Origin of the sequence: Cupriavidus taiwanensis (assembly GCF_900250075.1) — a bacterium.
Lineage (GTDB): Bacteria > Pseudomonadota > Gammaproteobacteria > Burkholderiales > Burkholderiaceae > Cupriavidus > Cupriavidus taiwanensis_C.
The window spans coordinates 2,162,409-2,275,085 of sequence record NZ_LT977071.1; the positions used below are offsets into that span (position 1 = coordinate 2,162,409).

The window sequence follows — 112,677 nt, forward strand, 5'->3', positions numbered from 1 at the left end:
CGAAGCCCAGGTCGGCCTTGTCCACCAGCATGCCCATGCCTTCGGTGAATTCACCGTTGCCGTCGGGGATCATGGTGATGTTTGCGGACTCCTGGTCCTTGGCCCATTCGTTCATCACGAAGGTGTCGTTCACCGACACGCACAGGATGTCGTCGACGCCATGCCTGGCGAAGACGGGGGCCAGTTCGTTGTAGCGCGGCAGGTGGGTCGAGGAACAGGTCGGGGTGAAGGCGCCCGGCAGCGAGAACACCACCACGGTCTTGCCGTCGAACAGCTCGCCGGTGGTGACGGTCTTCCACTCGTTGTCTTCACGCACACGGAAAGCGACATTGGGAACGCGTTGGCCTTCGCGGGATTGCAGCATCAGTTCACTCCTGGTTCTGGATCGGGTTGGTTTCAGCTGCGGGTTGCAGCGAAGGCCCCATTCTGGAGACCGGGAAGTGATTTGTACAATTCATCGTATCAACAGCGATGATTGCCAAAGACTATGATTAGGGCATAGGCACCGCCTATCGGCCCGGAAGCCGTCTGGCCCGCGCGGACGAAAAAGCATATTTTTTCGGGAAAACCCCGGGGAGTGCCCTATCATGCGGCATCTCCTCCGATTCCCTTCTTCGCAATGACCCGACCTTGCCGCCTGCCGTACCGCCACCGGTGGGCATCCCTGCTCATGCTGTCGCTTGCGCTGGCCCTTCCCGCGCACGCCGAGACGCTGAAGAAGCCGGCGCTGGAAGCCCTGACCGGCAACAGCGCGGCCGCGGCCAAGGCGGCCCAGGCCGACCTGCCTGCCTTCATGGCGGCGGCGGCCAAGGCCGAGCCGACGGTCGCGCCCGCGGTGGCGGCGTGGCAGTCGAAGGCGCCGCTGTCGGGCGACAACCTGGTCAATGTCGCCCGGCTGCTAGGGGTCTACAACCGGCTGCGCAACGAGGCCGCGGCCATCGACTTGCTCGGCAAGATGGTGGCGCTGCGCACCGTGCGCGAGGAAAAGATCGCCCAGCACGAGAATCCCGCCATCATCGAGTTCGGCAGGATGATCGAGGGCATGGCGCGCGAGTTCGGGCTGGCCTATCGCAATGTCGACAACCGCGTGTTCGAGGTGACCCTGCCCGGCGGCGGCAAGGACACCTTCGGCATCCTGACCCACGCCGACGTGGTGCCGGCAGTGGCCGAGGAATGGGTGCTGGATGACGGCACCAGGCTTGACCCGTTCCGCATGACGCGCATCGGCGACCTGCTGTACGGGCGCGGCACCATCGACGACAAGGGCTCGATCGCGGCGGTGCTGTACGCGATGAAGACCGTCAAGGAAAGCGGCGTGCCGCTCGAGCGCAGCATCCGGCTGATGATCGAGACCACCGAGGAAACCGGTGGCGACGGCATGAAGTACTACCGCCAGCACACTACGCTGCCCGAGTACAACGTCGTGCTCGACAGCAAGTATCCGGCCGTCGTGGCCGAGAAAGGCGCGGGCACGCTGACCGTCTCGTTCGGCATCAAGGCGGCCGACGACAAGCGCGCGCCCAGCCAGGCCGACAGCAAGGGCCCGGCGATCGTCGCGATGCGCGGCGCGGCCTCGGCCAACGCCATTCCCGAAACCGCCACCGCGCGCATCGCCGCCGGCGATCCTGCCGCGGTGGCCGCCGCGCTGGAACAGGCGCGCGCCGAGTTCGTGCGCCGCTACACGCCGCGCGGCAAGTTCTCGATCGAGGTCAAGCGCGCCGGCAACGATGTCGAGGTCAAGGTCACCGGCGCCTCGGCGCACGGCTCGCGGCCCGAAGAAGGCGTGAACCCGCTGCCGCGGCTGGCGCTGTTCCTGCAGGCCAGCGGCGTGCGCTTTGCCGAAAACCACTACCTGAACGCGGTCCGCTACCTGAACGACCTGTACGGCCTGGACTACCTGGGCAACCGCATGGACGTTGCCTACCGCGATCCGTTCATGGGCCCGCTGACCATGTCGCCCACGCTGGTGCGCGAGCGCGGCGAATACGTCGATGTGGTCACCAACGTGCGCATGCCGCGCGGGCGCACGCCGGACGAGCTGGGCGGCAAGATCACCAAGCGCATCTTCGGCTGGGCCGCCACCCATGGGCCGGTCGAGATCAAGTACGACCAGGGCAACTGGATGGCGCGCGATCCGAAGGGCGCGTGGCTGTCCACGCTGCTGAACATCTTTGGCGACACCACCGGGCTCGAAGCCAAGCCGGTCTCCACCGCCGGCAGCACCACCGCCAAGCTGATGCCCAACGCCATCAACTTCGGGCCGGCCATGCCGGGCAAGAAATACACCGCGCACAACGCGCGCGAGTACAAGGAAGTGGCCGACCTCAATCTCGATATGCAGATGTTCACCGAGATGCTGGTGCGGATCGGCAACCTGGACAAGATGCAGTAAGCCGGCCTTTCATTTTTGCCCCTGTCCCGCGCGCGGGACAGGGGCAAGATTCATTACAGCCCCAGCTCGCTCAAGCCCGGATGCCCGTCCGGGCGGCGGCCCAGCGGCCAGTGGAACTTGCGGTCCTCTGACCGGATCGGCGCATCGTTGATGCAGGCAAAGCGCCTGCGCATCAGCCCCGCCTCATCGAATTCCCAGTTCTCGTTGCCATATGACCGGTACCAGTTGCCGGAATCGTCGTGCCATTCATAGGCAAAACGCACGGCGATGCGGTTCTCCTCGTGCACCCATAGCTCCTTGATCAGGCGGTAGTCCAGCTCCTTCTGCCATTTGCGCTGCAGGAACGCGACGATATCAGCGCGGCCGTTGACGAACTCGGCGCGGTTGCGCCATGCGCTGTCGACGGTATAGGCCAGCGCCACGCGTTGCGGGTCGCGGCTGTTCCAGCCGTCCTCGGCGGCGCGGACCTTGGCCATGGCGGTTTCGTAGGTAAACGGGGGCAGCGGCGGGCGGATTTCAGATGGTGAGGACATGAAAGCTCCTTTAAGGGACTGGCATTGAACTGAGAAGAACCACGGGATGATACAGATCTGTCTCATTATTGGTAGACAGATCTGTCTTGTCAAGGCAGGATGGCGAGAGAATTTGAAAGCAAGAGGCGGAGTGCGCCACGCACCGGCTCGCCCTAAAGTTGGCACCATGCAAGCACAGGACAGGAGATTCGCAGTGGGCACCAGCCAGATTCAGCGCCCCGAAATGGCAGTCGCCGGGCCGCGCCGGCGGGTTCCGCAGCCACGTGGCGCGGCTGTCGGGCGGCGGCATGACGCGTCCGTGGCGACCCGGGTCGACCGCGTCGACTGGGCCGCGGTCGCGCGCGAGCTCGATGACTTCGGCTGCGCCGCCATCCCCGGCCTCTTGTCCGCCGACGAATGCGACGCGCTGGCCGCCGGCTATGGCAACGATGCGCTGTACCGCTCGCGAATCGAAATGCGCCGGCACGGCTTCGGCCAGGGCGAATACAAGTACTTCCGCTATCCCCTGCCCGGCCTGGTCGCGGGACTGCGCACGGCGCTCTACCCGCACCTGGTGCCGGTGGCCAACCGCTGGAATGCCGCCATGGGCATCGACGTCCGCTACCCCGCCGCGCACCCGGACTTCATCGCCCGCTGTCACCACGCCGGCCAGTCGCGGCCGACGCCCTTGCTGCTGCGCTACGGCCCGGGCGACTACAACTGCCTGCACCAGGACCTGTACGGCGAGCACGTGTTCCCGCTGCAGGTGGCGGTGCTGCTTTCCGAGCCCGGCCGCGACTTCACCGGCGGCGAGTTCGTGCTGACCGAGCAGCGCCCGCGCATGCAGTCGCGCGCCGAGGTGGTGACGCTGCGCCAGGGCGATGCCGTGGTGTTCGCGGTCAGCCAGCGACCGGTGCAGGGCAGCCGCGGCAGCTATCGCGTCAACCTGCGGCATGGCGTCAGCCGGCTGCATGCCGGACAGCGCTACACGCTCGGCATCATCTTTCACGACGCTACGTGAGGCAGCCATGACCCGATCCATCCGTTCCGCACAAGCAGCCGAAGCGGCCCTGGTCGAACAGGATCCGCGCTGGGCGCGCGTGCTGGCGCGCGACCCCGGCGCCGACGGCGACTTCGTCTATGCGGTCAGGACCACGGGCGTGTATTGCCTGCCGAGCAGCCCGTCGCGCCTGCCGCATCCGGCCAATGTCGAATTCTTCGACAACGCCGCCGCGGCCGAAGCCGCCGGCTACCGGCCCAGCCGCCGTGCCGCGCAGCCGGCGCTGGCGGCACGGCACGCGGCCATGGTGGCCGAGGCCTGCCGCCGGATCGAGGCCGCCGACGCCGTGCCCACGCTGCCGCAGTTGGCCAGCGCCGCGGGCATCAGCCCCTATCACTTCCACCGCCTGTTCAAGAGCGCCACCGGCCTGACCCCGCGGGCGTACGCTGCCGCGCATCGGGCCAGGAAACTGCGCGCGCAACTGGGCTCAAGCGACTCCGTGACCGAAGCCATCTACGACGCCGGGTTCGGCTCCAACAGCCGCTTCTACGAGACCGCCGACGCCGTGCTCGGCATGACCCCATCGCGCTACCGCGCCGGCGGCGCCGACATCGATATCCGCTTTGCCATCGGGGAATGCTCGCTGGGCGCGATCCTGGTGGCGCAGAGCCAGCGCGGCGTCTGCGCGATCCTGCTGGGCGACGATCCGCAAGCGCTGCTGCAAGACCTGCAGGACCGCTTCCCGCGTGCCAACCTGATCGGCGGCGACGCGCAGTTCGAGCAGTTGGTGGCGCAGGTGGTGGGCCTGATCGAAGCACCTTCGATCGGCCTGGCACTGCCGCTGGACGTGCGCGGCACCGCCTTCCAGCAGCGCGTATGGCAAGCGTTGCGTGAAATCCCGGCCGGCAGCACCGCCAGCTACGCCGAGATCGCGGCCCGCATCGGCGCGCCGCGCGCGGTGCGCGCGGTGGCGCAGGCCTGCGCGGCCAACCACCTGGCGGTGGCGATTCCCTGCCATCGCGTGGTGCGCAGCGACGGCGACCTGTCGGGCTATCGCTGGGGCGTGGCGCGCAAGCGCGAACTGCTGGAGCGCGAGGCGCAGGGCTGAAGCCGCGCGCCGCTCAGCCCATAGCGGGCGCCTGGATCTTTGCCAGGTAATCGTGGATCTGCGCCACCACCGCCGCGCCTTCGCCAACCGCGGCGGCAACGCGCTTGGTCGATCCCGCCCGCACGTCGCCGATGGCGAACACCCCCGGCACGCTGGTCTGCAGCGGATACGGCACCGCCGACGCGCAGCCCAGCGAGCCGCCGCCGGTGCGCACGAAGCCCTTGTCATCGACCTCGACATGGCAGGTGCGCAGCCACGCCGCATTCGGGTCGGCGCCGATGAACAGGAACAGGTGCCGCACCGCCATGGTGACCGGCGCGGGATGCTCGGCGCGGCAATCGTAGTGCACCGCGCTGAGCCAGCCGTCGCCGTCGAGCGCGCTGATCTGTGCTTGGGTATGCAGCGTGATATTGGGCAGCGCAGCAATGCGGTCGATCAGGTAGCGCGACATGGTGGCGGCCAGGCCCGGGCCGCGCACCAGCATATGCACGTGGGCCGCATGCGAAGCCAGGAACACCGCCGCCTGCCCGGCCGAATTGCCGCCGCCCACCAGCATCGCCGGCTCGTTCTTGCACAGCTTGGCCTCCACCGGAGAGGCCCAGTAGTAGACCCCCCGGCCTTCGAAATGCTCGAGCGCGGCGATGTCGGGGCGGCGGTACTGCGCGCCGGTGGCGATCACCACGGTATGGGTCGGCACCATGCGGCCGTCGGTCAGCTCCAGTCGTATCGGGTCGGCGCCGCAGTGCAGTGCTTTGACCTCAAGCGGAATCGCGATGTGCGCGCCGAACTTGAGCGCCTGCACGAACGCGCGCCCGGCCAGCGCCTGTCCGGAGATGCCGGTCGGGAAGCCCAGGTAGTTCTCGATGCGCGCGCTCGCGCCCGCCTGCCCGCCCGGCGAGCGGCAATCGATCACCGCCACCGACAGGCCTTCGGAGGCGGCATAGACCGCCGTCGCCAGCCCCGCCGGCCCGGCGCCGACCACCACCACGTCATAGACGTGGTCGGGGTCGAACTCAGGCAGCAGGCCGAGGCACGACGCCAGTTGCCCCTCGTCCGGGGCGCGCAGCACGCGGCCGTCGGCGCAGATCACCAGCGGAAAGTCGCTCGCGGGCGCGTGGGCGTAGTCGAGCAAGAGGGAACAGTCGCGGTCGGCGTCGATATCGATGACCGTATGCGGGTAGCCGTTGCGCCGCAGGAACGCCTGCAGCGCCAGCAGCTGCGGCTCGGTGCCGTGGCCAACCAGCACCGGGCCGCTGCCGAACTCGATCAGCCCCACGCGGCGCAGGATCAGCGCGCGCATGATGCGCTCGCCCAGTTCGGCCTCGGCCACCAGCAGCGCACGCAGCCGGTCCGGCATGATCACGTAGCCGTGGGTCTCGGTGACGGCGACGCCGTCGACCAGCGCCGGGCGGCCGGCCAGGGTGCCGACCTCGGCCAGGAAGTGCCCGGCGCCCTGCTCGGTGATCTGGTGTTCGCGTCCCAGGCCGTCGCGCCGCATCACGCGCACGCGGCCGCTTGTGACCAGATACATACCGCGCCCGGACTGGCCGATGGCAAACAGCTTCTCGCCCGCGTGCCAGCTCTGCGGCGTGCCGAAACGACGCACGCGCGCCATCTCGTCGGCAGTGAGCTGCGGGAACATCTGGTGCCAGCGTGATTCCAGCGTGGAGTACGGTGCCTCCAGGCCGCCACCGGTTTCCGCGCCCGGCTCCGTTTCGGCCGCCACTGCCTGCGCCTGCAAGTTCGTCATGCTGCCCCCTGATGACATCGGTACCTGCCGGATCGCCCATATCCCGGCTGCCGCGGCGCGGCTTATCGATAGTAGACGGCACGACGGGGAATGCGAGGCCCTGGGCGCCGACAGTTGCGCATTGCGCCGGCTTGGGATTAATGTTCGCCTCGGCGCTCCGGCAAGCCTGTACCGGCGCCGCCACTGTCAGAACACTGAAGACTTGATGCCATCCACCCCTGAATCCGATCCGACCCCGTCCAACGACCGTCCCGCGCGCGCGGCATTGCGCGCCCTCACGCCAGTCGAAGGACGCGTGCTGGGTGTGCTGGTCGAAAAGCAGCACACCGTACCCGATACCTACCCGCTGTCGCTCAACGCGCTGGCTTCCGGCTGCAACCAGAAGACTGCGCGCGCGCCGGTGATGAACGTCAGCGAGGCCGAGATCCTTGAGGCCATCGACGGCCTCAAGGGCCTGAGCCTGGTCTTCGAAGGCAGCAGCAGCCGCGTGCCGCGCTTCGAGCACAACATGCAGCGGGCGCTCGGCGTGCCGAGCCAGTCGGTCGCGCTGCTGGCGATGCTGCTGCTGCGCGGCCCGCAGACGGCCGCGGAACTGCGCCTGAATACCGCGCGCCTGCACAGCTTTGCCGACATTTCCTCGGTCGAGGCCTTCCTCGACGAGCTGGCCAGCCAGGCGCCGCCGCGCGTGGTGCGCCTGCCGCGTGCCCCCGGCGCCCGCGAAAACCGCTGGATGCATCTGCTGAGCGGCGAAGCCAGCGCCGCCGCGGCGGCCGAAGACAGCGGGCGTGGCGCCGACGGCGACGCCGCACCGTCGGCGGAGCTGGAACAGCTGCGCGCCGAGCAGCAGGCCCTCACCGAAAAAGTGGCAAGGCTGCAGGGCCTGGTCGAACATATGGCCGCGCAGCTTGGCATCTCTGCGGAAGAGTTTCTCGGCTGATCCCGGGCACCCGCCTTCCCACCAGAAGCTCTGCCCCCTCCCTTGCTGGCCCAGGCTTACGGGTTGGGGCGGTTAATTGCGCTATTCCACAAAAAAGAACGCGCCCGCCGCGGTGGCAGGCCGAACTGTCGGATGGCCTGTACGTCGCCTATCCTTTTGCACAGGAAGCCGACAAGCCAGGGAGACCGCCGCAGCCATGGACAAGACAGCCTTCGTATTCGCCGGCGGCGGAAGCCTGGGTGCGATCCAGGTCGGGATGCTGCGTGAACTGGCGGCCTGGGGCGTGAGGCCGGATATCGTGATCGGCGCTTCGGCCGGCGCCATCAACGGCGCCTACTTTGCCTGCAACCCGGGCCTGAACGGCGCGCAGCGGCTCGAGGAGCTCTGGCGGGCGATCCGGCGCACGGACATCCTGCCGTGGAGTTGGCGCAGTGTCTGGAACATGTTCGGCGGCAGCCGCGGCCATCTCGTGGAGGCGACGGGTTTGCGCAGCCTGCTGTCACGGCATTTCGGGCCGCGCAACCTTGAGGCCGCCGAACTGCCGCTGCACGTGGTGGCGACCGACATGCAGAGCGGCGACGAGGTGGTGCTGTCCAGTGGCAGCATCGTCGACGCGGTGCTGGCCAGCGCCGCCATCCCCGGCGTCTTTCCGCCGGTGCAGTTCGGGGGCCGTACCCTGATCGACGGCGGCGTGGCCAACAATACGCCGGTGTCGACCGCGATTCGCCTGGGCGCCACCCGCGTGATCGTGCTGCCGGCGGGCTTTACCTGCGCCGAGCGCCGTCCGCCGCGCGGCGCGCTGGAGCATGCGTTCAACGCGCTCTCGCTGCTGGTGGCGCGCCAGCTGGTGCACGACCTGCAGCACTTCTCCAGCCAGGCGCAGATCAGCGTGGTTCCGCCGCTGTGCCCGCTCGACATCTCGCCCTACGACTACTCACGCTGCGGCGAACTGATCGACCGCGCTGCAGCCACCACGGCCGAGTGGCTGCGCGCCAAGGGCCTCGACACTCCACGCATCCCCGGCGCGCTCGCCCCGCATTCGCATGACGAGACGGCACCGAGCTGCAGTGCCGACATTCCGGCGGCAGCACCGCACTGAAGCGCGGGCTCACGGCCGCGACTCCACTGCACCGGCCTGCACTGCCGGATGGATCGAAGCGCCGAAGTACCGGGGGGATGGCAAGCCGCCCCCCGCGCCGTTGCTACAATCCGGCCCATGCCCAGCCAAGCCGAACGCAGCGCCAGTACCCGCCAGTCCCTGCTCGAAGCCGCCGCGACCCTGCTCATCGAGCAAGGCTACGCGGCCTTTGCCGAAGCGCGCGTGTGCGAGCTGGCGGGCACCAGCCGCGGCTCGCTGCGCCACCACTTTCCGGAAGGGCGCTACGACCTGCTGCCGGCCATGCTGAAGTTGCTGCTCGAGCGCGAAGCCGAGCGCCTGGCTGCGCTCGGGCCGCTGGGCCCGTCACTGCGCCTGCACCTGATGCTGCATGTGCTGGCACACCGGCCGCAACGGCATGCCTCGCTGGCGATTCTGGAGGTGTGGATGGCAACGCGCGGCGACATCCGTCTTGCCCGCGCCGTGCACGAACCGCTGGCGGCGGTGCCGCAGCGGCTGTTCGGCCAGCCGCCGGACGCACCGCCACAGCCGGAATGGCTGGCACTGCGCTGTTTCCTGCACGGCGCCACCCTGCACAGCTTCGCGCCGGACTACGATGCGCAGCAACTGTCCGAGGCCGTGCGCTGGCTGATCGCGCAGCTGCCACGGCCCGACGGCCTGGACGCGGTGCTGGCCCGGATGCAGGCCCAGCCGCGCTAGCGTGCCGACTTGCACGCTGGCCTGCACGCTCAAGGCAGCCGCGCCAGCAGCCGGTCGTGCAGCGCGGGCGGCAAGGCCAGCCTGCCCTTGCGGCCCGGCGCGGCCGGATCGAACACCACGGCGTGCCCGTCCCAGCTGAGCCGCACCGGCCCGGTACTGGTGAAGGTGCGATGGGCCAGCACCCGGTCGCGTTCGGCGCCGTAGATCCGCAGCAGGATCCGCTCGCCGCCCAGGTAGCAGTATTCGGCGGCGTAGCGGGCCGCGGCATCTACCATCGGCACCCGGCGGCAGTTGTGCGCGCCGGCCCGCTCGGTAACGCCGTGGCCGTAGACGATGGCGGTCCAGATCGCGCCGACCGCCAGCACGCGGCCGGCGCTGACCAGCAGCATGCGCCGGGCACGCGCCGGGCGCCCATGCGGCGATGCCATGACATAAGCCACCGCGCGGAACGCGGCCAGTCCCAGCAACAGCAGCGCCATCGCGGCCAGGTGGAAATAGACCGCCGAATCCGGCATTGACGCCATGATATGGGCCATCCCTGCCCTCCTCCCCGTAAATGCCTGAAGCCACGGCCGGCAAGGGCCAGCCAGCATCCGGCATTCCAGTCCCGAACAAAATCAATCGGCGGGATTTATTCCCGATAATCAATAATGCACGCCTTATTTCCATTCAAGCCACCAGAATAATCAAGCGCCGGGATCGCGCCAATTCGGTGTATTCCCGCTGTGCTATTTTTGCGGGGCGTTATCGGAATGACCTGCGGGAGGCAGACTGGCCAGCAGCGCGAGCAGCCGTGCCGCCGTTGGCGCCACGATCGCTGCCAGCACCGTGGCCATGCCTGCATCGCCGTCGCGGGCGGCATGCTCGAGCCGCTGCGCCGTCAGCCGCAGCGCATGGCAACCGACATAGTGGGCGGAGGCCTTGAGCCGGTGCGCTACGCCCCGCACCGCCTCGAGGTCCGGCCCGGCCCGGCGCAGTTGCGCCAGGTCATCGCGGGTCGAGGTCACCAGCGCATGCAGCAGTTCCCTGGCGAATGCCGGGTTGCCGAAGGTCTGCGCGGCAATGGCCCCGGCGATGCCGGCGCCCTCGCGCGGGGACAGCGCCACGTAGTGCTGGCCGGCCAGCATGGCGAGCAAGGTCGCTTCGGTGACCGGCGCGGCCAGAGTGGCCACGCCGGCGTCTGCGCCAGCCGCCGGTACCGCGCCCGGCGGCAACACCACGGCGCAAACCGCGCCGCGGACGCGCCATGCATGCATCAGCGACGAAGGCACCCCGGCAGCCGCGCTCGCCATCACCAGTTCGACATCGGCGGCCATATCCGCCTCTGGCGCGCCCACGTCGATCCGCACCACAAAGCCGAGGTCATGCAGGATCCGGGCGGTATCCGCGAGCCGGCCCGGGTCGCCGGGGGGTGCAAGGAGCAAGGCTCTGGGGCCGGACTGCGCTTCGGCCGCGTCCACGCTATCCCACCGCAATATGGTGGCGCCGCGCAAAATCGATGACATCGACAATCGATTTTGCCCCCAGTTTTTCCATCACCCGGGTCTTGTGCGTGCTGACGGTCTTGTTGGAAATAAACAAAACCTGCCCGATTTCCTTGTTCGACATGCCCTTGGCCAGCATCTGCATGACCACCAGTTCCTTGTCCGACAGCGAGGCCAGCCGTTCGGCTTCGTCGGCCAGCCCGGATTTGCCGTGGTCGATCTCCGGCATCACCGTATAGCCCGCCAGCACCGACTCCGTGCACCGCACGATTTCGGCCAGCTCCTGCGTCTTGCTGACAAAGCCATGGGCGCCGGCATGGCGCGCGCGGGGGGCGAAGGCGTTCTGGTCCTGGCCCGAGATCACCAGGATTCGCACCGTGGGATGGCTGGCCTTGAGGCGCGGAATCACGTCCAGCCCGTTGATCTTGGGAATATCCAGGTCCAGGATGACCACGTCGGGCATGTATTGCCGCACGATCTCGATGGCCGCCTGGCCATTGTCCGCCTCGAGCACGTGGGTGATGCCCAGCACCTGGGAAAAGTGCGTCTTGAGTACGGCACGCACGGGCGGGTGGTCATCGACGATCAGGATTGTGGTCAAGCTGTACTCCGTTGCAAACATCGCGTTTTCCGCGCGACCGCGGCACATCATTGTGCTAAGCCTTTGCGCCTTTCGAAACCAGAAATTTCCGAGGCACGGGTGGTTTCTTCCGAAAGGCCGCGCCTGCCATAGCGGCGTTGCCGTTCATGTGATGCACCGCAAACGTGCTGGCATTGCAGTGCCGCCGACATGCTTCCCATCGCGCCGCAAGCGGGCCCAGATTGTGTTCTATATGTGGCGCAGCCGACGGCAAAGTGCCCGCGATTTCGAAATTTCCGTATCAATTTCAGATTCGTCCTAATGAGATGGCGGGCCAGCGCCCCTAGAGTGAAAACACTTCACCGACCTCGCCGACCCGCTTGCCGCTCCGTCCGCTCCCTTCTGCTTCGCCACCCGTCACCACGCGCCCGCTTCGTGCTGCTGTCGATTCCACCCAACCCGCCCCGGCCCCGGCAAGGGCCGGCCGCAGCGCGCGTGCGCGGCGACTCGCGTGCGCCATGGCCATGGCCATGGCCATGGCCATCGGCCTGTGGCATGGCGCGCTGACCGCGGCGCTGGCGGCGACCGTGCCGGCGTCCGCGCCAGCGGCGCATTCGCATGCGCACCTGCTGGGCTGGTCCACCGGGGTGCTCTGCGTCCTCACGCCATGCCTGCTGGCGTGGATCATCGCGCTGTACCGCGAGGTGCGCCGACGCCGTGCCGCCGAAACCGCCCTGCAAGACTGCGTTGCCATCCAGACCGCGCTGCTTGACGGCATTCCGCAGCCGGTCTACCTGCGCGACGCGGCGTTGCGGCTCATCGCCTGCAACCGCAGCTATGAGGAACTGCTTGGCGCCACGCGCGGCAGCCTGCTGGGACAGCCGCTGGACGCCGTGCTGTCGGCACACCCCCTTGCCACCGATATGGCCGAGCTGGCTCGCGACTACCGCCAGGTCGTCGAAGGCGGCGCACCGCTGCACGCGGACCGGTGCCTGCACCTGGGCGACCGCACGCTGCACGTACTGAACTGGCTGACCCCGCTGCGCGGCGCCGACGGCTCCATCAAGGGCCTGGCCGGCGGCTGCGTCGACCTGACCGAGCGCCACCAGATGCTGGCCGAGCTGGCCCAGGCCAAGACCGAGGCGGAAGCCGCCAACCGCACCAAGTCCGCGTTCCTGGCGTCGGTCAGCCACGAGATCCGCACGCCGATGAATGCCATCACCGGCATGCTCGAGCTGACGCTGGCGCAATGCCAGTTGCCGGACGAGCAGCGGCTGCAGCTGGTCACCGCGCACAAGTCGGCACTGGGGCTGCTGGCGCTGATCGATGACCTCCTCGACCTGTCCAAGCTGGAGGCCGGCAAGTTCAGCATCCACCCGGCGCCAGCGTCGCTGTCAGGGCTGGTCGACGATACCCTGCTGATCTTCGGGCCCGTGGCCGCGCAAAAGGGCTTGCCCCTGACCAGCGGCGTCAGCGCCGCGCTGGCGCCGCTGCATCAGGTCGACGCGCTGCGCTTCCGGCAGATCCTGGCCAACCTGGTGTCCAATGCGGTGCGCTTCACCGACAGCGGCACGGTCCACGTCCGCCTGGACGCGCAGGCGCCCTGCGACGGCGTCCAGCACGTCATGCTGACGGTCTCCGACAGCGGTGTCGGCATTCCCTTCGAAGCCCAGGTCCGGCTGTTCCAGCCGTTCGAGCAGGTGCATGGCTGCGCGCGCACCCATGCCGGCGGCACCGGGCTGGGACTGGCCATCTGCCGGCGCCTGGCCACTGCCATGGGCGGCGGCATCACGCTCACCAGCCAGCCGGGCCGGGGCACGCGCGTGCTGGTGTCGCTGCCGCTGCAAATCGCCAGCGCACCGCAGCCGGCCGAGCCGGCGCCGCCATTGCCCGTGGCGGGTTGTCCGCGGCGCGGCGCCTGCATCCTGGTCATCGATGACCACGCCCCCAATCGCCTGCTGCTGCAACGCCAGCTGGAACACCTGGGCCACCGCGTCAGCACGGCATGCGATGGCTGCGAAGCGCTGGCCGCGCTGGACCGCGACAAATTCGACGTGATCATTTGCGACTGCGCCATGCCGGTGATGGACGGCCTCGCCTTCACGCGCGCGGTGCGGGCCCGCGGCGACGCCAACCACCGCGTGCCCATCGTCGGCTGCACCGCCAGTGCCGCCGCCAGCGACCACGCCGCGGCCCTGGACGCGGGCATGAACGCGGTGGTGGTCAAGCCGGTGGGCCTGCAGGCCCTGGATGCCGCCGTGTCGCAGGCGCGCGGCGGCCGGCCGCCGCCGCCGTCCAGGACGCGGCAGCCGGAACCAGCCGGCCCCGGCCCGGGGCAAGACCTGGCGCCGTCTGCCGGCATGGTGAGCGAGGACAGTTCCCGCGACGAAGCCGCCCCCGGCGTGCGAGCATCGTGGTGTGCGGTCTGCCGCGCGATGAACGTGCAGTGCGACCGCATCGATCTGCCCGAGGACTGACCGGTCCGCTTCAGGACTCCATCGGCACCGCGCTGGTGCACTTGATCTCGTCCAGGCACACGCTCGACTTCACGCCGCTGACGCCCGGAATGCGCATCAGCGTATCCAGCAGGAAATCCGACAGCGATTTCAGGTCGCGGGCGACCACCTTCAGCACGTAGTCGATATCGCCCGTCACCGAGAAGCACTCCTGGATCTGCGCCAGTTCCGCCACCAGCCGCTTGAAGTTGGACAGGTCGCGGATATGGCCCCGCTCCATCGTCACATGGATAAAGGCCACCACGCCGAAGCCCAGCGCCGCGGCGTCCAGCCGCGCCTCGTAGCGCTTGACCAGCCCGGCCTCTTCCAGCCGGCGGTGGCGCCGCAAGGTCTGCGCCGGCGACAGCGCGATGGCCTCGGCCAGTTCCAGGTTGGATGCCCGCCCGTGCTCCTGCAGCACCCCGAGCAAGCGGCGATCGGTGCGGTCCAGCTCGATTGATTGCACTTTGGTTTCCTCATCTTACGGGTTCAGGAAATCGGATTTCATAATCTAGGGTTTCCCTGCCTGTTTTACGAAATCCAATTTTGCCGCCCCGAATATACACTGCATCCCAAGCAAGCGCACCGCAAACCCCTGCAGACAGGGGTCCGGTGCCGAGCCGGCTGGCCCCGGCGCGACTGCGCAAGCAAGTGCTGAAGCCACAATATTATTTCCCGCCCCTACGTTCTTACCGAGAAAGCCATGGCCGACCTGTTTGACAATCCGATGCAGCTGATGGGCTTCGAATTCGTGGAATTCGCCTCGCCCACCCCCAACCTGCTTGAGCCGCTGTTCGAGCAGATGGGCTTCACGCTGGTGGCAAAGCACCGTTCCAAGGACGTGGTGCTCTACCGCCAGGGCGAAGTGAACTTCATCGTCAATCGCGAACCGCACAGCCACGCCGCCTACTTTGCCGCCGAGCACGGCCCCAGCGCCTGCGGCATGGCTTTCCGCGTCAAGGATTCGCACAAGGCCTATGCCCGCGCGCTGGCGCTAGGCGCGCAGCCGGTCGAGATCCCGACCGGCCCGATGGAGCTGCGCCTGCCGGCGATCAAGGGCATCGGCGGCGCGCCGCTGTACCTGATCGACCGCTTCGAGGAAGGCAAGTCCATCTATGACATCGACTTCGAGTTCATCGAGGGCGTCGACCGCCACCCGGTCGGCCACGGCCTCAAGCTGATCGACCACCTGACCCACAACGTCTACCGTGGCCGCATGGCCTATTGGGCCAACTTCTACGAAAAGCTGTTCAACTTCCGCGAAATCCGCTACTTCGACATCCAGGGCGAATACACCGGCCTGGCCTCCAAGGCCATGACCGCGCCGGATGGTAAAATCCGCATTCCGCTGAACGAGGAATCGTCCAAGGGCGCCGGACAGATCGAAGAGTTCCTGATGGCCTTCAACGGCGAAGGCATCCAGCACATCGCCTTCCTGACCGACAACCTGATCGAGGTCATCGACCGCCTGCAACTGGCCGGCGTGCCGCTGATGACCGCGCCGAACGACTACTACTACGAGGCGCTCGACACCCGCCTGCCCGGCCACGGCCAGCCCGTCGAGCAACTGAAGTCGCGCGGCATCCTGCTGGACGGCACCACCGAAGGCGGCAAGCCCCGTCTGCTGCTGCAGATCTTCTCCAAGACCGCGCTCGGCCCGGTGTTCTTCGAGTTCATCCAGCGCCAGGGCGACGAAGGCTTCGGCGAAGGCAACTTCAAGGCACTGTTCGAGTCGCTGGAACGCGACCAGATCGAACGCGGCACGCTCAAGGTCGAGGCCTGACCGGCATCGGCCAGCACTGACCGGCCGCCTTCGTCGGCGCGCCGGTCCGGCAACGCGCACGCCCCGCGCGGCAGACACCCTGCCGCGCGCGCGGCGACGACCCCCAGGCCCAAGCGTCCGACTCCGACAATAGCCAGAGACGCGGGCCCGCATTCCATGAGAATGGGTAGAGGACACACTGCATGCATTCCAGCAACAATGACGGCTCGCTCAAGCGCGGGCTGAAGAACCGGCACATCCAGCTGATCGCCCTGGGTGGCGCCATCGGCACCGGACTTTTCCTGGGCATCGCCCAGACCATCAAGATGGCGGGACCCTCGGTCCTGCTGGGCTATGCGATCGCCGGCATCGTCGCCTTCTTCATCATGCGCCAGCTCGGCGAGATGGTGGTGGACGAGCCCGTCGCCGGTTCGTTCAGCTACTTTGCCGACAAGTACTGCGGCCACTTCGCCGGCTTCCTGTCGGGGTGGAACTACTGGGTGCTGTATATCCTGGTGAGCATGGCCGAACTCTCCGCGGTCGGCATCTACGTGCAGTACTGGTGGCCGGAGATTCCCACCTGGGTCTCGGCGCTGGCGTTCTTCGTCATCATCAACGCGATCAACCTGGCCAGCGTGAAGTCCTTCGGCGAGATGGAATTCTGGTTCTCGATCATCAAGGTCGCGGCGATCATCGGCATGATCGGCTTCGGCGGCTACCTGCTGATGTCCGGCAATGCCGGCCCGCAGGCCAGCGTGGCCAACCTGTGGCAGCACGGCGGCTTCTTCCCCAACGGCATGGGCGGCCTGGTGATGGCCATGGCGGTGATCATGTTCTCGTTCGGCGGCCTGGAGCTGGTGGGCATCACCGCGGCCGAGGCGGATTCGCCCGAGAAGACCATCCCCAAGGCCACCAACCAGGTGATCTACCGCATCCTGATCTTCTACGTGGGCGCGCTGGCGGTGCTGCTGTCGCTGTACCCGTGGGAGAACGTGGTCACCGGCGGCAGCCCGTTCGTGCTGATCTTCCACGCGCTCAACAGCAACTGGGTGGCCAACGTGCTGAACGTGGTGGTGCTGACCGCGGCGCTGTCGGTCTACAACAGCGGCGTGTACTGCAACAGCCGCATGCTTTACGGCCTGGCCAAGCAGGGTAATGCACCCAAGGCACTGCTCAAGGTCAACCAGCGCGGCATCCCGCTGACGGCACTGGCTTTCTCGGCGGTGGCCACCGCCGCCTGCGTGGTGATCAACTACTTCATGCCGGGCAAGGCCTTCGAGCTGCTGATGGGGCTGGTGGTGTCGGCGCTGATCATCAACTGGGCCATGATCAGCCTGATCCACCTGAAGTTCCGCGCCGACAAGCGCAAGGCCGGCCAGGCCACGGCGTTCCAGAGCTGGGGCTATCCGCTGACCAACTACCTGTGCCTGGTGTTCCTGGCCGGCATCCTGGTGGTGATGTACCTGACCGAAGGCCTGCGCCTCTCGGTGTACCTGATCCCGGTGTGGCTGGTGGTGCTCGGCGTGAGCTACCTGGTGCGCCAGAAGAAGGCCGGCGCCGCGCTGCAAGCCGGTGTGGCCGCGCAGCAACTGCGCTGACCGCCCCCCCAGCCAGGCTGGCGCCTGCAGGCCGCGGGCGCCGCCGGTTAAAATCCCAGGCTGCGCGGCGCCTTGCGCCGCGGCAGCCGCCCCCGACCCAACTCCATCGCATCCCATGTTCGCACACATCGAGGCCTTTCCCGGCGATCCGATCCTCTCGCTCAACGAGGACTTCCAGCGCGACCCGCGCACCGACAAGGTCAACCTGAGCATCGGCATCTACTTTGACGACGACGGCCGCCTGCCGGTGATGCAGGCGGTGGCGCAGGCCGAGGCCGCGCTGCTGGCCGACATGGGTCCGCGCCCCTACCTGCCGATGTCGGGCCTGGCGGCCTACCGCAACGCCGTGCAGGCGCTGGTGTTCGGCGAGGACTCGCCGGCGCGCGCCGCCGGCCGCATCGCCACGCTGCAGACGCTGGGCGGCTCGGGCGCGCTGCGCGTGGGCGCCGATTTCCTCAAGCGCTACTATCCGCAGGCGCAGGTGTGGATCAGCGACCCCAGCTGGGAAAACCACCGCGTGGTGTTCGAGCGCGCCGGCTTCACCGTCAATACCTACCCGTACTATGACGACGCCACCGGCGGCCTGAAGTTCGACGCCATGATGGACGCGCTGCGCGCGATCCCGGCCGGCAGCATCGTGCTGCTGCACGCGTGCTGCCACAACCCGACCGGTGTCGACCTGAACCAGGACCAGTGGCGCCAGCTGATCGCGCTGCTCAAGGCCAACAACCTGCTGCCGTTCGTCGACATGGCCTACCAGGGCTTCGGCGCCGGCCTGGAAGACGACGCCTTCGCCATCCGCGAACTGGTGGCGCAGGACGTGCCCTGCCTGGTGGCGAACTCGTTCTCGAAGAACTTCTCGCTGTACGGCGAGCGCTGCGGCGGCCTGAGCGTGTTCTGCAACACCGCGGCCGAGGCATCGAACGTGCTGGGCCAGCTGACCGGCGCGGTGCGCGCCAACTACAGCAACCCGCCCACGCACGGCGCGCGCGTGGTCGCCAAGGTGCTGACCACGCCCGAGCTGCGCCAGCTGTGGGAACAGGAACTGGCCGAGATGTGCGGCCGCATCGCGCGCATGCGCGAGGCCATCCACCACCACCTGCGCGACCATGTCAGCGGCGAGGCGCTGTCGCGCTACCTGACCCAGCGCGGCATGTTCACCTACACCGGCCTCACGGCCGACCAGGCCGAGCGCCTGCGCGAGCAGCACGGCGTGTACCTGCTGCGCTCGGGCCGCATGTGCGTGGCCGGGCTGAACGAGCGCAACGTCGGCATCGTGGCCAAGGCCATCGGCAGCGTGCTGAAGAGCTGAACCCGGTTCCACACGGCCTCATGACGGCGCCTCCGGGCGCCGTTTTTGTTTTCGAGGCCAGGTATCACCGCACCCATGCCGCACCCATCAGCGCACCCATCGCCGCACGTACGGCCCAGCGTAATTTCTACACGCACCGCATGGCGTTTTTGACGCTTGCGCCGCCGCGTAGCCGTACCGCCCGCGGCGCCGCTGCCCGGCACTGAACTTGCAGCCTTCCGGTATTCCCGGCGCCTTCCGACGACATGCCGGGACGCCGACCGAAGGCTCGCCCATGTCCGAAGACAACGTACCGGCCCATTGCAGCACCACCGCCCCGCCAGGCGCGGCCACCCGCGCAGTCACGCTCCATGTCAACGGCAAGCCCTGCACGCTGCAGCTGGAACCGCGCTGCACGCTGCTCGACGCGCTACGTGAAATCCTCCATCTGACCGGCGCCAAGAAGGGCTGCGACCGCGGCCAGTGCGGCGCCTGCACGGTGCTGGTCGACGACCGCCGCATCAACGCCTGCCTGACGCTTGCGGTGATGCAGGAAGGCCGCCACATCACCACCATCGAAGGCCTGGCCAGCGGCGATACGCTGCACCCGATGCAGCAGGCCTTCGTCACCCACGACGCGCTGCAGTGCGGCTTCTGCACCCCCGGCCAGATCTGCTCGGCGGTGGGCATGCTGGCCGAGGCGCAGGCCGGCCATGCCAGCGCGGTCCGGCCGCTGGGCGCGCCGCCGCTGCCGCTCGGCGACGACGAGATCCGCGAGCGCATGAGCGGCAACCTGTGCCGCTGCGGCGCTTACCCCAATATCGTCGCCGCGGTCCGCGCAGCCTGCGGCAAGGGCGGCAGCTAAGGCTGGGTATGAATCCTTTCGCTTATGAACGGCCCGGCTCGGTCGACGAGGCCATGCGCCTGGGGAGCCAGCCGGGCGCGCGCTATGTGGCAGGCGGCACCAACCTGCTGGATTTGATCAAGGCCGGCGTGGAAGCGCCGCGGCTGCTGGTCGATGTCAGCCGGCTGCCGCTGGCCCAGGTCACGGCGCTGCCCGATGGCGGCGTGCGCCTCGGCGCGATGCTCAGCAACACCGATGCGGCCAACCATGCGCTGGTGCGCGAACGCTATCCGCTGCTGGCGCAGGCGCTGCTGTCGGGCGCGTCCGGGCAGTTGCGCAATATGGCGACGGTGGGCGGCAACCTGCTGCAGCGCACCCGCTGCCATTACTTCTATGACCTGGGCTTCCCGGCCTGCAACAAGCGCAAGCCCGGCTCGGGCTGCGGCGCGCGCGACGGCATCAACCGCATCCATGCCATCCTCGGCGCCAGCGAGCATTGCATCGCCGTGCATCCGTCCGACATGTGCGTGGCGCTGGCCGCGCTCGAAGCCGTGATCGTAGTGCGCGCCACCACCGGCGAGCGCCGCATCCCGATCGGCGACTTCCATCGCCTGCCCGGCGATACCCCGCAGTGCGACACCATGCTGGCCCCCGGCGAGCTGATCGTCGCCATCGACCTGCCGCCCTCGCCCTACGCCGCCCATGCGCACTACCTGAAGGTGCGCGACCGCTCCAGTTTCGCCTTTGCGCTGGTCTCGGTCGCCGCGGCGCTGGACCTCGACGGCAAGCTCGTGCGCAGCGCGCGGCTGGCGCTGGGCGGCGTGGCGCACAAGCCGTGGCGCGTGCCCGCCGCGGAACGGATCCTGGCCGGCCGGCCGCTGAGCGCGCACAGCGCCGCCGACGCGGCGCGGCTGCTGCTCGACGGCGCGCACCCGTATGCGCACAACGCTTTCAAGATCGGCCTGGCGCAGCGCGCCGTCGCCCTCGCGCTGAAGGTTGCCAGCGGCCCGTCAGGAGCTTCGTCATGAGCGTGACCGGCACCCCGCTCGACCGCGTCGACGGCATCTCCAAGGTCACCGGCCGCGCCCGCTACACCGCCGACCACACGCTGCCGGGACTGGTCCATGCGGTGATGGTGACCAGCGCCATCGCCCGCGGCGAGATCGTCGCCATCGACACCGCCGCGTGCGAACGCATGCCGGGCGTGCGGCTGGTGCTGACGCCGTTCAACGCCCCGCACCTGCCCAGGGGCGGCAAGGCGGCCGCGGACATCCCCACCGCCGGCCACGTGATGAGCCTGCTGCAGGACACCACGGTCCACTACAACAACCAGCCCATCGCCGTGGTGGTGGCCGATACGCTCGAGCAGGCCCGCGACGCCGCGCGCTGCCTGCCGGTGCAATACCGGCAGGGCGATGCCGTGCTGGACTTCGCGCAGGCGCGCGCGCGGGCCCGCAAGCCTGACGAGGACGAATCCGCCGACAGCCGCCGCGGCGATCCCGATGCGGGCCGGCGCGGCGCCGCCGCCGTGATCGACGCGGTCTACACCACGCCGATGGAAACCCACAACCCGATGGAGCCGCACGCCACCCTCGCCGCGTGGGATGGCGACCAGCTCACCCTGTACGACGCGACGCAATACGTCACCGGCGTGCGCAAGGCCGTCGCCGCCGCGTTCGGCATCGCTGCCGACAAGGTGCGCGCGATCTGCCCCTACGTGGGCGGCGGCTTTGGCTGCAAGGGCTCGGTGTGGTCGCACGTGGTCCTGGCCGCGATGGCGGCGCGGCAGGTCAGCCGTCCGGTCAGGCTGGTGGTGGAACGGACCCAGATGTTCGGCCCGGTGGGCGGGCGGCCTGTTACCGAGCAGCACGTGGTTGCCGCCGCGGCGGCCGACGGCGCGCTGCAAGCCTTACGCCATGACGTGACCACATGCACTTCCATGATCGAGGAATGGGTTGAATCCGCGGCGCTGCTCACGCGCCGGCTCTACGCCTGCGCCAACGTGCAGACCAGCCACCGGCTGGTCGAGCTGGACATCGGCACGCCCACCTTCATGCGCGCGCCGGGTGAAGCCCCCGGCAGCTTTGCGCTGGAATGCGCGCTCGACGAACTGGCCGAGCGGCTGGGACTCGACCCGCTCGCACTGCGCCTGCGCAACCACGCCGACACCGATCCGGACAAGCAGCTGCCGTTCTCGAGCAAGTCGCTGCGCGAGTGCTATCGCGACGCCGCCGAGCGCTTCGGCTGGGCCCGCCGCGCTCCGGCCCCACGCTCGATGCGCGCCGACGGCAAGCTGGTGGGGATGGGCATGGCCACCGCCACCTACCCCACCTACCGCTCGCCGGCCAGCGCGATGGTACGCCTGCTGCCGGACGGTACGGCGCTGGTGCGTTCGGGCTCGCAGGACCTTGGCACCGGCACCTATACGGTGATGACGCAGGTCGCCGCCGATGCGCTGGGCCTGCCGCCGGAGCACGTACGCTTTGAACTGGGCGACACGGCCTTCCCGGAAGCCCCGGTGTCTGGCGGCTCGCAGTCCGTGGCCAGCGTCGCGCCCGCCGTGCAGCAGGCGGCCGAAGCGGCACGGCTGCGCCTGGTCCGCCAGGCTGTGGCCGATACCGCCTCGCCGTTGTCTGGCGCGCCGGTGGAGGATGTCGAAATCGTCGAAGGCTGGCTGCAACGCCGCTCGGATCCGGCGCAGCGCGAACCGATGTCCGCGCCGATCCGGCGTGCGGGCGGGCGAGCGATCGAGGCCCGCGCCAGCACCAAACCCGGCAAGGAGCGCCAGGCGTATTCCATGCACGCTTTCGGCGCGGTTTTTGCCGAAGTCCGCATCGACCCGGACCTGGGCGAGATCCGCGTCCACCGCGTCGTTGCCAGCTACGGCGCCGGCCGGCTGCTGAACCGCAAGACCGCGCACAGCCAGCTGATGGGAGGCATCGTCTGGGGCATCGGCATGGCGCTGCACGAGAAGACCGAGCTGGATCTGGCTACCGGGCGCGTCGCCAACGCCAACCTGGCCGAGTACCACGTGCCGGTCAATGCCGACATCGGCGCCATCGAGGTCACGGTGGTGGACGAGGACGATCCGCATATCAACACCCTGGGCACCAAGGGCGTCGGCGAGATCGGCATCGTCGGCGTGGCCGCGGCGATTGCCAATGCCGTGTACCACGCCACCGGCCGGCGCGTGCGCGACTTGCCGATCACGCTGGACAAGCTGCTCGACTGAAACGCCTTTTCGTCACCAGGCAGGGATCTGCAGGCACCGCGCTGGCCGCGCCAGTGGTTGCGCCGGCCGCGATCCGGTGGAAAGATGTCGCCCACGGGCCCAGCGCCCGCAACCTGGCTGCCCGCCATGCGGGCATGGAGGCTGCCATGACCGAGCGAATTCCACCGCGTACTTCCTCGTGCATCGCCCTGCTGCTGGCCACCGGCGCGCTGCTGGCCGCCGGCCGGGCCAGCGCCCAGACCCCGGCACCGCTGGCCGAATGGCAGTTCTCCGCCGGCATTCCGCTGCAGAAGCTGTTCCAGGACGACATCCCCGACTGGCAGGTCCGGCTGGGCGCCGCCGCGATGCTGCGGCCGCGCTACGACGGCTCGTCCGAGTACATCGTGATCGGCGGCCCCAGCATCGACATCCGCTACCGCGACCTTGCCTTTGCGTCGATCGGCGAAGGGCTGGGCGTGAACCTGCTGCGCGGCAGGAACTGGCGCGCCGGCATCGCGCTCACCTACAACCTCGGCCGGCGCGGGCAGGAAGACTCGCCGCACCTGGACGGCATGGGCAATATCAACCCGGCGCCCGAAGGCAAGCTGTTCGCCGAATATGCGGTCTCGAAGGAATTTCCGCTGGTGCTGCGCATCGACGCGCGCCGCAGCCTGGGCGGCAGCGACGGCTGGGTCGGCGATATCGGCGCCTATATGCCGCTGCCCGGCAGCTCGGAGAAATTCTTCTGGTTCGCCGGCCCCACCGTCACGCTGGCCGACTCGCGCTACATGAACGCCTGGTACGGCGTCAGCGCCGCGCAGGCGCGCGCCGGCCGGCCGCAGTACCACGCGCGCGGCGGCATCAAGTCATACGGCTTCGGCGTGACCTCGGTGTGGTACTTCGCCAAACACTGGTTTGCCAGCTCTGACGTGGCGGTATCGCAGCTGGCCGGCGATGCGGCCGACAGCCCGATCACGCGCAAGCGGACCAATGCGGTGTTCGACCTGTCGGTCAACTACGAATTCTGACGATCGTCGCGGGCCAGCCTGGTTCGGCTATCGCACATTGGATGGTCCGCGCCCGTGTTTCGGCTGCCGTTGGCGCGGCTCCGCGTAGAATGCGTCCCGCATAATTGGCCGGCCGGAGTTCCGGCCGCAGCCCCGCCAGGGGATTGCCAGGCATGCCAAAGAAGGAGACGTAGTTGAAGTCCAGCATCAAGCATCGCGTCGCGCGCCGCGCGCGTTCCATCGCCATCGCCGTTGCCGGCGTGGCCGCCCTCCACACCGCGCCCACTACCCTCGCGGCCGACGCATGGCCAGCCAGGCCGATCAAGGTGATCGTGCCCTACACCCCGGGCGGCTCCACCGACACGGTCGCGCGAGTCGTGTTCGAGCAGGTCTCGCAACGGCTTGGCCAGCCGATCATCATCGAGAACAAGCCCGGTGCCAACAGCACCCTGGGCGTCGGCGTGGCCGCGCGCTCGGCCCCGGAGGGCTACACCTTTGTCTCGGTGCTGGCGGCCTACAGCGCCAACATGTCGCTGTATTCCAAACTCAGCTACAAACCCGCCGACCTGGTGCCGGTGGCGGAAATGGCCGAGCTGCCGCTGTTCCTGTTCGCCAGCAAGAAGCTGCCGGTCAAGACCGTGGCCGAGCTGGTCGACTATGGCAGGAAGCATCCCGACACGCTGACCTTCGGCTCCAGCGGCGTCGGCAGCTCCGCCCACCTGACCGGCGAGCGCCTGGCGATGGAATCGAAGCTCAAGCTCACCCACGTGCCCTACAACGGCAGCGCGCCGATCCTGCCGGCACTGGTGTCCGGCGAGGTCTCGGTGGCGTTCGACCCGCTGCTGGTGCCGATGCCGCACGTCAAGTCCGGCAAGATCAGCGTGCTGGCCGTCGCCTCGGCCAAACGCTGGCCGGGCGAGCCCAATATCCCGACCATGGAAGAAGCCGGCTTCCCCGGCTTCGTCATGAGTTCATGGACCGGCCTGCTGGCGCCGGCCGGCACGCCGCAGCCGATCGTCGCGCGCATGGCCCGGGAAATCGCCGCGGCCACGCGCAGCCCTGAAGTCACGAAGAAGCTGACCGACCTCGGCTTTGTGCCGGTGGGCGGTACGCCCGAGGAGTTCCGCAAGCTGATCGAGCGCGATACCAGGCGCTATGCGGAGATCGTCAAGGCGGGCAAGATCACGCTCGACTAAGGACCGCGGGCTGGCGGCGGCAGGCGCCGCCAGCCCCGCCGCACCGCGCTTACCAGCGGTGCTGGTACATCGCCGTCAGCGTGATGCCCGCTGCCGGCAGCCGGCTGGTGTTGTTGCTGTTGCGCAGCAGCTGGCTGTACAGCGGGTAGTAGTTGCGGTTGAACAGGTTCTCGATGCCGACCGTGATCGTATCCTTGCGCGTCAGTTCATAGCGGCTGATCAGGTCGACGGTGGTATAGCTGCTGACCTCGCGCCGGCCAAAGCTGTTCTGGCCGTTGAGCCGGTAGTCGCGGCTGGCGTAGTAGCTCAGCTGCACGCGGTTGCTCCACTGGCTTACGGGACGGAACTGCAGGTACGCCGTGACCTTGAGCGGCGGAATGCGGTAACCGGTCATGTCCTGGAAGTCCGCGCTGCCTTGCGGCCGCTCGCGTCCGTTGATCCAGGTGATGGTGCCGCCCGCGCCCCAGCGCTCGTCGTCCGAGCGGTAGTCGGCGGCCGCTTCCACGCCCGCGATGCGCTCCTCGGTGCGGGTCAGGATCAGGCCGTTGTTGAAGCTCTGCACGTCGCCAAGCTTGGAGGTGGTGTAGAACAGCGCCACGCTCGCCAGCGTATTGCCCAGCGCGCCGCGCCAGCCCACTTCATAGTTGTTGGTCTTGACCGGGTCCAGGCTGGACGAATTGATATCGAAGCCGGCGCGCGCATTGCGGATCTGCAGGCCGATGTCCGGCAACTGGAAGCCCTGGCTGAACGAGGCATAGAACTCCTGGCCCTTGACCGGCGCATAGGCCGCGCCCAGGTTGAACAGCCAGGCGCCATAGTTGACCGTGCCGCCCTTGACCGTGGCCGGGTTGCTCACGCGCGATTGCGACAGCGGCACGAAATCATCGAAGCTGGCGCTGGCGCGCTCATAGCGCAGGCCGCCCTCGGCCGACCACTGCTCGTTGAACTTGTGCTGCAGCTGGCCGAAGATGCCGCCACTGCGCGTGGTCAGCGGCGGCATATAGGTGGCCGTGCCGATGCGGTTGAAGACCAGCCCCCCGCTGCTGTCGTAGGCGCGCGGATCGAACAGGTCCAGCGGCATGTCGCTGCGTTCCTGGTTGTAGTCGGCGCCCCACAGCAGCTTGGTGGCCTTGGCCTGGCCCAGCGGCGTGCTGATGGTCAGGCGGCCGCCGAAGACATCGCTGTTCTGGCTGATCTGGTCGACATTGCCGCCGCGCGTGGCCACCGCGCGCGCGTCGAACGGCGGGAAACGCGTGAAGTAGTCGCGGTAGTAGAACTGGCTCGATACCGTGCTGCCGAACAGGTCCTGGTGCTGGTAGTCCAGGTTGACCACGGTATTGCGCAGCTCGTTCTGGTTCTCCAGCTGCAGGCCGCGAATCGCGCGCGCGGCGGTGGAGCCGGCCGGCGCCCGGGCAACCGACGGATCGGACGCATAGTCGGTGTCCTGCTTGGCCTGGTACCGGCTGACGCTCAGCTGCAGGCGCTGCTGGCCATCGATGCGCCAGCCCAGCTTGCCGCTCAGGTTGTAGACGTTGGAATCGAACAGATCGCCCTGGCTGGGCTCCGGCGCAATGCGGTGGCCTTCGGCATCGTAGGGGCTGCCGATGCGCTGCGCGCCCAGGTGGAAGGCATAGTCGATCGGCCCCTGGCTGCCGGAAAAATGCTGCTGCACGTTGGCGCTCAGCCCTTCCTTGCTCAGCCGCGTCAGCGGCGTGCCCAGCGTCACCGTGGTATCCGCGCTCGGCGGCCCGCCGGCCTGGCGCGTGGTGATCGAGATGATGCCGCCGCTGGCGCCCGCCCCGTAGAGCGCGCTGCTGCCGCGCAGCACCTCGATGCGCTCGATATTGCTGGGGTCGATGGTGGCCAGGTTGCGCGCCGAGTCGCGGTTGGTATTCAGCGGGATGCCGTCGACCAGCACCAGCGCGCTGCGCCCGCGCAGGGTCTGGCCAAAATCCGTCACCGTGCGGCTGGAATCGGCCATGCCGGGGATGACCTTGCTCAGCATGGTGGCAAGGTTGGTCGAACCCGTGCGCAACTCGTCCAGCTCCTCGCGCTCGATCACCGTGACCTGCCGCATCGGGTTGACCAGGTCGCTCTTGATGCGGTCGACGCGCACCTCCACGGCATTCAGGCTGCCCGCTTCCACCGACGCGGCCGGTGCCTGGGCCTGGGCGGCGGAGATCAGCGGCATCGTGCCGGCGATGGCACAGATCAACAGGGACAGCGGGCGGGGACGAAGGGGGAAGCGGGTAGAGGTGGCCGGAAGGGATTGCATGGTGGCAGCAGGCGCGCGCGCAGGGCTCTAATGATTTGTAACAAAACCTGGAATGATAATGATTCCTGATTGTGTCAGCAAGCGCGGAGGTGGCCCTGCTTATGTCTGGCATGGCAGATGACAGCGCAGAACGCGATCGGAACCTGCTCCGATTGCCGTGATAGAGTCGGTCTTCGTTCGCTGCAGCCAGGCTGATGTCGCCATCCATCGCACGTGGATCAGACGATCCGGCCCGCCGCCAACCTCGCATGGAAAACCACGCCGGTACGCTCAGCATGACCGATCCCATCCCGCCTATCGTTCCCGCGCAAACCGCCCTGGTAGTCATGCACTACCAGACCGACATCCTGGCGCTCTTTCCCTCCGTCGCCCCCACCTTGCTTGCCAACACGCGCAAGCTGTGCGATGCCGCGCGGTCCCAGGGCGTCAGCGTCTATTTCGCCAAGATTCACTTCAGCCCGGGCTATCCGGAAGTCAGCCCGTTGAACCGCAATGGTCAGGGAATCAAGCGACTGGGCCTGTTCGTCGACGACCAGGTCTCGCCCGAACTCGGGCGGCGGGACAGTGAGCCGCTGATCGTCGCGCATCGCGCCAGCGTGTTCTTTGGTACCGACCTGCAGGTAAGGCTGTCAGCGCAGGGCATCGATACCCTGCTGATGGTCGGCATCGCCTCGACCGGCGTGGTGCTGTCTTCTGTGGCGTATGCGAGCGATGCAGACTTCCGCCTGTTCACGGTCAAGGATTGCTGCTACGACCCGGACCAGGTCGTGCACGACCACCTGTTTGCCACGGCGTTCGATTCGCGCTCCACCGTGCTGTCGCTCGCCGACGCCTTGGCTCTGCTGGCCTGAGCGCGACGTCGGCACACGGTCTGGCGACGCGACCCACCAACCACAGAGGAGAAGCCATGTTCGACCACGTTAAATTCGGCGTCACCGACTATGCCGCGAGCAAGGCGTTTTTCCTGAAGGCCCTGGCACCGCTCGGCGTAGCGGTGGCGTCGGAGGGGCCGCCGACATACGGTGTCGAACTCTGCGCGAGAGGCAAGGCTTCGCTGTGCCTGTTCCAGACCGGCGAGAAGCCGGCACACCTGCATCTGGCGTTTACCGCCGAGACCCGGCAGCAGGTCGACGCCTTCTATCGCGCAGCGCTAGCCGCGGGTGCCACAGACAACGGTGGGCCGGGACTGCGGCCGCACTACCACGCGAACTACTATGCGGCGTTCGTCATTGGACCTGACGGGCACAATCTCGAGGTGGTTTGCCACGTGCCCGATGCGTGATCGTTCCAACGAGAGAAGGTCCGGAAGGGTCCGCGCATGGCGCATGCCGTCCATCACGCGCCGCTACCCATACCGGCGGCGTACACGCCTAATGCGACATGAACACCGGCAAACCTGACTGCCGCAGCAACAAACGGGTGGTGCCGCCCAGCACCAGTTCCCGCAGCCGGGAGCGGCCATAGCCGCCGGCGACCAGAAGGTCGGCCTGTATCTCGCTGGCAAGTCCGGGCAGAACTCGGTCGGGGTCGCCCTCGCGGGCCAGCACATTCGCGTGGATGCCATGATCGTGCAGCCAGGCTGCGAGTCGGTCCGCGCTGGCCAGGAAGGCCTCTTTCTCGACCTCGGCGCCGGACTTGCCGGCGCTGACGATCACGACTGAGACGGCACTGGCGTGCGCCAGCCAGGGCAGTGCGTCGGCTACCGCCCGCGCGGCCTCGCGGCCGCCGTTCCATGCGATGGCAACATGGCCGCCAATGGGCGGGGCGGAGCCGCCTGGCACCAGCAGGATGGGCCGGCCGGCGTTGAGCATCGCATACTCGGCAACCGCGGCCAGCAGGCCCGGCACATCGGCCTGCGCCGAGGGCGGTGCCGGCAAGATAAGATCGGCGAAACGTCCTTCGTTGGCCAGCGCCCAGCCGGATTCCGCGGTGACAACGACGTGCCGCGCGGGAATGCCGGGCGCCACTTGCCTGACCAGCGTGTCGAGTGCCTGCCTGTGATCGTCTGCCAGATTCCGCACATGGCTGGCGGCGGACGCGGCGTATTGCCCGGCGTCCTCTCCGGCCCCGCGGAAGGGTTCCAGCTGCGTGCCCGTTGCCGTCAGGCCGATTACGCTGCCATGGGACTTCGCTGCAAGGCGTGCGGCCGTTTCAATGCGCGCCGACCGTGCCGCATCTTCGCTGAGGTCGACCAGGATGGTCCTGAAGTCCATGATGAGGCTCCGAGCTTTGGTTTGTCATTCCAGCGGAAAACCGGTGTCGCCGCCATGGTCGACATCCCCTCCCCTACAGGACAGTCTAGGTAGTGGGACCAGGCGGCGTTCGACGCAGATCAACGGGCCGCTTCACCAAACCAAAGTCTTGTCGGCATCACCCCGCTCCTGGTTGCGATCAAGGAGGCCGCCAGCCCTGCCGCTTCAGATTGATGCTGATCAAACGCGGATCCCCGCCGGCATCTACGCTGAAAGGCAACGCCCCGCGGCCTCGATTCCGCACCTCCCTTTGTCAGGAGACTCATCATGTACCAGCGCATCCTACTCGCCGTCGACGGCAGCCGTTCTTCGGACCTGGCAATGAGCCAGGCCATCATCATCGCCAGGGGGACCGGCGCCGAGGTCAAGGCCTTGTTCGTGGCGGACGACACCGATGTCTTCTTCGAAGCCAGCTACTTCAATCCGAAAGAACTGGTCGACAGCATCCTTGCGCATGGCCGCAAGGCGCTGGATGCGGCATCCGTCAGGCTCAGCGAGGCCGGTGTGCGCCATGTGATGCAGCTTGACGAAAAGCCGGTGGCGCCGGGCAGGATCTCGGCGACCATTGTCGCCGAAGCCGATGCCTGGAATGCCGACCTGATCGTGCTTGGCACGCACGGCCGCCGCGGGGTACGGCGCCTGCTGATGGGCAGCGTATCGGAAGGCGTGCTGGCCAAGACGAGCAAGCCCGTGCTGCTGGTCCGTAGCGAAATCGAAGGCTAGCCGTACCCGGCGCAATACCTTATGTCCCGCCCGACCATGCGCGCGATGGTGTTCGAGGGCGCAGGCTTGCCGCTGCACCTTCGTCGCTTGCCGGTTCCAGAGCCCGGTCCCGGCGAACTTCGCATCGCCGTGGCGGCCTGCGGCGTGTGCCGTACCGACCTGCACATCGTCGACGGCGACCTGCGCCATCCCAAACCGGCCCTCATACCAGGACACGAGATCGTCGGACGGGTGGATGCATGCGGCGCCGGCGTCACCGCCTTCACTCCCGGCGAGCGCGTCGGCGTGCCATGGCTCGGGCATGCATGCGGCGCTTGCCGCTACTGCCTGCGTCATCGCGAGAATCTTTGCAGCGCGCCGCTGTTCACCGGCTATACCCGCGACGGCGGCTATGCCGAGTACGCGGTTGCCGACAGCGCATTTTGCTTCCGGCTTCCCCCCGCCTACGATGACGAACACGCCGCGCCACTGCTCTGCGCCGGCCTGATCGGCTATCGCACGCTACGCATGGCGGGCGCAGCCAACCATGCGCGCCGCATCGGCATCTACGGCTTCGGCGCCGCGGCCCACCTCGTCACGCAGATCGCCGTAGCGCAGGGCCGCGAGGTCTACGCTTTCACCCGCGCGGGCGATACAAGGGCCCAGCAACTCGCCTATCAGACGGGCGCCTGCTGGGCCGGTTCGAGCGAGCTTCAGTCGCCTGTGCCGCTGGACGCTGCGCTGATTTTTGCTCCGGTGGGTGCATTGATACCCAAAGCGCTACGCGACGTGGACAAGGGCGGCATCGTTGTCTGCGGCGGAATTCACATGAGCGATGTGCCAAGCATGCCTTACCAGGTGCTCTGGGAAGAGCGGCGCCTGTGTTCCGTCGCCAACCTTACGCGCACCGACGGCCTTGCGTTAATGGATATTGCCGAGCGCACGCCGCTGGTGACGCACACCATCGCCTATCCGCTGGAACAGGCCAATGCGGCATTGGCCGACCTGCGCGAAAGCCGCCTTGCCGGTGCCGCCGTACTGAAAATTTCTCCATAGCTCCCAGGCATTGCAATGAGCCGATACCAAACCCGATTCCTGACGCGCGAGCTTGCTGGCTCGGAACTGGCCTCGGCGTTGCGCGCCTATCGGGGAACTGGCGTGCTGGTGCTGGCGATACCGCGCGGCGGCGTCCCGGTCGGGCGCGTCGTAGCCGACGCCTTGTGCGCCGATTTCGACCTGGTGATGGCGCGCAAGATCGACGCGGGCGTGGCGCTGGACGACACGGGCAAGACCTGGCGTACCAACGGCGCGGACGCGAACAGCGGCGCCGGCAGCCTGCGCGGCATCCACTTCGACCAGCTCTGCCGGCAGCGCGCGGTCTATACGCCGGTTCGCAAGCCGGCCGATCCCTGCGGCCGCGTGGTGATCGTCGTGGACGACGGCCTGGTGAGCGGCGCGAGCATGCATGCCGCGCTTGCAAGCCTGCGCAAGCGCGGCCCCGCGCGGCTGATATGCGCCTTGCCGATCGCCAGCAAGGCAGGCCTGGACCAGGTCCGCGCGCTGGCCGATGAAATCGTCTGCCTCGACACGCCGGATCACATCGACAGCCTTGCGCACTTCTATCACGAGTTCCAACTGGTCAGCGATGACCGGGTCCGGCAATTGACAGGGATGGCATCAACTCGCCCTCCCCTCCGCGCCCGGGCAAGTGCGGTGGCAGGCGTGCCCTCACTGGCCAAGGCCATGCGGATTCCCTACCGCACGACCTGCATGCGCGCCATGCTCGAATCCGCGCCCAACCCCATCGGCGTCGTGGTGATGGTGCACGCCGGTGGCGCACAGCGACGCGCTGCCCGAAGCCACTACCTGGCACGCAAGCTGCGTGGAAAGGGATTTGCCACGATGCTGGTCGACCTGCAGCCCGACAGCCGCGACGACGCGCCGGATGCGGATGTCGATGACCTGGCGAGAAGGCTGGACCAGGTCCTGAGCGTCCTGCGTGCCGGCACGCCGTTCGCAAGACTGCCCGTTGGCTTGCTCAGTGCCGGCACCGCCGCCGCGGCAGCCGTGCGCTTGGCCGCGGACGGCGCGCCACAGCCTGGCGCTGTCGCCTGCGTGGCAGGGCGAATCGACCTGGCCGGCAGCGCCGCCCTGCAACGGCTGGAGGCACCGACCTTGCTGATATGTGCAAGCGGCAATCCGGAGAGCATCCGGATCCATGGTCTTGCCTTCGAGCAGATGCGTTGTCCGCGACAACTCAGGCTGGTCCGGGCGAGCGGGTGCGGCTTCGACGACCGCAAGGCACTGGAGGAGATCGCGACGCTCACAGCGAATTGGTTTGAGCAGCACCTTGCGCAGGCATCGCGTCCATGCCTGAGTTACAGCGGACGCCAATAGCTGACCAGCGGGTACGAAACCTGCAAACGCATGCTGGCATCCGCACTCACACCGCATTCATGCCATGAAACCTGTCACGCTGATTGGAGCCCCCACCGACGTCGGGGCCGGCACGCGCGGCTCGTCGATGGGCCCGGAGGCGCTGCGCGTCGCCGGCCTGGCGCAGGCGCTGTCGCGCAACAAACTGCAGGTCGAGGACGCCGGCAACCTCGACGGCCCCGCCAATCCGTGGGAGCCACCCCGGGATGGCCTGCGTCACCTCGACGAAGTGCTGGCGTGGAACCGTGCGGTCTATGACGCCTGCCTCGGCACCCTGCAAACGGGCCGGTTGCCGCTGCTGATGGGCGGCGACCATTGCCTGGCGATCGGCTCGATCAGCGCCGCGGCGCGCCATTGCCGTGACACCGGCAAGACCCTGATGGTGCTGTGGCTCGACGCGCACGCCGACGCCAATATCGGCACCACAACGCCTACCGGCAACATGCATGGCATGCCCGTCGCCTGCCTTTGCGGAGACGGCCCGGCACCGCTGACCACGCTGGCCGGCGCGGCGCCGGCGGTGCAGCGCAGCGCGATCCGGCAGATCGGCATCCGCAGCGTCGATGCGGAGGAAAAGCGCCGCCTGCACGAATTACATCTGGCGGTGTACGACATGCGCTACATCGACGAGAACGGCATGCGCCACACCATGCAGCAGGCGCTGGCGGGCATCGACGCGCAGACGCACTTGCACGTCAGCTTCGACGTGGATTTCCTCGATTGCGTGATCGCGCCGGGCGTGGGCACGACCGTGCCGGGCGGGCCGACCTACCGCGAGACTCAGCTGTGCATGGAAATGATCGCCGATACCGGCCGGCTGGCCTCGCTCGACGTAATGGAACTGAACCCGGCCTGCGACGTGCGCAACCAGACCGCGCAGCTGGCCGTGGACCTGGTGGAAAGCCTGTTCGGCAAATCTACGCTGTGGCGTCCGCCGCCGGGTTAAAAAGTTGCACGGCGTGCCTGTCGATACTTCAATGCCGTACAGGGACGCCGCCATGACGAAGCGCCGATGAGGTGCTATATTGGGAGCCATCGTTTTCTAATTTGCCGATCTGGCAGCATGACAGCCACCCACCCCCAGGTTCCCACACGCACACGCAGCCGCGGCCGCCCGCGCGAGTTCAACGTCGACCAGGCGCTGGACCGGGCCGTGCGCGTTTTCAGCGAACGCGGTTACCACGGCGCTTCGATCTCCGACCTGACCCGCGCCATGCATCTCGCCCAGGGCAGCCTCTACAAGGCGTTCAAGGACAAGCAGTCGCTGTTCCTGGCGGCGTTCGATCGCTACCGCGCCCAGCGGGCGGAGAAGCTGCACCAGGCCATCGACAACGCCGGCACCGGGCTGGAACGCCTGCGCGCCACGCTGGACTTCTATGCCGACTCCGCGCAGGGCGCCGCCGGCCGGCAAGGTTGCCTTGTCGTTGGCAGCGCGGTCGAACTGTCGGCATTCGACAAGCCAATGGCCGGCCACATCGCCGCCGCGATGTCGCGCAACGAGGCGTTACTGGCCGACCTGATCCGCCAGGGCCAGCAAGACGGCTCGATCCCGGCCCATGTGGACGTCGAAGCGACTGCGCGGATGCTGTTATGCCTGACGCAAGGCATGCGGGTCGTCGGCAAGACCGGACGCAGCCGCGAACAGATGCAAGCCGTGGCAACGGCCGCACTCCAGGTATTAGCCTGAAATTTTTTTCCTATTTAGGAAACAATCGATTCCATTTTGACCGAGGAGAACACCGATGAAGATCGCTTTTCTTGGCCTGGGCACCATGGGCCTGCCAATGGCTGCAAACTTGCTCAAGGCCGGCCATGCAGTGCGCGGCTGGAATCGCTCGCCCACGCCGGTGGCGAAACTGGCAGCGCTCGGCGCGCAAGGCGCGGCCACGCCTGTCGAGGCGGTCACCGATGCGGACGTGCTGATCTCGATGCTGGCCGACGATGCGGCCACCCGTGCCGCGATACTGGACGCACGGACACTGTCCGCGCTGAAGCGCGGAGCCATCCATGTCAACATGGCCACGATCTCGGTGGCCCTGGCAGCCGAACTGGCTGCGTTACACCAGGCGCAAGGCGTGGGCTATGTCGCCGCACCGGTGCTGGGCCGGGTAAACGTTGCTGAAGCGGGCCAGCTCAACATCCTGGCAGCGGGCAATTCCGACGCCATTGCAACCGTGCAGCCGCTGCTGGATGCAATCGGCCAGAAGACCTGGCGCCTGGGCGCACGGCCAGAACAGGCCAATGCCGCCAAGCTGGCCGTGAACTTCATGATCGCCAGCGCCATCGGTACGATGGGCGAAGCAGTGGCACTGGCGCACGGCCATGGGGTGGACAAGGCCGGTTTTCTGGAACTGGTCATGTCCACGGCCTTCGCTGCTCCTGTCTACAAGGGCTATGGGCAGGCCATCGCCGAAGAGCGCTTCGAGCCAGCGGGATTCAAGCTGGCGCTAGGCCTCAAGGACGTGCGCCTGGCGTTGGAAGCGGCGGAACAGGCCAACGTTCCCCTTCCCCTGGCCAGCACCCTGCGCGATACACATATCGAAAGCCTGGCCCATGGCGAAGGCCACCTGGACTGGGGGGCACTGTCGCGCACGTCCGCACGCCGTGCCGGGCAGGCCTGAACGGCCACCGCACGGTGACTGCATCGCAGAGGCTGGCACGAACCAAGGCCCGGCGCATGGCCGGCGCCTTTGTCATTTGAGTTGCTGGATCCGGATCATGTTGCCGGCCGGATCGCGCACCGCGAAATCGCGCACCCCGTAAGGCTGGTCTGTCGGCTCCTGGACGATCTCGGCGTCGCGGTCCTGCAGGCGCTGGAAGACGGCGTCCAGGTCCTTCGCGCCAAGCAGCAGCATGGCGAAAGTACCCTTGGCCATCATCTCGCCGATGGTGCGCTTCTCGTCGTCGGTAACGCCCGGGGTCGCGTTTGGCGGGTACAGGACGATGGAGGTGTCGGGCTTGCCCTTCGGGCCAATGGTGATCCAGCGGTGGCCGCCAAAGGCGACATCCTTGCGGATCTCGAAATCCAGGGCGTCCCGGTAGAACGCCAGCGAGACCTCCGGATCGGAGTGCGGCAGAAAAGTCGAATGAATGGTGAGGTCCATGATCAGTCTCCGTAAGTGGTGAGGGGTGATGCATGGACGCCAGTCTAGTCGGACGACGGTTCCGGCGCTTCTCGATTCCTGACCGGACGCGTCACCTGCCTGGCGATGCAGGACGGGATGCCCTCGGCCTCGCGCGCGCAATCGCGCCGGTAAATGCTGGGCGAAACGCCGACCAGTTCGGTGAACCTTGAACTGAAGGACCCCAGGGACGAGCAGCCGACCTCGAAGCAGACCTCGGTGACACTCAGGTCGCCACGCCGCAGCAACGCCATGGCGCGCTCGATGCGCCGGGTCATCAGGTAGGCGTAGACCGACTCGCCATAGGCCAGCCGGAACTGCCGGCTGAGATGACCCGCGGACATATGCACGCCCCGCGCAAGCGCCTCGACGTCCAGCGGCTGGGCGTAGTCGCGGTCAATGCGGTCGCGGACCCGGCGCAGGCGCGCCAGGTCACGCAGGACGGTATCGGGGGTGGCGGCGGGCATCGGCGTATCCTGCCATGCCCGTCGGGCAGGCTCAAGCCGCTCAAGAGAATGCGGGCCTATCCGCGTAAGCTAGAGCCGGCCAGACGGCGGCCCGTGGTTCGCCAGCGCGGCACCGCCCGGCCCCGGAAACCGGCCCGCCAGTATCGCTTGCACCCGCTCGCGGTTCGCGGCGTCACCGGTCACGACGAGCAGTCCGGCGTCCAGTGCCTGCTCCCAGCCGATCCGGCCTTCCAGCAGGCCGCGCAGCACTTGCTCTCCGGTCACCACGACAACATCGTCGGCGGCGGGGCCGGCCTCGTGGCCGGCATGGTGGTCGGCCAGGCGTTGGCCCGCCGGGGCATAGCGTGTCCAGAGCCGCGACTCGACCAGCAGCAGCGACGTGGGCGGCAAGGTCGACCTGACTGGCGCCAGCCGCTGCTCCAGCATGTGCGCGGTGTCATCGGCACGCAAGCGCGCTTGCGCGCCAGTCAGGCTGCGGGCCGGTGCCAGCGTGCCTGTGCCCAGCGCGTCGTGCATGGCGAAGGCTACGCCGATCGAGGCCGGGTGGGCCGCCCCGACTTCGTCGCCGAGCACAAAGGCGGAGCCGCAGGCGGCGGCCGGCTGCGACGCCAGGGCCAGCCAGCCGGCGGCCAGGACGGTGACCAGTGCGGTAGCCTTCGTCTTCATGGCGTCACGATGTTGAACCAGAAGGGGAAGGCGTCCAGCAGGCCAAGGAATTCGCCCAGCGCCTCGCGTCGGCCCTCCACTTTCATGTCTCCTTTCGCGATGGCGTTCTCGATGGTCGTTTCCTTGAGCTGGATGGCATCGAGCGTCGCCTTTGACATCGTGATGTTCGCGTCCGCATGGGGCAACGGCTTGCCGTAGTTGAGCACGGCATTCTCCACCGCCAGGCCGTATTGCTTGTTCAGGTCGGTGAAGTCGAGATTGAGCGCCAGCTTCTTGCCCGCCGCCTTCGGACCGTTCAGGCGCACGGACAGGTAGTCGAACAGCATTTCCGGCGGCATGGCCTTGATGGTGTCCGGGCTGGCCACGTCGGTGCCGCCCGCCTTTGGCACGCCATTGCGCAACTCGTAGGCCCCCATCAGATAGACGGAGCGCCACGGACCGCTTTCCGCCTGATAGCCCAGCTGTTCGAGCGAATCCGCGAGCAGGTCCTTGCCGGCCTTGCTGTCCGGGTTGGCGAAGACCACATGCTTCAGCGCTTCGGCGGTCCAGCGGTAATCGCCCTTGTCGAAATCGGCCTTGGCGCGGCGCAGGATCGCGGCCTCGCCGCCCATGTACTCCACGTATTTCCTTGCGGCCATTTCCGGCGGCAGGTTGTTCAGGTCAGACGGATTGCCGTCATACCACCCCATGTACCGTTGATAGACCGCCCGCGAGTTGTGGCGCAGCGTGCCGTAATATCCGCGATTCGGCCAGAACTTGTCGAGCTCGGGCGGCAGCTTGATCAGTTCCGAGATCTCCGCCGCCGTATAGCCCTTGTTCATCAGGTTCACCGACTGGTCATGCGTGTACTTGTAGAGGTCGCGCTGCTTCTTCCAGTAATCGATGATCTTGGCATTGCCCCACATCGGCCAATGGTGGGCCTGGAACTTGAACTCCACGTCCTTGCCGTAGGTGTCGATGGTCTCGTTCAGGTAGCTCGACCACTTCAGCGCATCGCGCACCTGGGCACCGCGCAGCGTCAGGATGTTGTGCATGGTGTTGGTGGTGTTTTCCGCCATCCACATGCCCTTGAACTGAGGAAAGAAGGTGTTCATCTCCGCCGGAGCCTCGGTCCCCGGCGTCATCTGGAACACCATCCTGATGCCATCCACGGCAACTTCGGTCCCGGTCTTGCTGATGATGTCGGACGGCACGATCAACCCCGCGGTGCCGGTCGAGACGGTCTGCCCCAGTCCGCCGTTCACGCCGCCGCGGTCATTGCGTGGCAACAGCGCACCATACATGTAGACGGCCCGACGGCCCATCGCATTGCCGGCAATGACGTTTTCGCTGACGGCATGCTCGGTAAAGCCTTGCGGCGCGAAGATCTTGACCTTGCCCGATTTCACGTCGGCCTCGTTGACCACGCCGCGCACGCCGCCGTAGTGATCGATGTGCGAATGGCTGTACACCACGGCCACCACGGGGCGGGGCCCCAGGTGCTTCGTCACGAATTCATACGCTGCCTTGGCGGTTTCCTCCGAGATCAGCGGGTCGAGCACGATCCACCCGCTATTCCCCTGGACGAAGGTCACATTGGAGAGATCGAAGCCGCGGACCTGGTAGATGCGGTCCGAGACCTTGAACAGGCCATGCTGCATGGTCAGCTGGGCGTTGCGCCACAAGCTGGGGTTGACGGTATCCGGCGCGGGCTTGTCGATCCCGATGTATTGCTTGTAGGCCTCGAGATCCCAGACCACGTCGCCCTTGGCGTTGCGTATCGTCAGCGTGTCTGGCCTGGCGACCAGGCCGCGCTGCGCATCATCGAAATCGGCCTTGTCATGGAAGGGCAACTCCTTCAGCACCGCGGCGTTCGCCGCCTTCGTCGCCGCCGTGGCAGGCTTGCCACCCACCGGCTGGGCCTGTTGGGCCCACCCGGAGGATGACCATGTCAGGAACAGCACGGTAGTCATGACGGAAGCCGCCTTCATTGTTCTCTCCAGGGAATGTCACGTAGCGCGGATCGATCGGGCGCCCGGGCGCCCCGCCGAGGAGAATCGATAGTCCTTCATCAAGGATCACGACGGAAGTGAATGTTTTTTCGCGCGTATGAAATATCGTTGCGACCCCTGAACGGGTGAGACCGACTGTTCCTGACATGCCGGACCGCAGGCCGGGTGCCGGGCAGCCGCCAATCCATCCCTGGCGGAAGCCGTGCGTACGCGGTGGCGCGTTATCGGCGCGTGATCGTGCCTGTCGCAAAAATCCAGTGCGTGCGTCAACGTCTCAGGGCGTCTCGACACCCGTTTACGTGGCTCGATGGCCGTGCGGCAAGCTCAAGTCGGCGCTCTAGGCAGCCGATATCCGCATGGAGCCGGCAGCTTCCGAGCACGAATTGCCCATCGCCGGCGAACCAGGAGAAGTACCACCGTGACCATGATCGAACCGATTGCAGCCAAGGCAGCGGCTGCCGTGTCGATGGATACGACTGCGGCACCGCCCGCCGCCGCCAGCGAAAGCGCCAGCGACGCGCCGGGGATTCGTGCCCGGCCCGCGGCCAGTGCCGAGATCCATATTTCGGCCCCTGGCCACGCGCTGGCCGGCGGCAACCAGGCTGCTTCAGTGCGCGACAACAGCGATGTCGACGACAGCGGCCTGCCCGATCAGGCCAGGGATGCGATCAAGCGCCTGCGCGAACTGCGCGCGCAGCTGGCGCGCAAGCTGCAGGAGCTGGAGGCGGCGAAGAACGCCACCACCGGCACGCCCGACCAGAAGCGCATCCGCATCGCGGTGCTGCAGCAGGAAATCGCCAGCCTGGGCGCCGCCATCACCACCACCACCGCGACGCTGAACCAGGCCATGCGCGAACTCCCGACAGAGCAGCAAATGCTCGCCGCCAGCCTGGCAATGCGCTAGCACGCCAGGCGGCATCGCTCAGTCGCGATACGCCCACAGGTCCACCACGCGGCCGCCATCGTCCGCGATCAGGCGGAATGCGGCCGGCTGGTAGTCCGTATCGATGGCGAGCACACCGCTGGCACTGGCAGGCAGCGTGCCGCAGGCCGACGTCGACAGCTTCAGGCTCAGCGTATTCGGCATGGCCTGCGCCGCCAGTGTTCCCGACAGCTGGCATGCCGAAGCGCCGGGCGCGATCTTGCCTTCCGCGGTGACGGTGAAGATGGCGCTGGCGCCCGTAGGCAGCACCGTGGTGTAGGTGCCGGCCACGCTGGCAAGCTCTACGCTCGCGGCGGGCACCGCGGCCTGGCTCAGCAGCTTGACGCTGGCGGACGCGCCCGCGCCAGGCGCTGCGACCCAGCTGCCGCCCTTGTCGCGGCGGTAGATGGCCGTGGCCTTGTCTTCGGCATCGGCCAGGACCAGGTAGCGGCTGCCGTCCGTGCCGGCGTAGTACTTGCCGACGGTCGGGTTGTCGGCATCGCCCACGCTGACGACGTAGGCGCCGGGATCCAGATCGGTGACGGACAAGGTCGCGGTCGCGGGCGGTGCGCCGTTGTCGGGCGCGTCGTTGCCGCCGCAGGCGGCCAGCCCCAGCACGGCTGCCAGGGGAAACAGGGAAATGAGGCGTTTCATCGGGACCTGCCTCACTGGCCGAACAGTTCACCCAGGCGCAGGCGCAGCCATTGCTGGCCGGCGGGACGCTGGTCGAAGCCGATCTGCATGGCGGTCACGGCCGTTTTGGTCTTGTAGACCACCGACTCGTCCTCGGCCTGCGCGGCCGTCGGCGTGCCGCCGCCGGCGCCGATGCCGAGCCCGTACGGCGCCGTACCGTTGAACTTCAGCGCATAGGCGTCGAAAGTGCCATGCCGCGAGAACGCAAACGGCGTGGCCGCCGTCGGCGCGTTCGGGAAGTTGACGTTCAGCGCCAGGCCCGCCGGCAGCAGCGGGCCGCCGTTGGCCTTGGCCTGCAGCGTGCCGAGCAGCTTGATGGTCAGCTGCGCCACCACGCCGGATACCGGGCTCGCCAGGCCGGCATTGTCGACCGAGTCCGTGCCCGCGCTCAGCGCGATGGACGGAATGCCGCGCGCCGCGCCGAACTGCGCATTGCTGACGGTGCCCGAGCTGTTGACGATGCGGCCGACGTTCTGGCCTTCGTTGGGGCCGGACAGCACCAGGTCCGGGGCCTTGCCCCAGCGCGCCGGCGCCAGCACGTCCAGGCCGTACATGGTCGCCATCACCGGCGTGCCGTGGGCGTAGTGGTAGTCGCCATTGGTGTAGCCCGCCTTGGTGAAGGGGCCGACCGCCGGCTCGCCGGTCTTGGCCGCGCCGTTGTGGCAGCCGCCTTCGGCCTCGACCTGGGTCTTGTCGTTGTCCGGCACGATGACCGTGGTGCTGTACATCACGATGCCGGCGCCGCGGCCGCTCTGGCCGGTGCAGGGTACGCTGACGATGACGTTGTGGCCAGCGCCCTTGAGCGCGTCGTACAGCGCCTTCAGGTTGCTGGTCAGGCCGTCGTCGTTGGTCAGCAGGATGTTCAGGGCGAAGGCAGGACTCGCCGTGGCGGCCAGCAAGGCCGCGGCGATCAGGCGGGATTTCATGTCGGTGGCAGGTCTGAGTAGTTCAGGAATGCGGGCGAAGCGTGCCCGCGCGGCAGGCAAGTTACTGCGGGCAGCCCGGTGAGGCTGGCGGCGCGCATGCGCCGGCAGCGCCGATGTAGGTGGCGCGGGCCGGGCGCAGCGCCCTGGGTCATCCGTGGTGGACGAACGCTACCTTAACCGCGCTTGATGGCAGTTGCGTGAACAACAAAGGGCGCGATGCGCGCTGCCGGGTTGTCTTGCGGGCGGCTGGCCGGACGTCGCGGCGCGGTAACGCAGCTTGAAACGGGGTCACCGCCAGCAAACGCAGCCGGGCCAGCGGGTGGAATTTCAGCAGACCGGCCCAGGCTGACTTAGGTCGCGCCAGCCGGGCCCGCGACGAGGAGATCGCCGCGCGCGTTGAACGTTGAACGTAGAAGGTTCTGCGCTGAAGCTGCCAGGCTACGAGCCAACCTTGAGTTGGCCGCCGCGGCCCAGCCCGCCCTTCACTTCCTGAGCCTTGTAGTTGCGCAGCGAGACCACCATGTTGTTGTAGGCGTCCATGAATGCCGCCACGGTAGCCTTGCCTTCAGGCGTGCGCGAGAAACCGGCGAGCCCGCCGGCCGCACCGCCGCCCAGGGCGCCGAAGGCGGCACCGATATTGGTTGCCGTGGAGTTGCCTTCCGAGATGGACAGCTGCACGCCGGACCGGATGTCGAACATGGTCAAGGTCACGACCGATGCCTTGCTTTGCATGGCGCCGCCGACGAGTGCGCCGACCGCGCCGAACAGACCGCCCACACCGGCGGCCAACTGGCCCGTGGAGTCGTTGTCGATGATGATTGCAGGCTCCATGTAGTAGTCGGCCGCGACGCGCTGTCCCTTCTGCTGGCGCGAACCGGCCCGGAATTCGCCGGAATTGCGCTGCTTGTCGGTAATGCTCGAAAGCTTGCTTTCGGTGCGGTTGTTGCCGATCGAGGTGATCACGAAGCAGTTCGACTGCTGCACCGCCAGGCGGATCAGTGGCTCGATGGTAGTGACTTTGGTGGCTGCGCCGAAGCTTGCATACCATTCCTTGCCCCGGCCATCATCCACGGCCAGCGTGCCCAGCGGCTTGTCGCAGCGCTCCAGCGCCGGATTGGCATTCACGCTGGTCGCCCCGCCCGCTGCGCCGGTGGCAGCCGTCGGTGCCGTGCCGGTGCTGATGATGCCGCCCCCGCTGGCGCAGCCAGCCAGGATCAGGGATGTGGCCAGGCCGGCCACGCGCAGAGAAGTGTTGTTCAGCATGAAAACGCGTTCCTGTTGACGGAAGTAATAAGAAAAATCGTGGATGGCGGGGCCTAGCGTGGGCGCCAGCCGGCGCGGTCCCATACCCAGTAGTACGGATAGCTGCTGTACCAGCCCAGCCAGGATTTGCGGTAGGCTTCGCGCACCTGGTACAGGCTCTGTTCGTCCTTCTTGGCTGCTTGCGCTTGCGGCAGCAGGTCTCGTGCCTCCTTGCTGCCTTTCGCTGCAGCGCGCGTCAGCCACGCCTCGGCTTCAGCTGGGTCCGACCCCATTTCCTCAAAGCCCATAAGGTAGATTCGCCCAAGCGCCAGTTGGGCCTGCATATGGCCGTTGTCGCCGGCCTTGCGCAACCATTGGAGGGCCTGATAGCTATTGCGCTCTACGCCATCGCCACGCAGCAGGCGCAAGCCTAAGTCGTAGGCCGCGTTTGCATCGCGCTCAGCAACCGCTGCCAGCGCCTGCATACGATGATCGGCATCTTCTGGCGCAGCCTGCCCTGTGGCGACACGGCGATCCTGGTCGGTACAGGTGTTGCCGTTGCACAGGCGTACTGTTGGCGACTGGGGGGACAACTGGTCGGCTGGCGATTGCGCGGCGCATGCTGCAAGGCCAACAACCATCGAAAGCATTAGAAGCGTGATATTTCTCATAAACGGAATGCCCTGATACATTTACATTTTCTGTAACAGACAACATTCTATTGTAACAAAATGTACGTAGTCTAGCCGCGCCGCGCTAATGCCGCACCCCTGAAGAGCCTTGTCGGCCGAAAAAGGGAAAACAGCTTCCACGGCCTCGCAGCGGCAACGAGACAAGCCGGTTTTCAACGAAAATCCCGGCTCCCCACCATCAACCGCCCCAGCATCGGGCTCAGGTCCACCAGTTCCTGGGCCACAAGGTGGCGCACGTCGCCCTGGCGCTGCCAGGTGCCGACCACGCCCAGCAACGCCGGAGCAAGCGTCTCCCGGATCGTTTGCTCTGTCATCGCCGAACCTCCATTGGCAGTTGCCGATCGCGTCATTGGGGCATCTCCATCGACTCCTTTCGGTTAGCAACTGCACACACGTTCGCAGGGTGATCTTGGGCAGCGTCTGTGTTCCCCGGACATCAATGCGGCCAGTGGATACGCTGCGATGCATGATGGCCTGTCGACCGACGCATGACCTGAATTTCCGGCCAGTACGGGATTCGCAGGAACTTGCTACATTGCTGACTGCTGGCAAAAACAGCCCCAGGCAGCTGCCCCGCTCACCGCAAACCGACAGGCCAAGGAGACATCGAATGCACACCGCGCTTCAACTTCGTTCGCAAATCAAGAGCAGCGGTGAACTCGAGCTATCGCTAGACAGCATCGACACGCCGCATCCTGGCCCGGATGAAGTGCTCATCCGCATTGAAGCCTCTCCTCTCAACCCGTCCGATCTCGGCCTGCTGTTCGGTGCGGCCGACATGAGCACGGCCAAGGCCAGCGGCACGGCCGAGCGCCCCATAGTCACCGCGCGCGTTCCGGAAGGCGCGATGCGCAGCATGGCGGGCCGCCTGGATGTGTCCATGCCGGTGGGCAATGAGGGCGCGGGCGTGGTCGTCGATGCAGGCTCGTCCCCTGCGGCGCAAGCCTTGATGGGAAAGACCGTCGCTGCCATCGGCGGCGCGATGTACTCGCAGTACCGCTGCATGTCCGCGGACCAGTGCCTGGTCTTGCCCGACGGCGCCACGCCTGCTGACGGCGCGTCGTCATTCGTCAACCCCCTCACCGCACTGGGCATGGTCGAGACCATGCGGCTCGAAGGACATAGCGCCCTGGTGCACACCGCCGCGGCCTCCAACCTGGGCCAGATGCTCAATCAGATCTGTCTCAAGGATGGCATCAAGCTAGTGAACATCGTGCGCAAGCAGGAGCAGGCGGACCTGCTCAAGGCACAAGGCGCGGTCCACGTCTGCAACGCCGCGTCGCCCACGTTCATGCAGGAGCTCACCGAGGCACTCGTCGCCACTGGCGCAACGATCGCGTTCGACGCCACGGGCGGCGGCAAGCTCGCCGGCCAGATCCTCACCTGCATGGAAGCGGCCTTGAACAAAACGGCCCGCGAATACAGCCGCTATGGCTCGACCACCCACAAGCAGGTCTACCTCTACGGCGGCCTGGACACAAGCCCGACCGAGTTCAACCGCAACTTCGGCATGGCGTGGGGCATGGGCGGCTGGCTGCTGTTCCCGTTCCTGCAGAAGATCGGGCGCGAGCGGGCCAACGCGCTGAAGCAACGCGTGATGGCGGAGCTGAAGACCACCTTTGCCAGCCACTACTCGAAAGAGATCTCGCTGGCCGAGGTGCTCGACCTGGAGGTGATCGCCGTCTACAACAAGCGCGCGACGGGGGCGAAGTACCTGATCAACCCGAACAAGGGCCTGGCCGGATAAATCACCGTGGGGCGCCTTGCGCGCCCACCCGTGTCAAGAATCAGCCGCTGCGCCACAGCCGGCGGCGCGGCGGTGTGGCAGCTCATCCAGGTGCTGCCCTGGGAGTCATCGCGAGATCGTCATGCACTTGTACAATTGGTCGATCACGGCTGGCTGCTGCCAGTGATGCCGTGGCCGTCTCTGACCGACCCATTGCGGCCCCTCATCGCGTACCCACAAGTGTCCGTTGAACGTTTCGAATGAGCTGCTCTCGTTGCCGTGGCAAATGCAGCTGGTGCGCGGCTATGACGCAATTTTGGTCGGCGATGCACATACGACAGAAGACAGGACGCAAAGGGGCGCGCCACCGCCGGATGCTGTGATCAGGCACACCAATCTGTACTGGAGCAATCAACGGGCGCCGGGCCGATCCGGCGGAGTCATCGGGAGTGTAGACATTGATTTCGCGCTCCGTGGTTCCTGAAGAATGCGAACAACCAGTGGAGCCGCTGGATGGCCGGCATTCGGCGCAAGTCGGACATTGTTTTCGCTGCTCTGGGTGACCGTTCCTGGCCGGTCTCGGCCCTCTCTGGTCTTGACCCTGCAACCTCCCAACCCAGCATCGGGAAATGAGCTCGCTTTCTACTCACTGCGTATCACCGTGGGCCTTCGGCCAATGGTGGTTCCATCCATATTGTCTAGCTCGCGTAATTCTTCCTCGACCGTTCTGCTGCAGTTCGCCGCATTGCCAGGCTATTACCGAACCCGAACCCGTTCCGGGATCGGCTCAGCCGAACTCCTTCGCGAGGTAGGCCGCCGTCACGCTTGCGATGGAGACCGCGATGACGGCCGGACGGCCGCTTGCCACGATGCGCCCCCCTTCGTCGCCGGCGCCGGGTCCGATGTCGATAACCCAATCCGCCTGCGCCACCACGCGCATGTCGTGTTCGACCACGACCACGGTGTTGCCGGCGTCCACCAGCGCCTGCAACTGCGCCAGCAGGCGATCCACATCGGCGGGATGCAGGCCGTTGGTGGGCTCGTCGAGCACGTACAGCGAGTCGCCGCGCTGCGCGCGCTGCAATTCGGTGGCCAGCTTGATGCGCTGCGCCTCGCCGCCCGACAGTTCCGTGGCCGGCTGCCCGAGCCGCAGATAGCCGAGCCCGATATCGCGCAACGCCGTCAGGGCTCGCATCGCCGGCGCCTCGTCGGCGAAGACCTCGCAGGCCGCGTCGACGGTCAGGTCCAGCACCTCGGCGATGTTCCGGCCCTTCCAGGTGATTTCCAGCGTCTGCGGCCGGTAGCGCGTGCCGTTGCACGCCGAACAGGGCGCGTAGACGCTCGGCAGGAACAGCAGCTCCACGCTGACGAAGCCCTCGCCTTCGCACGTCGGGCAGCGTCCCTGCGCCACGTTGAACGAGAAACGGCCGGCCGTGTAGCGCCGCTTGCGCGCGGCGGGCGTCGCGGCGAACAGCTTGCGTACATGGTCGAAGAACCCGGTATAGGTCGCCAGGTTCGAACGGGGCGTGCGGCCAATCGGCTTCTGGTCCACGCGCACCAGCCGGCGCACTGACTCCATGCCACCAGCGATGCGGCCCTCGGTCGGGGCATCGGTCACCGCGAACAGCGGGTCGCGCTCGTCTTCGGAATCGCCGTCGTCGGCGCGGCCTAGGTGCCGGTTCACGAGTTCGGGCAGCGCCTGGCTTATCAGGCTCGACTTACCCGAACCCGAAACCCCGGTTACCGCGGTGAAGCAGCCAAGCGGGATATCCGCATCCACGCGATGCAGGTTGTTGCGCGAGACATGGGCCAGCCTGAGCCACCCGGCCGGCTCTCGCGGCGCGCGCTGCTGCGTCTCCGGCGGCCCGAACAGGTAGGCCGCGGTGCGCGAGGCCGCGATCTCGGCGAGGCCGTCGGGCGGGCCGCTGTAGAGCACGCGCCCGCCGTGCTCGCCGGCTGCGGGCCCCACGTCGACGATCCAGTCCGCCTGGCGCATGGTCTGCGTGTCGTGCTCCACGACGAACAGCGAATTGCCGGCCGCGTTCAGGCGGCGCAATGCCACGAGCAGCGCCTCACCATCGGCGGGATGCAGCCCGGCCGAGGGTTCGTCGAGGACGTAGACCACACCGAACAGTTGCGACGAGATCTGCGTGGCCAGCCGCAGCCGTTGCAGCTCGCCCGAGGACAGCGTTGGCGTGCTGCGATCGAGCGACAGATAGCCGAGGCCCAGGTCGATCAGCGTGGACAACCGCTCCATCAGTTCCTCGGCGATGCGTTGCGAGGCGAGCCGCTTTTCGTCGGAGAGGTTGGGTGTGCGCCGCACGTCGGGGGCGGCCTTGTGCGCCGAGCCGCCGGCCGCCACGCGCCGCGTCGTGTCCGCACGCGCCGCCTTGCGGCTTAGCACGGCGCCGGCGGCACCGGCCGGGCCGGGCGATTTGCCTTGCGCGATGGGCAGCATGATCTCGGCCACGCGGGCCAACGGCAGGTGCGTGAATTCGCCGATGTCGAGCCCGGCGAACGTCACGGACAGCGCCGCCTTCTTGAGCCGCTTGCCGTGGCACGCCGGACATTCGCGCCCGATCATGTATTGCGCCACGCGCTTCTTCATCAGCGCGCTCTGCGTGGTGGCGAAGGTCTGCAGCACGTAGCGCCGTGCCCCCGTAAAGGTGCCCTGGTAGCTCGGCTCCAGCTTGCGCTTGAGCGCGGCGCGCACCTCGCGCGGCGTGAAGCCAGCGTAAACCGGCACGGTGGGCTGCTCCTCGGTGAAGAGGATCCAGTCGCGATCCTCCTTCGGCAGGTCGCGCCACGGCGAATCGACGTCATAGCCGAGGGTGACGAGGATGTCGCGCAGGTTCTGCCCGTGCCAGGCCGGCGGCCACGCGGCCACGGCGCGTTCGCGGATGGTGAGCGAATCGTCGGGCACCATCGACTGCTCGGTGACATCGTAGATACGCCCGAGACCATGGCATTCCGGGCAGGCGCCCTCCACGGTGTTGGGCGAGAAATCCTCGGCGTAAAGCATCGGCTGCCGCGCGGGATAGGTGCCAGCGCGCGAGTACAGCATGCGCACCAGGCTCGACAGCGTGGTGACGCTGCCCACCGTCGACCGCGCGTTCGGCGTGCCGCGCTGCTGCTGCAGCGCCACGGCGGGCGGCAGGCCCTCGATGCTGTCGACCTCGGGCACGCCCACCTGATCGATCAGCCGCCTTGCATAGGGCGCGACGGATTCGAAATAGCGTCGCTGCGCTTCCGCGTAGAGCGTGCCGAACGCGAGCGACGACTTGCCCGAGCCCGACACGCCGGTGAACACCACCAGCGCATTGCGCGGGATATCGACATCGACATCCTTGAGGTTGTGCTCGCGCGCGCCGCGCACCCTGACGAAGTTGTCCGAGTCCGTGGGGACCTGGTCCGCCTCCCGACCCGCGCGGGCCTTGCGCCGGGGTGGCCGGATATCGGCGCTCATGCGCGCCTTCGCTTGCACAAATTGCCGGCCGCGACCATGTACATCCGGCTACTTGCTGCGGCGCCTGGCCGCGCGCTTGCGGGCGGGCTTGGGCGGCGTCAGCGCCGCAATCCACGCGTCCGTTGCGGCCTTGGTCATCGCCGCGGCGGCCGTGGCTGTCTGGCGCCTGCCCTCGGCCACCGCGCGCCCACGAGCCGCGCCGGCCGCCGCATTCGCGCCGCTGAGCCACGTGCTCAGCATCGGGTTCTTTTTGAGCCAGGGGTTCTTCATCGCATGCTCCTTGGGACACAGCCGGCGTGCCGATGCTGCTAGGCAGCAGGAAGCATGCCAGTGGCCTACCGATCGCGGTCTACGGAAGTTCATGCACTGCCACGGGCACAACAACTTATCGAACAGTTTTGGCAGAGGTCGAGATACTGCTCATACTGGCGAGCAGATGCCGGTCAACCAGCTCTTTCCGCGCGGGCAAGAACTGGAAATCCCTGCTTCTGAAGGAAGCCCGTGAGGCGCTCAAGCAGAATGCTTCTTGCGGCGCTTTTCTCATCGGCTGCCCCGCTGTTGCCGAGATGCCAATTGATTGAATGGCGAGGCTTTTGACGAACTGGAGAGCATAGACCAATCTTCCATCAACCACGATTGATGCGGCCTGCGCGGGCATCGATCGCCGATGTCCCAGACCGACCCTGAACCGCCTTTCGGACGCGAGACGGCGCAACGACCGCTTCCTATGTACAACCGCCGCCGGTCGCTGAATTAAATGGCACCCAGTGCTGATCAAGTTGAGGGCGCCGGGCGAACCCCAAGGATCTCCACAGATCGACAACTGAATCGAACATCAAGCCGGCGAGGGGCCTCATATCAAAGCTAAGCCGACCATTGTCTCGCCTCGATATAACGATCTCGTCCAGCCCTGCACCGCCAGACAGTTCATTAAGATTGATGCCAATCTCCGATATGTCTCGGCATAGGAATTCAACGATCCGATCTTCCATTGGACCCGTCCACTTTGAATTGTCCTGGCCCCTCCGGTGCTCGGCGGCGGCTATGCCCGATATATTCGGCAATTGAAGCATAACGAGGGCTGGCCGGCTTGCGCGTGCGTTGCATAACACAGGAACCAAGCGATGCTGTTGCCCGCAGGATGCCGAAGGGGCGTGGCATAGGAGGCGACGACGTGCACATGGCTTCAGCAACGTTCCAGACGACATTGCGATCGCGCCCTGGCCGGCATACCTGACCAGTATGTCAAAATTCGTTTCTGAATGATCTGATCCATTGCCGCTCCGGCGTGGGTGTTCGAGAATGGTTTGTCGCCAATCCAATGGCGATCAGGTTTAGCAGCCTGCGTACCACACGACGGACAGAGCCGCGCGAGCGGCTCTGTCCGTCGCGCCATCGAACGTCCACACCTGCGGGCGGGCCTTGGCAGGGGAGCCTCAGGGCTCGCCGGTCTGGTGGTGCCGGTCTGCTAACCCTGCCCTGTGCTCGCCCACCCGATTAGCAGCGGACGACGGGCCTCCATCCCTTTAGTTCGGAGGTCACCATGCAAAGCAACACCCCGGCTCCCCAAGAGCCCACCCTCGCCCCAAAAGATCAACTGGCCGAGAACGTGGCCCAAGTGGACCGCGCCCAGGCCCGCCCCCACGCCAAAGCCGCTCCGCCCCCACCCAGCAAAGCCGTCACCCTGGAGGAGCAAATCCTCGAGGCCACTGACGACCTCCTGCGCGTCAGCGCCGGCCTTCAGTCCTTCCTGACCTTGCTGGACCTGCAGAGCGACACCATCCCCCAAGGCATCGGCCTCCACGCCATGCTTTTGCCGCTCAAGCAACAGCTGGACGAGAGCGCAGATCGCCTGCAGGCGCTGGTCTGACCGGGCAGAGCCTGCTTATCCGCCCGACGGATGAGCAGCGCTGAAAAGCGAACGGCGCGAGCCAACTGGTCTCGCGCCGTTTGCATCTCCCTCATTGGCGCCGTGCGTCTCAATGAAAATCCCGGCTCCCCACCATCAACCGCCCCAGCATCGGGCTCAGGTCCACCAGTTCCTTGGCCACCAGGTGGCGCACGTCGCCCTGGCGCTGCCAGGTGCCGACCACGCCCAGCAGCGTGGCGCCCAGCACCTCCTTGCGCTGGCGCTCGACCAGGTCGGGCCACAGGATCAGGTTGATGCTGCCGGTCTCGTCCTCGATGGTGGCGAAGATGGTGCCGCTGGCGGTGGACGGGCGCTGGCGCACGGTGACGATCCCGCAGGCGCGCACGCGGCGGCCGTTGGCGCAGCGTTCGAGCTGGCTGGCAGTGACGAAGCGCATCGCCGCCAGCTTGTGCCGCAGCAGCGCCAGCGGGTGCGACTTGAGCGACAACCCCAGGCTGGCATAGTCCGCGGTCACATCTTCGCCGAGGCGCGGCGCGGGCAGCGTCAGCGCGGCTTCGGCGGGCGGCGCTTCATACAGCAGGTCGCGGTGTGCGGCATGCGCGGCCGCGGCGCGCGCCTGCCAGCGGGCCTGGCGGCGGTTGCCGGCGAGCGGCGCGAGCGCGTCGGCGGCGGCCAGCACGTCGATGTCGTGGCGGTCCAGGCCGGCGCGCAGCGCCAGGTCTTCGACACTGTCGAAGGCACGCTGCGCGCGCGCGGCCTCGATGCGCAGCGCCGCGGCCTCGCGCATGCCCTTGACCCGGCCCAGGCCCAGGCGCACGCGCGGATGCGGCGGCCGCTCCTGCCGAATGATGGCCGCATCGGACTCCGCCACCGGCTCCAGCGTGCTGTCCCAGCGGCTGATGGTGACATCCACCGGCAGTACCTCCACATCATGGCGGCGCGCGTCCTGCACCAGCTGCGAGGGCGAATAGAAGCCCATCGGCTGGCTGTTCAGCAGCGCGCACAGGAAGGCCGCCGGATGGTGGCACTTGAGCCACGAACTCACGTACACCAGCTTGGCGAAGCTGGCCGCATGGCTTTCGGGAAAGCCGTATTCGCCAAACCCCTCGATCTGCTTGCAGATCGCCAGCGCGAAGGATTCCGGATAGCCCTTGCCAGTCAGCGCCCGCACCAGCGCGTCTTGGTGCTTGCGCAGGTCGCCGCGCCGCCGCCATGCCGCCATCGAGCGGCGCAGCTGGTCCGCCTGCCCCGGCGAAAAACCCGCCGCGTCGATGGCCAGCTGCATCACCTGCTCCTGGAAGATCGGCACGCCCAGGGTGCGGCCCAGCACTTTCTCGATTACCTGGTTGAAGTAGACCGGCGGCTTCTGCGTGCGGCGAAAGGCCTCGCGCCGCTTCAGGTACGGATGGACCATGCCCCCCTGGATCGGGCCCGGCCGCACGATCGCCACCTCCACCACCAGGTCGTAGTACTCGCGCGGCTGCAGCCGCGGCAGCATCGATTGCTGCGCGCGCGACTCGATCTGGAACACGCCGATGGTGTCGGCCCTGCAGATCATGTCGTAGGTCGGCTTGTCCTCCTTCGGGATGTCCTCCATGCGCGCCGGCAGACCCGCGCGCGCCGGATCGCGGCTGGGGTTGGGGATCATCTCCAGCGCGCGCCGGATCGCCGACAGCATGCCCAGCGCCAGCACGTCGACCTTGAGCAGGCCCAGCGACTCCAGGTCGTCCTTGTCCCACTGGATCACGCTGCGGTCGGCCATGGCCGCGTTCTCGATCGGCACCAGCCGCGACAGCTTGTGCCGCGCGATCACGAAGCCGCCCACGTGCTGCGACAGGTGGCGCGGAAAGCCACGCAGCTGCGCCGTCAGGCTGGCCCACTGCTGCACTGCCGGGGACTCGGGATCGAGCCCGTAGCGGGCGATCTTGTCGACAAAGCCCGGGCCGCCGTCCCACCATGCCTGGCCCTTGACTACCTGCTCGACCACGCTGGCGTCGATGCCGAGCGCGCGACCCACGTCGCGCAGGGCGCTGCGCGAACGGTAGGTGATCAGCGACGCCGCCAGCGCGGCGCGATGGCGGCCGTATTTGTCGTAGATGTACTGGATCACCTCTTCGCGCCGCTGGTGCTCGAAATCCACGTCGATATCGGGCGGCTCGTCGCGCTCGCGCGACAGGAAGCGGCCGAACAGCAGGTTGGCCTGCTCGGGGCTGACCTCGGTCACATACAGGCAGAAGCACACCAGCGAATTGGCGGCAGAGCCGCGCCCCTGGCACAGGATGCCGCGCGAGCGCGCAAAGCGCACGATGTCGTGCACCGTGAGGAAGAACGGCTCGTAGTGCTTTTCCTCGATCAGCTCCAGCTCTTCCTTCAGCTGCGCTTCCCACTCCGGCTTCAGGCCGTTGGGAAAGCGCTCGCGCTTGCCACGCTCGACTTCCTTGCGCAGATAGGAGATCGGGGTTTCGCCGGGCGGCACCAGTTCCTCGGGATACTCGTAACGCAGCGTGCCCAGCGAGAAATCGCAGGTCTCGGCAATCTTCAGCGTCTGCGCCAGCGCCTCGCGCGGGTACAGGCGCGACAGCACCTGGCGCATGCGCAGGTGCTGCTCGGCATTGGGCGCCAGCGCCATGCCGCATTCGGCCAGCGGCTGGCCCAGCCGGATCGCGGTCAGCACGTCGGACAGCGGCTTGCGCGAGCGCACATGCATGGTGACCGCGCCGGCCGCGGCCAGCGGCACGCCGGTCTGCGCCGATACCGCTTCGAGGCGCGCGCGGTGCAAGGCATCGGCATGGCCCTGCAACTGTTCCAGCGCGATCCAGGCGCGCTCGCCGAACACTGCGCGGCACCACTCGGCCTGCTCCAGCAGCCGTTCCGGCTCGGCGCAATAGTCGGGCAGCAGCAGCGCCACGCAGCCGGGCATGCCGCGCAGGTGGGCGATGTCGCCGGCCGGCGCGGCGAGGTCTTCGGGATGCAGCCGGTAGCTGCCCTTCTGCGCGCGCCGGCGGCCCAGCGTGATCAGCTCGCTCAGGTTGCCGAAGCCCTCGCGATGCTGCGCGATCAGCACCAGCCGCAGCGGCGCCTGTTCCGGTCCATTGGCCGGGATCAGGCTGAAGCGGCTGCCGATCAGCAGCGAGAACGCATCGGCGGCGCGGGCCAGCGCCTGCAGCCGCTGGTGGCGGCTGGCGTGGAAGCCGGGATCGTCGTCGCCGCTGCCGAAGGCATCGGCGTCGTCGAGCAGCGGTTCATCGATGCCGTCATCGGCGCCGTCATCGACACCTTCATCCACGCCCTCGGCGACCCGTGCCGCGCTGCGCGCTACCGCGTCGTGCAGGCGCTTGCGCAGGGTCTCGATGGCATCGTGCGCGCGCGCGGTGCCGGCCACCGAGCATTCATCGGTCAGGGCCAGCCCGCGGTAGCCCAGGCCGAAGGCGCGCTCGATCAGTTCGCCCGGGTGCGAGGCGCCGCTCAGGAAGGTGAAGTTGGAGATGCAGTGCAGCTCCACGTAATCCGGCAGCGCCGGCAGCAAACCCGGCAAGGACGCAGGCAACGATGGGGGCAAGGGCGGCGCGCTCATGCGAACAACCCATGCAGGAACCAGCGATACTCGCCGCCATCGTCGTGCGCGGCATGGCCCGGACGCTCGCGGAAGATCCAGCAGCGCAGGCCGTCGGCGCGCTCGGCGATAAAGTAGTCGCGCGTGGCCAGGGCCCCGTCCCACCAGCCGGCCTCGATGCGCTCGGGCCGGCTCAGCAGCGCCAGCGGGCCGCCGTGGCAGGGGCGGTGGCGCTGCACCGGCAGCGGCAGCGGTTGCGGCAGCAGCCACAGCGGGCGCTCCGGCTGCGGCTCGGGCAGGCTGGCGGGCTTGCCAGCGGGCTCGTCGACCGGGCACCAGCGGTTGGCGCGCTCGGGCCGGTGGTCGGCCAGCGGGCGCGGCTGCAGCACGTTGTCGCGGCCCAGCCGCGCCATCAGCGTATCGAGCAGGCGGCCCAGGTCTTCCGGCGTGCCGCCGGGCTCGGGGAACAGCGCATCGCTTTGCGGCACGCACGCGGCCATGGCTTCCACGCGCAGCGCCAGGCCGGTCACGGGGGCATGGAAGCTGAGCTGGTCGAGCTTTTCGCGCAGCAGCCGCGACAGGTGCGCGGGATCGCGGCTGGGCTGGGCCAGGCCCAGTGGCACCGGGGTGCCTTCGGTGGCCGCGCCGCGCCGGTAGCGCTCATGCTCCAGCACCAGCACGCAGCGCGTGACGCCGGCCTGCTGCACCGCCAGCCAGCCCGCCAGCGCCAGCAGCAGCCGCTGCGCGCCGGCCAGCACGGCTTCGGCGGATTCGATCCGGCCCGGCAGGTCCATGCGCTGCGCAAACGCGGGCGGCGCCACGAACCAGACAAAGCGCGCCGGCGCCTCGCCATAGGCCTGGTCCAGCCGCGCCAGCAGCGCCGGACCCAGCCGGCGCGTCAGGCCCGCGCGCGGCAGGCGCCGCACCTCGCCCAGCGTGCGGCAGCCGATGCCATCCAGCCAGGCCGGATCGGCCAGCGTGTGCAGCGCCTCCACCGGCAGGCGGTCGAGCAGCCGGTGCAGGCGCGCCATGCCCACCGCCCGGCGGCCGGGCCGCACCACGCCACGCCGCGTGCGCCGCAGCGGCTGGCGTGCCAGCCATGCGGCGCCGTGCGCGGTCGGCCCGCACCCCACCTGGGCCACGGTGCCCAGCTGGCGCACGCAGGCCCGCACCGCGCGGCACAGCGCGCGATGGCCGCCGAACAGGCGCAGGCTGGCGCCGGCATCGAGCATCAGCGTGGCCGACTCCGGCTCCTCGTCGACGGTCACGCCCGGCGTGAAACGCAGCAGCGCCAGCGCCACCGCTTCCATCAGCGCGGCTTCGGCGGCCGGGTCGCGCTCCAGCTGCACGATATCGGCCGACAGGGCCTGCACGCCACCGCGGCGCATGCCATAGCGCACGCCCAGCTGCATCGCCGGACCATTGGCCAGCACCACCTGCTCGCGCGCCATCACCGCCACCGGCAGCGCATGGTGCAGGGTGGCGGCAGCGGCAGGCGGGCTCGCGGCGGGCGCCAGCTCAGGCCAGTTGGGCTGCAGCGCGTCCAGGGGCAGGCGCGGCAGGTGCACCGCGATCCAGTACGGCATCGGATGAAAGCTGAGAAGACTGCGCCAGCGGTTCGGGCCCGGCGGGCGCCCCCGCAGTTGCCCCTGCCGGGACCGGCCAGGCGGCCGCGCGCGTGGCCGCCGCCATGCCGTCCAGGCGCAGCAGCAGCGGCGTGTCCCGCACCGGCCCGCGGCGCTTGTGGAAGGTGATCGACAGCATGTTGCCGGGCAGCGGCGCCAGCAGCAGCCGCAGCACCGCGGGCGACGACTCGCGCAGCGCCGTGGCCGGGCGCAATGCCCAGGCCACCGCGTCGCCGGCCTGCGCCAGCACCTGCAGCCGCCGCAGCGCCTCGGGGCGCGCCGCCGGCAGCCACACCAGCACGCCGCCAAAGGCCTGGCTGCGCAGCACCTGTTCGGCGGCCCACAGCATGTCGGCCTGCTGCGCGGCCCTGGCCGCTTCGGCCGGAGCACGCACCCAGTAGCACTGCCGCGCCGACAGCCCGGCCGCGGCCAGCCCCATCGCATTGGGCAGGTAAGGCGGCGCCACCAGCGCAATGCGCCGCCCCGCCCCGGCCAGCGTGCGCAGGGCTGGCAGCAGCAGGCGCATTTCCCCCGCGCCGCCCTGCGTGGTCAGAAGTTCGGTCAGGCCGCCGGCCGGCCAGCCGCCGCCGGGCAGTTCCGCCGACAGCGCGTCATACCCGGTCGGGCACACCGCGGCCCCGCCGGCGCGGCCCAGCTGGCCGGCCCGCCACAGCCCGGGATAGCGCTGCTCGAGCGCCGACAACGCCTGCTGGCGCTCGGCCGCGGCAGGCCACGCAGGCCCTGAGGCCGCCGGCGCAGGGAAAGGCAGACCCTCCGCCGCCCTTGGCGGGGCTGCATGCAATGGCGCAGTCATGTGAAGTTAGCATCACTCGTCGGCAGGGCGAGGATTTAGGATATTTACGATGACTGTATATTTATACAGTATCGGTGGCAAGGCAAGGGGTAACGGAAGGAGGTGGAGACAGCGGCACTGCCGAGCGTCTCGACGAGGCGCCAGCCCTCTCGCGCACGCAGGTCTTTGGCCACTGAAGTTGCCATGCACTATCATTCCATGGAATGATCCTTTTATAAAAAAGCTTCTATCGAATGATATGCACGAGGTCCATCAAGGCAGGTATCATTCCAAAGAATGATTTTTCTCATTGACTAATGCTATGTCATTAATCTCCCAATGCCGCCAGCTGCGCGAAGCCAGGGGCAAGAGCCTGGGCGAACTCGGCCGGATCCTCGGCATGGCGGCGCAAAACCTGTCGGCCATCCTGCTCGGCAAGAAGGACAGCCGCGCTTCCACGCTCGAAGCGCTGGCCGCCGCGCTCGACGCGCAGTGGGTGCTGGTGCCCAACGAACGCCTTGCCGAAGTCCGCCAGGTGCTGGAAGGCAAGGGCGGCGGCCCCGACCGCGGCGCCCGCGCCGCGCTCGACATCTTCCTGGACCAGGAATGAGCTACGACCTGCATCCCCGCTTTCTGGAGGTTCGGCTATATGACCGGCTCTGCGGCTACCTGTGCGAGGCCGGCGGCAATGTCCGCTTCGTGCCCGCCGATGAATTCCGCGGCGACACCGACCGCCCCACGCTGAGCCTGTCGATCACGGTGCCGACCGAAGCCGGCCGCCGCGCCACCGCCGAGGTGCTGGACAACCCCTTCCATCCCGCGGTCTACAACACCGGCCATGAGTTGCCGCCCTACTTTGCCGGGCTGCTGCCCGAAGGCGAGCTGCGCAAGCGGCTGGAAGCCACCCGCAGCCACCCCGAAGACAAGGACGACTTCGGCATCCTGGCCTCGGCCGGCAACGACCTGCCCGGAGCCGTGGTGGTACGGCCGGCGGACATCGGCGCCCTGCCCGCCTACGCCCGCGCCTATGGCGTGACCGGCGGCGCCGACAACCTGGAGATCGCCGTGGTCGAGGGCGCCACGCAAGGCGCCGCATCGGTGTCCGGCGTGCAGAACAAGCTGGCGCTGTCGACGGTGCAGGATGGCAAGCGCTACACGCTGCCGAGCCACGGCAAGCTGTCCGACATCATCGCCAAGCTGCCGGCCCGGAACGACGACGCGCAGGTGTTCAACGAATCGGTCTCGATGCAGCTCGCGGCCGCCGCCGGCGTGCATGTCGCGGCCACGCGCGTGCTGCCCATGTCGACCATCGCGGTGGAGGGACTGGCCGAGGCCCTGGGCGAGGACCTGCACTACCTTGCCGTCGACCGCTTCGACCGTACCCCGTCCGGGCGCGTCCATGCCGAGGACGGCTGCCAGATGCTGGGCCGCATGCCGGCCCGCAAGTACGCCAGCATCGACGGCTACGTGCAGCTGGTGGCCACGCTGTACCGGCTAAGCCCGAGCGGGGTCGAGCATGTGCGGCAGTTCTTCCTGCGCCAGGCGGTCAATACGCTGATCGGCAACAGCGACGCGCACCTGAAGAACTTCTCGGTGATCTACCCCAACGGCGTGCTGCCGGTGCTGTCGCCGGCGTACGACATCGTCTGCGTGGCCGCGCTGCCCGGCTTTGCCTCGTACGGCCAGAACGTCGCCATCGACCGGCTGCAGCGCGAGGAAACCCTGGCCATGTACGAGGCGATCGCCGAGAAAGCCGGCGTGCCGCGCCGCATCGCCACCGCCGCGGTCAGGGAAGCGGTGGCGCTGGCGCATGCCCGCTGGCCGCGCCTGCTGGACGAGCTCGACGCCCCGCCGGCCATCCGCGAGGTCGTCACCGCGCGCCTGGCGACGCTGCCGCTGGCGCGCATCGCGCGCCCGCGCCGGTGAGTGCCCGCGCCCCGTAGCGGCACCTAAAGCATCGCCATCGCGGATAATGCGCCATCCACCCATCGACCTCGCCTCATGTCCGCCAGCAGCCCCAGCCCCCGACGCATCGACTGGACCACCCTGTTCCTGCTGACCTTTCCTCCGCTGAGCTGGGCCGGCAATGCCATCGTGGGCCGGCTTGCCGCCGGCACGGTGCCGCCGGTCGCGCTGAACTGGGCGCGCTGGGTGCTGGCCGGCATGCTGCTGGCACCGTTTGCCTGGCGCGGCGTGGTCGAGCACCGCGCGGTGCTGCGCCGGCACGCGGGCGTGATCACCGCCATGGGCATCCTGTCGATCGCCAGCTATAACGCGCTGCAGTACCTGGCGCTGACCAGCTCGACGCCGATCAACGTGACCCTGATCGGCGCCTCCACGCCGCTGTTTCTGATCGTGATCGGCGCGCTGTGCTTCGGCGAACGGGTCCGGCCCTGGCATGTCGCCGGCGCGCTGCTGTGCATGGTCGGCGTGACCTTCGTGCTGGTGCGCGGCGAACTGGCGCGGCTGACGCAGCTGGACCTGGTGCCCGGCGACCTGTTCATGCTGGCGGCCACCATCGCCTGGAGCGCCTACACCTGGCTGCTGCGCAAGCAGCGTCCCGCGCTGCCCCTGCCGGTGCTGCTGTTCGCGCAGATCGTCACCGGCGTGCTGGCCAGCGCGCCGGTGACGGCGTGGGAACTGCTGACGCTGGATCAGCCGCTGCAATGGAACGGCAAGGTCGCGGGCATCCTGCTCTATGTCGCGACCATCCCGTCGCTGCTGGCCTACTTTGCCTGGGACCGCGCCATCGCGCGCGCGGGCGCGCAGCTGCCGGTGTTCTTCATCACGCTGACGCCGGTCTTCGCCGCGCTGCTGTCGACGGTGCTGCTGGGCGACTGGCCGCGCTGGTACCACGGCGTCGGGCTGGCCGCGATCGCGGCGGGCATCTGGCTGGCGCAGCGGCGCTGACGGCGGCCAGCCCCGTTCAGCGCGCCATGACCTTGTCCGGCGTCATCGGCGTGCTGCGCAAGCGCCTGCCGGTGGCGTGATAGATCGCATTGCTGATCGCGGCGGCAACGCCGACCAGCCCGATTTCGCCCACGCCCTTGGCGCCCAGGCTGCTGACCACGCGGTCGTCCTCATCGACGAAGATCACGTCCAGGTCCTGGATATCGGCGTGCGAGGCGATGTGGTACTCGGCGATATTGCGGTTCATGAAGCGGCCGAGCGCATGGTCGCTGTGCGTTTCCTCGTGCAGCGCCTGGCCGATGCCCCACACCATGCCGCCCAGGATCTGGCTGCGCGCGGTCTTCGGGTTGATGATGCGCCCGGCCGCCACCGCGCTGACCACGCGCGTCACGCGCACGGTGCCCAGCGCCTCGTCGACGCGCACCTCGCAGAACACGGCCGAGTGCGCGGCGCGCGTGTACTGCTTCTGCTTGAACAAATTGGGCAATTGCAGGAATGATGCCTCGATCTGTTCGCGCCGGGCCGCTGCCAGGATGCCGGTCAGCGGCAACGACACGCCGGCGCCGCCGCGCAGGCTGACCTGGCCGTGCTCGAATACCAGGTCCTCGTAGCGCGCGCGCTCGAAGCCGGAGCCCTGCATGCGCCGCGCCATGTGCCACAGCATCCGGCGCAGCTTGTCGCACACGCCGTCGACCGCCGTGCCCACCGTGGCCACATGCGACGAGCCGCCTTCCACGGGCGCCACCGGCAGCTCCGAATCGCCCAGCACGAACGTCACCTGCTCCAGCGGCAGGCCCAGCGACGCGGCGGCGATCTGGCTCATCACCGTCAGCGTGCCGGTGCCGATGTCGGTGGCGGCGCTGGCTACCTCGAGCCGGCCGTCGGCGCGGAACACCGCGCGGGCGCGGCTGAACATCTGCAGCGCGTCCCAGGTGCCGCTGGCCATGCCCCAGCCGACCAGCTCGTGGCCAGCGCGCATCGAACGCGGCTGCGGTGGCCGTCCGGCCCAGCCGAACCGTTGCGCGCCCTGCGCGTAGCATTCCCGCAGTGCCTTGCTCGAGAACGGCAGGCCGCTGGCGCCGTCGCGCTCGGCGTAGTTCTTGAGCCGCAGCGCCAGCGGGTCCATCCCCACCGCATAGGACAGCTCGTCCATCGCCACCTCGATCGCATGCACGCCGTGCGCGGCGCCCGGCGCACGCATGTCGGCCGGGGTGGGCTGGTCCAGGTCGACCAGTCGATAGTCCTGCCGGCTGTTCTCGGAGGCATAGAGCTGCGTGGACCAGTTGACCACCACCTCGACGTAGTGCTCCATGCGCGAGGTCTCGGCCACGGCTTCATGGATCAGGCTCACCAGCCCCCCATCGGCGTCGGCACCCAGCCGGACGCGCTGCCAGGTCTCGGGCCGGTGGCAGAAGGTGAACATCTGCGGCCGTGTCAGCACCACGCGCACCGAGCGCTCCAGCGCCAGCGCCGCCATCACCGCCAGGATCAGCTGGTACTGCGGCCGCAGCCCCGAGCCGAACGCCCCGCCCACGTATTCATTGCGCACCGTGACCTTGCGCTTGGGCAGCCCGAACACCCGCGACACCATCCAGCGCGAATTCTGCGAGCCCTGGGTCTTGTCGTAGATGGTCAGGTGGCCGTCGCCGCCGCGGATCACCGTGGTGGCGTGCATCTCCATCGGATTGTGGTGCTCGACGCCGCTGTAGAACTCCGCGTCGACCTGGAAAGGCGCGCGCGCGAAGGCGGCGTCGGCATCGCCGCGCGCCTTGGGCGGGCCGGAATAGCCCGCCTTGAAGCGCATCGGCTTGCCGGCGCGGCCCAGGTGCTCCAGCAGGCTGGTCTCGTGCGGCCACGCCTGGTAGCGCACGCGCACCAGCGTCGCGGCATGGCGTGCCGCCTCGAAGGTCTCGGCCACCACCAGCGCGACCGGCTGGCCGCTGTACCAGATGCGCGCGTCGTGCAGCGGCTTGAACGGCGAACCGGCGGGCGCGACCATGTCCTTGTAGAACAGGTCGAGCGAACGCACGCGCGGGCGGCGCTCATGGGTCAGCACCTCGAGCACGCCCGGCACCGCCAGCGCCGCGCTGCAATCGATCGACACGATGCGTCCGCGCGCAATGGTGCTGTTCACCACCACCCCGTGCGCAAGGTCGAAGGCCGGATGCTCGGCGGCATAGCGCGCCGTGCCGGTGACCTTGGCCACGCCATCGAGGCGCGGGACCGGCGTGCCGATGCCGACCGGGCCCGTGCCGGGGCGTGCGCGCGGCGTGCATTGCGGGATCGGATCGTTCATGGCTGCTCCTCCTCGCTGAAGGCGTCTTCGCCGGTATTGCTCAGCACGCCGGCGACCGCCATTTCCAGCGCGCGCACGATCGCGCGCTCGGCCAGCGCGATCTTGAAGCTGTTGCCGGGCAGGCTCTCGGGCACGGCCGGGCCGCCCCAGGCGCGCGCATCGCGCAGCAGGAAGCGGGCCGCGGCGGCAAAGTGTTCGACCGTGGCGGGCCGGCCCTGCAGGTGCGCCTCGGCCTCGGGATCGCGCCACGGCTTGTGGGCCACGCCGCCCAGTGCCAGCCGCGCGGCACGCACGGTGCCATCGTCGGCAAGGTCCAGCGCGGCAGCCACCGACACCAGTGCGAACGCAAACGACGCGCGCTCGCGGATCTTCAGGTAACAGGCACGGTGCGCAAACTCGGCGGCGGGAGGCAGCACGATGTGGGTGATCAGTTCGTCGGGGCGCAGCGTGGTGTCGATGTGCGGGCGGTCCTCCGGCAGCCGATGGAATTCATGGAACGGAATCTCGCGGCGGCCGCTGGCCGAGGCCACGTGCACCACCGCGCCCAGCGCCGCCAGTGCCACGCACATGTCGGACGGATGGGTGGCGACGCAATGCTCGCTCGCGCCCAGGATGGCATGCTGGCGCGCCAGCCCGGTCGCCGCCGGGCAGCCGCTGCCGGGATCGCGCTTGTTGCAGGGCACGCCCGGATCGTAGAAGTAATAGCAGCGCGTGCGCTGCAGCAGGTTGCCGCCATTGGTCGCCATATTGCGGATCTGCGCCGAGGCCCCGGCCAGGATCGCCGCGCGCAGCAGCGGATACTGCGCGCGCACCAGCGGGTGCTGCGCGGTATCGGCGTTGCTGGCCAGCGCACCGAGCCTGAGCCCGCCCTCCGCCGTGGCCTCGATCATCCGCAGCGGCAGTTGCCTGACATCGACCAGCGCGGCCGGATGCATCATGCCGCCCTTCACCAGGTCGATCAGGTTGGTGCCGGAAGCCAGGAAGTGCGGCGCGTGGTCGTCGCCAAGGCTTTGCACGCCGGCGTCCCGCTGCGCGGCGGCGATCGACTGCAGCGCCGCTTCCACCGTGGCCGCGCGCTCATAGCGGAACGGGTTCATGATGGCTCCTGGTCGTGGTCAGTCAGCCCGGCGACCTCGGCGATCGCCTCGACGATCTGCGCATACGCGCCGCAGCGGCACAGGTTACCGCTCATGCGCTCGCGGATCTCCTGTCGGCTTGCCGGCGGATGCTCGTTCAGCAGTCCCACGGCGGAGCACAGCTGTCCCGGCGTGCAATAGCCGCACTGGAACGCGTCGTGGTCGATAAAGGCCTGCTGCAGCGGATGCAGCGCGCCGGTGTTGCGATCGGCCAGCCCCTCCACGGTGGTAATGTCGGCGCCGTCATAGGACACGGCCAGGCACAGGCACGACTTGATGCGCCTGCCGCCAACCAGCACCGTGCAGGCGCCGCATTGGCCGTGGTCGCAGCCCTTCTTGGTGCCGGTGAGCTGCAGTTGCTCGCGCAGCAGGTCCAGCAGGATCACCCACGGGGCCAGCAGCAGCTCGTGGGTGATGCCGTTGATGTGCAGCGTGGTGGGGATCTGTTGCAGTGCGCCGGCCTGGGATGCCGGGGGAGCAAGCGGGTCTTCCAGTGCCATGGGCGCCTCCGCTGGATCATGTTCGTGGGGAATGGAACGAAGGCAGCAAGCGTCATGCCATCAGGCTTCGCCGGCTTTACCACGTCGCATCCGACGAGCGGCGCGTGCCGCCGTGCCGGCCGGTTTTGCATATATTGCCGCCGGCGCCGTGCACGAATTACCGCACAGTCGTGGGCTTACCCTGTGGCCTTGCCCTGGCTGGCGCGCCTGAACTGCGTGGGCGCGTGCCCGGTCCAGCGCTGGAAGGCGCGGCGAAAGGCTTCCTCGCTGGCAAAGCCAAGCTGCTCGGCGATCCTGCCCATGCTCCAGCGGGTGGTCCGCAGGCATTGCTCGGCGTATTCCTGCAAGCTGTGCTCGCGCAATTGCCGGTAGCTGCTGCCGTCCGCCGCGAGCCGGCGGCGCAGCGTCGGTTCGCTGACATCGAAGCGCACTGCCAGCTCGGCCAGCGTCGGCAGCCGCGCGCCATGCACCAGCGCCGCGTGCAGCGTGCCGCGCACTTGCTGGCTCAGCGACACTACTTCGACCGGCGCCCCGACCAGCCGGTAAGGCAGGTCCTTCAGGAATGCCTGAAGCTCCGCTGCCCGGCGCACCACCGGACGGTCGAGCAAGGCCTGGTCGAAGTCGAAGCCGTAGGCCGGGTTGCCGGACGTCACCGGCGCATGGAACAGGCCGAGGAACGGCAAGGCGTCCTCGCGCCGCGGATGCGCCAGGCTGACCCGGGTCGGTCGTATCGGCTGGCCCACCAGCCAGCCGAACAGCAGCAGATAAAAGAAGAGTCCCGTCAGGTCCACCAGGCAGGCGGCCGAAGATCTGACCCGCCGCAGCGAATCCATCTGAAAGACCGCCTGGCCCGCGCGCTCGCCCAGGCTAAGCGCGCCGGCGCGCGGATACAGCATCGCGCAGAAATCGGCCGCGCAGTGGATCGCCTCGCGCAGCGTCTGGCAACTCAACACGCAGCGGCACAGCAGATCCACTTCCTGCCTGCACATCGGCGGGTGGCCGTCGCCCTTGGCCACCAGCGCTTCCAGCCGCTCGATCGCTGCGCGATAGAGCGCGGTGAACTGTGCCGGCCGCGGCGGTTCTGTGCCGGCATCCGGCACCTCGACGCCCTGCCGTTTCAGCTCATCCAGCAAGCGCTGCACCATGCCGTGCGGAACAGGGACGGGACTCCCCGGGATGTGGGCATTCATGGGCGCTGGTCGTGATTGCTTCGGTAACGGTGATTGATCGTCCGGGTAGGGGTGCGTGGCCAACGGGGCTTCCATAATCGTCCCGGCGGCCATGGAGGTTGCCATGCGCGCAACGCCATGCCTATACGGGACAACCCATGAGAGGACGCCACACAGCCATGATCCACGTACTCGATGAAATCGTGCTCGCGCCCGGCCAGCTGCCCGCGGTGCTTGACCTGCTGGAATCCCGCTACCTGCCCGGCAGCGCCGCCAGGGGCCTGACGCTGCAGCATTGCTGGGTGTCGCCACCCGTGGCGCTGCAAGATGCGCCCAATACGTTGTGGCTGCTGTGGCAAGTGCCGGATGCGCCGGCCTATTACGCCATGCGCGCCGGCATTGACGGTCCCGCCCTCGCCTTCTGGTCGACAGTCGGCTCCCTGTGCCAATCCCGCCGCCGCCATGTGATGGCCGCCGCGACACCCGTGCTGCCGCAGCCGAAGGAGCATTGCGATGCGCCTTGAGACCGCGCAACTGCGCCTGCACAACGGCATTTGCGACGGGATGCCGGACCCCGGGCCAGCCCTGCTCGACCGCGTTGAAAGGCTGCCTGGCCTGCACCGGGTGGCGCTCGGCCGCAACCTGACCGGAAGCTGGGGCGCCGGCGACTACACCCTCGACCTGCAATTCAAAACCGGCTCGTCCGGCGCGCAGGCCGATGGCGCCGGTCTCGCCGCGGCGCTGGACGGCATCGCAACGGTTGATCACGTCGCCTATCGGGCGATCGCGGACGGCATGCGTGCGCCGCAACTGCGTGACGGCACCTGGCGCACGCTGATGTTCCGGGTCCGCCCTGAAGCGCCGCCCTGGCAGGTCCACGCACTGGAGCACGATCTGCTGCGGATGCCGACGTACATGCCCGCGATCCGCAACTGGCGGCTGGCCCGCGTGTTGTCGCCGGCCACATGGACCCATGTCTGGCAGCAGGAATTCGCCAGCGCGGACGACCTGCTGGGCGAATACCTGATGCACCCGTTCCATTGGGGACGGGTCGACCGCTGGTTCGACCCGGAGTTTCCGGAATGGACGGTCGAGGCGATCTCCCATGCCTTCTGCCCGCTCGCGACCAGCCTGATTGTCAGCCAGATTGCCAGCCACAACCATAAGGAGGAAAGCGCATCATGACCGCACACGGAACACTGACAGGAAAGATCGCACTGGTGACAGGCGCCAGCCGCGGCATCGGCCGTGCCATCGCGCAGCGCTTCGCGGCGGAAGGCGCACTGGTGGTGGTCAGCGCACGGCGCATCGGCAACTCGGGAGAAGATCCTGGCACGCTGGCCGAGACCGTGGCGCTGATCACGCGGCAAGGCGGCCGCGCCATGGCGCTGGCGGCGGATCTCGAGGATGCCGCGCAGCGCGACCAGCTTGTGCTGCGGGCCGCCGAGGCCGCGGGTGGCCTGGACATCCTGGTCAACAATGCCGGCCTGGCCGAATACAGACCCATCGACGCAATGCCGCTGGACATCTTCGACCGTACCGTGGATCACTACCTGCGCATCCCGTTCGTGCTGAGCCGCGCCGCGATACCGCTGATGCGTGCGCGCGGCGCGGGCTGGATCCTGAACCTGGGCTCGGTCACGGCGCTGTCGCCGGCGCGTCCCTACCAGGACTTTGACCGCGCCGGCGGCGTCACGGCCTACGCGGCCGTCAAGGCCGCCGTCAACCGGTTCACCGAGGGCCTGGCCGCGGAACTGGAGGGCGACGGCATCGCCGTCAATTCGGTGGCGCCAAGCACCGCGATCCTCACACCGGGCAGCGAGCGCTATATCCCCGACGGCTATCCCACTGAGCCCGTGGAATACCTGGTGGAAACCGCGCTGGCGCTATGCAGCGTGCCGGCGCGACTGCACACCGGCCAGATCGCCCATAGCCTGCACTTCCCGCTTGCGCACGGACTGCAGGTTCGCACGCTCGACGGCAAGGGCTTGCTGCCGCCGCCCGTCATCCCGGCCTGGGCTCATCCGGCGCTGGGCCAGCCCGAACTGTCGGCGAGGTAAGCCTCATGCAAGAAAACATGCGCGCGGTCCTGATCGACCGTCACGGCGGCCCCGAGGTCATCCGGCTTGGCGAGGTCGCAACGCCCGCGCCGGCAGCCGGCGAAGTGCTGATCCGCGTCGCCTGCGCCGGCGTGAATCCCGCCGACTGGAAATGCCGCGAGGGTTATCTGAGCGACTTCATGCAGGCCGGCTTTCCCTTCGTGCTTGGCTTCGATGCCAGCGGCGTGGTGGCCGCGGTCGGCGCCGGCGTCACGGGCTTCGTGCGCGGACAGCGGGTGTTTGCGCAAACCGGGGTCGGCGCCGGGCAGTGGGGATCGTATGCGGAATACGTTGCTGTCAGCCAGGATTGCGTGGTGCCGATTCCCGACAACGTCGGATTCGCCGAAGCCGCGGCGGTGCCGACCCCGGCGCTGGCCGCCTGGACCGGACTGTTCGACGATGGCGGACTGCGCCCGGGCCAGACCGTGCTGGTGCACGGCGGCGCGGGCGCGGTCGGCACGTTCGCCGTGCAGCTGGCAAGAACCGCCGGCGCCGCCGTCGCCGCCACCTGCAGCGCGGCCCGCCGCGACGCGCTGCTGGCGCTGGGCTGCGACCTGGCCATCGACTACCGCGCAAGCGATATCGGTGGCGCCGTGCGGGCCTGGGCGCCGGACGGCGTCGACCTGGTGCTCGACGCGGTGGGATGCGGCACCTTGCCGATGGGGCTGGACCTGCTCCGGCCCGGCGGCATCCTGGTGGCTATCCTGACGCTGGTCAGCGGCGACCACGGCCCCGATCCCGCCGAAGCCGCGCGGCGCGGCATGCGCACCGCCGTCGCGTTCAGCAGGATGCCAAGCGGCGCACGGCTCGCGGAAATCGCCGCGCTGATGAACGACGGCCGTTTGCGGCCACCTCGCATCGAATGCCTGCCGCTGGAACAAGCCGGGCACGCGCTCGAGCTGGTGCGGTCAGGCCAGGCGGCGAGCAAACTGGTGCTATGCGTCGCCGCGCCGGGTAACGCGTGAAGGACAGGCACCGGCGCTCATACCCGCTCCCCCTTTGCCAGCGGGACCGCGTGCCTGGCCCGGTTCACATCGCGCATCAGTGCCGTACTGACAAAGGCGATCACGCTGAGCGCACCCAGGTACCAGACGATGTACGCGGGGTCGCCGCCGCCATGATTCAGCAGCGACGTGGCCACGATGGGCGCCAGGCCCCCGCCGATCGCGCCGGACACCTGCACCGCGATCGAGATGCCGCTATAGCGGACCTCGGGCGGAAACTGGGCGGAGAACAGGCTGCCTTCGGGGCCGTACAGGCAGGCGTAGACGAGGCCGATCGCAATCGCCATAGCGATGGTGACGTTGCCCGCATCGAGCGTTTGCAGCAGCGCGAAGAACTGCGGCGCAAAGACCAGGATCCCCACGGTACCGGCCATGAATACCCACTTGAAGCTAAAGCGGTCACCCAGGATGCCGAACAGCGGCATGGTGAACATCGCGACCGCGGCGCCCCACACCGTGGCATCGAGCATCACGGTCTTGGCTATGCCGAGCGTGCCGGTGGCGTAGGCCAGGGCAAAGGTCACCACGGTGTAGAACCACGTGACTTCCGCCAGGCGGCCGCCGACCACGGTCAGGACCTGGCGCGGATAGCGGCGCAGCACCACCAGCGCCGGCATCTCGACCTTGTCGCCGGACTTTTTCATTTGCTCGAAGTCCGGGGATTCGCTCACTTTCGCCCGGATGAACCAGCCTACCGCCAGCAGCACCACGCTCGCCAGGAACGGCACGCGCCATCCCCACGTCAGCATGTCCTGCTCCGGCAGCGTCGCGACCATGCCCATCGCCAGCGAGGACAGGATCAGGCCCGGTGCCACCCCGGCCTGCGGCAGGCTGCCAAAGAAACCCTTCTTGCCTTCGGGCGCGTGCTCGACCGCCATCAGCACCGCACCGCCCCACTCGCCCCCGACCGCGACGCCCTGCAGGAAGCGCAGCAGCACGAGCGCGACCGCGGCCCAGTAGCCGATGCTGTCATAGGACGGGATCAGGCCGATCAGGATGGTCGGGATGCCCATCATGAACAGCGTGATCAGCAGCATGGACTTGCGTCCGACCCGGTCGCCGAAATGGCCGAAGACGATGCCACCCAGCGGGCGCGCGAAGAAGCCGACCGAGTAGGTGGCGAACGCCGCCAGGGTCCCGGTCAGCGGATCGAAAGAGGGAAAGAAAATCTTGTTGAAAATCAGGGCTGCGGCGGTGCCGTAGAGGAAGAAGTCATACCATTCGATGGTCGTGCCCATCATGCTGGCGAGGCCCGCCGTGATGTAGTGGCGGCGCGAGCGCATGCCTTGATTTTGCGTGGTCATCGTCTTGTCTCCTTGTCTGTTCTGATGCGTGCTGCCAGCGCGTCACGGCTTGACGTACGGCGCGATGCCGTGCGTCTGGCGCGCCCAGTACGCGAACGTGGAGTTGACGATGGACGGCTTCAGCAGGTAGTCATGAGCCTCCCTGGCCAGCTCGTCATCGACCGGCGTGAGCGGACCGAAAGCCTGCGCGCGGATCTGCATCCGGGCAGCGCGCTCGAGATAGACGGAGAGGTAGGTCGCCTCTTCGCAGGTCTTGCCTGCGGTCAGATAGCCGTGGTGCGAGAGGATGATCGCGCGCTTGTCACCCAGCGCTTCCGAGATGATCACGCCTTCCTGGTCTGCGATCGGAACCCCCGGCCAGTCGCCGAGGAACGCGCAGTCGTTGTGCAGCGGGGTCATGTCCATCTGCGCGATGACCAGAGGCTGGCGTGCGGCAGCAAGGGCGCTGGCCCACGGCGAATGGGTATGGATGATGGCGTTGACGTCCGGCCGGGCGTCGTACACCCATAGGTGGAAGCGCGTGGCCGGGTTGGCCATGCCGCCGCCGCTGAGCGTGTTGAGATCGCGATCGACCTCGATAAAGTCCGCCGGCGTCGCTTCGTCGAAGCCGAGGCCGAAACGCAGGGTCCAGTAAGCGCCCGGACGTTCGGAACGGACACTGATCTGGCCCGCCAGGCCGGCTTCCTGCTCCGTCATGGCCAGGATCCGGCAGGCATAGGCCATGGTCTCCTGCGTGGTGCGCGACTGGCGCGGCAGGTGCTTCGCCATGTCGCTGGACGCGCGCTGGTCGAAGTACGACTTGTCTCTGAGGGGGGCGTTCATACTGGTTTTCTCCGGGTTTTCCCTGCGACGAGAGGTCGAAAGGATCGGGATCCAGTATGGGATTGGGGTTCCAGGCGAGCTACGGAGCCGGCTTCATAGCAGCTATGTCATGGCTTCACGTGTCCAGTGCCTTGGCAACCTGGAGCGCACAGGAAAGCAGCGCGGCGGCCAGCGGCAAGGGCTGGCGTTCGGGATGCGCCACCGCCACCATGCGCCGCTTCAACAGCGGCGCATGGATCTTCACCTTGCACAGGCCATACTCGGCCAGCAGCTTGTCGGGCAGGCGGCTCGGCAGGATGCAGGACCCTACCCCGGCGGAAACCAGCTTGAGCATGGCATCCACCGTTTCCGCCTCGGCGACATAAGCGCCCTTCAGGCCGGCGCTATCGAGCATCCGTCGCAGCGCATAGCCATGCGGGAAGGCAACCAGGCGCAGGTCGCGGCCGGCCAGGTCGACGCCGGGATCGTCCGCAGCCGGGGCCGTGCTGCCCCGTTCCACCAGGCACATGGTATCGTCGAAGAGCGGATAAACCGCCAGCGCGGCCGTGTCCACCGCGGTATCGTAGGCCACGCCCAGATCCGCCTTGCCGCTTTCCACCAGGGCCACGACCTCCGGCGAACTGCGCCCCATCATCGACAGGTTGACCCCGGGATGCGCACTGACGAAACTCGCCACCACATCGCCGATGAAGTAATAGCTGACCGTATGGACCAGGGCCAGCCTGACCGTCCCTTCGGTACTGCCATGCGCGTCGCGGATGGTGTCGACGGCATGATCGATGGCGCGATAGGGCCCTTCGATCGCTTCCTGCAGCTTTTGCCCGGCCTCCGTCAGGGCAACGCCACGCCCCGTTCGCGTAAACAACGCCTTGCCCAGGTGGGCTTCGAGCGCGGCCAGTTGCTTGCTGACGCCGGATTGCGTCTGGTTCAGGTCATCCGCGGCCTTCGACAGCGACTTGAGCGAGGCGATACGCAAGAAGCTGCGCAGCAGGCGGTCTGGCGTTTCCATGTCGGGGGCAGGTAGTTTTGCTGCCATTCTGCATGGAGGCTGACCCCGGCCGCAACCGCGGCCGGCACTGCAGCGGGAACGGCCGTTGATCTGGCATCCTCGACCGGGTACAGGGCTGCGCCCGCAGCAGCCATCAACGCTGGCTCACCGTGACCGGGACGATCTTTTCCAGCCGGTCCAGCAACAGCTCCTTTTGCTGCTCGGGCAGCCTGACCAGGCTGGGGTACATGTTGATCAACGCCATCCGTTGCGCGGGCGACCGGGTACGCAGCAGCATGAGCAATCCTGCCTTCTCACGGTCCGACAGCGATGACAGGTGCGGTAGCGCGCCAAGCTGCGCAAGTTCGGGGGAGTCTGCCGAAGGCACGGCAGTTTCGTCGCTCACGGCCGCAGGTGCCGGGATGTCCCGCGCGGGCGGCGTGCCTTGCGCAGCGAACGGACTCTGTCCTGATGACGCTTGCTGCGCAGCTGTCATGGATACCGGAGCCGGATCTCCTCCTCCGCATCCGGCGAGCAGCAGGCTGAAGCCCAGCATCCACGGGACCTGCCGGTAGTGGTGCGGCGCAGGTGAGACGGCCCGCACGCAGTCATTGAGGTGAAGGTCTTGTCGCATGGCGAATCATCCAATGATTCAGGAAAAGGCAGGCGTGGTACCGCAGGCAATGACGGTACCCGCCGTAGCCGATTGCGGCGTGCCCGCAGTGCTGGCACGCCTTCCCAATGGCTCAGGACGCTCTCGCCGGTGTCGGATGTTCCGGTATCAGTCGAATGTGCCGAAGCCTGTGCCAGGCCGATCAGGGACCGACGATGCTGATATAAGGCTGGGTGAATCCTGCGAACGTGACCGTATACACGAAGCCCGTAAGGGTCGGGCTCCCCAGCAGCAGCTTGGTCCAGTTTCCGTTGGGGCAGACCGCCGCGCTCTGTAGTTCCGTGGCGGTCGGCGCCGACGTGCTGAGCGGCGGCACCACCAGTTGTCCGTTCCGGGATGGCCGCAGGGTTCCCGAGGAAGTCGCCTCGGTGACCTGGGTCTTCACTTCGACGATCTGGCCGCCACGGTTCTGGCACTGCACCGTGCCGGAGTAAGTCGCCGACAGAATCGCTGTTGCATTGGTGTTGCCCACGCCTCCGATGGTGGTTCCGGTACAGCTCACATCGAGGGACGAATCCAACGCGCACACGGGCTCGGCAGAGCCGTTGGCATAGTGGGCCCCGTTTGGCCCATTGGCGGCGATGGTGTCGGCCCAGGCTGCGGGGGCGGCCAGCAACGCAGCCAATGAAACCAGGGCTAGATTCTTCATGTTCGTCTCCAGAGAATCTATTGAGCCCCCGGATGAGGAATAACGGCTTGCTGTTTACGTTGCTCTTCTTTAATCGATCAAGGAGATGCTGGGTTTTTCGGATCCGCTCCAGTTCTGTAATTGCGTACTACCAAATACAGATTGCTGAAAGGTATTCCTCATTCCCAGAGAGCAGGCGGGATTCGCCTGCTGATGCGCTGCGCGTACCCAAGGCCGGGCGCTGCGCTGCTGAGGCCCAACATGCATTCGCTGGCCAGCACAGACTGCTCGAGTACAAACCGCTTGCACCACGCCGCGTTATTCGATAAATCCCTGCGTCGTCTCTGGCGACGTCGAAAAGTATAGTTAACGCGGGGCCTGGAACCGGGAATTTTTTCTTCTCGTTGTGTGTAATTTCGCACCATATCCTTCCGCCCCGTGCTGCCAGACAACCTATGCTTGATGCTTTGGCCGCGCTGATCGCCAGCGCGCGTTGACGGCGAACCATCTGCTTCTGCGCGCGCCGTGCGTTGGGCACGGCGCGCCTGGCATCGCGCGGTCTGCCCCCTCAGGCCGCATCCCGCCGCGCCGCCCCCCGATACTGCGCCAGCAGCGCCTCGCGCCGCACCGCCGCCGCGGCCATGCTGGCCTCCTTCACGTGACCGTAGCCACGGATATCGTCCGGCAGCGTGGCCAGGGCCAGGGCGGTGTCGAAGTTGTCCGCGCTCAGCGAACCCGCGAACTCTTCGACCATGGCCAGGTAGTCGCTGACCAGCGCGCGCTCGGCGCGGCGCTCGGTGGTCTTGCCGAACACATCCAGCGCGGTGCCGCGCAGACCCTTCAGGCGCGCCAGCAGGCGGAATGCCGTCATGGTGCGGGGACCGAAGCGACGCTTGACCAGATGGCCCTTGGCGTCAGCCTTGGCCAGCAGCGGCGGCGCCAGCCAGAAATTGAGCTGGTAGTCGCGGCCGGGCTCGCCTTCGAACTGCGCGCGCAGCTTGTCGAGGAAGGCGGGATCGGTGTACAGGCGCGCCACCTCGTACTCGTCCTTGTACGCCATCAGCTTGGCCAGGTTGCGGGCCACGGCCTCGGTCAGCGGCAGCTTGCGGTCGATGCCCAGCTGCTGCTCCGCGGCGCGGATGCGGGCCACGGCGTCGCGATAGCGCGCGGCATAGGCGGCGTTCTGGTAACCGGTCAGCATCGCCTCGCGCTTGCGGATCAGCGCGTCGAGCGTCTGCGGCATCGCCACGACCTGCGCGCTGGCGGCGGCCGGCGCAGCCGGCAGCAGCGCCTTGACCGCGGCCTCGCCGTGGTGGGCCAGGTAACGGCCCCATTCGAAGGCGAGGCGGTTCTTGTCGACCGACACCCCATTGAGTTCGATCGCGCGCACCAGGCTGGCGTGCTGCAGCGGGATCCAGCCCTTCTGCCAGGCAAAGCCCAGCAGCAGCGGGTTGGAATAGATCGCGTCGGCCAGCAGGGTCACGGCCCAGGCGCTGGCGTCGAAGAAGGCGCAGGCCTCGCCCACGCTGGCGCGCAGGTCCTGTTCGGCGCTGGCGCCGGGGAACTTCCATTTGGGGTTCTTGATGAACTCCGCGGTGGGGGTGTTGGCGCTGTTGACCACGGCGGCGGTCAGCCCGTGCCGGACCTTGGACAGCACTTCGGCCGAGGCCGAGACGATGGCGTCGCCGCCGATCACCAGGCGCGCCTCGCCGGTGGCGATGCGGGTCGCATGCAGGTGTTCCGGGGCCGGCGCGATCTGCACGTGGCTGATCACCGCGCCGCCCTTCTGCGCCAGGCCCGCCATGTCGAGCACGGTCACGCCCTTGCGCTCCAGGTGCGAGGCCATGCCCAGCAGCCCGCCGATGGTGACCACGCCGGTGCCGCCGACGCCGGTCACCAGCACCCCGTACGGCCGCTCCAAACCCGGCAGCCGCGGCTGCGGCAGCGCCGCGAAGTCGGCGCCGCTGCCCTTGCCAGCCGCCGCCGCGGGCTTGCGCACCTGCGCGCCCTCGGCGGTGACGAAGCTCGGGCAGAAGCCGTTGACGCAGGAGAAGTCCTTGTTGCACGACGACTGGTTGATCCGCCGCTTGGTGCCGAGCTCGGTCTCGAGCGGCTCCACCGACAGGCAGTTGGACTTGGCCGAGCAGTCGCCGCAGCCTTCGCACACCGCATCGTTGATAAAGGCGCGCTTGGCCGGATCCGGATAGGTGCCGCGCTTGCGGCGGCGGCGCTTCTCGGTGGCGCAGGTCTGGTCGTAGATCAGGATGGTGACGCCTTCGGTGTCGCGCAGCTCAAGCTGCACGGCATCGAGCTGGTCGCGATGCAGCACCGCCACGCCGGACGGCAGCATCGCGCCATCGCCGTACTTGGCGGGCTCGTCGGTGACCACCACCAGCTTCTTCGCGCCCTCGGCCAGCACCTGGTGCGCGATCTGCGGCACCGTCAGCACGCCGTCGATGGGCTGCCCGCCGGTCATCGCCACCGCATCGTTGAACAGGATCTTGTAGGTGATGTTGGCCCGGGCCGCGATCGACGCGCGGATCGCCAGCAGCCCGGAATGGAAGTACGTGCCGTCGCCCAGGTTGGCGAACACGTGCTTGTCGTCGGTGAAATGCATCTGGCCCGTCCACGCCACGCCCTCGCCGCCCATCTGGCTGAAGGTCTCGGTATTGCGGTCCATCCACAAGGTCATGTAGTGGCAGCCGATGCCGGCCAGCGCGCGCGAGCCTTCCGGCACGCGCGTCGAGGTGTTGTGCGGGCAGCCCGAGCAGAACCACGGCTTGCGCTCCACCGCGATGCGCGGCTGCGCCGCTTCGCGCTCCTTGGCCTCGATCAGCGCCACGCGCGCGGCGATGCGTGCGCGCACCTCGGCCGGCAGGTCGAAGCGTTCCAGCCGGCGCGCGATGGCCTTGGCGATCAGCGCCGGCGACAGCTCGTAGTGCGCCGGCAGCAGCCAGTCGCCGCGCGGCACCGACCACTCGCCGCCGTCGTTGCCGCGCTGGTCGAACTTGCCGAACACCTTGGGCCGCACATCCTCGCGCCAGTTGTACAGCTCTTCCTTCAGCGCGTATTCGAGGATCTGGCGCTTTTCCTCGACCACCAGGATCTCTTCCAGGCCGGTGGCGAATTCGCGCGCGCCGTGGGCCTCCAGCGGCCACACGCAGCCGACCTTGTAGACGCGGATGCCGATGCGGGCGCAGGTGTCGTCATCCAGGCCCAGGTCCACCAGCGCCTGGCGCACGTCCAGGTACGCCTTGCCGGCGGTCATGATGCCGAAGCGCGCCTTGGGCGAATCGAGCACCACCCGGTTCAGGCGGTTGGCGCGCACGTAGGCCAGCGCCGCATACCACTTGTGGTCGAGCAGCCGCGCTTCCTGCTCCAGCGGGGAATCCGGCCAGCGGATATTGAGGCCGCCCGCCGGCATGGCAAAGTCCTGCGGCAGCGCGACCTGCACGCGGTTTGGGTCGATCTCCACCGAGGCGGTCGACTCGACCACGTCGGTGACGCACTTCATCGCCACCCACAGGCCGGAATAGCGGCTCATGGCCCAGCCATGCAGGCCGTAGTCCAGGTATTCCTGCACGTTGGCGGGATACAGCACCGGAATGCCGGCCGCCTGCAGCACGTGCTCGGACTGGTGGGCCACGGTCGAGGACTTGGCGGCATGGTCGTCGCCGGCCAGCAGCAGCACGCCGCCATGGCGCGACGATCCGGCCGAGTTGGCGTGCTTGAGCACGTCGATGGAGCGGTCCACGCCCGGGCCCTTGCCGTACCACATCGAAAACACGCCATCGCGCTTGGCGCCGGGGAACAGGTTGACCTGCTGGCTGCCCCAGACCGCGGTGGCGGCCAGGTCTTCGTTGACGCCCGGCTGGAACACCACGTCGCTGGCCGCGAGATGCTGCTTGGCCTTCCACAGCGCCTGGTCGACGCCGCCCAGCGGCGAGCCGCGGTAGCCCGAGATAAAGCCGGCGGTGTTGAGCCCGGCGGCGCGGTCACGCGCCTTCTGCAGCATCGGCAGGCGCACCAGCGCCTGCACGCCGCTCAGGTAGACACGGCCCTGGTCCAGGGTGTACTTGTCGTCCAGGCTGGCGCTGGCCAGGGCTTCGAGCAAGGCGGGATTGAGCGGGGCATTCACGATGTGGGTCTCCGGGCTTTGTTCTGGGTGCTTTATTTGCTGTCCGAAGGAGTGTAGAAACCGGCGCGGTCATCGTAAAATCATGAATTCCAACACCTGATATCTGCAAAACGGATACCTCGGAGACATCATGTTCAAGGCGCGCGAAGGTTCGGAAAGACTGGCCAAGGAAGTCACGCTGCGGCAGTTCCGCTATTTCGTCGCGGCCGCGGAAACCGGGCAGTTCTCGATGGCGGCGACCGCCGAGCATGTGTCGCAGTCGGCCGTGACCAATGCCGTGCTGGCGCTGGAGCAGCGCCTGGGCGTGCGCCTGTTCGAGCGGCGGCCGCATGGCGTGACGCTGACGGCCGAAGGCCACCTGTTCTTCCAGCATGCGCGCCAGATCCTGGATTCGGTCGAAGACGCGCTGCGCGAGCCGCGTTTCCAGGTGCACGGGCTGCAGGGCAGCGTGCGGCTGGCGGCGTCCTACACCGTGCTGGGATACTTTTTGCCGGGATTGCTGGCGCGCTTCCGCACCAACTATCCGGATATCGAACTGGACCTGCTCGACATGGACCGCCCCGACATCGAGCGCGCCGTGCTGGCGGGCGAGATCGAGTTCGGCATCGCGCTGCTGTCCAACCTGGAGAAGCCACAGCGCTTCCAGCGCCATACGCTGATGCGCTCGCGCCGCCAGCTGTGGACGTCGGCCAGCCATCCGCTGCTTGAGGTGGAGCGGCCCTCGCTGCGCGATATCGCGGCGTATCCGTACTTGCTCATCACCGTCGACGAGGCCGAGGACTCGACGCTGCGCTACTGGCGCAGCCACCGGCTCGCGCCCAATATCGCCTTCCGCACCGGCTCGATGGAAGCACTGCGCGGGCTGGTGGCGCATGGCTTCGGCGTCACCGTGCTGTCCGACATGGTGTATCGGCCGTGGTCGCTGGAAGGCAAGCAGATCGAGGCGCGGCCGATTGCCAATGCGGTGCCCGACATGGAGGTCGGCATGCTGTGGCAGCCCGGCCGCAAGCTGGGCAAGCCCGCCGATGCGCTGCGGGAATTCCTGATCCACGCTTGCGGCAGCTGAAGCGGGCAAGCCTGTGGCGGGCCGGCTTGCCCCGGCCCGGAGCCTTTAATTCAGCGTGGCGCCAGCCTGCTTGACGATGCGCGCATGCTTGTCCAGTTCGCTCCTGAAGAACGGCACCGCCGCGTCGGCGCCGGTGCCCGTCACCACCAGCCCTTGCGCCGACAGCTGCTCCTGCACCTCGCGTTCGCGCAGCGTGGCCTGGATCTTCGCCTGGAGGTCCTGCACAGCCGACTTCGGCATGCCCGCGGGACCGACGATCGCCAGCCACGCGTCGAAGCTGTAGCGCGGCACGCCCGACTCCGCCAGCGTTGGCACCTCGGGCAGCGCCGGCACCCGCTGCGCGGTGGACACGGCGATCGCCCGCAGCTTGCCCGCCTTGATCAGCGGCAGCACCGCCTGCACCGTGAGGAAGCCCATCTGCACCTGGCCGCCGACCAGGTCCGTAGTGTAGTTGCCGGCGCCCTTGTACGGCACATGGCGGATATCCACATTGGCTTCGCTGGCCAGCAGCTGGCCGGCCAGGTGCAGCACCGTGCCGTTGCCCGACGAGCCGTAGTTCAGTTCGCCCGGCTTCGACTTCAGCAGCGCGAGCAGTTCCCTGGTGTTGTGCGCGCTCACCGCGGGATTGACCACCAGCACCAGCGGCAGCGTGCCGATCACGGTGATCGGCGTGATGTCCTGCAGCGCGTCGTACGGGAGGTTCTTGTAGATAAACGGATTGATGACGTGGTTCGACGAGATCAGGCCCAGCGTCGAGCCGTCTTTCGGCGCGCGCACGATCTGCTGGGTGCCCGGCACGCCGCCGGCGCCGGCGATATTCTCGACCACCACCGACTGGGCCAGTTGCTTGCCCAGCGGCTGGCTCAGCGCGCGGGCCACGGCATCGGCCTGCGACCCCGGCTGGGTCGGCACGATCAGCCTGAGCGGCTTGCCATCCTGCGCATGGACTGGATCGGCCTGGACGGCCAGTGCCGCGAGCGTGATCAGGGCCGCAAGCGCCTTGCACGCCTGTCGAAACAGCGAGGTCTGCATGTGTTGTCTCCGTGGGTCGAATCGCACCGTGGACGGTGGCTTTGGCACGGAGTGTAGGGTTGCGACGCCGCGGTGGCCGAGTGCTAATCCGCTGCACCGGGTATCTCAGCCCGGCATAGCGTCGGTACCAGCCTTTGGCTGCAGCGCCTCGATCATCGCGGCAATCGCACGCAGCCGCGGCTGCTTGTATGGCGCATAGACGCGCAACTGGCGCTGGCGCCACGGTTCATCCAGCGGCACGCGCACAAAGCGCCGCGTTCCGGCATAGGCCGCGCCGGCACTGGCCGGTAGCACGGCGATGCCCAGTCCCGCCTCCACCATGCGGCAGGCCGCCTCGAAACTGGACACCGCCACCGCCTGGTTGAACGGCAGCCGCAGGTTGGCCGCCTGCTCGCGCAGGTCCTGGTCGAGCGCGCCGCCCGGTTGCACCACCACCAGCGGATGTTCCAGCACCTCGGCATAGCGCATGCGCTTGCGCCGGGCCAATGCATGCGTCGACGGCACCACCACATTGAGCGGATCGCTGGCGAAGGCCCATGATTCCAGCCCGCCCGGCGTCTTGGCCGCGACGCCGATGCCGACGTCGGCGCGGTCATCGAGGCAGGCACGTAGCGTTTCCGCGGTGGAGCGCTCGTACAGCGCGATCTCGACCAGTGGATGCGCCGCCTTGAACGCATGCAGGCGCTCCGGCAGGAAACCGATGATCGCCGATGGGCTGGCCGACACACGCACCACGCCGGCGACCCGGTCGCCCAGGTCCTGCACCTCGCGCGCAAAGCTGGCGATGTCCTGGTTCAGCTTGCGCCCCAGTTCCAGCGCGCGGGCGCCGGCATCGGTCAGCACCACGCCGGCGGGCGAGCGCACGAACAGCACCACGCCCAGGCTGCGTTCCAGCTCCGCGATGCGCCGGCTCAGCGCCGACTGGGCGATATGCTCGGTTTCAGCCGCGCGCTTGATCGAGCCCTCGCGGGCCGCGGCCAGGAACAGCTGGATGTTGACGGGATCGATGCGGTGCATGGGTCAGTACGCCCGGGTGGGCAGGCCGGAATGTCGCCCGATACTAACCTTGCGGCGAGCGTCACGCATGACCACCGCGTTTACCCTGATATGTCTGGCGCAGATAGCCGCGATGCCGCATCAGCGCTTCGTGCGCGCGCGCCAGGGCCGGTAGAGTTGCGCCGAAATGCCTTCGGAGATCCTGCATGAGCGCCATCGGGGCCACGGCCCGCATCCTGTTCCTCGCCGACTCGGCGTCGGCCATGACGGCACAGCTGCAGGGGCAGCCGATGACGCTGGCCACCGCCGGCGCTCTGCGCGACGACGTTTCCACGGACGAGATCACGCCGGTGCCGATCCTGACGCACTATGACGACGCGCTCGGCCGCTTTCCCTATACCGGCTACAAGGTAGAAGGTGTCTGCCCGGTTCCGGCCGGCGCGATCCGCGAAGGCGGCTTCGCCGTGACCGTTGCCGGCAACCGCTACGGCAAGGGCTCGTCGCGCGAGCATAGTCCGGCGGCGGAGAAGCTGGCCGGCATCCGCCTCGTCATCGCCCGCAGCTTCGAGCGCATCTACCGCCAGAATGCCGACAACATCGGCCTGTTCACCTCGACCGACTTCAGCCTGCTCACCCGGCTGGAGCAAGGCGAGCCCATCGACGCGGACACGCTGGTGGCCGGGCGCGACGCCCTCGCCGCCGCCATCCTGCGGCATGGCGGCCTGCTCAGGTTCGGCCAGGCGTACCTGAGCAACGTCGAACCCGCGCCCTGCGGCCACCCCACCGGCCAGCAGACCCTGTTCGAGAAAATCGTGCAACGGCATCTGCTCGCAACGCCGGTGACGCCGGAGCGCCCGGTCGCGGGCGACGGCATTTTCGTGCGGGCCGACTGGCGCTTTATCCACGAGTACTACACCGGCATGTGCGCCCACATGCTGCACGCGGCGTTCGGCAAACCGCTGCGGCTCAGGAATGCGGACCGCATCGTGGTGTTCGAGGACCACACCTCCTATGTCGGCGAAAGCCCGGCCCACGTGCGCGGCGGCCTGGTCGACAACGTCGCGCGCATGTGCGCGGCGCAGCGTGACTTCGTGCGCGACTACCAGCTCCGGTGCCATCGCACGCTGACCGAGGCCGAGTCCCGCGGCGCCGCGGTCGCGCGTGCGGCCGGCATCTCGCACGCCATGATGGCCGAGCGCTATGCCCTGCCGGGGCAGGTCGTGGTCGGCACCGATTCCCACACCCCGCACAGCGGCGCGCTGGGCTGCGTGGCGTTCGGCGTCGGCACCACCGACATGGCCAACGCCTTCGTCACCGGCGCGGTGCGCATGACCCTGCCGCAATGCCTGCTGGTGCGCCTGCAGGGCGTGCTGGCGCCGGGCGTCACCGCCAAGGACGTGGTGCTGCACCTGCTGGCCCGGGCCGACATCAAGGCCGGCGCCGGCGTCGGCAAGGTGTTCGAGTTCAGCGGACCGGTCGTCAGCGCGATGTCGATCGACGAGCGCGCCACGCTGACCAATATGTGCGCCGAACTGGGCGGCTTCACCGGCATCGTCGCGCCCGATGCGCAGACCGTGCGCTTCCTGAAGGAACGGCGCGGCATCGATTTCGAGATCGAGCCCTGGATGCGCAGCGACGACGACGCCACGTTCGCCGCCACCTTCGACATCGACTGCGGCACGCTCGAGCCCATGGTGGCCCGCCCCGGCGATCCGGGCAACGGCATGCCGCTCGCCGCACTGACGCAGCGGGTGGCCGTCGACATTGCCTACGGCGGCTCGTGCACGGCGGGCAAGCGCGAGGACTTCGACCGGTACCACGAAGTGCTGCACTGGGCCGTGCAGCGCGGCCTGCGCCTTGCGCCGCAGGTCACGCTCTACCTGCAGTTCGGCACTACCGACGTGCGCGACTATTGCATCCGCCAGGGCTACCTGGAGACGTTCCAGGCGATCGGCGCGCGCATCCTCCAGCCGTCGTGCGGCGCCTGCGCCAACTGCGGCCCGGGGTCGTCGGAGCGGCCGGAGCAGGTGACGGTCAGCTCGATCAACCGCAACTTCCCGGGGCGCTCCGGTCCGGGACAGGTCTGGCTGGCCAGCCCGCCGACGGTGGCGGCCAGCGCGATCTGCGGGGAACTGGTGTCGTTCGAGGAGCTCCAGCGGCGCTACCGCGATGGCGCGGCGTAGGCTCAGCCTGATGCGCCGGCACCGCTGCCGGCATCAGCCCCCCGGACCCGCTTTCGCATAGTCCATGCCGAAGTCCGCCAGGCAGTGCAGGTCTTGCGCCCGGATCGCCTCCGTCATGAAGTCGACGAACACGCGGATGCGTGACGGCAGGTGCTGCCGGCTCAGGTAGCAGAGATAGTGGCCGCGATCGTCCGGCGCATGGCGGCCCAGCGTGGTGACCAGCGCGCCGCGGGCGATCAGGTTGCACACCTGGTAGCCCGCCATCTGCGCCAGGCCCAGCCCGTCCAGCACCGCCGCCAGCACCAGGTCGGGGTCGTTGAAGGTCAGCCTGCCGGCAGGCAGCAGCTTGCGCAGGTGGCCGTCGACCTTGAACTCCCATTCCAGCACGCGCGCGCCGCCGACCCGGGTATGGATGCATTGATGCCGGGCGAGATCTTCCAGCGTCAGCGGCAAGCCGTGCCGCGCGGCATACGCCGGCGACGCGCACACCGCCATCTGCATCGGGATCAGTTGCCTGGCGATAATGCTGGAATCCTCGATACGGCCGTTGCGGAACGCCACGTCGATCTTCTCCGTCGCGAAATCCAGCGGGCGGTCGTCCAGCAGCAGGTCGAGCGAGATCTCCGGATAGGCGGCCGAGAACCGCGTCAGCAGCGGCGCCACCACTTTGCGCCCGAAGCCCGTCGCCGCGCTAATGCGCAGCAGGCCGCTGGGCGGCCCCTGGCGCAGCGCGAGCATGTCGTTCATGGCTTCGACGATTTGCGCCACGCCCTGGTGGCAGTTCTCGAAGAAGCGCTCGCCCTCGCGCGTCAGCCGGGTTGAACGCGTGGTGCGCAGGAACAGCCGCGTGCTCAGTTGCGCTTCCAGCTTCTGCACGTTGCGGCTGACCGCGGAGCGGCCGATGCCCAGCCGCTCGCCCGCCCTGGAGAAGCTGCCCTCGGTGGCGACCGCCATGAAGGCGATGATGCCGGCGTAGCTGGCGGCGAAGCTGGCGGACAAGCCGTCGGCGCGGTCGGGGGCGCGGTCAGCGGCGCGATCGGGCGTACCTACGCGCCGGCCGTGCTGCTGCCCCCGTTGCACCAGGCCGGGTGTGCCCGTGTCCGGGCCAGCGCGCCTGGCGGGGGACGCCGGACGGAGATCGGGTACGACGATGTCCATGTCTATGCCTTTCGGCGCAATGCCAGGGTTCAGGTCCACGCTGCGTGGCGCATGACCATGCCGGGATCTTAATGAGCCGCCGCGCGCCGGGTAAATGCCAGATGCCCCTCGATTTCTGCCAGCCGGCCGCTGCGGCACACAACAATGCAGACATGGCGATGCGCCAGACCCCGGCCGCAGCCGCTTGGTGGCGCAGGCGTCGCACGCCCGGCGACAGCGACCATCGCGCCTTGCCGCGCAGCGCGCGCCTGGCATAACATCGACCGACTTTCGCGATCCCTGCCATGGCCCCTTCCGCATCTGCCCCCAGCGCAAACGACTCTGACCCGCCCTTCGGCCACCAGCCGCGCGGCCTGCTGTTCGTCGCCTTTCCCGGCATGAGCGTGCTGGACCTCACCGGCCCGCAGACCGCGTTCTGGGCGGCGTCGCGCTACGCGCGCGAACGCGGCCTGGCCGGCTACCAGATACATCTGGCCAGCGAGCATGGCGGCCTGACCGCCTCGGCCGAAGGCACGTCCATGGATACCCTGCCGCTGGCGGCCATCGACCTGCGGCGCATCGACACCATCGTCCTGCCCGGCGCGCCCGAGATGATCACGCTGCTGGACAGCGCCGCGTCCCTGGTCGCCTGGCTGCGGCAGGCCGCCGCCCAGGTGCCCCGCGTCGCCTCGGTCTGCAGCGGCGCCTTCCTGCTGGCGCAGGCGGGCCTGCTCGACGGCAAGCGCGCGGCCACGCATTGGGCCATGCATGCCGCGTTCCGCGCGCGCTTTCCCGCGGTCACGCTGGACCACGACGCCATCTTCGTGCGCCAGGATCGGATCTGGACTTCCGCCGGTGTGACCACCGGCATCGACATGGCGCTGGCGCTGGTCGAAGCGGACTATGGCCACGACATTTCGCTGAGCGCGGCGCGGGAACTGGCGGTGTTCATCAAGCGCCCCGGGGGCCAGCCCCAGCTCAGCGAAATGCTGCTGACGCAGAGCCGGCAGGTGCCGTTGTTCGAGGCCCTTCATCTCTGGATCGTCGAGAACCTGTCGCGGGAAACGCTGTCGGTGGAGCAGCTTGCCGAGCAGGCCGGCATGAGCCCGCGCAACTTTGCGCGGGTGTACAAGCAGCAGACCGGCCGCACGCCGGCCAAGGGGGTGGAGCATTTCAGGCTGGAAGCCGCGCGGCGGCTGCTGCAGGACCCGCACCGGCCGGTCGACCAGATCGCCCGGCAGTGCGGCTTCGGCAGCGAAGAACGGATGCGACTGACGTTCCAGCGCCACCTGGGCGTCTCGCCCAGCGCTTACCGCGCCGGGGTGGCCGGCTGAAAGCCTCCATCCAGCAGCCTGGCAATTGGTGCCGGACGGGAAACAGCGTGCATCCGGCCCCGGCGCTACCGCGTCGATCCTCGTTCACCTAGCATGGGACATGGGTCGACGGCCCATCCCTTCCAACCGAACCGAGGTGCGTGATGAAGATCGTTGTGATTGGCGGTACCGGACTGATCGGCAGCAAGGTCGTGGCCCGGCTTGCCGCGCAGGGCCATGAAGTGGTGGCGGCATCGCCCCAGACAGGCGTGAATGCGCTGACCGGCGAAGGCCTCGAGCAGGCGCTTGCCGGCGCAAAGGTGGTCGTGGACGTGGCCAATTCTCCGTCGTTCGCCGACGATGCCGTGCTGCATTTCTTCGAGACCTCGGGCCGCAACCTGGCGGCGGCGGAGAAAGCCGCAGGGGTCACGCACCATGTGGCGCTGTCGGTGGTCGGCACCGACAAGCTTGCCCAGAGCGGCTATTTCCGCGGCAAGATCGCGCAGGAAGCGCTGATCCGCAACGCCGGCATCCCCTACACCATTGTCCGTTCCACGCAGTTCCTCGAATTCCTCGGCGGCATCGCCGAATCGGGCGCCGACGGCGACGCGATCCGCCTGTCGTCCGCATCGATCCAGCCGATCGCTTCTGACGACGTGGCCGAGGCCGTGGCCGACCAGGCCCTTGCCGATCCCGTCAACGGCATCGTCGATATCGCCGGGCCGCAGCGCTTTGCGCTGAGCGACCTGGTGCAACGCTATCTCGAAGCCACCGGTGATCCGCGCAAGGTGGTCGTCGACGCCAGGGCCCGCTATTTCGGCGCCGAGCTGGACGATGGCACGCTGGTTCCGGAGGGCCCCGCGCGGCTGGGCAAGACCAGCTTCGAGGCATGGCTGCGACAGCGCCAGCAAGCGCGCGCCTGACCCCAGGGCCGGCCCATGGCGAACCGGAAGCTGCAAGCGCCGCCGTTGAGCCTGCTCGACAAATATCGCGGGCCCGGCTTCGATCCGCTCTACACCACCACCGTCACCGTCACGGGTGGCGAAACCGGACACGGGCGCGCCTCCGGCGTGGCCCGCTCCGATGACGGCAACCTCGTCATCGACCTGCGGCTGCCGGCCGCGCTGGGAGGTCCGGGCAACGGCACCAACCCGGAACAGCTGTTCGCCGCGGGCTATGCCGCGTGCTTCCATGGCGCCCTGCACCTGCTGGCCCGGCGCGCCCGCCTCCGTATCGACCACCTCGCCGTGGAAGTCGAAGTCGCCTTCGGCCGCGACCCCGTGGACGGCGCCTATGCGCTGTCCGCGGAAGTCCGCGTCAGGATGCCGGGCGTGGCCCGGGCGCTGGCCGAAGAACTGGTGCGCAATACCGAGCGCTTCTGCCCTTATGTGAAGATGGCCCGGCAAGGCATTGCCAGCGTCGTGGCGGTGGTGGAATGACGCAGCTTGTCCAATACCTGCCGCCACGACGCGCCGGCAATACCTTAGTCGGCAATGGCTTCCAGCGCCCTGCCGCGGGTTTCGATGCCGAACCGGAGCACGATTGCCGCCGCGGCAAGGAAACACAGCGCGCCCAGGCAGAACACGCCAGCTTGCCCCGCGACGGGCAGCACCAGGCCCACCAGCGTCGGCCCCAGCAGCGAGCCGATGCGCCCCACCGTCGAAGCCATGCCACAGCCAGAAGCGCGAGCGCGCGTGGGATAGAGCTCCGGGGTATAGGTATAGAGCACCGCCCACATGCCGAACATGAAGAACTGCATCATGCCGCCGGAGAGGAATAGCGCCAGCGGCTCCGACGCCGAGCCAGCGACCCGGCCATAGATAAAGACCATGCACGCCCCGCCGACCAGCGTCGCCACGCAGGCGGGCTTGCGTCCCCAGCGCTCCACCACCCACGCCGCCCAAAGGAAGCCCGGAATCCCGCCGATCGAGATATACACCGTGTACAACACGGACTTGGTCACATCCAGTCCCGATTGCTGCAGCAGCGCGCCGATCCACGTATTGAGGCCGTAGAACCCCAGCAGGGCAAAGAACCACAGCCCCCAGACAGTCAGGGTCCGGCTGCGGTACGCGCGCGACCACAGCACGCGCAATCCCGTTGCCTCCGGCTCCGCCGCCGCAGCCGCCGGAGTGACTTCCGGCAATGCATCAAGCTTCATCCGCCGCATCACCGACTGCTCGATGCGTTCGACGATCGCTGCGGCTTCGGCATGGCGCCCCTGCGATTCCAGCCAGCGCGGAGACTCGGGGACGAAGCGCCGAACCACGATCAGGAAGAGCGCCGGCACCGCGCCAAGCAGGAACATCGTGCGCCAGGTATAGGCGCTCAGCACGTAGTACGACATCAGGCCAGCGCAGATGAACGCGATCGGCCAGTTGCCGTCCATCAATGCCAGGTACTTGCCGCGCTGCCGCGCCGGGATGAACTCCGACATCAGCGTCTGTGCCAGTGGCAGTTCCATGCCCATGCCGATGCCGAGCAAGAGCCGGTATGCGCCCAGTTCCATGGGGTTGCTCGCGGTCGAACAGAGATAGCTGCCCACGCCCCAGATGATCATGCTGACCTGGAACACGGGCTTGCGTCCGAACCTGTCGGCAAGCATTCCCGAACTGAGCGCGCCGACGGCCATGCCGACAAAGCTGGCGCTTCCGAGCATGCCCGCTTGCGCAGCGGTCAAGCCAAACTCCGTGCGTATCGAACCCAGCAAATACGTCATCATGGCCAGGTCGAGATTGTCGAAGAAGAAGGCCAGCGCAATGATTGCAAACAGAAGGCGGTGATACCCGCATACGGGCAGCCGTTCCAGGCGGTCGCCGGTGCGCACGCGCATCAGCTCGAGAGGGGTGTGCTTCATCTTGTCTCCAGTCGTTCTAGTGCCAGTGCTCTATGGCACTGGCGCAAGCGATAACGCGTGGTTGCGCTATCGCTCGCTACTGTCGCTTGCGGCCAAGTGCGCGACGCGCGCCGGAACGCCAAGGTCTGTCTCGCAGGCGCCAATGCATCGGAGGAGCTTGTGCCGAGCCACCGAGCACAAAAAAAGAGGTGCCGAAGCACCTCTTCATGTCATGCGATCGCGAGCCCTACTTCCCCCCAAACCGACGGGGATCGAACGCTTCCGGCGGCAGACCGGACAGCGTCGCACCGGACTGGAACGGATAGCGCAGGTACGGCGCGCGCGGCTGCCCTGGCGGCGAATACTGTCCGTCAGCGAGGATGCGCTTCTTCGCGCTCAACTCGCGGATCTCGCAGCGATAGGCCACGATCTGGCTGGCCGCGCCGTCCTCGATCGGCGAGTAGTCCTTCTCGGGCCGGAACTTGTCCAGCGCCTGGTACTGATGCGCGCGCACCTCTTCGGTACTGTCACGCAGCCGGACTTCACAGCGCGCGATGACGCTGAAATACTCGAGGCTGGTGTTCTGGCCCTTCGGCGCTTTCAGCAAGGCCACGGGCCGATCGATTTCGATCGTGACCAGCGGGTTCGCCCGGATCGCGGCGGCAAGCTTGCCGAACCTGGAACTGTGGATCAGGAACGCGTCGCCGGTGAAGGTAAAACTCTGCGCCGTGACATAGGGGTACGGTTCGTCATGCACCGCCACGCGGCAGATCAGCTCATCCTTCAGAAAGGCTTCGATGGCCGGCCAGTCGGTCCAGGCCAGGTCGGTCCTGCGCATCTCGCCGCGCAGGTAGGCGGGGGTTGAACTTGTCATGGTGTGGTCTGCTGGTTGGGTTCAAGAAGCCGCATTTGCGCGCGTTCCGGTCCTAGTCCGATGCCGCGCAGGGGCCGGCCGATGGCCTGCGCCAGCCATGCGAGCAGCGCTTCAAGCTGCGGGGGCAGCGGCGAGGCGGCATCCGTCGGTATGGCGCCCTGCGCGAACGCGGGAAATTGCAGCACGCGCTGGCTTGCGCTACCGGCCTCGCCAGCGACGACTACTGGAATGCAACCCTCGGGCGTATGGGAAAAGGCGGCCAGGCTGTCGCATTTGTTGAGATACACCTCGTCGACGCCGGCCTGCTGTATCGCGAGCTGCAGTTGCGCAACGTCAAGCAGGCCCACGCGCCGTGGCCGGCCGGTGCCGGTGCCGTACTCGTTCGCCAGCATCCGGATCGCCACGCCGGTCGAGAATGCATCCGCTTCGGCGAGCAACTTCAGCGGATCGTGGCTTGCCGCTTCGTCGGCGCGGCCGCGGCCCGCATGGGCCGCCGCGGCGCAATAGGCTTCGGAACGCTGCCCGCCCAGTTCGGTCGGCAGCGGGCCGTTGCCGACCCGGGAGACGATGGCCTTGGCCACGCCGATGGTCTTGCGGTGATAGCGGCACGGCAGGTCTCCGCCTACGTAGGCATAGGCGGGGAGCGTGTGGCTGGACGTGACCCACGGCTGGACGCCATGCACCACATCCAGCATCACCGACTGTGCGCCCTCGAACAGTACCCTTGCCCCGGCCTCGACCCGCCGCAACAGCGCGACAGCATCATTCGTCACGAACGGCCGAACCACCCTCCACGCGTGGCGCATGCCGTCCACCATCGCCGCTATGGCCTCGTCATCGTCGTCGGCCTGCGATGCCAGCCGGGTCATCAGTTCGAACACGCGGCCCTCGTCACACCACAAGTCGCGCAACTGGAACGCAACACGCTCGGCGCCCCGCATCCGGGCCGCCAGATCGGCGTAGCACGGACCGATGCCGTTGCCGGTGGTGCCGATCCGTGCGCCATCGCGGCGGTCCGCCAGCACATGCCGCGGCTGAACCAGCGGACACCTGTCGCTGATTGTCAGCCGTCCCTCCAGGCTGATACCTTGAGCCGCCAGCATCGCAATCTCGGATGCCAGCTGCGGCAACCCGACCACGCAGCCCGAGCCGATGTAGAGCGCAACGCCAGGGTGCAGCACGCCAGAAGGCACTTGCCGCAGCCGCAGCGCACCGGCGGGCGTGGCGATGGTATGTCCGGCGTTGGCCCCGCCATTGAAACGCGCAATCACGTCATACCCGGCAGCGAGGTGATCAACGATTCGCGCCTTGCCCTCGTCGCCAAATTGCAGGCCCACCAGGACGTCGGCATAGCCGGCCTTTGTCGCGGCGCCCATCGCCTAGGCGTCCAGTGCGAAGGTTGCCTCGATCTCAACCGGGGCACCGAACGGAAGGCTCGCCACGCCGAGCGCAAGGCGGGCGTGGCGCCCGCGCTCGGCAAAAATCCGGTTGAGAAGATCCGACGCGGCGTTGATCACCAGCGGCGCATCGTCGAAACCAGGATCCGCTGCAACGTAGCCGCCTACCCGCACGATGCCCCGGATCCGTTCGAAATCGCCATCGACCGCGGCGGCCACCCAGCCCAGCAGGTTGGCCAGGCAAAGCCGGGCCGCCGCCTGCGCTGCCTCGACGCTGACCGCGCCGGGAACCTTGCCGACGAATACGGGCTTGCTGTCCTGCAGCGGCAGCTGTCCCGATATCGTCAGCAAGCCCCGGTGCAGCGTGTACGGGACATAAAGCGCCTTGGGCATTGCGGCGGCAGGCAGGACGATGCCCGCTGCCTGGATACGATCCATCACTGACATACTCACTCCTCGACTTGGACAAATGCCGACGGAGCAAGCACGGTGCTGGCCATCCGGCGGCACCTAGACTGTGCCGCAGGGCCCAGGCCTCGATTCGCGCCTTGACGCCAGTTGATGTCGCGCAGATGCCAACCGGCAGCGTGACGCCTAGTCGCCGCTGCGGTCGCGGAAATACTCGGTGGGGGTCATGCCAAGCGCTCGTCTGAACATGGCGCTGAATGCGCTTGGACTCTCGTATCCAAGCTGAAGCGCGATGTCCGTGACATGGCAACCCTCGGCAAGCAGGCGAACCGCGGCCATCAGCCGCGCCTGCTGCTTCCAGCGGCTGTATGTCATCCCCGTTTCTTCCGGAAACAGACGGATGATGGTCCGTTCGCTGGCGCCAACCGAGCGGCTCCACGTCTGGACCGAGGTCTCGTCCGAGGGATCGTCGAGGATCTTCGCGCAGATCTTGCCCAGGCGTGGGTCCCTTGGCATTGGCAGATGCAGCGGGACCACCGAAAGCGGACGCAACTCCTGCAGCAGAAGCTGCACCACCAAGCCGTCGCGGCTGCCTTCGTCATAGGCCAGCGGCATGCGCACGGCGGCCGAGATCAGCTCGCGCAGCAGCGGCGGCACCGCGACCACGCAACAGCCGTGCAACTCGCCCGGTACGGCATCTTCGCGAACGTAGACGGTTCGCATCTCCACATCGCCGCACGCCTGCATGGCGTGCTTGACGTTGCAAGGCACCCAGACGGCGCGCTGGGGCGGCACCACCCACGAACCGAAGTCCGTTGTGACCAGGATGGCCCCCACATAGGCATAGATCAGCTGCGCGCGCGGATGCGAATGCGGGGCGATATAGAAGCCATCCTTCAGCTTGCGCGCCATGCCGCCGACCGGCTGCGCTATCGCCTGGTAGTCATCGCGGTTTTCGCTTTTTCCGAACATGGCGTCTTTGCGATAGTGGTTGTCATCCCGCGGCGCGCGCTGCTAAACGCGGATACGTATCTTTGGCCGGACGCGACAAGCGTCGCAACGACCCAATGGAATCGACGCATCGATCCCAACGTCTGGAGCCAAATTTAATGTCAGTGTATCGAAACTTCAACCAGGAAGAACTGGACCAGCAGTACAACGTCAGGGCTGGAATCCCCGGCTTCCAGGACATCTTCAAGCGATGGGCCGACACCAGCGCCACGTTCCGTCGGAACCATCTGGTCAAGCCGGATCTTGCGTATGGCGCACACGCCTTGCAGGCGCTCGACTTCTTCCCGGCGGCCACCCCAAAGCGCCCTCTGCTGGTCTTCATTCATGGCGGTTATTGGCAATCGCTGGACAAGTCCGACTTCAGCTCCATTGCCGCGCCCTACCTGCAGCGCGACATCAACGTCGCGGTGGTGAACTACCGCCTGGCTCCGGATGTGGGCATGGCCGAGATTGTCCGCGACAATCAGGAAGCAGTGGCATGGCTCTACCGGCATGCCAACGAACTGGGATTCGATCCGGATCGCATCTTCTTGTCCGGCCACTCAGCCGGCGGCCATCTCACCGCCACACTGGCGGCAACGGACTGGCTTGCCTTCGGCGTACCGGCGGATATCCTCAAGGGAGGTTGCGCGATCAGCGGCTTGTATGACCTGGAGCCGATCCGGCTGTGCTACCTCAACCAGGTGGTTGGGCTGACTGAAGCGGACGTTGCCCGCTACAGTCCGATCCATCATGTCCCGAAAATCAAACTGCCCATGATCCTGACCGTCGGCGGCGATGAATCGCCGGAGTACCACCGGCTGCAGCGCGAATACCAGGCGCTGCTGGGCGAATGCGGGTTCGACGTGCAGGTGGTGGTGCAGGAGCGCGGCCACCATTTCGATGCGGTCGACCTGCTGGGCAACGCCGAGGGCGCCCTGGCCGCCGCGGTGTTGCGCATGATCGGTCGGGCCTGAGGCAGCGGGCGAAGCGAGTCGCAGCCCCTTTCACGGCTGCGACAGCGCGAACTCGTAATCCGATGTATCCAGCCTGGAGACGCGGTACTCGACGCGCTCGTTCTGGTACGACGAAGCCACCCGCAGGATCTTCAGCATCGCGGTGCCGACGGGGACGCCCAGCAGTTCGTGGTCTTCCTCGTCGGCCAGCGCGGCGCGCAGGCGCTCTTCGGTGCGGATGATGTTGATGCCGAAGACGTCCTGGTAGAAGTTGTAGAGCGTGTTCGGCCGCTCGCGCAGCAGCTTCTCGGTCAGCGTCCTGAAGCGTTCCGCCGGCACGGTGATGGCGTCGATCATGACCGGGCGCCCCTCCAGCGACAGCACGTTGGTGAAGCGGAACACGGCTTCGCCGAGCGGCAGGCCCAGCGCCGCGGCTTCTTCCTTGTCGGCCTTGGCGCGGCGGAACTTTGCCAGCTTGACCGTGGGGAACTCGCGGTACCCGTCCTGGCGCACGATGCGGAAGAAGCGGAAGAAATGGTCTTCCTGCCGGTGCGTCGCGACGAAGGTTCCCCGCCCCTGGTGGCGGATCATGATGTTCTCGGCCACCAGTTCGTCGATGGCCTTGCGCAGCGTGCCGATGGAGACGCCGAAGCGCTCGATCAGCTTGCGCTCCGACGGAATCGCCTCGCCCGGCTTCCACTCGCCCTCGGCCAGGGCGGCCAGGATGGCGTGCTTGACGTCCTTGTACAGCACGCCGCCGATGGCTGCGCCGGCATCGAATCTGGAACCCACGTTAGTGTCCTTTGCAATGCCGCCTGCGGGGCGGCCGGCCGATCCATGACTGACTCATATAGATAAGACGAATCATACTAAAGCCGGCCGCCACGCCCGCACGCCGGCCTCCCGGGCGCGGCGGCGCGACGCGCCGCTATTCGACCCGGATGTGCTTCTCCTCGATCAGCCGGGCCCAGCGCGTCACCTCGCCGCTGAAGTAGTCGGCAAACGCGGGGCCTCCGGCCGCGGGGGCAAAGCCCGCGCTGACGATGCGCCCGCGCACCGCCTCGGCGGCCAGCATGCGCGCGACCGAGGCGGCCACCTTGTCGACGATCGGCCGGGGCGTGCCGGCCGGCATCATCAGGCCGGTCCAGTTCTCGACGATCAGTTCCGGATACCCGGCCTCGGCCACGGTGGGCACGTCGGGCAGCAGCGGATGGCGCTCGCGCGTGGTCACGGCCAGCGCGCGCAGCTTGCCGCCTTTCACATACGCGAGCGACTCGGGGAAGTTGGAGAACACCACGTCGATCTGGCCGCCGATCAGGTCGGTCATCGACGGCGCGCCGCCCTTGTACGGCACATGGGTGAAGCTGGTCCGGGTCTGGCTTTCGAACAGGGCCAGCGTCAGGTGCGGCGGCGTGCCGTTGCCGCTGGAGCCCGCGTTCAGCTTGGATTTCTGCGCCGCCGCGGCCAGGTCCTTCATCGACTTGATCGGCGAGCTGGCCGGCACCACTACCATCATCGGCGACGAGGCGATGCGCGCCACCGGCACCAGGTCTTTCTGCATGCTGAACGGCAGCTTGGGGAACAAGGTCACGTTGGACGCGTGCGTCAGCGTCACCGCCAGCCAGGTGTAGCCGTCGGGCGGCGCCTTGGCGACCTGCTCGGCGCCGATATTGGCATTGCCGCCCGGCCGGTTTTCCACCACGATGGGCTTCTTCCACTCTTCCGAGAGCTGGTGGCCGACCATGCGCGCCATGATGTCGGTCAGGCCGCCGGCCGCGAACGGCACCACGTACCGGATCGGCTTGCCCGGAAAGTCCGCGGCCGCGGCATCGCTGCCGCCCTGCGCGGCGGCAGGCCGCGGCGCCAATGCTGCGAGGGCCGATACAACTGACAAGGCTAGCAGCACGCGGTTCAGGTGCCTGCGCGCGCCGCACATCAAGCGTCGATCCATGGTTTGTCTCCGGTAGTTGTAGCCGGCCCATCTAAGCGTGGGTCCGTTGTGAGGAAATCAATGCGGCGCGCCAGCCTCCTCGCCCGCAAGCGATTGCAATTCGCGCCAGAGCGCGTCGGGCACGTCGACGCCGTGCGCTGCCGCCTGCGCCTGCGCGGTTTCGCGGCGGGCACCCGGCACGCGCGTGCCTTCGTCGTCCAGCATCGCCGCGAGCAGCGCTTCCACGCGTGCGGCGTAGACCTGCGAGCCGGCGAAGGCGCCGGGGTCCAGCACGAAGAACAGCTGGCCGATGCGCGGACGGTTGCCCGCATCGCTGAAAAAGGAATCGGCCTCGGCGCCGAACTGCGCCCCGGCCAGCGACGTCACCAGCAGCTCCACCAGCAGCGCCAGCATCGCACCCTTGACGCCGCCCGCCGGCAGCATCGAGCCGCGCAGCGCGGCCTGGGCGTCGGTGGTGGGCTGGCCGGCGTCATCCAGCGCCCATCCGGGCGGAATCGGCTTGCCCTGCTTCGCCGCCACCATGATCTTGCCGCGCGCGACTTCCGACAGCGACAGGTCGATCACCACCGGCGCGTGGCCCTGCCGCGGGAATACCGCCGCAATCGGGTTGGTGCCGAACAGCGGCCGCTTGCCGCCCCACGCAGGCATGGCCGCGGGCGAATTGCCCATGGCGATGCCGACCATGCCGGCGCGCGCCACGGCCTCCAGCGGCAACGCTGCCGCGCCGAAGTGATGGCTGTTGGTAACCGCGGCCACGCCGACGCCGGTTGCGCGCGCGCGCGCCATGGCTTCGGCGATGGCCAGCTCGCACGCCGCGAAGGCAAAGCCGCAGCGCGCGTCGACCAGCACCGCGCTGGCGCGCGTGTCCTGTACCGTTGGCTTGGCATTGCCGTCGACCCGGTCATGGCGCAGGTGCGCCACGTACATCGGCACGCGCGAGACCCCGTGCGACGGCAGCCCCGCGGCATCGGCCCGCACCAGCGCCGCCGCCGTCGCCTGCGCCTGCAAGGCGCTGGCCCCGGCCCGGCGCAGGCCCGCCGCGGCCACTCGTTCCAGTTCCTGCAATGCGATCCGGCTCATGGCATCTGCTCCAGCGCTTGCCGCACCTCGCGGGCGATCATCATCGATACGCGCGCATTGGCTTCGCGCGTCACGCCGCCAACGTGCGGTGTCAGGATCAGGTTGGGCACGCCCCGCAGCGCGCTGCCCGCGGCCAGTGGCTCGCTGCCGAACACGTCCAGCGCGGCGCCGGCCAAATGCCCGGCCCGCAGCGCATCGGCAAGCGCCGCCTCGTCGACCACGCCGCCGCGCGCGGTATTGATCAGCACCGCGCCCGACTTCATCGCCGCCAGACGGCCGACATCGATCAGGTTGCGCGTGGCGGCCACCAGCGGCACATGCAGGCTGACCGCGTCCGCCTGCGCCAGCAGCGCGTCGAGCGGCACGCAGGCTACCCCGGTGGCGGTCCACACCGGATCGTCTGCAGGCAGCATCGGATCGCTGGCAATGACTTGCATGCCGAAGGCGCGCGCCAGCGCCGCGGTCTGCCGGCCGATGTCGCCGAAACCGATCAGGCCCAGCGTCTTGCCCAGCGCTTCCCGGCCCTCGGACAGCCTGGCTCGCGGCCACTGGCCGTCAGCCACCTCGGCACTGGACAGGTAGGCGCCGCGCAGCAGCACGGCGGCCGTGGTCACCACGTACTCCGCCACCGAGCGTGCATTGGCCCCGGCCGCGGGAATCACACGGATGCCGCGCTCGCGGCAGGCGGCTACGTCGATATTGTCCAGCCCCACGCCAAGCCGCCCCACCACGCGCAAGGCCGGCGCGCTCGCCAGCAGCGCCGCGTCCACCTGGGTGCGGTTGCGCACCACCAGCGCGTGCGCCCCGTCCAGGATCTCGAGCAGCTCGCCGCGCCTGTCCACCCAGCCCGGCTCGTAGCGCAGGTCGAAGCCGGCGCTCAGCGCCTGCACCGCGGCCGGGTCCATGAACTCGCTGATGCAGATGCGCTTCATCATGCCGACTCGTGGATGCGGGTCAGCACGAACTCGCGGTGGCCGAGCGCCTCGGCCGCGGTCCAGCGGCCGTTGATGGTGGCCAGCATGCATTCCAGCAGCTTGTCGCCGGTCTGGTCCAGGGTCTGCTCGCGCTGCAGCAGGCCCGAGCAGTCGACGTCCATGTGCTCGCTCATCAGGCGCACGGTGCGCGGGTTGGCGCACAGCTTGATCACCGGCACGATCGGGTTGCCGATCACGTTGCCCTGCCCGGTCGGGAAGAAATGGACCACATATCCGGCGGCCGCGCACAGCGTGACCATCTCGGCCGCGGCCGACGACGAATCCATGAACCACAGCCCCGCATGCGTCGGCGCCTCGGCCTTGTCGAGCACGCCGTCGACGGTGCACTTCTTGCCGATCTTCTGGATATTTCCCAGCGCCTTCTCTTCGATGGTGGTCAGGCCGCCAGCGATATTGCCCTTGGTCGGCTGCGACTCGGACAGGTCGGAGGTCTTCCAGCGGTCGATCATGCCCTGGTAGCGCTCGAACATCGCCATGAACTGGTGGCGCACGTCGTCGTTGGCGCAGCGCGCCGCGACGATATGCTCACCGCCGGTCAGCTCCGAGGTCTCGCCGAATACCAGCGTGGTGCCCAGCGGATGCAGCTTGTCGAAGGCGTTGCCGACGGTCGGGTTGGCGCCGCAGCCCGAGGTGGTATCCGATTCGCCGCACTTGGTCGAGACCCACAGTTCGTTGATCGGGCACTCCACGCGGTGCAGCGCGGTGGCGTACTGCACGAACTCGCGCGCGGCCCTGGAGGCGCGCATGATGGTGTCGTGGTCGCCGTGGCCCTCGATGCCGAAGCCGACCACTGGCTTGCCGGTCTGCGCGATGCCGTCGACCACCTTCTTGGTCCAGCCTTCCTCGATGCCGATCACCACCACCGCGGCGACGTTCGGGTTGCTGCCGGCGCCGATCAGCGTGCGGAAATGCAGGTCCAGGTCCGGCCCGAACTGCAGGCGGCCATACGGATGGGGAATCGCCATGGTGCCCTTGATCGCGGCGGCGACGGCCTCGGCGGCGGCGTTGGACAAGTCGTCCAGCGGTAGGATGATGACGTGGTTGCGCACGCCGACGCGGCCGTTGTCGCGGCGGTAGCCCCAGAAGGTGGTGTTTTGGTCGATCACGGACATGACGTGGATCCTTGGATGCGCGATGGAAGCGGAATGAAGGCGAATGGAACGCAGGCGCGGCGCGACCGGCTTACCAGCGCTTGGTCTTGATGTTGTGGACGTGGGCGTGCTGCCCCGCCTTGATCGGCGCCACTACCTTGCCGATGTCGATGCCGTACTTGTAGACCGTCTCGTTCACATCCATGTCGCGCAGCGCCACCTTGTGACCGATGGGAATCGGCTGCAGCGCGGTCACGGTCACGATCTTGTCTTCGTCCATGATCCAGGCATTGAGCTGGGTGCCGGGCTGGATCCCCTCCACCACGGCCACCGCGACGGTGTCCTTGGCGTCATGAAGCACTACGTGAATCATCGTTGTCTCCTCTCTCTGTGGGTCGGGCGTGAAATCATGGTAGGCGTTGAATTCATCCATGTCAACCAACTCATATATATGAATTCTGATTGACCTCCGGGTCCTGGCGCATAACGGAGATGGAGCGCACACCGGTCACATAGCCGACCTCCGGAGTGCTGATGGGTGACAATGTCGGCACTGCACGCTTGGCAGCGGAGCCGGATCGGTCCGCCTGGACAGTGCCGCGCCTGCCGGCGTGTTCAACCCCGGAACGGAGACATGACTTGACGATGAAAAACCGATTCGCCCTGGGCCTGCTGGCATCGGCGGCCTTCCTCGCGGCCTCGGGCGCCTGCGCCCAAGACTCCTGGCCCGCAAAGACCATCCGCTTCGTCGTGCCGTTCGCCGCGGGCGGCGCCAATGACCTGATGGCGCGCGCGGCCGCCGAAGGCGCCAGCAAGGCGCTGGGCCAGACCGTGCTGGTCGAGAACCGGCCGGGCGCGGGCGGCACCGTGGGCGCCGACCTGGTGGCGCGGAGCGCGCCGGACGGCTACACCTTCCTGATCAGCGCCGCCGGCGTGATCTCCAACAGCATGATCAAGAAGTCGATGCCGTTCAAGGACGACGCGCTGGTGCCGGTGGCGATGATCGGACTGGCGCCGTCGGTGATCGTGGTGCCGAAGAACGCGCCCTACAAGGACCTGCGCGACTTCGTCGAGGCTTCGAAGAAAGGCAATGGCTTCAATTTCGCCACCGCCGGCACCGGCAGCACCCCGCATTTCGTGGCGGAGATCCTGAACGTGAAGTACGGCGCGAAGCTGCAGCCGGTGCCTTACAAGAGCGGATCGGAAAGCACCACGGCCGTGCTGGGCGGCCAGGTGGAAGGCACCTCCGAGGCCAGCATCATCGCGTTGCCGCATATCCTGCACGACGGCAAGTTCAAGGCGCTGGCCACCACCTGGACCCAGCGCATTTCTGCCTACCCGCAACTATCCACCGCGGTGGAGCAAGGCTTTCCGGACCTGCAGATCGCGCACTGGGCCGGCGTCCATGCGCCCAAGGGCACGCCCGACGCCATCCTCGACAAGGTCGCCGCGGCAGTGGACAAGGCCATGAAAGATCCGGCCGCCGCCGCCAAGCTCAAGCAAGTGGGCATCGAACCCGTCGGCGGCACGCGCGCGGACTTCATCAAGTTCGTCGACGCGGAACGCCGTCGCCTGGGCGAGATCGTCAAGGCGGCGAAGATGCAGGAGAAATAGGCGCGTTGCCGCCACGCCGCAAAGCGCCCCGTGCCGACCCTGGCTCAACCGGCAGTCGCCGCAGCGGCGTGGCGGCTGCCCCAGTTCTCGGCCTGCCGCTCCAGGTGCTGGCGGATAAAGTCCATCAGCGTGCGCGTGGCCAGGGTCGGATAGCGGTTGGGCGCGGTCAGCATGTAGACGCTGTCGCCCACGCCCTCGGCTTCGCACTCGGCCAGCACCTCGCGCATCTGTCCCGATTGCAATTGCCGCCAGACCGCATACCGCGGCAGCAGCGCCACGCCCAGTCCGCCCATTACCGATTCGAACAGGAACGGATAGTCGCCTGACTGGATCCGCGGCGACACGCGCAGTGTCATCGGCGTGCCGGCCAGCCATACCTTCAGCGTAAAGCGCCGTCCCAGCGATGCCGGCGCAATCATGTCGCAGCGCTCCAGGTCGGCCACGGTGCGGACCGGCCCGTGGCGGTCCAGAAACGATGCCGATGCGCACAGGCACCAGCCCACCTCGCAGATGCGCCGCGCCACGTGATCGTCCGGCGGCTGCGAAGTGATCTTCAGCGCCACGTCGACCTCGGCCGGAATCAGGTCGCCAATGTTGTCGTTGATCACCACGCGCAGCGAAATCTGCGGATAGCTGCGCGCGAATTCCAGCAGCAGCGGCGTCAGGTAGAGGTGGCCCAGCCCCGTCGGCAGGCGGATCCGCACATCGCCGCGCACCACCGTGCCGAGGCTGTCGATGGCGGTATTGGCGGACTGCAGTTCATCCAGCATGCGCAAGCCATGCGCATACAGCAGCTGTCCCGCTTCGGTCAGCTCGACATGCCGCGTGGTCCGGCGCATCAGCTGCGCGCCCAGATGCTGCTCCAGCAGCTTCAGCCGGCGCGACACGTTCGAGCGCGTCATGCCGCTGCGCTGCGCCGCTGCCGTCAGCGTGCGCGACTCGACCATGGTGACGAAGAGCCGCACCAGGTTGAGATCGAAATTATTGTCAATCATCAGTCAACACCATTGGCACAAATCGAGGGATTGTTTCGGCGGTAGGCCAACCCTAGCATAAAGCTCGTGTTTATCCCTGCCGACGAGCTCATGCCCCCACTCTCCACCACCAGACCGGACGACACCGACCTGCCCTTTGCCGGCCTGCGCGTGCTGGACATCAGCCAGGGCATTGCCGGCCCGTATTGCGCTCACATCCTGTGGCAGCAAGGCGCGGAAGTCGTCAAGATCGAGCCGCCCGCGGGCGACTGGGGCCGCAAGGTCGGTGTCGTGCGCGGCGAAACCAGCGCGCTGGCACTGGCCTATAACGGCGGCAAGCGCAGCGCCTGCATCGATGCCACCACCGACAGCGGCAAGGCAGTGCTGCGGGACCTGGCGCTGCAGGCCGACGTGCTGGTGCAGAACTTTCGCCCGCAGGTGGCCGAACGGCTGGGCGTGGGTTATGCCGCGCTGGCCGCGCAACGCCCTGAGCTGGTCTATGTGTCGATCAGCGGCTATGGCGCGGATGGTCCGTATGCCGACTATCCGGCGTCGGACTCTGTCATGCAGGCGGATTCCGGACTGATGTTCGCCAACCGGGACGCCGATGGCAGCGCGCGCCGCATCGGCATGCTGCTGGCCGATGCCGCCACCGGCCTTTATGCCGCGCAGGCGTGCGCCGCGGCACTGTGCCGGCGCTATCGCAGCGGGCGCGGCGGCCATGTCGAGCTGAACCTGTTCGAGGCCTGCTGCGCGCTGCAGGCCAACAACCTGCTCGAGCATGCCCTCGGCGGCCCGTCCGCCGCGGGGCCAGTCAGCGCGCCCAACGGCGTCTATGCCAGCCACGACGGCAGCCTGACGCTGCTGGCGCTGAACGACGCGCAGTTTGGCAAGCTGTGCCGGGCGCTGGACCATTCCGACTGGCTCGAAGACCCGCGCTTTGCCGACAACGCCGCGCGCATGGCCCATGCCGCGCTGCTCAACCAGCTGGTGGCGCGCTGCATCGCCACGCGCACCACCGCGCAATGGCAGGAAATCCTCAGCCGGCATGACGTGCTGCATGCCCCGGTGCGCACCTATGACGACGTGCTCGCGCATCCGCAGGCCGCGCACCGGCAAACTTTCCAGGCCATCGCGCAGCCCGGGCTGGGGCTGCTGCCCTTTGCCGGGATCCCGGCGCGGGGCTTGCGCCGGGATGCCGGCCCCGCGCCGGCCAACGGCGAACATACCGTCGAGATCCTGCGCGAGGCGGGCTTCAGCCAGCTGGCCATCGACGACTGGCTGCGCCAGGGCGTGGCGCGGCAGGCCCCTGCGGCCAGGGCAGGTGTCAAATGAAGGCGCTGGTGTGCGAACAATTTGGCAGTGTGCACGACGTCTGCGTGCAAGCCATTCCCGAGCCGGCGCTGGCTGACCCGCATGCGGTCACGGTCGCGGTCGAGTATGCCAGCGTAAGCCATGCCACCGGCCTGATGATTGCCGGGCAGTACCAAAGGCGCCCGCCGCTGCCTTTCGTGCCGGGCACCGAGGCCGTCGGCCGCGTGGTCGCCTGCGGCGATGCCGTCACACGGCTGCGCCCGGGCCACCGCGTGGTGGCGATCGCGGACTGGGGCTGCTTTGCCGAACGGGTCACGGTGCCCGAATACACGGTCTATCGCGTGCCGGACACGCTGCCCTCGACGGTCGCGCTGCCGGTTCCGATTTCGTACGGCACGGCCTATTGCGGGTTGGTGTGGCGCTGCGCGCTGCGCCCCGGCGATACCGTGCTGGTGCTGGGGGCCGGCGCGGGCGTGGGCCTGGCCGCCGTGGAGATTGCGCGCGAGCTGGGCGCCACCGTGATCGCCTGCGCCAGCACCGAGGCCAAGCGTGCCGACGCGCTGCGGCGCGGTGCGGCGCACGCAGTGGCGCCGGCGGACCTGGCAGGCGCGGTCAAGGCCCTGACCGGCGGTCGCGGTGCCGACGTGGTGGTGGACCCCGTCGGTGGCGAGCTGTTCCAGCAGGCGCTGCGCGCGGCGGCGGCCAACGCCCGCATCCTCAGCATCGGCTTTGCCAGCGGCACCATCCCGCAGGCACCGGTGAACCTGCTACTGGTCAAGAACCTGACGCTGCACGGGTTCTTCTTTGGCCGCTATATCGGCTGGACGCCCGCCAACGAGCGCGCACAGCACGCCGCGGCGCTGCAGGACGTCATGGCAACGCTGTTCGACTGGGCCGCACAGGGCAAGCTGGCGCCGACCGTGTCCGCGACCTATCCGATCACCGGCCTGGGCGATGCCCTGGCCGCGCTGGAATCCCGCCAGGTGGTGGGCAAGGTAGCGATAAAAATCAAGGAGACAGAGACGTGAACACCCGATATCCGAAACCACATGCGATATGGACGCGGCTGCGCGCGGCGCTGGTGCTGTCGGCCGCCAGCGCGCTGCTGCCCGCCGCCGCCGGCGCGCAGGAATTTCCGCAACATCCGGTGCGCATGGTGCTGCCCTACCCGGCCGGCGGACCCACCGACCTGCTGGCGCGCGTGGTGGCGGTCAAGATGGGCGAAAGCCTGGGCCAGGGCGTGGTGGTCGACAACAAACCCGGCGCCAGCGGCATGATCGGCGCCGAAGCCGTGGCGCGCGCGGCCGCTGACGGCTACACCATCCTCGCCAATGCCTCGCTGCATGTGATCAACCCCAGCATCCAGCCGAAGATGCGCTATGACGCGTTCAAGGATTTCGTGCCAATCACGCAGCTGGCCGACGTACCGCTGGTGCTGGTGGTCAACAACGCCTCGCCGGTGAAGACCGTGCAGGACCTGATTGCCTATGCCAGGCGCGAGGCCGGCGCGCTTAACTTCGGCTCGGCGGGCAATGCCTCGGCCCAGCACCTGGCCGGCGAATCGTTCAAGCTGGCGGCCAGGGTGCCGATGCAGCATGTTCCATACAAGGGCAGCGCGCCGGCGCTGACGGATCTGATGGGCGGCCAGATCCAGCTGATGTTCGATTCCATGCCGTCCGCCATGCCGTTTATCAAGTCCGGCAAGCTACGTGCCATCGCTGTTACCACCCCACGCCGCGCGAGCGCGTTGCCTGACATCCCGACCGTTGCGGAATCCGGCTTGCCCGGCTTCGACATCAGTACCTGGTATGGCTTGTGGGCGCCGCGAGGCACGCCGGCAGCAGTAATCGAGAAGCTTGCCACGCATGCGGCTGCCGCGCTGAAACGGCCCGATGTGCGCCAGCAGTACGCGGACATGGGTGCTGAGCCGGTGGGCTCGTCGCCCGCCGACTTTGCCCGCTACAACGCCGCTGAGGGCAGGAAATGGGCGGAAATCGTGCGCCGTTCGGGGGCAAAGGCAGACCAGTAGAAATAGCGGCGGCCGCCACCTCCTCACATGACTCCGCCATCGCTTTCCCTCACCGCCTGAACCACAACATCGACAACCCACACGCCAGCGCCAGCAACGCCACCGCCCCTGCGGCGAACAAGGCACCCAATTCGGTTTCCCTGCGCTCCAGCGCAAAGCGTGCGCTGAGCTGGCGGTAGACCTGGCTCAGGTCGGCCGCCGTGCCGGCGTGGAAGTACTCGCCGCCGGTGATGGCGGCGACAGCGCGCAGCGCCGGTTCGTCCAGCTGCATGAAGTACGCCAGGCTGGACTCCGGCGCGGACGTGACCTGCTGCGAGCCGAAGCCGACGGTGTAGACGCGCACGCCGCGCTGGGCGGCCATGCGCGCGGCGTCGAGCGGGTCGGGCCCGGTGGTGCGCCGGCCGTCGCTGAGCAGGATCACCGCGCCGTGCGGGTACGAGCCGGGCTGCGCCGCCTGCTGGTTCTGTTCGCGCCGGCGCGCGGCGTCGGCCGCGGCGGCCTCGTCGAGCGAGGTGCCGCGTCCGGCGCGGTCCGAGCGGCTGCCGAACAGGATCACTTCGAGGTCGATGCCGTCTTCCGGAAACAGCACCGCCAGCGCCTGGAACAGGCCGCTGCCGGTGGCGGTGCCGCGCTGCAGCTGGAAGCGCTCGATCGCGTCGAGCATGTCCTGCCGGTTGTCGGTGGGCGGCAGCACCACCGCCGCGGTGCCGGCGAAGGAAACGATGCCCAGCCGCACGCTGGCCGGCAGCCCCACGACGAGGTCGCGCGCGGCCTGCTGGGCGGCGCTGATGCGGTTGGGCGGCACGTCGGCGGCCTCCATGCTGCGCGAGGTGTCCATCGCCAGCACGAGGGTCACGGTATCGGCCGGCAGCGTGATGGTGGCGCTGGGACGCGCGCAGGCCAGCAATGCCGCGGCCAGCGCGAAGAAGAACAGCAACGGTGGAATGTGGCGCCGCAGGCGTTGGCGCGGGCCGAGCGCGGCGCGCGGCAATGCAAGGCTTGCATACAGCACCGCCGCCTTCTTGCGCCGCGCGAGCAGGTACAGGTAGGCGGCTGCCAGCACCGGAAGCGCAAGCAGCAACCAGAGCATCTGCGGCCAGAGAAACTGCATGCCCTGCTCCTTGGCGCGTGGGTAAGAGGATGGTACTGTATTTTTTAAGGCGGGACGGGACCTCGGGGGCTGCGATGAAACGGGTGACGATCTACGGATGGGTCTCGGCGACCGTCGCGCTGGTTCTTGCCGCCAGTGTGGGCTCGGCGTGGCTGTTGCAGCCCAAGCCGCGCGCGCTGACGCAGAAGGACATCGACGCGGCCGTGCTGCACACGCTCGAGACCAAGCCCCTGCCCTCGCGCACCGCCATGGCGGCCGAGGCGGTGCGTGAATCGGTGGTCGAAATCCGCAACTTCCCCGCGCCCGCAAAAACCGCCGATGCGGCTTCCGCGCCGCAGGCCGGACGTGACGCCCCGACCACGCCGCCCGAAGCCTCACCGTCGACTCCTCCCGCCCCCACCGCCCCGCCACTGCCCAACGAACGTCCGCCCGGCAACAGCGCGGAGAACAAGCCGGAATCCCGCCACATCGGCTCGGGCGTGGTGGTGACCGAGCGCGGCGTGATCCTTACCAGCCTCCACGTGATTGCCGGAGCGCGGCGCCTGGAGCTGACCTTCCACGACGGGCACACGTCCGAGGCCACCGTGCTGCAGACGATTCCCGAGAAGGACCTGGCGGTGATCCAGGCCAAGTCGATACCCGACGACCTGCCGGCGGCAACGCTGGGTTCCAGCCGGGACCTGCTGCCCGGATCCGAAGTGGTCGCGGTGGGCTTTCCGTTCGGCATCGGGCCGTCGGTATCCGCCGGCGTGGTGTCCGGGCTGGACCGCGAGTTCGTCGCGTCGGACAACAAGCGGACCCTGGACAAGCTGATCCAGTTCGACGCGGCGGTCAATCCGGGCAACTCGGGCGGCCCGCTGGTGAACATGAACGGCGAGGTGGTGGGCATCGTCACCGCCATCCTCAACCCGGGCAACAGCGGCACCTTCATCGGCATCGGCTTCGCCACCACGATCGAAAGCGCCGGCGTATCCATCGGAACTTCTCCTTTCTGACGCGGGGACCTATGAACGACCAAGCCAGGGGCGCAGCCGACAGCGCCAACTTGATGGAACGCCTGCTGTACGAGGTAAAACGCGTGGTGGTCGGGCAGGACCATTTTCTCGAACGGGTGCTGGTGGCCATCCTGTCCGGCGGCCACCTGCTGGTGGAGGGCGTGCCTGGGCTGGCCAAGACCCTGACCGTCAACACGCTGGCGCGAACCATGAGCGGCACCTTCAAGCGCATCCAGTTCACGCCGGACCTGCTGCCGGCCGACCTGGTCGGCACGCGCATGTACAACCAGGGCACGGGCGAGTTCTCGACGGTGCGCGGCCCGGTCTTTGCCAACCTGCTGCTGGCCGACGAGATCAACCGCGCGCCGGCCAAGGTGCAGAGCGCGCTGCTGGAAGTGATGCAGGAGAAGCAGGTCACCATCGCCGGCGAGACCCATCGCGTGCCCGCCCCGTTCCTGGTCATGGCGACGCAGAACCCGATCGAGACCGAGGGCACCTACCCGCTGCCCGAGGCGCAGGTCGACCGCTTCATGATGAAGGTGCTGGTGGGCTATCCGTCGGAAGAGGAAGAAGTGGTGATCGTCAACCGCGTCACCGGCCCGCGCATCAGCGTAAGCCCGGTGGCCACGCCCGAGCACCTGAGCGCGCTGCAGGAGGCCTGCCGCAAGGTGTATGTCGATCCCAGCCTGGTCCAGTACGCGGTGCGCGTGGTCGCGGCCACGCGCAAGCCGGGCGACTACGGCCTGGCGGACCTGGACCGCTACGTGTCGTTCGGCGCCAGCCCGCGCGCCACCATCGGCCTGGTCGAAGGCGCGCGCGCGCTGGCCTACCTGCGCGGCCGCCACTATGCCCTGCCCGAGGACATGGCCGACCTGGTGCCGGACGTGTTGCGCCATCGCCTGTCGCTCTCGTATGAGGCCATGTCCGACGGCGTGACCGCCGACCAGCTCATCTCCCGCATCTCGCAGGCGCTGCCGGTTCCCGAGCGGCCCATGGAATCCCATGTTCGGGCGGCGGCGGACTAAGCCCCGGGACGCCCCGGACACCGCGCCCGGGATTGCGTCCGGCGCTGTATCCGGCGTGGCGCTGGCCGGCACCGGCGCAAACCAGACCGATGCCCTGCTGCGGCGCCTGGAATGGACTGTGGTGCGCCGCCTCGACGGGCTGCTGCAAGGCGACTACCGCACGCTGTTCCGCGGCTTCGGCCTGGACTTTGCCGACCTGCGCGAATACCACGCCGGCGACGACGTGCGCCATATCGACTGGAACGTGACCGCGCGACTGCAGACGCCGCATGTGCGCGAGTACCAGGAAGACCGCGAGGTCGCGGCCTGGTTCTTGCTGGACCTGAGCGGCTCGATCGACTTCGGCTCGGGCAGCGTGCGCAAGCGCGACCTGCTGAGCGACTTCACCACGGTGATGGCGCTGCTGCTGACGCGCTATGGCAACCGGGTGGGCGCCGTGCTCTATGGCGGCGCCGCCAATGCCGACGCCACGGTGGTGCCGGCGCGCGCCGGGCGCCGGCAGCTGCTGCACCTGCTGCACCGCATGCGCGCCACGCCGGCCGCATCGCCGGGCGACACCCGCCTGCGCGACCTGCTCGAACGCGCCCGCGCGGTGGCAAGGCGGCGCTCGGTGGTGTTCGTGGTGTCGGATTTCATCAGCGCGCCGGGCTGGCAGGCGTCGCTTGGCATGCTGGCGCGGCGCCATGAAGTGGTCGCGGTGCGGCTGGTCGATCCGCTCGAAACCGCGTTGCCAGACCTGGGACTGGTGGTGCTGCAGGATGCGGAGACCGGCGAGCAGTTGTTCGTCGATACCCATGACCCGTCCTTCCGCAAGCGCTTCGCCGCCGCCGCCGAGGCGCGCGAGGCGGAGCTGCGCCAGGCCTTCGCGCGCGCCGGTGTGGCATGCCTGACGCTGTCGACCTACGCCCGGCTCGACCTGGCGCTGCTGAGCTTCGCGCGCCAGCGCCGGCGCCAGCAAGGCAGCGCCAGGGCCGCCAACATCGCCAGGGGGGCCGCATGATCGACGCGCTCAGCCGCCTGCCCGTGTTCAGCTTCCTGTGGCCAGGCATGCTGTGGCTGTTCGCGCTGGTCGGAGGGCTGGCGGCGGGCTATGTCTGGCTCGACCGGCGCAGGCGGCACGCGGCCGGGCATTACCCGGCGCTGAAGACAGCGGGCGTTGCGACGCGGGGCGGCAGTGGCTGGCGCCGCCACGTGGCGCCGTTGCTGATCCTGCTGGCGCTGGCCGCGCTGATCGCCGCGATCGCGCGGCCCCAGGCGGTGATGATGCTGCCTTCGCGCATCGAGACGGTGGTGCTGGTGATGGACCTGTCCGGCAGCATGCGCGCCCAGGACGTCAAGCCCAGCCGCCTGGGCGCCGCCCAGCAGGCCGCCACCACCCTGCTGGACGCGCAACCCGCGGGCGTCAGCGTCGGCGTGGTTGCGATGGCCGGCACCGCCGCCGTGGCGCAGGCGCCCACCCGCGCCAGAGAGGCCGTGGCCACCGCGATCGAGCGCCTGCAGCCGCAGGGCGGCACCGCGCTGGGCAACGGCATGCTGATTGCGCTGACCACGCTGCTGCCGGAGCTCACGCCCGATGCCGAGCGGCTGATGAACGACGACACGCCGCCGCCAAGGCGATCACGGGGCCTGGCCAATCCGCCCGGCGACAGCGAGCCGGTGCAGCCGGGCTCCTATACCGCCGGCGCGATCGTGCTGTTCTCCGACGGCGAAAGCAACGCCGGCCCGGCGGCGATGCGCGCGGCCCAGCTTGCCGCCGAGCACGGCGTGCGCATCTATACCGTGGGCGTGGGCACCCCTGAAGGCGTGGTGCTCTCGGTCGACGGCTGGTCGGCCCGCGTCAGGCTGGACGAGAAGGTGCTGAAGGAAGTCGCCGACGCCACCAGTGCCGAGTACTTTCGGCTGGAGGATGCCACCGAACTGAAGCGGGTGTACCGCGCGCTCAACGCGCGGCTGGCATTCAACAAGCGCAGCCAGGTCGAGATCACCGCGCTGTTCGCCGCGCTGGGCGCGCTGCTGGCGGCGTGCGCGGGGCTGTTGTCGCTGTGGTGGTTCGGGCGCGTGATGTAGCGGGCGGCCGACGGCAAATCAGCGCGCATTGCGCGGCGTGACCGAGATCGCGATCGCCTCGGTGTAGACCGCCTGCACCTGCTCGCCGGCGCGCACCGCCTTCAGCTGCTTCGGGTCGGCGACATGCACGTCCACCATCCGGCCCTGCGGCCCCTTCAGCGTCACCATGCCGGTCTTGGTGTCGACCGCCACCACGTCGGCGGTGACCGTGACCTCGCGCCCGACCATGCCGCCCGGCTTCGCGCCCGGCGCGGCGCGCTGCGTGATCTCGCGCTCGCTGCTGGAGCGGATGCCGCTCTGGCGGTTCAGGCTGACCGACAAGGCCTGCGTGTATTCCGCCGTGACGGCATCGCCCACGCGCAGCTGCCCGAAGTTGCGCACGTCGTCGCCCACCTGCACGTCGGTGAGCTTGCCCTGCTCGTCCTTGAGCGTAACGGTGCGGGTGGCCGCATCGATGGCCGCCACCGTGGCCGTGGCCTTGACCGTGCCGGTGGTGCGCGATGCGCCCACGCCGGAAACCGAGTCGACGCGGGTCTCGGGTTGCGCCAGCGCCGTGCCGGACGCGGCGGACGCGGCGGCAAGCGCCACCGCCACGATTAGCTTGCCGGGTTTCATGCCGTTCTCCCTGGTTTCAAGGTTGCCGTGCGGCACCGCGCGCGATGGCGGCGAGGGGCCGGCGCGCGTGACGGACAGGCCTGTTAACCATAGCAGAGAGAGCAGCAAGCCGTTGGCAGCCGCCCACTGGCGCGGGCGATACCGATCCTCACCGCATGGGACTGTGCCCGGCCGGCTGCGCCAGCAGCGCCCTGACCACGCCTGCGGCGTACCGCATGAACGCCGCAACCGCCGCGCCACGCAGCACCGGATCATCCGGCCCGCCCGACAGGTACGCCGCCCGCGCCGCTGCCATCACCGGCCGTTGCGCGGCCGGCAGGCGCTCCAGCACCCAGGCGGCGGCGACGTCCTTGGGCGCGATCCGGCCGGTGGCGGCGCTATACCAGATCCGCGCCATTGCCAGCACCACATTGCGCTCGTCGCCGGCCCAGTCGCTTCCGGTCTGCCATTGCGCGACGGTATCGGCAAGCGCGGCGATGAAGTCCCGCCGGGGAACAGGTTCGAAACACGCCTCGGCCGTCGGCCCCAGCAGCGCGATGCTGTGCTGCCGCGCCTGAGTCAGCAGGATGGCGAGATCGTGGTCCGGCATCCGGCCCTCGAACATGCCGGCCTGGATGTCCTCGCGCAGCCATTCGCCGAACTGCAGTTCGCGCGTGGCCGGGTAGCGCCATGGCACCACTTCGCCGCGCGCCACCACGGTAACTTCCAGCGGCCGCCACGGCCCGGCGCTGCCGGGCGGAGCCGAGACCTCCAGCAGGTCGCGCAGCAGCGCTTGCCGCAGGGCATCGTCGGGCCCGCCGCGCGTGGTCACCAGCAGGTCGATATCGCTGTGCGGCCCCAGGCCGCCATCGAGTGCCGAACCGAACAGGTAGACACCCAGCAGCGTGCCGTCCAGATGACGTGCGATCACGGCATGGGCCAGGCGGACTTGCTGCGCGATTGCCGCGGGCAGGAATACGGCGGTCATGTTCACAGCGGCCCGGGCAGCGTCTTCAGGCCCAGCCACAGCACGCCGATGACAACGTTGACCGGCACGCACAGCGCACCGGGCACATAGAAGAGCGCCGACAGCGCCGGCGCGGACAGCATCAGCTCCACCACACTGCCCAGCGCGTAGAACAACACGCCGCACCAGAGCCAGCGCCGCATGTAGGTCAGCAGCCAATGCGCGCGCGCCTGGTTGAAGTGCCAGGCGCGCGTGCGTTCGGCGCGGTTGCCGCGGCTGGCGTCCCGGAACAGCCAGCCGAAGAAGAAATAGCGGTACAGCAGGGCGCTAAAGCTCAGCTCTTGCATGATCACTCCTTTGGCCGCTGCCAGCCGGAGGAGTGCGGAAGTCACGCGCTCGGGGCGCAAGCAGCGATGGCAGCGGCAGGCATACCACCAGCGTACCAAAGAAGTTGCGCTAACCCGAGCCACGGATGGCCCGGCATGACCGGCTGCACTGAGACAGTGCAGCCGGTCGCGCGATGATCGCACGCCGATCACTGCAGGCTGATATCGAGCTGCTGCACCACGCGCTTCTCGCGCTCGAATTGTTCGGCCGCGAACCTGGTGTAGTCCGCGCTGTTGAGGTGGGCGGGCTCCAGGTCGATGGCCTCGAGCGAGCGCAGGTAGGCCGGATCCTGCGCGGCGCGGAAGAACGCATCGTGCAGCTTCCTGACCACCGCCGGGTCCATGCCGCGCGGGCCGACGATGCCCACCAGCGAGCTGGCGCTGATGTCGTAGCCGCGCTCCTTCAGGGTCGGCACATCCTTGAATCGCGCAAAGCGCGCGTCGCCGACGATGGCCAGCGGCCGCACCTTGCCGGCGACGGCGAATTGGCCCCAGCCCGGGTCCAGCACCGCATCGATGTCGCCGCCCATCAGCGCCATCATTTCCTCGGCGCCGCCCTTGTAAGGCACGAAGGTAAATTTGGCGCCGGCGGCCCGGCCCAGCTTCTCCATCGAGATATGTCCCGAGCTGCCGATGCCGACCGCACCGTAGGTCACTTTGCCAGGGTTCGCCTTGGCGTAGGCAAGGAATTCTTCCAGCGTCTTCCAGCGCGCGTCGGCGCGCACCACCAGGCCATAGCGGTAGTTGGTCAGGCCGATGATGTAGGTAAAGTCCCTGAGCGGGTCGTATGGCGTCTTTTGCAGGTGCGGCATGCGGAAGATATTGGCCGCGACCATCGACAGCGTGTAGCCGTTCGGCGCCGCGGTCTGGGACATCACCTGGGCCGCCAGCGTGGCGCCCGCACCGGGCTTGTTGATCGGCACCACGCGCTGGTCCAGTTCCTTGCCGGCGGCTGCCAGCAGCGCGCGCAGCGAGCCGTCGGTGGGACCGCCGGGCGGGAACGGAATCCAGAACTCGATGGGCTTGGCCGGGAAATCGCCCGCCGCCGTCGCGGCCGGCGCTGCCGCCGCGCAGATCGCCATTGCCGCCATGGCCCTGGCCACGACCGATAGCAAACGCCCTCCCATGCCACGCCTTGTGATAGCCATGCGCTGTCTCCTGGTTGTCGTTCTGTTGCCGCCCGGCGTGCCGGCCGCGGTCGTTTTCGACAGACGTTAGAGCGTTGCGCCAGGTGGGCCAATTGCCGTTCTGTTCAATGTCATTGGCAGAAATGCCCGGCACGCAGCGCCGGGCGTGCCGCCGGTCAACCCGCCATCGCCGCGACCACCGTGCCCAGCACGCGCACGCCCTGCTCTATCTGCGCGCTGGTCAGGCTGGCGTAGCCCAGCACCAGGCCGGCCGCACGGGGCCGGCCCGCCCCATGCGGCCGGGCATACAGCGCCGAGACCGGGTAGACGCCCACGCCGGCGCCGCGCGCGGCGGCCACCAGTGCCGGCTCGTCCCGCGGCCGCAGCGACGGCAGCCACAGCACCACGTGCAGCCCGGCGGCGGTGCCGCTGACCTCGGCATCGCCGGGCAGGTGGCGCGCAATGCCATCGAGCAGCGCCGCGCGGCGGCGCCCGTTCTCGCGGCGCATGCGACGGACGTGGCGCTCGTAGGCGCCGCTGTCGATCAGTGCGGCCAGCACGCGCTGCTCCAGCACGGGGGCATGGCGGTCGGCCAGCCGCTTGGCCAGGCCGAACACCGGCACCAGTTCCGGCGGCAGCACCAGGTACCCCAGCCGCAGCTGCGGCGACAGCGCCTTGGAGAAGGTGCCGACATAGATCACGCGGCCATCGGTGTCGATCGCGCGCAGGGTATCGATCGGCCGCTGGCCGTAGCGGAATTCGCCGTCATAGTCGTCCTCGACGATCCAGGCGTCGTGGCGCCGGGCCCATTGCAGCAGTGCCTGCCGGCGCCCGATCGGCAGCACGCCCCCCAGCGGGAACTGGTGCGACGGCGTCACGTAGGCCAGCCGGACCCGGTCCGCCGCGGGCAGGCTGGCGGTATCCATGCCATGCCCGTCCACCGGGACCGGCAGGCACGTCGCGCCGGTGGCCTCGAAGCAGCGCCTGGCCATCAGGTAGCCGGGCTCTTCAAAGGCGAAGGTATCGCCGTCATCCAGCAACAGCCGCGCGCACAGGTCGATGCCCTGCTGCGAGCCATGCACCACCACGATCTGTCCGGCGTCGCATGCCAGCCCGCGAGCGCGGCGCAGGTAGCCCTGCAGCGCGCGCCGCAGGGCTGCCTCGCCTTCCGGCGCGGCGTAGCACAGGCTGTCGTGCTGGCGCAGCAGCTCGGCCTGCCAGGCGCGCCGCCACGCCAGCGCCGGGAAGTCGCGCCAGGCCACCGCGCCGTAAAGGAAATCGAAGCGCACCGGCTCGGCCGGCGGCGCTGCCGGCAGCCCCAGTGCCGCCACGCGGCGGCCGAACTGCGACAGCGCCGGTTCCCTGGCGTGCCGCGCGGCATCCGGCCGGGCCGGCGGGGACGCCGCCAGCGGGCTGGCAACGCGGGCCGCCCGCCCCCTCGCCGTGACCAGGAAGCCCTCGGCCGCCAGCTGTTCATAGGCGGCGGTCACGGTGGTGCGCGATACCCCCAGCTCGGCCGCCAGGCCGCGCGTGGACGGCGCCGGCGCGCCGGGCGGCAGCGTGCCGTCGGCGATCTGGGCGCGCAGCAGGTCATAGATGCGGCGTCCCGCGCCCGTAGCGCCGGAATGCGTGCCGCCGGACTGGTCGAACTGGCCCATTCAAATTCCTGGAAACTGGACCTTCCGATTGTGCCAGTTGTCGGCGACAGTATCGAGCATCCGATCGCGCCGAGCCCCCACGATGTACCGCCCCGACCATTTCGCCGAGACCCGCCCCGACGCCCTTGCCCGCATCATGCATGCGCACCCGCTGGGCATGCTGGTCACGCACGGCCAGCACGGCCTGGATGCCGACCATCTGCCGTTCGAATTCGACCCCGGCGCCGGTGCCAACGGCGTCCTCACCGCGCACGTGGCGCGGGCCAACCCGGTCTGGCAGCGGTGTCCGACCGGCACGCCGGTGATGGTGGTGTTCCGCGGCGCCGAGGCCTATGTCTCGCCGAACTGGTACCCGAGCAAGCATGAGACGCATCGCCAGGTGCCGACCTGGAACTACGAGGTGGTGCACGCGCACGGCATCCTCACCGTGCGCGACGACGAG

At 68.1% G+C, this 112,677-nt stretch carries 101 protein-coding genes and 1 pseudogene (2 of these 102 running past the window's edge); 48 read left to right on the plus strand and 54 right to left on the minus strand.

The features are described 5' to 3' along the window. Window positions 1–364, minus strand: partial view of a glutathione peroxidase gene (locus tag CBM2588_RS26090; RefSeq protein ID WP_111520353.1) — the beginning only. It extends 368 nt beyond the left edge of the window; 364 of the gene's 732 nt are visible here — the first part of the coding sequence; the start codon lies at window positions 362–364; its stop codon lies beyond the left edge, outside the window. A 306-nt stretch (window positions 365–670) separates the two neighbouring features. Between CBM2588_RS26090 and CBM2588_RS26095 the strand changes: the two genes are divergently transcribed. Continuing rightward, window positions 671–2,392: a dipeptidase gene (locus CBM2588_RS26095; protein WP_231942275.1), complete on the plus strand. Its 1,722-nt coding sequence runs from the start codon at window positions 671–673 to the stop codon at window positions 2,390–2,392. 53 nt (window positions 2,393–2,445) lie between these two features. On the opposite strand, the gene CBM2588_RS26100 is transcribed toward CBM2588_RS26095, so the two are convergent. Next, window positions 2,446–2,925 (minus strand): nuclear transport factor 2 family protein, encoded by a 480-nt coding sequence (locus CBM2588_RS26100; protein ID WP_115683164.1) that lies wholly within the window; start codon window positions 2,923–2,925, stop codon window positions 2,446–2,448. A gap of 193 nt (window positions 2,926–3,118) precedes the next feature. Here CBM2588_RS26100 and CBM2588_RS26105 point away from each other — a divergent pair, with 193 nt between their 5' ends. Then, complete coding sequence (locus tag CBM2588_RS26105) at window positions 3,119–3,925, plus strand: 2OG-Fe(II) oxygenase (protein WP_231942276.1); 807 nt, start codon at window positions 3,119–3,121, stop codon at window positions 3,923–3,925. Window positions 3,926–3,932: 7 nt separating this feature from the next. Further along, window positions 3,933–5,012, plus strand: coding sequence for a bifunctional DNA-binding transcriptional regulator/O6-methylguanine-DNA methyltransferase Ada (ada, locus tag CBM2588_RS26110; protein WP_115683165.1), 1,080 nt, complete (start codon window positions 3,933–3,935; stop codon window positions 5,010–5,012). Window positions 5,013–5,025: 13 nt separating this feature from the next. On the opposite strand, the gene CBM2588_RS26115 is transcribed toward ada, so the two are convergent. After that, on the minus strand, window positions 5,026–6,762 hold the full coding sequence (locus tag CBM2588_RS26115) for an FAD-dependent oxidoreductase (protein WP_115683166.1): 1,737 nt from the start codon (window positions 6,760–6,762) through the stop codon (window positions 5,026–5,028). Window positions 6,763–6,967: 205 nt separating this feature from the next. On the opposite strand from CBM2588_RS26115, the gene CBM2588_RS26120 reads away from it, so the two are divergent. The 3 genes from CBM2588_RS26120 (at window position 6,968) to CBM2588_RS26130 (ending at window position 9,515) form a co-directional block, all read left to right on the plus strand. Next, a complete protein-coding gene (locus tag CBM2588_RS26120; protein WP_115683167.1) occupies window positions 6,968–7,699 on the plus strand; it encodes a YceH family protein in 732 nt (243 codons plus the stop codon). Between the two features lie 196 nt (window positions 7,700–7,895). Further along, window positions 7,896–8,798 carry a patatin-like phospholipase family protein gene (locus CBM2588_RS26125; RefSeq protein ID WP_115683168.1) on the plus strand — a complete coding sequence of 301 codons (903 nt, stop codon included), beginning with the start codon at window positions 7,896–7,898 and terminating at the stop codon, window positions 8,796–8,798. A 117-nt stretch (window positions 8,799–8,915) separates the two neighbouring features. Further along, entirely contained in the window at window positions 8,916–9,515 is a 600-nt protein-coding gene (locus tag CBM2588_RS26130) for a TetR/AcrR family transcriptional regulator (protein ID WP_115683169.1), read from the plus strand. Window positions 9,516–9,544: 29 nt separating this feature from the next. Here the strand turns inward: CBM2588_RS26130 and CBM2588_RS26135 are convergent, their stop codons facing one another. The 3 genes from CBM2588_RS26135 to CBM2588_RS26145 form a co-directional block, all read right to left on the minus strand. Beyond that, window positions 9,545–10,051: a hypothetical protein gene (locus tag CBM2588_RS26135; protein WP_115683170.1), complete on the minus strand. Its 507-nt coding sequence runs from the start codon at window positions 10,049–10,051 to the stop codon at window positions 9,545–9,547. A 192-nt stretch (window positions 10,052–10,243) separates the two neighbouring features. Beyond that, on the minus strand, window positions 10,244–10,975 hold the full coding sequence (locus CBM2588_RS26140; protein WP_231942277.1) for an Hpt domain-containing protein: 732 nt from the start codon (window positions 10,973–10,975) through the stop codon (window positions 10,244–10,246). Window position 10,976: 1 nt separating this feature from the next. After that, complete coding sequence (locus tag CBM2588_RS26145) at window positions 10,977–11,600, minus strand: response regulator transcription factor (protein WP_062804161.1); 624 nt, start codon at window positions 11,598–11,600, stop codon at window positions 10,977–10,979. A gap of 497 nt (window positions 11,601–12,097) precedes the next feature. On the opposite strand from CBM2588_RS26145, the gene CBM2588_RS26150 reads away from it, so the two are divergent. Beyond that, the gene (locus CBM2588_RS26150; RefSeq protein ID WP_231942278.1) at window positions 12,098–14,056 is read left to right on the plus strand and encodes a PAS domain-containing sensor histidine kinase; all 1,959 of its coding nucleotides are present in this window, start codon (window positions 12,098–12,100) and stop codon (window positions 14,054–14,056) included. A gap of 10 nt (window positions 14,057–14,066) precedes the next feature. Here the strand turns inward: CBM2588_RS26150 and CBM2588_RS26155 are convergent, their stop codons facing one another. Beyond that, window positions 14,067–14,540 carry an Lrp/AsnC family transcriptional regulator gene (locus tag CBM2588_RS26155; RefSeq protein WP_115683172.1) on the minus strand — a complete coding sequence of 158 codons (474 nt, stop codon included), beginning with the start codon at window positions 14,538–14,540 and terminating at the stop codon, window positions 14,067–14,069. Window positions 14,541–14,777: 237 nt separating this feature from the next. Between CBM2588_RS26155 and hppD the strand changes: the two genes are divergently transcribed. From hppD to CBM2588_RS26195, 8 genes are all read left to right on the plus strand, one after another. Further along, complete coding sequence (hppD, locus tag CBM2588_RS26160; RefSeq protein ID WP_018007493.1) at window positions 14,778–15,857, plus strand: 4-hydroxyphenylpyruvate dioxygenase; 1,080 nt, start codon at window positions 14,778–14,780, stop codon at window positions 15,855–15,857. A gap of 182 nt (window positions 15,858–16,039) precedes the next feature. Beyond that, a complete protein-coding gene (locus CBM2588_RS26165) occupies window positions 16,040–17,434 on the plus strand; it encodes an amino acid permease (protein ID WP_115683173.1) in 1,395 nt (464 codons plus the stop codon). A gap of 115 nt (window positions 17,435–17,549) precedes the next feature. Further along, window positions 17,550–18,746, plus strand: coding sequence for an amino acid aminotransferase (locus tag CBM2588_RS26170; protein ID WP_115683174.1), 1,197 nt, complete (start codon window positions 17,550–17,552; stop codon window positions 18,744–18,746). 274 nt (window positions 18,747–19,020) lie between these two features. Then, window positions 19,021–19,590, plus strand: coding sequence for a 2Fe-2S iron-sulfur cluster-binding protein (locus CBM2588_RS26175; protein ID WP_115683175.1), 570 nt, complete (start codon window positions 19,021–19,023; stop codon window positions 19,588–19,590). A gap of 8 nt (window positions 19,591–19,598) precedes the next feature. Then, complete coding sequence (locus tag CBM2588_RS26180; RefSeq protein ID WP_115683176.1) at window positions 19,599–20,597, plus strand: FAD binding domain-containing protein; 999 nt, start codon at window positions 19,599–19,601, stop codon at window positions 20,595–20,597. Then, complete coding sequence (locus CBM2588_RS26185; RefSeq protein ID WP_115683177.1) at window positions 20,594–22,801, plus strand: xanthine dehydrogenase family protein molybdopterin-binding subunit; 2,208 nt, start codon at window positions 20,594–20,596, stop codon at window positions 22,799–22,801. The genes CBM2588_RS26180 and CBM2588_RS26185 overlap by 4 nt, the downstream gene beginning before the upstream one ends. 146 nt (window positions 22,802–22,947) lie before the next feature. Beyond that, window positions 22,948–23,808: a MipA/OmpV family protein gene (locus tag CBM2588_RS26190; RefSeq protein WP_231942279.1), complete on the plus strand. Its 861-nt coding sequence runs from the start codon at window positions 22,948–22,950 to the stop codon at window positions 23,806–23,808. A gap of 173 nt (window positions 23,809–23,981) precedes the next feature. After that, complete coding sequence (locus tag CBM2588_RS26195; RefSeq protein WP_115683179.1) at window positions 23,982–24,983, plus strand: Bug family tripartite tricarboxylate transporter substrate binding protein; 1,002 nt, start codon at window positions 23,982–23,984, stop codon at window positions 24,981–24,983. A 49-nt stretch (window positions 24,984–25,032) separates the two neighbouring features. On the opposite strand, the gene CBM2588_RS26200 is transcribed toward CBM2588_RS26195, so the two are convergent. Further along, window positions 25,033–27,174: a TonB-dependent receptor gene (locus CBM2588_RS26200; protein WP_439897467.1), complete on the minus strand. Its 2,142-nt coding sequence runs from the start codon at window positions 27,172–27,174 to the stop codon at window positions 25,033–25,035. Window positions 27,175–27,506: 332 nt separating this feature from the next. On the opposite strand from CBM2588_RS26200, the gene CBM2588_RS26205 reads away from it, so the two are divergent. Both CBM2588_RS26205 and CBM2588_RS26210 read left to right on the plus strand, forming a co-directional pair. After that, window positions 27,507–28,109 (plus strand): isochorismatase family cysteine hydrolase, encoded by a 603-nt coding sequence (locus tag CBM2588_RS26205; RefSeq protein ID WP_115683181.1) that lies wholly within the window; start codon window positions 27,507–27,509, stop codon window positions 28,107–28,109. 56 nt (window positions 28,110–28,165) lie between these two features. After that, on the plus strand, window positions 28,166–28,540 hold the full coding sequence (locus CBM2588_RS26210) for a VOC family protein (RefSeq protein WP_115683182.1): 375 nt from the start codon (window positions 28,166–28,168) through the stop codon (window positions 28,538–28,540). 88 nt (window positions 28,541–28,628) lie between these two features. On the opposite strand, the gene CBM2588_RS26215 is transcribed toward CBM2588_RS26210, so the two are convergent. Next, window positions 28,629–29,471 (minus strand): universal stress protein, encoded by an 843-nt coding sequence (locus CBM2588_RS26215; RefSeq protein ID WP_115683183.1) that lies wholly within the window; start codon window positions 29,469–29,471, stop codon window positions 28,629–28,631. A 306-nt stretch (window positions 29,472–29,777) separates the two neighbouring features. Between CBM2588_RS26215 and CBM2588_RS26220 the strand changes: the two genes are divergently transcribed. The 6 genes from CBM2588_RS26220 (at window position 29,778) to CBM2588_RS26245 (ending at window position 35,269) form a co-directional block, all read left to right on the plus strand. Next, window positions 29,778–30,233, plus strand: coding sequence for a universal stress protein (locus tag CBM2588_RS26220; RefSeq protein ID WP_115683184.1), 456 nt, complete (start codon window positions 29,778–29,780; stop codon window positions 30,231–30,233). Window positions 30,234–30,254: 21 nt separating this feature from the next. Next, the gene (locus tag CBM2588_RS26225) at window positions 30,255–31,268 is read left to right on the plus strand and encodes a zinc-dependent alcohol dehydrogenase family protein (RefSeq protein WP_115683185.1); all 1,014 of its coding nucleotides are present in this window, start codon (window positions 30,255–30,257) and stop codon (window positions 31,266–31,268) included. Window positions 31,269–31,283: 15 nt separating this feature from the next. Continuing rightward, complete coding sequence (locus tag CBM2588_RS26230; RefSeq protein ID WP_115683186.1) at window positions 31,284–32,609, plus strand: phosphoribosyltransferase; 1,326 nt, start codon at window positions 31,284–31,286, stop codon at window positions 32,607–32,609. A gap of 64 nt (window positions 32,610–32,673) precedes the next feature. After that, window positions 32,674–33,594, plus strand: a complete 921-nt coding sequence (gene rocF, locus CBM2588_RS26235) for an arginase (protein ID WP_115683187.1) — start codon at window positions 32,674–32,676, stop codon at window positions 33,592–33,594. 117 nt (window positions 33,595–33,711) lie between these two features. After that, entirely contained in the window at window positions 33,712–34,335 is a 624-nt protein-coding gene (locus tag CBM2588_RS26240; protein WP_115683188.1) for a TetR/AcrR family transcriptional regulator, read from the plus strand. Window positions 34,336–34,390: 55 nt separating this feature from the next. Further along, on the plus strand, window positions 34,391–35,269 hold the full coding sequence (locus tag CBM2588_RS26245; RefSeq protein ID WP_115683189.1) for an NAD(P)-dependent oxidoreductase: 879 nt from the start codon (window positions 34,391–34,393) through the stop codon (window positions 35,267–35,269). Between the two features lie 72 nt (window positions 35,270–35,341). Here CBM2588_RS26245 and CBM2588_RS26250 read toward each other — a convergent pair whose 3' ends face one another. The 4 genes from CBM2588_RS26250 to CBM2588_RS26265 form a co-directional block, all read right to left on the minus strand. After that, entirely contained in the window at window positions 35,342–35,752 is a 411-nt protein-coding gene (locus CBM2588_RS26250) for a VOC family protein (protein ID WP_115683190.1), read from the minus strand. A 44-nt stretch (window positions 35,753–35,796) separates the two neighbouring features. Continuing rightward, window positions 35,797–36,237, minus strand: coding sequence for a helix-turn-helix transcriptional regulator (locus CBM2588_RS26255; protein ID WP_115683191.1), 441 nt, complete (start codon window positions 36,235–36,237; stop codon window positions 35,797–35,799). A gap of 69 nt (window positions 36,238–36,306) precedes the next feature. Beyond that, window positions 36,307–36,903 carry a hypothetical protein gene (locus tag CBM2588_RS26260; RefSeq protein ID WP_115683192.1) on the minus strand — a complete coding sequence of 199 codons (597 nt, stop codon included), beginning with the start codon at window positions 36,901–36,903 and terminating at the stop codon, window positions 36,307–36,309. Then, entirely contained in the window at window positions 36,900–38,873 is a 1,974-nt protein-coding gene (locus tag CBM2588_RS26265; RefSeq protein WP_115683193.1) for an alkyl/aryl-sulfatase, read from the minus strand. The genes CBM2588_RS26260 and CBM2588_RS26265 overlap by 4 nt, the downstream gene beginning before the upstream one ends. 445 nt (window positions 38,874–39,318) lie before the next feature. On the opposite strand from CBM2588_RS26265, the gene CBM2588_RS26270 reads away from it, so the two are divergent. Then, window positions 39,319–39,798: a hypothetical protein gene (locus tag CBM2588_RS26270; RefSeq protein WP_115683194.1), complete on the plus strand. Its 480-nt coding sequence runs from the start codon at window positions 39,319–39,321 to the stop codon at window positions 39,796–39,798. 18 nt (window positions 39,799–39,816) lie between these two features. On the opposite strand, the gene CBM2588_RS26275 is transcribed toward CBM2588_RS26270, so the two are convergent. From CBM2588_RS26275 to CBM2588_RS26295, 5 genes and pseudogenes are all read right to left on the minus strand, one after another. Further along, on the minus strand, window positions 39,817–40,470 hold the full coding sequence (locus CBM2588_RS26275; RefSeq protein ID WP_115683195.1) for a hypothetical protein: 654 nt from the start codon (window positions 40,468–40,470) through the stop codon (window positions 39,817–39,819). An 11-nt stretch (window positions 40,471–40,481) separates the two neighbouring features. Next, window positions 40,482–41,435: a 5'/3'-nucleotidase SurE gene (locus tag CBM2588_RS26280; protein WP_115683196.1), complete on the minus strand. Its 954-nt coding sequence runs from the start codon at window positions 41,433–41,435 to the stop codon at window positions 40,482–40,484. A gap of 438 nt (window positions 41,436–41,873) precedes the next feature. Continuing rightward, window positions 41,874–42,698: a hypothetical protein gene (locus CBM2588_RS26285; protein ID WP_115683197.1), complete on the minus strand. Its 825-nt coding sequence runs from the start codon at window positions 42,696–42,698 to the stop codon at window positions 41,874–41,876. A 53-nt stretch (window positions 42,699–42,751) separates the two neighbouring features. Then, window positions 42,752–43,369, minus strand: coding sequence for a tetratricopeptide repeat protein (locus CBM2588_RS26290; RefSeq protein ID WP_231942281.1), 618 nt, complete (start codon window positions 43,367–43,369; stop codon window positions 42,752–42,754). A gap of 152 nt (window positions 43,370–43,521) precedes the next feature. After that, a pseudogene (locus CBM2588_RS26295) lies at window positions 43,522–43,656 on the minus strand (error-prone DNA polymerase); the annotation flags it as partial. A 323-nt stretch (window positions 43,657–43,979) separates the two neighbouring features. Between CBM2588_RS26295 and CBM2588_RS26300 the strand changes: the two are divergent. Then, window positions 43,980–45,116 (plus strand): zinc-binding dehydrogenase, encoded by a 1,137-nt coding sequence (locus CBM2588_RS26300; protein WP_115683198.1) that lies wholly within the window; start codon window positions 43,980–43,982, stop codon window positions 45,114–45,116. Window positions 45,117–45,882: 766 nt separating this feature from the next. Here the strand turns inward: CBM2588_RS26300 and CBM2588_RS26305 are convergent. After that, window positions 45,883–48,561, minus strand: a complete 2,679-nt coding sequence (locus CBM2588_RS26305; RefSeq protein WP_115683199.1) for an excinuclease ABC subunit UvrA — start codon at window positions 48,559–48,561, stop codon at window positions 45,883–45,885. Window positions 48,562–48,609: 48 nt separating this feature from the next. Further along, window positions 48,610–48,831 (minus strand): hypothetical protein, encoded by a 222-nt coding sequence (locus CBM2588_RS26310; RefSeq protein WP_115683200.1) that lies wholly within the window; start codon window positions 48,829–48,831, stop codon window positions 48,610–48,612. 1,273 nt (window positions 48,832–50,104) lie between these two features. Here CBM2588_RS26310 and CBM2588_RS26315 point away from each other — a divergent pair. After that, a complete protein-coding gene (locus CBM2588_RS26315; RefSeq protein ID WP_115683201.1) occupies window positions 50,105–50,431 on the plus strand; it encodes a DUF1484 family protein in 327 nt (108 codons plus the stop codon). Window positions 50,432–50,540: 109 nt separating this feature from the next. Here CBM2588_RS26315 and CBM2588_RS26320 read toward each other — a convergent pair whose 3' ends face one another. The 3 genes from CBM2588_RS26320 to imuA are packed head-to-tail and all read right to left on the minus strand — an operon-like array spanning window position 50,541 to window position 56,423. Beyond that, window positions 50,541–54,005, minus strand: coding sequence for an error-prone DNA polymerase (locus tag CBM2588_RS26320; RefSeq protein ID WP_115683202.1), 3,465 nt, complete (start codon window positions 54,003–54,005; stop codon window positions 50,541–50,543). Beyond that, a complete protein-coding gene (locus tag CBM2588_RS26325; RefSeq protein ID WP_115683203.1) occupies window positions 54,002–55,570 on the minus strand; it encodes a Y-family DNA polymerase in 1,569 nt (522 codons plus the stop codon). Before CBM2588_RS26325 ends, CBM2588_RS26320 begins: the two co-directional genes overlap by 4 nt. Then, entirely contained in the window at window positions 55,503–56,423 is a 921-nt protein-coding gene (gene imuA, locus CBM2588_RS26330; RefSeq protein ID WP_115683204.1) for a translesion DNA synthesis-associated protein ImuA, read from the minus strand. The genes CBM2588_RS26325 and imuA overlap by 68 nt, the downstream gene beginning before the upstream one ends. A gap of 301 nt (window positions 56,424–56,724) precedes the next feature. On the opposite strand from imuA, the gene CBM2588_RS26335 reads away from it, so the two are divergent. From CBM2588_RS26335 to CBM2588_RS26345, 3 genes are all read left to right on the plus strand, one after another. Continuing rightward, window positions 56,725–57,012, plus strand: a complete 288-nt coding sequence (locus CBM2588_RS26335; RefSeq protein WP_172583669.1) for a helix-turn-helix domain-containing protein — start codon at window positions 56,725–56,727, stop codon at window positions 57,010–57,012. Further along, window positions 57,009–58,328: a type II toxin-antitoxin system HipA family toxin gene (locus tag CBM2588_RS26340; RefSeq protein ID WP_115683205.1), complete on the plus strand. Its 1,320-nt coding sequence runs from the start codon at window positions 57,009–57,011 to the stop codon at window positions 58,326–58,328. The genes CBM2588_RS26335 and CBM2588_RS26340 overlap by 4 nt, the downstream gene beginning before the upstream one ends. 75 nt (window positions 58,329–58,403) lie before the next feature. Further along, window positions 58,404–59,312: a DMT family transporter gene (locus CBM2588_RS26345; RefSeq protein WP_115683206.1), complete on the plus strand. Its 909-nt coding sequence runs from the start codon at window positions 58,404–58,406 to the stop codon at window positions 59,310–59,312. Between the two features lie 16 nt (window positions 59,313–59,328). Here CBM2588_RS26345 and CBM2588_RS26350 read toward each other — a convergent pair whose 3' ends face one another. The 4 genes from CBM2588_RS26350 to CBM2588_RS26365 all read right to left on the minus strand — a co-directional run bounded on the left by CBM2588_RS26350 (window position 59,329) and on the right by CBM2588_RS26365 (window position 64,434). Then, a complete protein-coding gene (locus CBM2588_RS26350) occupies window positions 59,329–61,608 on the minus strand; it encodes a xanthine dehydrogenase family protein molybdopterin-binding subunit (protein ID WP_115683207.1) in 2,280 nt (759 codons plus the stop codon). Next, on the minus strand, window positions 61,605–62,705 hold the full coding sequence (locus tag CBM2588_RS26355; protein ID WP_115683208.1) for an FAD binding domain-containing protein: 1,101 nt from the start codon (window positions 62,703–62,705) through the stop codon (window positions 61,605–61,607). Before CBM2588_RS26355 ends, CBM2588_RS26350 begins: the two co-directional genes overlap by 4 nt. Further along, the gene (locus CBM2588_RS26360; RefSeq protein ID WP_115683209.1) at window positions 62,702–63,244 is read right to left on the minus strand and encodes a (2Fe-2S)-binding protein; all 543 of its coding nucleotides are present in this window, start codon (window positions 63,242–63,244) and stop codon (window positions 62,702–62,704) included. Before CBM2588_RS26360 ends, CBM2588_RS26355 begins: the two co-directional genes overlap by 4 nt. Window positions 63,245–63,420: 176 nt before the next feature. Next, complete coding sequence (locus CBM2588_RS26365) at window positions 63,421–64,434, minus strand: AraC family transcriptional regulator (protein ID WP_231942282.1); 1,014 nt, start codon at window positions 64,432–64,434, stop codon at window positions 63,421–63,423. Window positions 64,435–64,592: 158 nt separating this feature from the next. On the opposite strand from CBM2588_RS26365, the gene CBM2588_RS26370 reads away from it, so the two are divergent. From CBM2588_RS26370 to CBM2588_RS26385, 4 genes are read left to right on the plus strand one after another with little or no spacing between them, the layout of a single operon-like run. Next, complete coding sequence (locus tag CBM2588_RS26370) at window positions 64,593–64,937, plus strand: hypothetical protein (protein ID WP_115683211.1); 345 nt, start codon at window positions 64,593–64,595, stop codon at window positions 64,935–64,937. Further along, complete coding sequence (locus tag CBM2588_RS26375; RefSeq protein WP_115683212.1) at window positions 64,927–65,598, plus strand: Dabb family protein; 672 nt, start codon at window positions 64,927–64,929, stop codon at window positions 65,596–65,598. Before CBM2588_RS26370 ends, CBM2588_RS26375 begins: the two co-directional genes overlap by 11 nt. After that, on the plus strand, window positions 65,595–66,473 hold the full coding sequence (locus tag CBM2588_RS26380; protein WP_115683213.1) for an SDR family NAD(P)-dependent oxidoreductase: 879 nt from the start codon (window positions 65,595–65,597) through the stop codon (window positions 66,471–66,473). The genes CBM2588_RS26375 and CBM2588_RS26380 overlap by 4 nt, the downstream gene beginning before the upstream one ends. Window positions 66,474–66,478: 5 nt before the next feature. Then, window positions 66,479–67,477, plus strand: coding sequence for an NADP-dependent oxidoreductase (locus tag CBM2588_RS26385; RefSeq protein ID WP_231942283.1), 999 nt, complete (start codon window positions 66,479–66,481; stop codon window positions 67,475–67,477). Window positions 67,478–67,494: 17 nt separating this feature from the next. Here the strand turns inward: CBM2588_RS26385 and CBM2588_RS26390 are convergent, their stop codons facing one another. The 6 genes from CBM2588_RS26390 to CBM2588_RS26415 all read right to left on the minus strand — a co-directional run bounded on the left by CBM2588_RS26390 (window position 67,495) and on the right by CBM2588_RS26415 (window position 76,069). Next, window positions 67,495–68,820, minus strand: a complete 1,326-nt coding sequence (locus CBM2588_RS26390; RefSeq protein ID WP_115683214.1) for an MFS transporter — start codon at window positions 68,818–68,820, stop codon at window positions 67,495–67,497. Window positions 68,821–68,862: 42 nt separating this feature from the next. Beyond that, window positions 68,863–69,642, minus strand: coding sequence for an aldolase (locus tag CBM2588_RS26395; protein ID WP_115683215.1), 780 nt, complete (start codon window positions 69,640–69,642; stop codon window positions 68,863–68,865). Window positions 69,643–69,757: 115 nt separating this feature from the next. Further along, a complete protein-coding gene (locus CBM2588_RS26400) occupies window positions 69,758–70,651 on the minus strand; it encodes a LysR family transcriptional regulator (protein WP_115683216.1) in 894 nt (297 codons plus the stop codon). A gap of 133 nt (window positions 70,652–70,784) precedes the next feature. Then, the gene (locus tag CBM2588_RS31135) at window positions 70,785–71,264 is read right to left on the minus strand and encodes a hypothetical protein (RefSeq protein ID WP_231942284.1); all 480 of its coding nucleotides are present in this window, start codon (window positions 71,262–71,264) and stop codon (window positions 70,785–70,787) included. Between the two features lie 181 nt (window positions 71,265–71,445). Next, window positions 71,446–71,952 (minus strand): hypothetical protein, encoded by a 507-nt coding sequence (locus CBM2588_RS26410; RefSeq protein ID WP_115683217.1) that lies wholly within the window; start codon window positions 71,950–71,952, stop codon window positions 71,446–71,448. Window positions 71,953–72,499: 547 nt separating this feature from the next. Beyond that, window positions 72,500–76,069, minus strand: coding sequence for an indolepyruvate ferredoxin oxidoreductase family protein (locus CBM2588_RS26415; protein ID WP_115683218.1), 3,570 nt, complete (start codon window positions 76,067–76,069; stop codon window positions 72,500–72,502). 130 nt (window positions 76,070–76,199) lie between these two features. Here CBM2588_RS26415 and CBM2588_RS26420 point away from each other — a divergent pair, with 130 nt between their 5' ends. After that, window positions 76,200–77,135 (plus strand): LysR substrate-binding domain-containing protein, encoded by a 936-nt coding sequence (locus CBM2588_RS26420; protein WP_018007449.1) that lies wholly within the window; start codon window positions 76,200–76,202, stop codon window positions 77,133–77,135. 45 nt (window positions 77,136–77,180) lie between these two features. On the opposite strand, the gene CBM2588_RS26425 is transcribed toward CBM2588_RS26420, so the two are convergent. Together CBM2588_RS26425 and CBM2588_RS26430 are read right to left on the minus strand one after the other, a co-directional pair. Next, the gene (locus CBM2588_RS26425; RefSeq protein ID WP_115683219.1) at window positions 77,181–78,167 is read right to left on the minus strand and encodes a tripartite tricarboxylate transporter substrate binding protein; all 987 of its coding nucleotides are present in this window, start codon (window positions 78,165–78,167) and stop codon (window positions 77,181–77,183) included. A gap of 105 nt (window positions 78,168–78,272) precedes the next feature. Further along, window positions 78,273–79,184, minus strand: coding sequence for a LysR family transcriptional regulator (locus CBM2588_RS26430; protein ID WP_115683220.1), 912 nt, complete (start codon window positions 79,182–79,184; stop codon window positions 78,273–78,275). 185 nt (window positions 79,185–79,369) lie between these two features. Between CBM2588_RS26430 and CBM2588_RS26435 the strand changes: the two genes are divergently transcribed. Further along, complete coding sequence (locus tag CBM2588_RS26435; RefSeq protein ID WP_115683221.1) at window positions 79,370–81,346, plus strand: aconitase family protein; 1,977 nt, start codon at window positions 79,370–79,372, stop codon at window positions 81,344–81,346. Between the two features lie 33 nt (window positions 81,347–81,379). On the opposite strand, the gene CBM2588_RS26440 is transcribed toward CBM2588_RS26435, so the two are convergent. Then, entirely contained in the window at window positions 81,380–82,504 is a 1,125-nt protein-coding gene (locus CBM2588_RS26440; protein ID WP_231942285.1) for a LysR family transcriptional regulator, read from the minus strand. A 284-nt stretch (window positions 82,505–82,788) separates the two neighbouring features. On the opposite strand from CBM2588_RS26440, the gene CBM2588_RS26445 reads away from it, so the two are divergent. The 3 genes from CBM2588_RS26445 to CBM2588_RS26455 all read left to right on the plus strand — a co-directional run bounded on the left by CBM2588_RS26445 (window position 82,789) and on the right by CBM2588_RS26455 (window position 85,235). Next, window positions 82,789–83,817, plus strand: a complete 1,029-nt coding sequence (locus tag CBM2588_RS26445; protein WP_115683223.1) for a GlxA family transcriptional regulator — start codon at window positions 82,789–82,791, stop codon at window positions 83,815–83,817. 143 nt (window positions 83,818–83,960) lie between these two features. Further along, window positions 83,961–84,719, plus strand: a complete 759-nt coding sequence (locus tag CBM2588_RS26450; RefSeq protein ID WP_115683224.1) for an SDR family oxidoreductase — start codon at window positions 83,961–83,963, stop codon at window positions 84,717–84,719. Window positions 84,720–84,734: 15 nt separating this feature from the next. After that, window positions 84,735–85,235 (plus strand): Ohr family peroxiredoxin, encoded by a 501-nt coding sequence (locus tag CBM2588_RS26455; protein WP_115683225.1) that lies wholly within the window; start codon window positions 84,735–84,737, stop codon window positions 85,233–85,235. Window positions 85,236–85,279: 44 nt separating this feature from the next. On the opposite strand, the gene CBM2588_RS26460 is transcribed toward CBM2588_RS26455, so the two are convergent. The 5 genes from CBM2588_RS26460 to CBM2588_RS26480 all read right to left on the minus strand — a co-directional run bounded on the left by CBM2588_RS26460 (window position 85,280) and on the right by CBM2588_RS26480 (window position 90,283). Continuing rightward, window positions 85,280–86,653, minus strand: a complete 1,374-nt coding sequence (locus CBM2588_RS26460) for an MFS transporter (protein ID WP_115683226.1) — start codon at window positions 86,651–86,653, stop codon at window positions 85,280–85,282. A 226-nt stretch (window positions 86,654–86,879) separates the two neighbouring features. Next, window positions 86,880–87,506 carry a pyridoxamine 5'-phosphate oxidase family protein gene (locus CBM2588_RS26465; protein ID WP_012355685.1) on the minus strand — a complete coding sequence of 209 codons (627 nt, stop codon included), beginning with the start codon at window positions 87,504–87,506 and terminating at the stop codon, window positions 86,880–86,882. Beyond that, window positions 87,503–88,882 (minus strand): adenylosuccinate synthetase, encoded by a 1,380-nt coding sequence (locus tag CBM2588_RS26470; protein WP_115683227.1) that lies wholly within the window; start codon window positions 88,880–88,882, stop codon window positions 87,503–87,505. The genes CBM2588_RS26465 and CBM2588_RS26470 overlap by 4 nt, the downstream gene beginning before the upstream one ends. A gap of 3 nt (window positions 88,883–88,885) precedes the next feature. Next, complete coding sequence (locus tag CBM2588_RS26475) at window positions 88,886–89,350, minus strand: RidA family protein (protein WP_172583670.1); 465 nt, start codon at window positions 89,348–89,350, stop codon at window positions 88,886–88,888. 147 nt (window positions 89,351–89,497) lie between these two features. Beyond that, a complete protein-coding gene (locus CBM2588_RS26480; RefSeq protein WP_115683228.1) occupies window positions 89,498–90,283 on the minus strand; it encodes an AraC family transcriptional regulator in 786 nt (261 codons plus the stop codon). Between the two features lie 137 nt (window positions 90,284–90,420). On the opposite strand from CBM2588_RS26480, the gene CBM2588_RS26485 reads away from it, so the two are divergent. Further along, entirely contained in the window at window positions 90,421–91,278 is an 858-nt protein-coding gene (locus tag CBM2588_RS26485) for an alpha/beta hydrolase (RefSeq protein WP_115683229.1), read from the plus strand. A 30-nt stretch (window positions 91,279–91,308) separates the two neighbouring features. Here CBM2588_RS26485 and CBM2588_RS26490 read toward each other — a convergent pair whose 3' ends face one another. The 6 genes from CBM2588_RS26490 to CBM2588_RS26515 form a co-directional block, all read right to left on the minus strand. Next, a complete protein-coding gene (locus tag CBM2588_RS26490) occupies window positions 91,309–92,049 on the minus strand; it encodes a GntR family transcriptional regulator (RefSeq protein ID WP_115683230.1) in 741 nt (246 codons plus the stop codon). A 136-nt stretch (window positions 92,050–92,185) separates the two neighbouring features. Beyond that, entirely contained in the window at window positions 92,186–93,208 is a 1,023-nt protein-coding gene (locus CBM2588_RS26495) for a Bug family tripartite tricarboxylate transporter substrate binding protein (RefSeq protein ID WP_115683231.1), read from the minus strand. Between the two features lie 57 nt (window positions 93,209–93,265). Beyond that, window positions 93,266–94,288, minus strand: a complete 1,023-nt coding sequence (locus CBM2588_RS26500) for an Ldh family oxidoreductase (protein WP_115683232.1) — start codon at window positions 94,286–94,288, stop codon at window positions 93,266–93,268. Continuing rightward, window positions 94,285–95,220 (minus strand): hydroxyacid dehydrogenase, encoded by a 936-nt coding sequence (locus CBM2588_RS26505; RefSeq protein WP_115683233.1) that lies wholly within the window; start codon window positions 95,218–95,220, stop codon window positions 94,285–94,287. Before CBM2588_RS26505 ends, CBM2588_RS26500 begins: the two co-directional genes overlap by 4 nt. Next, the gene (locus CBM2588_RS26510; protein ID WP_115683234.1) at window positions 95,220–96,395 is read right to left on the minus strand and encodes a UxaA family hydrolase; all 1,176 of its coding nucleotides are present in this window, start codon (window positions 96,393–96,395) and stop codon (window positions 95,220–95,222) included. Before CBM2588_RS26510 ends, CBM2588_RS26505 begins: the two co-directional genes overlap by 1 nt. A 70-nt stretch (window positions 96,396–96,465) precedes the next feature. Then, window positions 96,466–96,747: a UxaA family hydrolase gene (locus CBM2588_RS26515; protein WP_012355675.1), complete on the minus strand. Its 282-nt coding sequence runs from the start codon at window positions 96,745–96,747 to the stop codon at window positions 96,466–96,468. Window positions 96,748–97,019: 272 nt separating this feature from the next. Here CBM2588_RS26515 and CBM2588_RS26520 point away from each other — a divergent pair, with 272 nt between their 5' ends. Then, window positions 97,020–97,988: a tripartite tricarboxylate transporter substrate binding protein gene (locus CBM2588_RS26520; RefSeq protein WP_115683235.1), complete on the plus strand. Its 969-nt coding sequence runs from the start codon at window positions 97,020–97,022 to the stop codon at window positions 97,986–97,988. Between the two features lie 44 nt (window positions 97,989–98,032). On the opposite strand, the gene CBM2588_RS26525 is transcribed toward CBM2588_RS26520, so the two are convergent. Beyond that, window positions 98,033–98,983 carry a LysR family transcriptional regulator gene (locus tag CBM2588_RS26525; RefSeq protein WP_115683236.1) on the minus strand — a complete coding sequence of 317 codons (951 nt, stop codon included), beginning with the start codon at window positions 98,981–98,983 and terminating at the stop codon, window positions 98,033–98,035. 90 nt (window positions 98,984–99,073) lie between these two features. On the opposite strand from CBM2588_RS26525, the gene CBM2588_RS26530 reads away from it, so the two are divergent. The 3 genes from CBM2588_RS26530 to CBM2588_RS26540 are packed head-to-tail and all read left to right on the plus strand — an operon-like array spanning window position 99,074 to window position 102,305. After that, window positions 99,074–100,297, plus strand: coding sequence for a CaiB/BaiF CoA transferase family protein (locus CBM2588_RS26530; RefSeq protein ID WP_115683744.1), 1,224 nt, complete (start codon window positions 99,074–99,076; stop codon window positions 100,295–100,297). Continuing rightward, window positions 100,294–101,304: an NADPH:quinone oxidoreductase family protein gene (locus CBM2588_RS26535; protein ID WP_115683237.1), complete on the plus strand. Its 1,011-nt coding sequence runs from the start codon at window positions 100,294–100,296 to the stop codon at window positions 101,302–101,304. Before CBM2588_RS26530 ends, CBM2588_RS26535 begins: the two co-directional genes overlap by 4 nt. Continuing rightward, a complete protein-coding gene (locus CBM2588_RS26540; RefSeq protein WP_115683238.1) occupies window positions 101,301–102,305 on the plus strand; it encodes a tripartite tricarboxylate transporter substrate binding protein in 1,005 nt (334 codons plus the stop codon). The genes CBM2588_RS26535 and CBM2588_RS26540 overlap by 4 nt, the downstream gene beginning before the upstream one ends. A 49-nt stretch (window positions 102,306–102,354) precedes the next feature. Here the strand turns inward: CBM2588_RS26540 and CBM2588_RS26545 are convergent, their stop codons facing one another. Further along, window positions 102,355–103,416 (minus strand): VWA domain-containing protein, encoded by a 1,062-nt coding sequence (locus tag CBM2588_RS26545; protein ID WP_115683239.1) that lies wholly within the window; start codon window positions 103,414–103,416, stop codon window positions 102,355–102,357. Window positions 103,417–103,490: 74 nt separating this feature from the next. On the opposite strand from CBM2588_RS26545, the gene CBM2588_RS26550 reads away from it, so the two are divergent. From CBM2588_RS26550 to CBM2588_RS26565, 4 genes are read left to right on the plus strand one after another with little or no spacing between them, the layout of a single operon-like run. Then, window positions 103,491–104,411, plus strand: coding sequence for a S1C family serine protease (locus CBM2588_RS26550; protein WP_115683240.1), 921 nt, complete (start codon window positions 103,491–103,493; stop codon window positions 104,409–104,411). Between the two features lie 11 nt (window positions 104,412–104,422). Further along, window positions 104,423–105,436, plus strand: coding sequence for an AAA family ATPase (locus CBM2588_RS26555; protein WP_115683241.1), 1,014 nt, complete (start codon window positions 104,423–104,425; stop codon window positions 105,434–105,436). Next, on the plus strand, window positions 105,414–106,436 hold the full coding sequence (locus tag CBM2588_RS26560; protein ID WP_115683242.1) for a DUF58 domain-containing protein: 1,023 nt from the start codon (window positions 105,414–105,416) through the stop codon (window positions 106,434–106,436). The genes CBM2588_RS26555 and CBM2588_RS26560 overlap by 23 nt, the downstream gene beginning before the upstream one ends. Next, a complete protein-coding gene (locus CBM2588_RS26565; protein WP_115683243.1) occupies window positions 106,433–107,503 on the plus strand; it encodes a VWA domain-containing protein in 1,071 nt (356 codons plus the stop codon). Before CBM2588_RS26560 ends, CBM2588_RS26565 begins: the two co-directional genes overlap by 4 nt. A gap of 18 nt (window positions 107,504–107,521) precedes the next feature. Here the strand turns inward: CBM2588_RS26565 and CBM2588_RS26570 are convergent, their stop codons facing one another. The 5 genes from CBM2588_RS26570 to CBM2588_RS26590 all read right to left on the minus strand — a co-directional run bounded on the left by CBM2588_RS26570 (window position 107,522) and on the right by CBM2588_RS26590 (window position 112,235). Beyond that, window positions 107,522–108,118, minus strand: coding sequence for a hypothetical protein (locus tag CBM2588_RS26570; RefSeq protein WP_115683244.1), 597 nt, complete (start codon window positions 108,116–108,118; stop codon window positions 107,522–107,524). Between the two features lie 148 nt (window positions 108,119–108,266). After that, window positions 108,267–109,085: an AadA family aminoglycoside 3''-O-nucleotidyltransferase gene (locus CBM2588_RS26575; protein WP_115683245.1), complete on the minus strand. Its 819-nt coding sequence runs from the start codon at window positions 109,083–109,085 to the stop codon at window positions 108,267–108,269. A 2-nt stretch (window positions 109,086–109,087) separates the two neighbouring features. Continuing rightward, complete coding sequence (locus CBM2588_RS26580) at window positions 109,088–109,411, minus strand: hypothetical protein (RefSeq protein WP_115683246.1); 324 nt, start codon at window positions 109,409–109,411, stop codon at window positions 109,088–109,090. 188 nt (window positions 109,412–109,599) lie between these two features. Then, window positions 109,600–110,598 carry a tripartite tricarboxylate transporter substrate binding protein gene (locus CBM2588_RS26585; RefSeq protein ID WP_231942286.1) on the minus strand — a complete coding sequence of 333 codons (999 nt, stop codon included), beginning with the start codon at window positions 110,596–110,598 and terminating at the stop codon, window positions 109,600–109,602. Window positions 110,599–110,753: 155 nt separating this feature from the next. Further along, the gene (locus CBM2588_RS26590; protein WP_115683248.1) at window positions 110,754–112,235 is read right to left on the minus strand and encodes a PLP-dependent aminotransferase family protein; all 1,482 of its coding nucleotides are present in this window, start codon (window positions 112,233–112,235) and stop codon (window positions 110,754–110,756) included. An 82-nt stretch (window positions 112,236–112,317) separates the two neighbouring features. Here CBM2588_RS26590 and CBM2588_RS26595 point away from each other — a divergent pair, with 82 nt between their 5' ends. Then, window positions 112,318–112,677, plus strand: partial view of an FMN-binding negative transcriptional regulator gene (locus tag CBM2588_RS26595; RefSeq protein ID WP_115683249.1) — the 5' portion only. The gene runs 264 nt beyond the window's last position; 360 of the gene's 624 nt are visible here — the first part of the coding sequence; it begins with the start codon at window positions 112,318–112,320; the stop codon falls past the right edge of the window.

Coding starts and splice junctions, on each gene's coding strand:
- CBM2588_RS26095 (WP_231942275.1), top strand. CDS start 671: ATGCTGTCGCTTGCGCTGGCCCTTCCCGCGCACGCCGAGACGCTGAAG.
- CBM2588_RS26100 (WP_115683164.1), bottom strand. CDS start 2,925: ATGTCCTCACCATCTGAAATCCGCCCGCCGCTGCCCCCGTTTACCTAC.
- ada (WP_115683165.1), top strand. CDS start 3,933: ATGACCCGATCCATCCGTTCCGCACAAGCAGCCGAAGCGGCCCTGGTC.
- CBM2588_RS26115 (WP_115683166.1), bottom strand. CDS start 6,762: ATGACGAACTTGCAGGCGCAGGCAGTGGCGGCCGAAACGGAGCCGGGC.
- CBM2588_RS26120 (WP_115683167.1), top strand. CDS start 6,968: ATGCCATCCACCCCTGAATCCGATCCGACCCCGTCCAACGACCGTCCC.
- CBM2588_RS26125 (WP_115683168.1), top strand. CDS start 7,896: ATGGACAAGACAGCCTTCGTATTCGCCGGCGGCGGAAGCCTGGGTGCG.
- CBM2588_RS26130 (WP_115683169.1), top strand. CDS start 8,916: ATGCCCAGCCAAGCCGAACGCAGCGCCAGTACCCGCCAGTCCCTGCTC.
- CBM2588_RS26135 (WP_115683170.1), bottom strand. CDS start 10,051: ATGGCCCATATCATGGCGTCAATGCCGGATTCGGCGGTCTATTTCCAC.
- CBM2588_RS26150 (WP_231942278.1), top strand. CDS start 12,098: ATGGCCATGGCCATGGCCATGGCCATCGGCCTGTGGCATGGCGCGCTG.
- hppD (WP_018007493.1), top strand. CDS start 14,778: ATGGCCGACCTGTTTGACAATCCGATGCAGCTGATGGGCTTCGAATTC.
- CBM2588_RS26165 (WP_115683173.1), top strand. CDS start 16,040: ATGCATTCCAGCAACAATGACGGCTCGCTCAAGCGCGGGCTGAAGAAC.
- CBM2588_RS26170 (WP_115683174.1), top strand. CDS start 17,550: ATGTTCGCACACATCGAGGCCTTTCCCGGCGATCCGATCCTCTCGCTC.
- CBM2588_RS26175 (WP_115683175.1), top strand. CDS start 19,021: ATGTCCGAAGACAACGTACCGGCCCATTGCAGCACCACCGCCCCGCCA.
- CBM2588_RS26180 (WP_115683176.1), top strand. CDS start 19,599: ATGAATCCTTTCGCTTATGAACGGCCCGGCTCGGTCGACGAGGCCATG.
- CBM2588_RS26185 (WP_115683177.1), top strand. CDS start 20,594: ATGAGCGTGACCGGCACCCCGCTCGACCGCGTCGACGGCATCTCCAAG.
- CBM2588_RS26190 (WP_231942279.1), top strand. CDS start 22,948: ATGACCGAGCGAATTCCACCGCGTACTTCCTCGTGCATCGCCCTGCTG.
- CBM2588_RS26200 (WP_439897467.1), bottom strand. CDS start 27,174: ATGCCGCTGATCTCCGCCGCCCAGGCCCAGGCACCGGCCGCGTCGGTG.
- CBM2588_RS26205 (WP_115683181.1), top strand. CDS start 27,507: ATGGAAAACCACGCCGGTACGCTCAGCATGACCGATCCCATCCCGCCT.
- CBM2588_RS26210 (WP_115683182.1), top strand. CDS start 28,166: ATGTTCGACCACGTTAAATTCGGCGTCACCGACTATGCCGCGAGCAAG.
- CBM2588_RS26215 (WP_115683183.1), bottom strand. CDS start 29,471: ATGGACTTCAGGACCATCCTGGTCGACCTCAGCGAAGATGCGGCACGG.
- CBM2588_RS26220 (WP_115683184.1), top strand. CDS start 29,778: ATGTACCAGCGCATCCTACTCGCCGTCGACGGCAGCCGTTCTTCGGAC.
- CBM2588_RS26225 (WP_115683185.1), top strand. CDS start 30,255: ATGTCCCGCCCGACCATGCGCGCGATGGTGTTCGAGGGCGCAGGCTTG.
- CBM2588_RS26230 (WP_115683186.1), top strand. CDS start 31,284: ATGAGCCGATACCAAACCCGATTCCTGACGCGCGAGCTTGCTGGCTCG.
- rocF (WP_115683187.1), top strand. CDS start 32,674: ATGAAACCTGTCACGCTGATTGGAGCCCCCACCGACGTCGGGGCCGGC.
- CBM2588_RS26240 (WP_115683188.1), top strand. CDS start 33,712: ATGACAGCCACCCACCCCCAGGTTCCCACACGCACACGCAGCCGCGGC.
- CBM2588_RS26245 (WP_115683189.1), top strand. CDS start 34,391: ATGAAGATCGCTTTTCTTGGCCTGGGCACCATGGGCCTGCCAATGGCT.
- CBM2588_RS26250 (WP_115683190.1), bottom strand. CDS start 35,752: ATGGACCTCACCATTCATTCGACTTTTCTGCCGCACTCCGATCCGGAG.
- CBM2588_RS26255 (WP_115683191.1), bottom strand. CDS start 36,237: ATGCCCGCCGCCACCCCCGATACCGTCCTGCGTGACCTGGCGCGCCTG.
- CBM2588_RS26260 (WP_115683192.1), bottom strand. CDS start 36,903: ATGAAGACGAAGGCTACCGCACTGGTCACCGTCCTGGCCGCCGGCTGG.
- CBM2588_RS26265 (WP_115683193.1), bottom strand. CDS start 38,873: ATGAAGGCGGCTTCCGTCATGACTACCGTGCTGTTCCTGACATGGTCA.
- CBM2588_RS26270 (WP_115683194.1), top strand. CDS start 39,319: ATGATCGAACCGATTGCAGCCAAGGCAGCGGCTGCCGTGTCGATGGAT.
- CBM2588_RS26275 (WP_115683195.1), bottom strand. CDS start 40,470: ATGAAACGCCTCATTTCCCTGTTTCCCCTGGCAGCCGTGCTGGGGCTG.
- CBM2588_RS26280 (WP_115683196.1), bottom strand. CDS start 41,435: ATGAAATCCCGCCTGATCGCCGCGGCCTTGCTGGCCGCCACGGCGAGT.
- CBM2588_RS26285 (WP_115683197.1), bottom strand. CDS start 42,698: ATGCTGAACAACACTTCTCTGCGCGTGGCCGGCCTGGCCACATCCCTG.
- CBM2588_RS26290 (WP_231942281.1), bottom strand. CDS start 43,369: ATGTATCAGGGCATTCCGTTTATGAGAAATATCACGCTTCTAATGCTT.
- CBM2588_RS26300 (WP_115683198.1), top strand. CDS start 43,980: ATGCACACCGCGCTTCAACTTCGTTCGCAAATCAAGAGCAGCGGTGAA.
- CBM2588_RS26305 (WP_115683199.1), bottom strand. CDS start 48,561: ATGAGCGCCGATATCCGGCCACCCCGGCGCAAGGCCCGCGCGGGTCGG.
- CBM2588_RS26310 (WP_115683200.1), bottom strand. CDS start 48,831: ATGAAGAACCCCTGGCTCAAAAAGAACCCGATGCTGAGCACGTGGCTC.
- CBM2588_RS26315 (WP_115683201.1), top strand. CDS start 50,105: ATGCAAAGCAACACCCCGGCTCCCCAAGAGCCCACCCTCGCCCCAAAA.
- CBM2588_RS26320 (WP_115683202.1), bottom strand. CDS start 54,005: ATGAGCGCGCCGCCCTTGCCCCCATCGTTGCCTGCGTCCTTGCCGGGT.
- CBM2588_RS26325 (WP_115683203.1), bottom strand. CDS start 55,570: ATGCCGTACTGGATCGCGGTGCACCTGCCGCGCCTGCCCCTGGACGCG.
- imuA (WP_115683204.1), bottom strand. CDS start 56,423: ATGACTGCGCCATTGCATGCAGCCCCGCCAAGGGCGGCGGAGGGTCTG.
- CBM2588_RS26335 (WP_172583669.1), top strand. CDS start 56,725: ATGTCATTAATCTCCCAATGCCGCCAGCTGCGCGAAGCCAGGGGCAAG.
- CBM2588_RS26340 (WP_115683205.1), top strand. CDS start 57,009: ATGAGCTACGACCTGCATCCCCGCTTTCTGGAGGTTCGGCTATATGAC.
- CBM2588_RS26345 (WP_115683206.1), top strand. CDS start 58,404: ATGTCCGCCAGCAGCCCCAGCCCCCGACGCATCGACTGGACCACCCTG.
- CBM2588_RS26350 (WP_115683207.1), bottom strand. CDS start 61,608: ATGAACGATCCGATCCCGCAATGCACGCCGCGCGCACGCCCCGGCACG.
- CBM2588_RS26355 (WP_115683208.1), bottom strand. CDS start 62,705: ATGAACCCGTTCCGCTATGAGCGCGCGGCCACGGTGGAAGCGGCGCTG.
- CBM2588_RS26360 (WP_115683209.1), bottom strand. CDS start 63,244: ATGGCACTGGAAGACCCGCTTGCTCCCCCGGCATCCCAGGCCGGCGCA.
- CBM2588_RS26365 (WP_231942282.1), bottom strand. CDS start 64,434: ATGAATGCCCACATCCCGGGGAGTCCCGTCCCTGTTCCGCACGGCATG.
- CBM2588_RS26370 (WP_115683211.1), top strand. CDS start 64,593: ATGATCCACGTACTCGATGAAATCGTGCTCGCGCCCGGCCAGCTGCCC.
- CBM2588_RS26375 (WP_115683212.1), top strand. CDS start 64,927: ATGCGCCTTGAGACCGCGCAACTGCGCCTGCACAACGGCATTTGCGAC.
- CBM2588_RS26380 (WP_115683213.1), top strand. CDS start 65,595: ATGACCGCACACGGAACACTGACAGGAAAGATCGCACTGGTGACAGGC.
- CBM2588_RS26385 (WP_231942283.1), top strand. CDS start 66,479: ATGCAAGAAAACATGCGCGCGGTCCTGATCGACCGTCACGGCGGCCCC.
- CBM2588_RS26390 (WP_115683214.1), bottom strand. CDS start 68,820: ATGACCACGCAAAATCAAGGCATGCGCTCGCGCCGCCACTACATCACG.
- CBM2588_RS26395 (WP_115683215.1), bottom strand. CDS start 69,642: ATGAACGCCCCCCTCAGAGACAAGTCGTACTTCGACCAGCGCGCGTCC.
- CBM2588_RS26400 (WP_115683216.1), bottom strand. CDS start 70,651: ATGGAAACGCCAGACCGCCTGCTGCGCAGCTTCTTGCGTATCGCCTCG.
- CBM2588_RS31135 (WP_231942284.1), bottom strand. CDS start 71,264: ATGCGACAAGACCTTCACCTCAATGACTGCGTGCGGGCCGTCTCACCT.
- CBM2588_RS26410 (WP_115683217.1), bottom strand. CDS start 71,952: ATGAAGAATCTAGCCCTGGTTTCATTGGCTGCGTTGCTGGCCGCCCCC.
- CBM2588_RS26420 (WP_018007449.1), top strand. CDS start 76,200: ATGTTCAAGGCGCGCGAAGGTTCGGAAAGACTGGCCAAGGAAGTCACG.
- CBM2588_RS26425 (WP_115683219.1), bottom strand. CDS start 78,167: ATGCAGACCTCGCTGTTTCGACAGGCGTGCAAGGCGCTTGCGGCCCTG.
- CBM2588_RS26430 (WP_115683220.1), bottom strand. CDS start 79,184: ATGCACCGCATCGATCCCGTCAACATCCAGCTGTTCCTGGCCGCGGCC.
- CBM2588_RS26435 (WP_115683221.1), top strand. CDS start 79,370: ATGAGCGCCATCGGGGCCACGGCCCGCATCCTGTTCCTCGCCGACTCG.
- CBM2588_RS26440 (WP_231942285.1), bottom strand. CDS start 82,504: ATGGACATCGTCGTACCCGATCTCCGTCCGGCGTCCCCCGCCAGGCGC.
- CBM2588_RS26445 (WP_115683223.1), top strand. CDS start 82,789: ATGGCCCCTTCCGCATCTGCCCCCAGCGCAAACGACTCTGACCCGCCC.
- CBM2588_RS26450 (WP_115683224.1), top strand. CDS start 83,961: ATGAAGATCGTTGTGATTGGCGGTACCGGACTGATCGGCAGCAAGGTC.
- CBM2588_RS26455 (WP_115683225.1), top strand. CDS start 84,735: ATGGCGAACCGGAAGCTGCAAGCGCCGCCGTTGAGCCTGCTCGACAAA.
- CBM2588_RS26460 (WP_115683226.1), bottom strand. CDS start 86,653: ATGAAGCACACCCCTCTCGAGCTGATGCGCGTGCGCACCGGCGACCGC.
- CBM2588_RS26465 (WP_012355685.1), bottom strand. CDS start 87,506: ATGACAAGTTCAACCCCCGCCTACCTGCGCGGCGAGATGCGCAGGACC.
- CBM2588_RS26470 (WP_115683227.1), bottom strand. CDS start 88,882: ATGGGCGCCGCGACAAAGGCCGGCTATGCCGACGTCCTGGTGGGCCTG.
- CBM2588_RS26475 (WP_172583670.1), bottom strand. CDS start 89,350: ATGTCAGTGATGGATCGTATCCAGGCAGCGGGCATCGTCCTGCCTGCC.
- CBM2588_RS26480 (WP_115683228.1), bottom strand. CDS start 90,283: ATGTTCGGAAAAAGCGAAAACCGCGATGACTACCAGGCGATAGCGCAG.
- CBM2588_RS26485 (WP_115683229.1), top strand. CDS start 90,421: ATGTCAGTGTATCGAAACTTCAACCAGGAAGAACTGGACCAGCAGTAC.
- CBM2588_RS26495 (WP_115683231.1), bottom strand. CDS start 93,208: ATGGATCGACGCTTGATGTGCGGCGCGCGCAGGCACCTGAACCGCGTG.
- CBM2588_RS26500 (WP_115683232.1), bottom strand. CDS start 94,288: ATGAGCCGGATCGCATTGCAGGAACTGGAACGAGTGGCCGCGGCGGGC.
- CBM2588_RS26505 (WP_115683233.1), bottom strand. CDS start 95,220: ATGAAGCGCATCTGCATCAGCGAGTTCATGGACCCGGCCGCGGTGCAG.
- CBM2588_RS26510 (WP_115683234.1), bottom strand. CDS start 96,395: ATGTCCGTGATCGACCAAAACACCACCTTCTGGGGCTACCGCCGCGAC.
- CBM2588_RS26515 (WP_012355675.1), bottom strand. CDS start 96,747: ATGATTCACGTAGTGCTTCATGACGCCAAGGACACCGTCGCGGTGGCC.
- CBM2588_RS26520 (WP_115683235.1), top strand. CDS start 97,020: ATGAAAAACCGATTCGCCCTGGGCCTGCTGGCATCGGCGGCCTTCCTC.
- CBM2588_RS26525 (WP_115683236.1), bottom strand. CDS start 98,983: ATGATTGACAATAATTTCGATCTCAACCTGGTGCGGCTCTTCGTCACC.
- CBM2588_RS26530 (WP_115683744.1), top strand. CDS start 99,074: ATGCCCCCACTCTCCACCACCAGACCGGACGACACCGACCTGCCCTTT.
- CBM2588_RS26535 (WP_115683237.1), top strand. CDS start 100,294: ATGAAGGCGCTGGTGTGCGAACAATTTGGCAGTGTGCACGACGTCTGC.
- CBM2588_RS26545 (WP_115683239.1), bottom strand. CDS start 103,416: ATGCAGTTTCTCTGGCCGCAGATGCTCTGGTTGCTGCTTGCGCTTCCG.
- CBM2588_RS26550 (WP_115683240.1), top strand. CDS start 103,491: ATGAAACGGGTGACGATCTACGGATGGGTCTCGGCGACCGTCGCGCTG.
- CBM2588_RS26555 (WP_115683241.1), top strand. CDS start 104,423: ATGAACGACCAAGCCAGGGGCGCAGCCGACAGCGCCAACTTGATGGAA.
- CBM2588_RS26560 (WP_115683242.1), top strand. CDS start 105,414: ATGTTCGGGCGGCGGCGGACTAAGCCCCGGGACGCCCCGGACACCGCG.
- CBM2588_RS26565 (WP_115683243.1), top strand. CDS start 106,433: ATGATCGACGCGCTCAGCCGCCTGCCCGTGTTCAGCTTCCTGTGGCCA.
- CBM2588_RS26570 (WP_115683244.1), bottom strand. CDS start 108,118: ATGAAACCCGGCAAGCTAATCGTGGCGGTGGCGCTTGCCGCCGCGTCC.
- CBM2588_RS26575 (WP_115683245.1), bottom strand. CDS start 109,085: ATGACCGCCGTATTCCTGCCCGCGGCAATCGCGCAGCAAGTCCGCCTG.
- CBM2588_RS26580 (WP_115683246.1), bottom strand. CDS start 109,411: ATGCAAGAGCTGAGCTTTAGCGCCCTGCTGTACCGCTATTTCTTCTTC.
- CBM2588_RS26585 (WP_231942286.1), bottom strand. CDS start 110,598: ATGGCTATCACAAGGCGTGGCATGGGAGGGCGTTTGCTATCGGTCGTG.
- CBM2588_RS26590 (WP_115683248.1), bottom strand. CDS start 112,235: ATGGGCCAGTTCGACCAGTCCGGCGGCACGCATTCCGGCGCTACGGGC.